A 115,343-nucleotide genomic window follows, 5' to 3' on the forward strand; every position below is an offset into this window, starting at 1 on the left:
CAACTCCGATCATGCGACCAAGTTGTGTATCCGGTATTAGCATTCGTTTCCGAATGTTATCCCAGTCTTACGGGCAGGTTACCTACGTGTTACTCACCCGTCCGCCGCTAACTATCAGGAGTGCAAGCACTCCATCAAGTCCGCTCGACTTGCATGTATTAGGCACGCCGCCAGCGTTCGTCCTGAGCCAGGATCAAACTCTCCATTTAGGATGTCTTTTCTTTCGATCGAGATCGAAGGGAAAAGAGCATTTGGTTTGACTTGCTCATTACTTTTTTGTATCGCTTTACATTAACTAAGTTAATGTGGCAGTTTCACTCGTTGTTCAGTTTTCAAAGAACAATTTCTCTTGCTTGCGTTTCGTTCGTGTCTGCCGTATGTCTCAGCGGCGACTCATATAATATATCACGGGTGCCTAGAAGATTGCAAGTGTTTTTTCAAAAAAATATTCCCTTTTTCATTTTTATTTAAAAATAACATTCAAACTACCGTTCAAAATACCTCACTATAATGAAGTAATTATTTTAAACCCCTTATAATTTACTGATTCCATGGATTAAAAACTTTCGTGAAAGGGACTGCTGCCATCTTTCTTTCCTATAAGACATCCCTTTTCTGAATATTGCAGTCTATGGCTTTATTGATTCCAATGCGGACAAAATCGTTTCTTAATTGTCAGTTAAAGGCTCATAAGCAAACACTATAGCATAGAAACAAGCCTCGTTCAGCGTTCAACTGCTGGGACAAGGCTTGTTTTGCGTTAGGCAGGCGGATGATGGGGATGCCCGAAGGGAATCTTTTTCACCAAAAATGTTTCCGCTTCCAAACTACCATACAAGTATGGTAGTATAGCAAGGTGAAACGGCTGTCGCCGTCCTTTGGCGGGGCAGTGCGTTTCATTCCGAGAAATATAGAGAAAGGATGGCATAATTATATACTTTCCTATATTTTGAAAACATAACTTTCAACCTAAAAAAAGAGCTTGCCTACTGAGGAGGTGAACGATGGATTTTACGATAAAGCCCACTGCCGTATCGACGCGGGATGCGATTTATTTGACGCTGAAGGAGCAGATTTTGAGCTTGGAGCTGCCGCCCGGTACGAGCATTTCGGAGAAGGAAATTTCCGTAAAGCTTGGCGTCAGCCGCACCCCCGTTCGGGAAAGCTTTGTTCGGTTGGCGCAGGAAGGGCTGCTCGAAATTTTTCCGCAGCGCGGTACCGATGTGTCGCTCATTGATTTGGAGCTGGTCGAGGAAGCCCGTTTTATGCGCGAGCAGTTGGAGACTGCGGTTATCCGCCTCGCCTGCATCAGCTTCCCTGCGCAGCGGCTGACGGCGATGCGTCACAATCTCGCCTTGCAACGGGCTTGCGTAGAAAGCCAAGACTACAAAACGATGTTTGAGCTGGACGAAGCTTTTCACCGCACGCTGTTTGAAGGCTGCCGCAAGAGCAACACTTGGGCCGTCATCCAGCAAATCAACGTCCATCTCAACCGCAGCCGCATGCTGCGTCTCGCTGCCGATCACCATTGGGAGCATTTGTACGAGCAGCATCTGCAAATGGCGCAGGCGATTGAAAGCAGCGATACCCAGCTTGCCGAACGGCTGATGAAGGAGCATTTGAACCTGACGATTGCCGATCAGGCGCTATTGAAAGAGAAGTTCCCTACCTACTTCAAATAATCGGAGGCGAAAGGCACTATGAAAATGGTATTTCGTTGGTTTGGCGAAGGCAATGACACCGTCAGCCTTGACCAAATCAGACAAATTCCCGGCACGGAAGGCATCGTCTGGGCGCTGCATGACGTTCCTGCTGGCGATGAATGGCCGATGGACAAAATTATGAAGATCAAAGAAGCAGCGGACAAAGCCGGCCTGCACATCAAGGTCGTGGAAAGCGTCAATGTTCATGAGGACATTAAGCTCGGCCTGCCAAGCCGTGATTTGTACATCGACAACTACAAGAAGACGATTGCCAAGCTTGCGCAGGTCGGCGTCAAAGTCATTTGCTACAACTTCATGCCGATTTTCGATTGGCTGCGTACCGATCTTCATAAGGAGATGGAGGACGGCTCGACGGCGCTTTTTTATGAAAAAGCGATGATTGATAATGTTGATCCCTTCGATCTCGTTAAGCGCATCAACGAAAATTCGAAGCTGACGATGCCGGGCTGGGAGCCGGAGCGGCTGCAATATTTGACCCAGCTGTTTGAGGCCTATCAAGGGGTTACTCAAGAGCATCTATGGGCAAACGCGAAATATTTCCTCGACGAAATTATTCCGTTTGCTGCTGAGCATGACATTAGAATGGCCATTCACCCGGATGATCCGCCTTGGCCGATTTTTGGCCTGCCGCGCATTATTACAGGGCAAGATAATATTCGCCGTTATCTCCAATTACATGACAGCCCTTATAATGGTCTCACTTTATGCAGCGGCTCGCTGGGCGCCAACCCGGAAAATGATATCGTGTCGATGATTCATGAGTTTGCCGATCGTATTCCGTTCACGCATATTCGCAATGTGCGCGTCTACGAGAATGGCGATTTCATTGAATCGTCTCACCGCACACAAGATGGCACGGTCGATATCGCCGGTGTTGTTAAGGCCTACCATGAGGAACAATACGAGGGCTACTGCCGTCCGGATCACGGCCGCCACATTTGGGGCGAGGAGTGCCGTCCAGGCTACGGCTTGTATGACCGCGCACTCGGCATTATGTACCTTTGGGGCTTATGGGATGCGTATCAGAAAGCGGCTGCTGCGGAAGGAGCTGCTGCAAAGTGACCGAAACGGTAAATTTACCGAAGCATGCCTCCATCGAGGGCAAAGTCGTCGTCATTACAGGCGGCGCAGGCGTATTATGCCGTGCAATGGCGCTGGAGCTTGGACGGCAAGGAGCGAAAATCGCCGTGCTTAACCGCACACTAGAGAAAGGCGAGCAGGTTGCATCGGACATTAATGCGGCGGGCGGCCAAGCAATTGCTGTCGCCTGCGATGTCACCAATCAACAAAGCGTTGCAGCCGCTGCCGAAACAGTGCTTGCCCAGCTTGGTCCTTGCGACCTGCTTATCAATGGTGCGGGAGGCAACCATCCGAGCGCCAATACGACGAATGAGACGTTCCAGCCGGAGGATTTGGATAATCCTGACGTCACCTCGTTCTTCGACTTGAATGTGGACGGCTTCCGCAATGTGCTGGATTTGAACTTCGTCGGCAGCCTTATTCCGACGCAGGCTTTTTCCAAGCATATGCTTGGCAGGGCTGGTGCAGCCGTCATTAATATTTCGTCGATGAGCGCACCGTCGCCAATGACGAAGGTTCCGGCTTACAGCGCAGCCAAAGCGGCGATCAACAATTTCACGCAGTGGCTTGCTGTCCATTTGGCTGATGCCGGCATTCGCGTAAATGCAATTGCTCCGGGCTTCTTCCTGACCCAGCAAAACGAGCGGCTGCTGCTGAATGAAGACGGCTCCCATACGGCGCGGGCAGGCAAAATCATTTCCCACACGCCAATGCGCCGCTTCGGCTCGCCGCAGGATTTGCTTGGTACGCTGCTCTGGCTCGCGGATGAGCAAATGTCCGGCTTTGTCACTGGCATTGTCGTGCCGGTTGATGGCGGCTTTATGGCCTATTCCGGCGTCTAGCTTATTTCTTGGAGTCTGCGTACCGAGAGTCAACTTCGTGTATGGGCTTTTGGCGGACTCGGCAGCCGCTATTTCAGCCGAATCATGGGTTATGGCAGAGGAACCGGACTCAGGAGACGCTAATGTGCTTTCCAACGTTATTTTGATGAGAAAATCAAGGCAATAACGGATCTCCTGTCCGCGTACGACCTCAAATCAATTCAAAAGCCAAAATAGCGGAACCTCAGTCCTTCAGAAAAAGAGACAGCGTTCCCAGGCTGTATGGTCCCTGCCCTGCAGCACTCGCACGCTGAGATTCCTTAAGCTTTTGCCTTGAGCCGTTAGATGAGATCGGCTTCGGATAAGCACTACGTACGTATGTATGAGTATACGGATTCTGGTTTGCATACACACCCTAACAAGCAGCGCCCCTCCTAAATGAAGAAGGGGCGCTGCTTGTTATTAATAGGCTTTCAAAAAATAACTATGACATCACTAGATCACCTGCGGCAGCGCAGCCAGCTGCTCTTTAAGCTCAGCGACATCCCCAGCGCTAAGATCAAGCTGCGGCGCTCGCATAAAGCCGGCATCTATGCCGCGAAGCTTGAGCGCTTCCTTGAAAAAGGACATATTCGCGCCGCTTCTCAGCACCTCGCAATATTGAATCGCGATGCGCTGCCATTCGCGGGCCTTATCCAAATCTTTCGCCTGGTAGGCGTTGTATACCGCCACAAACGGCTCCGGATATACGCACGATACCCCGGAAATCACACCGTCACAGCCCATAGCGAGCGCCGGAAGGAACAAACGGTCAGCTCCCTGCATTACGGAGAAATCGCCGCCTTTTATGGACAAGTACTCATTCGTGCGCAGAAAATCCGGATAGCTGTATTTAACGCCAACTACGTTGCCGCAGCGCTCTGCTACTCTCTGCGCAACATCCGTTTTGAGATCATTGGCTGCGCATTGCGGGATATTGTACAAATAGACGGGGAAATCAGCGGGCAGACTGGACGCTACCGTCACATAATATTGCTCCAGCTCCGCGTCGTTCGCGCCAAGGAAAAACGGCGTGACTACACCAACACCGTCAGCCCCAATTTGATGGGCATGCTGCGCCAGCAAAATCGTATCATTCTGCGTTGCCGCACCTGCATGAATAAATACGGTAACTCTTCCAGCCGCTGTTTTCACGACCGTCTCCGCAACCGCTTGGCGCTCGTCAACCGACAGCCGCACCATCTCTCCTGTCGTCCCCAGCGGGAACAGGCAGTGTATGCCTTTGGAAATCAAAAATTCGGTCAGCGCTTCTACCTTCGCCAAATCAACCTGTCCTTCTTTAGTGAAAGGCGTCACCATCGCTGTCGTTACACCGTACAAACGTTTCATCGTGCCAATCCCTCTTTCTATTTATGGTTTAGTTAAGGCTGTAAGTTAACGAAGCAAATGAACAGGGTCCTTGCCTGCAAAAATATCCAGCAGCGCCTGCGCCGTGTCTAGGCCAACCCGGTAATACGTCTCTGTCGTTTCCGCTGCGGTATGGGGCGTTGCAATCAGCTTGTCCAGCTCAAAAAGCACATTGTCCGCCGCTACCGGCTCCTGCTCGTACACATCGATTGCCGCTCCGGCGATGCTGCCCTTTTTCAAAGCGCTGTACAATGCCCGCTCATCGACGAGCGCGCCCCGAGCCGTATTGACGAAATAGGCTGCTGGCTTCATCCGGCCAAATTGCTCATCGCTCATCATATGATACGTTTCCTTCAGACTGGGCAGATGCATGCTGACGACGTCGCTCTGGGCGAGCACTTCATCGGAGGAGACAAGCTTGACCCCGAGCGCCTTCGCCTTCTCTTCATTCGGATATTTGTCGTAGGCGATGATCTCTACATCAAAGCCTTGCAGCTTCTTCGCTACCATCTGGGCAATGTTGCCGAAGCCAAGCAGCCCGACTGTGCGATCCGCCAGCTCCATGCCGACGGTGCGGTCCCAATAGCCGCGTCGTGCCGAACGCTCAAGCGTCGGGATATTGCGCAGCATCGACAATATCAGGCCAATCGTCAGCTCCGCTACCGCATTGGCGTTGCCGCCCGGTACATTCGCCACCTTGACGCCGTATTCCTTCGCCTTCGCCAGATCAATATTGTCGACGCCAACGCCGAAGCGGGCAATGCCCTTCAGCTTTGGCGCCAGCTTAAAAATCGCCTCATCCCATGTATCTACGCCGGCTACGACCCCGTCGATATCCGCGACAAGCGGAGCAAGCTCTTCAAACGTATGGGGACGGCCAAGCTGGTTCTCGATAATTTCGCAGCCTGCCTCCTCCAGCATTCGCTTCGCATCGGCGCATAGCAGCGAATAGTTCGTCGCCGTCACTAGAACTTTATGCTTTGTGCTCATTATTTGACTCCTCCAACGGTCATCCCGCTAACCATATATTTTGATGTAAACAAATACATAATAATGACTGGAATAGAAGCGATAATCGAGCCGCCCATCAGCGGCCCCCAAGCGAATACGTCGCCAACGATCATATCCGACAGGCCCAGCGTAATCGTCTTGTCGCTCGTTTTCGTCACGATGACGAGAGCATATAAATATTCGCTCCAGCACAGCGTGAAGGCAAAGATGAAGGTTGCAGCAAGCCCAGGAGCAGCGAGGGGAAAAATAACGCTCCACATCGTGCGCGCCCGGCTGCAGCCGTCGATCATTGCCGCTTCCTCAATCTCTCCCGGAATCGATTTAAAATAGGAGACGAGCATCCAAGTCGCATATGGAATCGTAATGGTCGGGTATATAAGCATGAGACCATACACCGAATTGCTAAGGCCAATCGCATTCACCAGCATATAAAGCGGAATGAACAGCACCGCGCGCGGCATCAAGTAGGCGTACAAGATTCCTCTGGATATAAAGCCGCGGCCCTTGAACTGCAACTTGGAAATCGCATAGGCAGCCAGCATGCTGAACAAAATCGACAGAAAAGAAACGATCAGCGATACGTAAAGGCTATTTTTAATATTTGATAAAAAGCCCTTCTCCGTCAGCAGCTTCTCATAAGCAGACCAGCTGAAAACTTGCGGCCAAAAGGACGGCGTCATATTGTAGATTTCCCCCTGCGACTTGAAGGACGTGTTCAGCATCCAATACAGCGGGAACAAAGCAAAGATCAATAAAAAGGCTAAAGCTCCATAGACGAGAACCTGTTTGCCGACTGATTTATTTTCCATCGTTTATCACCTAATCTCTGGATGAAAGCGAGCGCTTCGTCACGTAGTTGATCAGCAGAATCAACGGCGGCATCGTCATAATGGCGATGGCGATCGCTTTTCCAAGGCTCATATTCAAAAATCCGATCGTATAGCTCAGCGTTGACAGCACCTGTGTCGCATTGGCAGGCCCTCCGCGCGTCAGCAGCCAAATAATTTCGAAATCGTTCAAGGTCCAAATCGTAGTCATCACTGCAGCGAGTACCGTAACTTCCTTCACGGAAGGCAGCGTCATATGCCAGAAACGCTTGACCGCACCGGCCCCGTCCAGCATAGCCGCTTCATACATTTCCTTCGACACGGTCTGAAGGCCAGCAAGAATGGCAATGCCCATGAAGGGGATGCCCCGCCATACGTTAACCAGAATGACCGAGAACATCGCAAGGTCCGGCCTTGCCAGCCAGCCAAGCGGTTGATCGATCAGATGGACTTTCAATAGCAGAAAGTTCAGCACTCCGCCAACATCGGAGTAAATCCACTGCCAGGTAAACACCGATACGATAGTCGGGATCGTCCAAGGTAAAAATAAGAGGACACGGAACGTATTGCGGAATATGATCTTTTCATTAAGCACAAGCGCCATAATCATGCCAAATACCGTTTTGAACAACACGGCTACGCCGGTAAAAACAACAGTATTCCACGTCGCTTTCCAGAATGCCGAATCCTGCAGCAGCTCTAAATAATTGCCGAGCCCGATAAAAACCGCATCCGCTCCTACGACTTTATTCGTAAAGCTTAGATAAAGCGCCCAGCCAAATGGCAGCACCATAACCGCAAGCAGATAAATCAATACCGGGCTCATGAGGAAATAAGCCAGTTTATTGTTTTGGTTTGTATTCAAGCCTCATCCCGCCTTACTTAAAGGCATTGGAGGGCCAGACGCTCTGGCCATCCTTCGCCGAATTAATAACAGCTTACTTTACAAAAGCTTATTTGCTGTAAACCTCTTGAATTTTAGCCTGCATATCTGTGATTGCCGCTTCCGGCGTGTAGCTCGTTTCAAGCAGCAGCTTCTGGAACGTATCGTTGAGAATGCGAAGATTGAACACTTCCCCCGCCTTCGCATTGTACTCGCCAGGATAGCCGAGGAAATTAAAGCCAGCAACGGATTCAACAAATGCTTTGTTTTTCTCGTCTTGCCACACCGCTTCCTTCGCCAGCTCGTCATATACGGGAGCCGTCAGTGGAGCACCCTTCTCAATCCATGACTTATACCAGTCTTTATCCAGCATGTAGGAGATGAATTTTTTAGCCAAATCCTTGTTTTTCGAATCTTTGAAAATGCCGAGATTGTTGCTGATGCCTGGAATAAAGGTGCCTTTAGGACCGGCCGGGTAAGGCGCTATGCCTGTTTTTTCATATAAGTCCGGGTTGTCCTTCTTAATCGTCGCGAGCACGCTGCCCGTGTTAAAAATCATCGCCGCTTGTCCGCTCAAGTAAGCTTTATTGTTGCCTGCGTCATCCCAGCCGATTGCGCTTGGCGGCGTGCTTTTATCCGTTAAGAAAATATCGCGGATAAACGAAGCGGCCTGTACCGTTTCCGGCGAATCCGCAATGACCATTTTGCCGTCCTGCGTATCGACAGAGCCGCCATAGGACCAAATAATGCCGCGAGTCAGAAACTCGGCATCGGAGTTGCCTTTGCCATAGCCCATGCCGATTCCATACAGGCCTTTGCTCGTGTCTGTCAGCTTTTTGCCCATTTCCCTAAGCTCGTCCCATGTTTTCGGAGGCTCTGTATAGCCTGCATTGGCAAGCAAATCCTTGCGATAGTAGAGCACCTGCGTCTCGGTCCAGAAGGGCACACCGTATTGCTTGCCGTTGAACGTAATCGCTTTTTTCGTATTTTCATTAATGGCGCTTTTGCCTTGCAGGCTGGCCACCACATCGCTTACATCCTCCAAAACGTCTTTTCCGTAAAATTGCCCAATTTCCTGATAACCGAAAAAGGATACATCCGGTACCGATTTGGATTCAATCGCCGCCGTCCACTTCGGATAAAAATCCTCGTAGGCAATCAGCTCCACATTTACGTTCACATTGTTTTCTTCTCCAAATTGCTTCGCACGCTCTGTAATTAACGTGTTTTGATCATCAAACAGCTGCTTCTTCATCCAAAAGGTAAGCGTTGGCTTCTCGCCGCTGCCCGCCTGCGCGTTCGCCCCGCCGTTGTTCGCCGTTCCCTCATTGCCTGCATTCCCGCAGCCTGCCACGACAACTGTCAACAAAGAAACTGCTACTGCTTTTTTCACTCCGTTTTTCATAGAAATGCTGACCTCCCGTTTCGCTTTTTTTCACGTACAGCATCATCTGAGTTGAAGCGCTTTCATGCTTCTGTCCCTATCTTAATTCGAATAGTTAAAAGATAATATGACAACAATTTAATCGAATGATACAAAATTAACACAATTCCACTACCGCCTTTTTCCGGTGAAAAATAGTACAAAAAAACAGCACCGCTCCATCGCTCGGATTGCGGCGCCGCTGTTATGGCCCTTGTCTATTTCAGTTCCTTGCCGCCCTCCAGCTTTTGCCGGTACTCCTGGGGGGTCAGGGAATAATATTTTTTGAACACCTTATTGAAATAATTCGGGTTCTGATAGCCTAGCTGGAGCGCGACTTCATAGCTTTTCAGGGCTGGATTGGCCAGCATGGATGCCGCCAGCTCCATCTTGAGCCGCAGCACATAGTCACTCACATTTTCGCCCGTCGCCAGCTTAAAAATCCGCGACACATGAACCGGATGCATAAACAGATAATCAGCGATCGCTTGCAGCGTCACATCGGTGACGAGATTTTTCTCAATGTAGCTGCGGATTTTGCCTACCGTTATTTCACGTTCATTTCTCGTATCGTTCTCCATGCTTTGCCGCAGCAGCCGGAATGCTTCGTCTAGCCAGCTTTTCAACGCCGTAATGGAGCGGCTTGGCAGCAGCCCGCTCATATCCGATAAGCCGGGGCCGATCATCTCCGCCAATTCACGCCCGTTTTTGTGCGCGAAGGAGCTGAACGAGGCATAGATGGAGAAAAACACTTCCATCAGATGCTCCGGCGAATCCGGCCAGCCTTGATTCAGCTCGCTCCAGATGCCGCCAAGCTTCTGCTCGGCCATTTCCCAGCTGCCCGACTCCATCAAATGAATGAGCATCGGCGGCTCGTATAGCCGCTGAAGCGAATGAACCGGCAGCTGGCGGGCGATATCGCTGGCGACATGGATAAACAGCCCGCTTTGGCTGCCAATCTGCCGTCGCAGCGCCAGCAAAACATCCTCATACCGCTGCCTGACATCATGCGGGAACAACCCCCACTGGCTGACGAGCACGGATACCTCTCCACTCAAATAATGATTAACGCTGAGCTGAAGCTGCGAGGCTTTGAGCTGGAGCTCCTCATCCAGAGCTTTGCCCTCATCTGATGAACCGTACGGCGGCTCTTCACCCTCCCCTTGCTTTTCCGCCATAGGTGGTCCGCCAGCGCTTTCTGGCATTTCCGTAACAATGCCCACCAAGTAGCCGTGAATGGTTTTACATGTCCAGAGACGAAAACGCTCCTCAAACAGCTCCTCCGCCATATTGCTCACAGCATATTCCATCAGGGACAGGCTATAGAAATCCATCTCCGACAGCTTGCCCTCAAGCCGTACGAGCATCAGCGCAAAGCGTTGTCCCATGGCAACCGGAATTTTGAGCGATTCCAGCTTTTCGGGCAGCCGCTCCGCTGAATATTTGCGTCCCTCAAGCAATTCATTCAAGAGCTCGCCCTGAAGCTTCGGCAAATTCTCTTGAAAGGCTCTTGCAACGCGCTGATGGAAGCTCTTCTCGTCCAGCTCCTTCTTTAAAGCCTGAACCGCCCCGCTCACCTTTTCTAAAATGTGGTCGTCACTAATCGGCTTTAATAAATAGTCATACGTTTCATGGGCAATAGCCTGCTGCGCATAAGCAAACTCGGCATGCCCAGATAATAAAATGCATTTAATCCGCTTCCAGCTCCTGCGCACCTGCTGGAGCAGCTCCAATCCGCTGATGCCCGGCATCCGAATATCCGTAATCAAAATATCGATCGTATTCGTATTTAAAATTTCCAGCGCCTCTATGCCGGAATAAGCTTTGAACACAGCGCCGATCCCGATTTGCTCCCATGGAAGCGTATCGGCAAGGCTGTCCACCACGCTCGCCTCATCGTCCACAAGCAGTAGTCTAAATGCCAGCTGCTCCTCCATCACGCTTCCTCCTTGTCCTCCCAAATGATTTCCGTACGAAAGCCATCCAGCGGTGAAGGCGAAGCGGAAAACTGCAAGCCCGAATGCCCGCCATATAGCTGTGTTAGCCGTTGATGCGTATTCCATAGGCCGCACCCGGTGTGCTCATCCAACGGGACAGCGAGCGACATTCGCAGCTTGACCATCTCCTCCTTCGTCATGCCGCTGCCATTATCATCGACGATGAGCCGGTTCAAGCCGTTCTGGCGCAGCCCTTTAATATGGACAATGCCAAATTGCAGCTGGCTTTCAATTCCGTGGACGACTGAATTTTCCACAATAGGCTGAATGAGCAGCCGTGGAATGGGCAAATCCATCATCTCCTCAGGAATATCTATTTCATAGTGCAGACGCTGGATACGAAGCTGCTGAATAATCAAATAGTTTTCCACCAGCTTAAGCTCCTCGCGCACCGTCGTCATGCTGTTTTCCATCCGCGTCGTGTAGCGATAGTATTCGCCTAAATTCAGCGACATCGCCACGACTGCCTCCTTATCGCCGAGATTCGCCATATTTTTAATATAAAATAGACAGTTGTATAAAAAATGCGGATTGATCTGCGATTGGAGCTGCTTCAGCGTCGCTTCCTTGGAGCGCAGCGTCTCCATGTACACCTTGTCGATCAGCTCCTGAATCTGCTCCGCCATCTCATTAAAGCTGCTGAACAGAAACTCAAACTCATTGTTAGGACGCTGCTTCAGGCGGGTGGAAAACTGCCCGTCCTTGATGCGCTGCACTCCCCGCACCAGCAGCACAATCGGGCGCTGGACATTGCGGTACAGCAGCAGGGTAGACAGAACGCCGAGCGCCATTAGCAGTGCTATCGAGATATAAAACAGATTGCGGCTCGTATTAATCGGTGCGAATACGCTAGCAAGCGGCACAACATCGACCAAATACCAGCCGAGGCTTGATGATTGGATATAATTTACAATATATTGTTGGCGGTTAATTTCTAGATTGAGACTGCCGCTGCCCGCGAGCTGCAAGCTTTCCAGCTGCTCCATCGCCTGCGTAACGAGCCGGTAGTTGCCGTTAAAGCCCATGATCGGCGCTTCGCCGGGATGATAAAGAAAAGGCTCGCGCGCCTCATCCTGCTGGAGCGAATTGAGCATATTTTTTAAATTGGCATCGGTGAACCGTACCTCCACATACAAATTCGGCATGTCCGACTGCTGCATGCGGCTGAACAGCATTTCCTTAATGCCGAACGTTGTCGCATATTCATGAACCCATTTGCCCATGTCTCTGGCTTCAAGCTTCTGCTCGTCATAATGGGCGGAATAATCCGTCGAAATCAGCTCCTTGGTGTCGCGCAAATATAAAATAATTTGGTTCGTCCAAGCACTCGTCGTCGTTTGCATATTCAGCATATCCACAAGTCGCAAGTGGCGCTGGAGCTGGAGCTGGACAAGCTCATCATTTTTTCCCCGGCCCTCCACATACTCCCGTATGCTGTAGTCGCGGCTTGCCGAGGTGGAATGCTTCACTAGCTGATCTACCATCATGTCGAGCTGGCTCATAAAAAAACCGAGACGGTTAAGATTCTGCTCCTTGATCGTCGTCTGCACCACATCTACGCTCACTTGGTTCGAATAGCCGTAAAGCAAAATAATCGGGATGAGCAGCGCAATAATTAAAGCTATCATTTTCCGAAATGTCGTCATCTTCATCGCTTTTCCTCCGCCTTACGTTATAAGTTCAGTCTCCTTGGCTGCTGCGGGTCACGGGAATCAACGCCATTCTACCATCATTTTCGGGCAAAAGAAAACGCTTACCTAATCTTGCATAAGCAGAAAGGAAGGTTCACTAGAAGAAAAACGCAAATGAAACAGGCATCTTCCGCACAAGCCGCTTGTGCAAAAAATGCCCGTTTTCCTTATTCATAATAAATGATTGCTGCTTATTATTTTAGCGCCGCTTGAATTTGGTCGAGCACCAAATTAATCGCTACCGGGCCATAATAGGCAATCCACAAATTCGTATCCTCTTTGTAAACATGGCCGTTTTGGACGGCTTTCAGGCTTTTCCAAATAGCTGAGCTTTCAAATTCCTTCGTCAGCTCCACATTGCTGCTGTCCTCCATCAGAAAGAGATGGTCAGCCTCCAGCTCAGGAAGCTTCTCGAGCGACAGCGACGCGCTGCTGTTCTCTGCATCTACAGCCATTGCAGGCGGAGTTAGCCCCAACTGGTCGTACAAAAGCGCGGCTGTACGGTGGGCCGTTGTATGCAGCCTGACAATATTGTCACGCGGTCTTAGCACCGCGAACGTCTGCCCTTTGTATTTTTCGGACAGCTCGGCTTTCAGCCCGGAAATTTTGCTATTGTATTGATCCAGCACCTGCTGCGCTTCCTGCTCCTTGTCCATAATGAGGCCAAACGTTTTCAGCGTCGTCTGCCAATCCTCATTGCGTTCAAAAATAAGCGTCGGCGCGATTTTGGTCAATTGGTCGTAAATTTTATCCTGAAACTCCGTACCAATAATAATGTCCGGCTCAAGAGCGATAATCGCTTCCACATTAGGCTCATCCTTCGTGCCGAGTGTAACGACATCTACCAGCTTGCCCGCCATGTAATCCGGGAATTGCGATTTTTCCGACTCTGTCACTACACTGCCGGAAGGCTGCTCTCCAATGGCAATGAGCTGATCCATGAACTGGGTATCAAGCACAGCAATACGCTGCGGCGTTTGTTCCAGCTTCAGCTCGCCCTTCATATGCGTAATCGTGCGCGGCGCGCTTTCCTTCGAGCCCGTGTCCGTTACGTTCGGCGACGCGGTTATGCTATTTGATGGAGCTGCTGCTCCGCCCCCTGCACTTGTGTTTGTGCCCGCCGCGCCTGAGCATGCGGCTAACAGCAAAGTCAGACTTAACAGCAGGCTAACCGTCCATCCTGCTTTAATGCTTCTGTTTGTGTACATCATTCCAGCACCCCTAAATTGGTATTGATAATGATTTTCATCACTACCTTTACCACTATACGGACGCCGCCTTCTTGCAGCAATTACATATCGCGACAACCCGGATGGATTATGACGACTGCCTTCCATTTGCTCTCCAGCCCTTTTAAAGCTGCTCGGGGAGGAGCCTACATGCTTTTTAAAAATGCGGCTGAAATAGTAGCTGTCCGGATAACCAACTGCAGCTGCGATATCCTTCAATGAAGCATCTGTGCCTAAAAGCAGCTCGCGCGCTTTTTGCATCCTCACTTGAATCAAATAATCGATGGGCCCCGCCTGATAGCGGGCTTTGAACAGGCGCTGCAGCTGCCTTGGGCTGCAATGGAGCAGCTCGGACAACAGCGCAAGCGTTACCGCCTCGCCATAATGCTCATCCAAATAACGGCTGGCCTGCGCCGCGATATCCGGTACTGCCGTTGCAATCTCTTGATGATGCAGCTGCCCTAGCAGCTCGCAAATAAGCTGGTAAAATAGCGATTTCGTCCGCAGCTTCTCCAAAGCGCCTGCCTGCTTCCATTCCTGCTCCATCCGGACGATTTTCAAATACATTGCGGCATGATGCAGCGGCGCAAAGCCATACTGCATGTGGAACGGCTTGCTGCGCTCCAGCAGCTGCACGAGCTCCTGACGCGCTGGCGGCGACAATGACGCTTTATAAAAAATAAAATAATATTCAAGTGGACCAGAAGCTGGCTCCATATCAAGAAACGCCCCTTTGCCTGCATGGCAAAGATAACAGGACTCGGCGCGATGCTCCACTCCATCAAGCATGATCCGCCCCTGCCCCCGCGCGGTAAAAAGAAAAGCGCTCGCAGGCAGCTGATACGAGCGCAGCTCCTCACCTAGCTCCAGCACCGCATGCCGGATATCAAGCACCTTGAGGGAGGCTTGGTTCCACAATTGAATGTGTTCATTCAAATTCATCGCTCTTGTTCAACTCCTATGGATCTACTGGGCCAGACCGTAAAGCACCTCTCCCCATTATAGTGATAATAATTCTCACTGTCGATTGGAAGATGTGAGGAATACAGCACAAAAAGCCGTCGAATCAATGATTGATTTGACGGCTAATATGGATTCAACTGTTTTTAATAGTTAAAGAACAGCCTTATAAACTGTTATAGCTGTTCTGTTCTGTTCTCTTGTCTTTTCTTGTCTTTTCTTTAACTGTAAGCGGAAGTATGTTTGAGTTGATTGGACTTTTGGTAGTTCAGACGAATGTGACTCAGCCTATGGCTGGATTACATTCGTAGAACGGACAACGGCCAGGCAACCAATCATACTGTAGCAAATCATACTGTAGCAGCATTCCACTCTTGCTTGAGACCCATAGGCTCCTCTTGGAACAGCCTTGCATCCATCAGCTTGAGCTCCGGTGAAATGAGCGGCTCAAACGCCAGCAGATCAAGAATATCCCGCTGCAAATCGATTCCCGGGGCAATTTCGCAAAGCATTAAGCCGCGTGCCGTAAGCTGGAACACCGCCCGCTCCGTAATAAAAATAACTTCCTTGCCGTTTTGCGCCGCCTCGACACCATTGAAGGAAATGTCCGCGAGCGCGGGCACGATTTTGCGGAAGCGTCCTTCTTTTGCAATGTCGACCTTGCCGTCATTTACTTGAACAGAGAGGCCGCCAGCGGTAAAGGTGCCGCTGAACACGACTTTTTTGGAGTTTTGGGCAATATCGATAAAGCCGCCCACGCCCATAATTTTCCCATTGAACTTATGAACGTTCACGTTGCCCGCTTGGTCCATTTCAGCAAAGCTCAGGAAGCTGACATCCAGACCGCCGCCATCATAAAAATCGAACTGGTATGGCTGGTCAAGCACCGCCCTAGGGCTGATCGTCGCGCCAAAAATAATACCCTTCGCTGGCGTGCCGCCAATCGGACCCAGCTCCACCGTAAACGTCAGCGCTTCGCCAACGCCCTCCTCGGCTGCCACATAGCCAACACCATCGGAAATGCCGACACCCAGATTGGCTACGGCTCCAGGGAATGCCTCCATGAATGCCCGCCTTGCGATAATTTTGCGTTCGGTTAGCTGCAAAGGCTCAATGCCGCCCTGTACGGCAAGCAAATCGCCGCTCATATAGCGGTTGCTTTCCGTCTGGTACGTCTGCATTTGCTCTGGAACGACAACGACGGCGTCGACTAGGAAGCCGGGAATTTTAATCGTTTTCGGATGCTGCGAACGAGCTTGAACCATTCGCTGCACTTGTACGATGACGATGCCCCCGCTATTTTTCGTAGCTTGTGCAATGCTCAGCACATCCAGAAAAGTCGGTTCATCCTCCATCGTAATATAACCGTCTGTATCAGCAGTCGTACCACGAATAATCGCGACATCCGGCTTAATGGACGGATAGAACAGCCATTCCTTGCCGTCGATTTCCATCAGGCGAACAAGCTCCTTCGTCGTACGCTCATTCAGCTTTCCGCCTTGCTGGCGCGGATCGACAAAGGAGCCAAGCCCTACATGGCTCAAAATACCAGGATGCCCCGCTGCCGTGGAGCGGAACAGCTGCGTAATGACACCTTGCGGGAAGCAATATGCTTCAATTTGGTTCGTCTCGGCAAGCTCCGACATTCGCGGCGACTGCCCCCAATGCCCGCCAATCGCTTTGGCGCACAGGCCGGCAATGGCGATCGGGCTCATCCCTCTATCTGCCCGGTCACCGAGACCGGTTGTGTGAAGATAAGTCAGCCCGCTTGGCTGCTGCTCTTTATGATAGCGGTCTGCGAGCGCTTCAATAACAGCGGTTGCCTCGACAATTCCGCCGCCGGCGCCGCTAAAGGCGACCGTGGCTCCGTCAGGAATGAGGCGCACCGCCTCTTCAGCGGTTAAAACGGGAACCGGGCCGGTTCTTTTTTTCAAAGTTGCATTAGACATGATGGATAATTCTCCTTCTTCGGCTGCTTTCGTCTGTGCTGCTGGATAAGTCGAGCAAATCAGCGGTTAGAGTATTACACTTTCTGAACGGCGTCGCCTGCGAAAACAGGAGGACGCTTCTCGAAGAAGGCTTGCATGCCTTCCTTGAAATCTTCGCTTTCCGCAACCTTTTGCGAAATATCGAGCTGCGTCAAATCAAGCCATGACTGCTCCGGCATATAAATGCGGGTAAGCGCCTCCTTTACAGCGCGGACGGCCGAGCCGGATTTTGCGGCAATTTCCTCTGCCCAGCGGTAGGCCAGCTCATAGGCGGTTCCTTCGCTTGCAATCTCGTTGACTACGCCCAAGCTAAGCGCTTCCTGCGCACTCATTGGCTTGGCGAACAGCATAAACTGCATCGCTCTTCCTGCTCCGATGAGACGGGTGATCCGATAGGCGCTGCCGCTTCCTGGGAATGAGCCAATGTTTACCTCCGGCAAGGACAGCACAACATGAGGTGCAGCTACCCGCATATCACAGCTAAGCGCCCAGTCGAAACCTCCGCCATAGGCAGAGCCGTCCAGCGCGGCAATCGTCGGAATCGAAAGGACGGATAGGCGGGTGCGCAGCCGGATCTCGCTTTCCATTTTGTCGCTGACATACGTATCTTTGTCCAAATGCTGCTGTATTTCATTCATGTCTGAGCCCGCCGAGAAAACTTTGCCATTATGGGTAAGCACAACCACGCGCAGCTCCCCATCCGACTCAATATCGGCTAAAATCTTCTCAAGCCGTGCAAGCCCGTTATTCGTCCCCAAGTTCAGCGGAGGATTGTTGAAGCGGATAATTCCGATACGGCCTTCCTTGTGAAATTCAATTCCCGGATTTGCTGACATGACAAAAACCACCTTAATATGAGATTATAAAATATATTTTGCTGTCCTATTGAACAGCTGCCGTTCGTCATTAGATCGATCTAATCTTTCCATTGATTATAAAAAACGGCATCCCCCCTGTCAACAGCTGGATGGGGAATCTATAGTCATTCCATAAGCTGCGATTATGTACTATAATTTTCACTAATGAAAGAGGTGTGACTGATTGTGGGCGATAAAAAAGAAAAACGCGTAACGCTTCAGGATGTCGCGAAGGATGCAGGCGTATCACGCGCCACGGCATCGCTCGTCGTCAGAGGCAGTACGTCCATTACTGAGCAGACGAAACAGAAGGTTCTTGCATCGATGAATAAGCTCGGTTATGTCTATGATCGCGTCGCAGCAAGCTTTCGCTCCAGACGCTCTTCTACTGTGGGCATCATTATTACGGATATCGGCAATCCCTTCTTCTCTGAGCTGCTCACCAATTTGCAGGATCGACTCGATGAACTCGGCTATACAACGCTGCTTGGCATGACTTTTGAATCGGAAAGCAAGCAGGAGCGAATACTGGAGACGATGCTGGAGCATCATGTTTGCGGCATTATTATGGCTCCCGTAGCGGGTACAAACCCTGCTGTATTTGCCCGACTGAAGCAATTAAACGTCCCCTGCGTCCTTATCGGCCGTGAAATTTCCGGAGCACGCGTTGATTATATCGGCACTGACTTCCAATGGGGCACGAAGATGGCTGTCCGGCATTTGGCTGACCAAGGGCATAAGCATATTGCTTTGCTTGGCGGTACGCCTCATACCTCTGCTTATAATGAGCGGCTCGCTGGCTACCTGGAAGGACTTGAGGAATCACGCATCCCCACCGATCAGCGTCATATTATTCCTGGCCCGCCTACGCGCGAGAGTGGCGCTATCATTATTAACCAGCTGATCCGGCAGGACAAGCTGCCTACAGCGGCGCTGTGCCATAACGATATCGTCGCGCTTGGCGTCATCGTCGGCCTTAGGGAAAATCGGCTTGTTGCTGGCAAAGATATGGCTCTCGTAGGTTTTGATGATATTAAAGAAGCCGCTACTGCAAATCCCGGCCTGACTACCGTTGCCGTTGGCTCCGGCCAGTGGGGAATCGAGGCAGCGAACCTGCTGCACCAACGAATCAGCAGCGAGACGCAAGCACCGCAGGAGACGGCTAGAATTATTTTGCCGCCAAAGCTTGTTATCCGCGAATCCTCGACACATTTTATGGGCGTGCATTAATCGATGCACCCCCGTCATTTAGATGGCGAAATGGTCATTGACATTCAATTTTTAACTTGCTATAATTCCAACAAAACTAATAGGAAATAGACGTTACGCGTTTATTTACTAATAGAATCAAGCGCGAACGGTTTCGCTGGCTACAGCAGCACCCGGACACGTTTGGCTTATAATTAGATCGATCTACTAAGAGGAGGCTTTTGTCAACATGTTTGGAAAAAAAAGTGTGGTCTTATTAATGCTTGCCATGACGTTAGTACTGGGAGCATGCGGGTCGAAAACGACTAATGATTCTGAAAGCGCTAGCTCCGGCAACAAAGCAGAAAGCAAAGAATTAAATCTGGCTACGTTCGGCGTCAGCATTGGGTTCTCCAAGAAAGACGGAGACAAGCTGGAAGGTTATGATATTGCCGTAGCAGAAGCTGTTGCCAAATATTTGGGCTACACGAAAGTAAACTGGACGACTGCTGATATGGCAGGCATGTTCGGCATGCTGGACGCTGGCAAAATCGACACGATCGCCAACCAAGTAGAAGCTAACGAAAAGCGTAAAGAAAAATATATCTTCTCCAACACTTATATTTATTCCGGAGCACAGCTAATCGTCCGTGCGGATGATGATTCCATCAAAACGCTGGCCGATTTGAAAGGCAAGAAGATCGGTGTTGACGTTGGTACAAGTAAAGAAGCTTACTTGCGCGCCAATGATCCTAACAATGAGCTGAACATTACAACCTATGAAGATCCAAGCGTCATTCTCAACGATGTTGCGCTGAAACGGATCGATGCTTATATTATGGACCGCGCCGGTGCACAGCTGCTGATCGACAACTCAGGCCTTGCTTTGAAAAAAGCGGGAGACCCCGTTTACACTTACGAGGAAGCATTCCCGTTCCCTAACACCGAAGAAGGCAAGAAGCTGCGTGATTCCTTCAACGAAGCGCTTGAGGCTCTTGCAAAAGACGGCACACTGACGAAGCTGTCCAATGAACATTTGAAACAAGACATCAGCAAGGCTAGCTAATCGATGAATTTCGATACAGCGTTTATATTCGAAGCGATACCCAAGCTGCTGAAGTATTTGCCGATGACGCTGATGCTGGCGGTCGGCTCGATGCTTCTCGCTTGTCTTATGGGTATTGTGCTGGCGCTCATCATTAACAATAAAATTTTTATTTTGTCACCGGTGGCGAAGGTTTACATTTCCTTCTTCCGCTCGGTGCCTACATTGGTTACGCTGTTTATCTTTTATGTGGGAATCCCGCAAATTTTTCCGGAATTTACCTTTATTGATGCGATTACCGCAACGATCATTGCCCTCAGCTTTAAAAATGCCGCCTATTTGGCGGAAGAATTCCGTGGGGCGCTGAATGCGGTCGACAGCGGGCAAATGGAAGCCTGCCTGTCTGTCGGGATGACCAAATGGCAAGGCTTCCGCCGAGTCATTTTGCCGCAAGCGATGCGGGTTGCCGTTCCGAGTCTAGGCAACTATTTGATTATGCTGGTCAAGGAGTCCTCGCTCGCCTTTACAGTTGGTGTGACCGACATTTTTGCGCAAACGAAAATTTTGGCCAGCAACTCCTTCCGTTTTTTGGAGAGCTATATCGCCGTTGCCCTCATTTATTGGGCCGTAACGATTGTGCTGACCATGCTGCAGGGAAAATTGGAAAAGGCAATGAGCAAGCCTTATCGATAGGAGTTCTGTTATGCTAAAAGTGAGCGGGTTAAGCAAGCATTTCGGCGATAACGAGGTGCTGAAGCAAATCAATCTGGAAGTGAAGCGCCGCGAGGTTGTTGCGATTATTGGACCATCTGGTTCGGGCAAGTCCACGCTGCTTCGCTGCCTCAACCTGCTGGAAACGCCGGATGCCGGCCATATTGAAATCGATGGCTTTGAGGTCGATGCGAGAAGGCTGAAGAAATCGGATGCCTACGCCTTGAGACAAAAATCAGCGATGGTTTTCCAGCATTATAATTTATTCAAAAATAAAACGGCGCTGCAAAACGTCATTGAAGCGCTCATTGTCACCAAAAAGATGAACAAGCCCGATGCCGAAGCACTCGGCCACAAGCTGCTGGATCAAGTAGGGCTGGCAAGCAAGGCGAACAGCTATCCTGCCATGTTGTCCGGCGGACAGCAGCAGCGCGTAGCGATTGCTCGTGCACTGGCCGTTAATCCTGCGGTGATTTTACTCGATGAGCCGACCTCGGCGCTTGACCCTGAGCTTGTAGGGGAAGTGCTGCAGGTCATCCGCTCGATCGTTGATACGGACACAACGATGCTGATTGTGACCCATGAAATGTCCTTCGCCCGAGAAATTGCTGACCGCGTCATCTTTATGGCGGATGGCTCAATTATCGAGGAAGGCGATCCGCAAAGCCTGTTTGGACAACCACAGCAGGAACGGACGAAGAAATTTTTAGGAACGGTCTTTTCCAAAAACTGACGACAGGGGAAGAGGCAAACGATGACTCGCACACATAATTTTAGCGTACAGCTCGATCGACGTCATACCGATTCACAAATGCATACCCTATTTCCAGAAGATGTACTGCCTATGCACCTGGCCGAAACAGATTTCACCACGGCACAGCCCATTATTGATGCGCTCGCTGCACGGGTAGACCATGGCATGTTTGGCTACGTGGCCGAAAGCGAAAGACTGGCGCTTGCTGTCCAGCATTGGATGGCAAGCCGCTTTCAATTTCCTATAGAACCAGCATGGGTCGAGTATTCCCCATCTGTTGGTTCTTCCCTCGTATTTGCCGTCCAAGCTTTCACACAGCCTGGCGACCGGGTGTTGATTCAGACGCCTGTCTATCATGCTTTCCACAGCTTGATCGATAATAGCGGACGCATTAAAGCGGAAAATCCGCTCAAGCTGCACAATGGACGCTACGAGATCGATTTTGAGGATTTGGAGCGCCAGCTCAGCAACCCGCGTACGAAGCTGATGCTGCTTTGCAATCCGCATAATCCGGTCGGACGCTGCTGGACCAAGCTTGAGCTGACCAGAATCGCCGAGCTTTGCCTGCGCTACCATGTATTCGTTGTCGCAGACGAGGTACATGCTGATCTGGCTTACGAGGCGTTTACCCACATTCCGCTGCCAGCCATTTCGGAAGAAATCGCTCAGCAATGCATGGTCACCGTCAATCCGAGCAAAACGTTCAACCTCGCAGGCATGCGCGCATCTGCCGCTATCATTCCTAATGAGCGCTGGCGTGAAGCTTTCCGCATTGCCCTTATCAACAACAAAGCGATTGACCGTCCCGTGTTCGGCATAGTGGCATTGGAGGCTGCCTATTGGCATGGCGGCTACTATGTAGATCAGCTCGTTGCGTACCTGGAGGAAAATGTACGGTTTGTAGGGGACTATTTGCGTGAGCACATTCCGCAAATCAAGCTCATTCAGCCGGAAGCCACCTATTTATTATGGCTTGATGCTCGTGAGCTGGGCCTTCCTCCGGAGCAGCTTGCCCCTTATTTTATGCGGGAGGCAAAAATTGCGTTCAGGGATGGCTCCTCCTGCGGCAATGGCGAAGGCTTTCTTCGCATGAGCGTCGGCTTCCCGAAAGCGGTGCTGGAACGAGCGCTTAACCAAATGAAGCAAGCCGTTTCCAAGCTCGGGTAACCTCCCGCTTAAGCGTTAATAGGCTGTTCTGTTCGCGAAGCTACAGCTGCGATGTTTGGCTTTGACAATAGCAGACAGCCGCGCAACATAAGCAAAAAGCCGTCCTGCATGGCAGCCACTAGGCTATGCAGGACGGCTTTTTTTATATTTAATTCCGTCTTTATATCTTTTCTACGCTAATCAGGCGTGCTATCGTGCTATCGTGCGGGCGCAGCTTACAACTTAAAGCTGCCTACTTTGTTTTGCAGCTCGGAAGCAATTTCAGATAAGCCGACTGCCGATGAAGAAATGCCCTCCATCGCATCAAGCTGCTGATTGCCAGCTTGCGTCACTTGGCGGAATGATTGTGACGACTCGTTTGCAATGCCCGAAACCTCATGAATCGACGCCGCTACTTCCTCGGCACTTGCCGACATTTCCTCCGTCACCGCCGATACATCATGAATTTGCTGGACAATCAGCCTCGTGGATTGTTCAATGCTTGCCAGCGCCTGTCCCGCTTCCTCCGTTATGCGCAGTCCTCCCCGCATATCCTCGGAAACTTTATATTTCATCATATCGTAAGTAGCTGCAACCAGCTTCGTCATCTGGCCAATCGTCTCCAATATTTGATCGGCTGTCGTCTTCGTCTGGTCTGCCAGCTTCTGCACTTCCTGTGCAACGACAGCAAAGCCTTTGCCGTGATCGCCCGCCCGTGAGGCTTCAATGGCCGCATTAAGCGACAAAAGATTCGTCTGCTTGGCAATGCCTGCTATCGCTGTACTCATTTGCGTCACCTGCGCGCTAAGATCATGCAGCTGCTCAATCTGCTCGGAGGATTGGTCGATGGATTCGCCGATTTTTCTCATTTGAACCGTTACTTCCTGTACTTTATCGCTGCCTTCTGCGACATTCTGCTCCGTCTCTTTCGACGATTGCACAATTTCGGACGATGCCTCAGCAATTCTCGTAATGCCGATCGCCATTTCCTCCATCGTTCTGCGCGTTTCGTCCGTCATACGCGCTTGATTGTCCGCACCTTGTGCTGCTCCGCCAATGAGTTCCGATACAAGCTCCACCGTCTTCGTATTTTCCGTTGTGCTTGCGCTAAGCTCCTGGCTGGCAGCGGCCAGCTGATTCGACGAATCTGCCACTTCCATTACAATACCGCGCAGCGAATCGACCATCGCGTTGAAATTTCCAGCTAGCTCCCCGATTTCATCCCGGCGCTTCGTCTCGACTTTTTCCTGCAAATAGCCTTCGCTTACCCGTCTAGCTGCACGGTTCAATTGCTCAATAGGCCTTGTAATTGCCCGGATAATAAAGAACAAAATGATGAATGCGGCAACCAGCGAAATGACCATGACGAGGAACGAATTAAGCAAAATAGGCAGTGCAGCCTCAGTAAACTCCTCAGTTGGCAGAGCGCCGACCAATTTTAATCCGGTATCCTTATTCGTGATGTAAAAAGCTTTGCGTTCCACATTGTTAATCGGATCGTTGTAAAAGAGCTCCCCGCTATCTTGCTCCAGAATAGTCTGGATACCTTCGTTACTAATCGGTGTTCCCACTTCAATCGTAGGATGTGCCAAAATAACGCCCTGCTGATCCATCAAATAAACAAAACCCTCTGAACCGATTTTAACATTTTGAATTAATTGCCCGATTGCTTCTACGCTCAAAGCAACCGTAACGCCGCCCTGACCATCGGCAAATGTTTGAGATACGGTAATCGTATACTTATTCGTCGTTGCTGATAGGCCCGGCGGGGAAACGATAGCCTCTCCCGGAGCCGCCATAATTGCCTTGTACCAAGAGCGCTCCCGCGGATCATAATCCTCCTGCCCCGGATTCGGCGATTTCATCCAGCTGCCGTTCGCATTGCCAAGCGTTACAATTTCCACCTCTGGATGGTTTGCCGTAAAATTGTCGATAAGCGCCTGAGTCGTCTCAGCCTTTTCATCTACGGCTGCCGATGAGAGCAAATAAGCTAGCTGCTTCACATTGGCTTTCTCAAGCCCAACGATTTGATCGATCGCCATATTGAGCGAGGATACGGTAGAAGCTGCTGTTTGTCCCATTTTATCTTGAAGCTGAATTTTAGCATTGGTATAAGAAAAGAATGTAGAAACGAGCAGTGAAAAGATCAGCATCAGGGAAATGTAGAGAAGAAGCCTTCCTCTGAGCCTCCTCATATAAAACTTTTGCTTCCATTGCGATTTTTTCTTCATCTCTCTCTTCTCCTTCATGATGTAATGTCCCCAGCTTGTATTTATTGTATATGTAATATAGTCGACAGACCTCATTTGAAAATTGATAGATTTTTCATTGCAAATGTAACAAATTTTCAACAAAAAATGAATGTTTCAGTCTGAGCGCTGCTTCATGATATAACAGGATGCTAAATCATTCCATTCTAGAGGCGTTATTTCCTTTCTATTCCTTAACACGCAATAAAAATAAAGAAAGAGGAGCAGTATTTGCCCCTCTAACCATTCCATATTCATCATTTATGTTTGGTTCGTTTGCCAAAATAGCAGTGCCACGCACTTGCTGTTATCGCTCATTCCGCACATTAAGGTATATGCTTCTCATAGCGATGCTTCTCGCCTGTTGGATCGGTAATGACAATCGTCATATCCCATATATCGCCGACCGCAGGCACCGGGGCCTTCGACAAATATGTATATTTGTCAAAGCCTTCATAGCCGTAAGGATCAGGCCCTCCCTTATTAAACGAAAAAGGAATGTCCTGCACCTCTCCCTGCCCACTATCACCTTTCGCCTGTACTTCTATTTGTGTTGGAGCGCCCATGCCAGTCGGCAGCCACACATCAAGCTGATAAGCCTGCTCTTCAGGCTTAATTCGCATGGACATATGGGCTTTATCGCCCATCACATGCCAGTAGACAGGTTCAGCGTAGACAGGCTGCTCTGGCGGCGCGGTGGAAGACAGCATGCCAGCCACGATAAAAGCGGCAAGCGCCAGCAGCGCTTCTATACGCACCGCCTGAACAAATGGATGAGCGGAGCTGTTGTCTGCTGCACCTTTTCCCAACCCTGCTGCCAAACGCGGCATTAGGGCAAACCGGTGGTAAGCCCCAATGCCGATAACGGCAACCAGCAGCAGCGTTTTTAGCAGAACCAAGCGGCCGTAACTGCTGCTTGCAAGCTCCGTCCAAACGTTAAGCCGCTGCAAGGACAAGATGATGCCTGTAGCTGCCAGCAAAATAATAATCGGCAGCGCGGCCCGCGAAAATCGCTTGATCATCTCGTGCAGCGTCTGCTGCTGTTCCTCGACACTTGGAAAACTAGCCTTCAAGGTGGCGCTAATAATAGCCATCAGACCACCAAACCAAATCGCCGCCGTCCAAATATGCACAATATGCGACAAAACCGCTGCCGAAAACAACGGGGAGGCATTGGCATGGCCCGTTAATGGGTAAAGCACCGTCAGCAGCAAGGCCATGAGCCATTTCAGCGGCGCTACCCAGCGTTCATCGCGCTGCGGCGCATAAGCCAGCAGCAGCATAAGCGCCGCCAACGCCGGCCGCAGCCATGCTGCGCGTCCCACCATCGTCGCGGACAAAATCTTTTGATACAACGTGCTGCCGCTGCCCATATCGAATGCGCTTAGCTGCTCCGCCAACAGCCATACGTGGACAAATCCTGTGGCGCCAAGCGCTATTCCCGCACCTATAAATAAGAGGCGCTCGCTTCGCTTGCTAAGCAGCTTTGGAATCGCTGAGCCATCAGCGCGTGACCAAAGCACATATCTGGCATATAAAAAAGCGACCATGCAAGCTGCTGCAATGACCTCAATAACTCGCAGAAGTGTATAAATAACCGTCCGCCAATCAGTCTGATGCTCGGCATTGTGGTCTCCCGAATGGCCGATCATATTGCCGTCCGCATCCATTTCCATGTCGGAATCGGCTCCATGAACGTCTGATCCATGTTCGCCAGACATGGAATGCCCATGCGATGCATCCGCTGCTTGCGCCGTCTCGCCAGAGGTTGAATCCCCTTCCGTCGCAGCAGGCGAATCGGTTGCAGTGATAGACGGATCAAGACCCGTTGCAGCTTGCTGCTCGCCGTTAGCCGATTCAGCAACATCACCGTTTGCCGATTTCCCGTCGCTATTTTCAGAAGAGCCTTCCGCCTCATCACTTCCTGCGGATGCTTCGCCGCTCCCGTCCCCAGCCGAGCTGTTTTGTTCCCCCAGCCCCGTTGCCGAGCTATTGCCGCCAGCTGCGCTGCCAGTGCCTGTTTGGCTGGAGACGGCCGAACCTTCAGCTGCTCCGGCCCCTGAATTCGCTTCGCTTCCAGTTGCTCCGCCGTTTCCTACGCCAGCACTTGATGATGGACTCGTCGAACTGCTTCCGCCGCCATTCGTCTTGCCTCCTGACGCTCCGGTTCCGGCAGAAGAGCCTCCGCCTTTTACCGTTCCATCCGCGGCGTTGCTGCCTCCTGAGGAACTGCCGCTCCCCGCTGTTCCGCCAGATGCCGTGCCTCCCGCACTGCTGCCGTTAGCGGCACCGCCCCCCTGCGAGCTGCCGCCTTTACCTCCCGTGGTGCTGTTGCCACTGCTGGAGCTTCCGCTGCCCGGCTGTCCGGCTGCTCCCGATGAAGCGTCGTTGCCCTTGCCAGAGCTCCCACTTCCGGCACCACTCGGCGAGGCTGATGCGCTTGGCTTCGCCGTTGCAGCCGGTGACGGCGAAGCAGCCGGTGACGGCGAAGCATTGCTGGCGCCGCCGTCGAGCGAGATCGTATCGCTCGGCTTCGTCGAAGCGAGCGGCACGCCGACCGCAAAGCGGAAGGAACCGTCCGTGACATGTGTGTCCACGGACAGCACCTGCCATTTCACCTTATAAATACCGGGCGACAGCTTCGGAATCGTATACACGAGCCATCTATCCTTCTCCGCAGACAGCTTGCCTTTAATCGCATTGCCTGCCTCATCCTCCAGTACAATCCGGCTTAAATCCGGATCAAACTCTTCCGTATACTGGATGCGAATCGATGAAGGAGATTCGCTGAGCTCGGCATCCTGGAGCGGAGTCGAACGCTCCATATTCGCATGCGCGTCCGCAAGGGCCGGGCTGCAAAGCATAAACAGCAGCAGCGCCGCCAGCGCTAGCAGGTTTATTTTTAACTTATGAGGAATCATTCGCCTCTCCTTCCTTCTCATGCAAACAGAGCCGCCTAATGATGGCGACCCCGCTATGCGTGAGCAGTGCTGCGCTTTTCGGGCAGCTGCTTTCATTTGATGTTTCATGGCGGGCAGAGCACTGGGGCTTGCTGCCGCTTAAAGCCAAGCCTTCTATTTTTTCGTGTAAATCAGCACAGCTGCACGGGTGTCGCCAACTGCTGGCAAAAACTCGACAACCGCTCCCGCTTTCTCTGCTGTTTGACGCAAGGAAGCGGGATTTTTGCTGCTGTAGCTTGGATCAATATACTGCTTCAGGAAATCAGCGCTGGCGTTCGTTGAGCCTTTTACTACGGTCAGGCTGTCGCTGGATACGAGCTTGCCATCGACGTAGACATAAGGAATGGGACTGACTTTGCCTGCGGGCAGCTTGACGCCTGCATTTTGCACCGTGTAGGTCATCGTTGCCGTATAATTGACCTTCGTATATTCGCCCTCTTTGCTCTCATCCGTAGACGTCGAAGCACGCAGCAAATAATAGTCGGCTGCTCCCGTTTTATAAGTCACATAGCCATTGTCATCCGTTGTCAGCGTCTGTCCTTCGGAGTTGCTGCGGCGAATGAGCGACACTTCGGCATCCGCTACCGGCTTGCCTTTCAGCAGCATTTGCACCTTTACTTCCTGCCCTGGCAGAGCAGCTGCCGGATTAAATTGCGGTACGAATTCCGCACGGTCAAGGCTCACCGGATTTGCAAAACCTTTCAGCGCGCTAACCCGCGCAATAAGAGGAAGATCGCTGATCGCGACGAACGATTTCGCGCTGCGCATCGAGCGGCTGAGCGAGGTCGTGCTTACGCTGTCCGATTCGCCCGTCACGATATAAGCTCCGGGAGATGCCGCCGAGAAGGAAGCGACAAAACCATTGTTTACGGCTGGCTCCGTCTCTGTAGCTGCTTCACCTGTGTAAAACCGCGTAGACGTAATGTCCGTCTTCACGCCTGCCGGAGAAGTCACATAAACCTTTGAGCTGTCTACGCCCCATTGGCCGGTAATGCGATAGCTCTTGTGATCGTTCGAGTGGTTGCCGAAAAGCAAATCCACGTACGCAACCTCACCCTGCGCAATAATCGGCGCATTCGTCTGCGTCCAGCCGTCATGGGCGAACGCGGTCGCCGATACGCTGAACGTTAGTACTGCGGCAAGCGCTGCTGCTGCCAGTTTCTTTTTCCAAATGATCATTAAAATAGCCCCCTGAGCATCGATATTGGATAACTAAATCCTATTATATCGGCCTGCCCTCAGGGAAAGAATGACTACAAAGGGCTATTCTGCATCAGCTTTGCGACCAAGCTGTGAACCTTTGATGACGGATCGCTGGCACTGGTCAAGCATTAGCCCCTCATTAGAAGACTATACCCTTATTAGAAGACTATAAGCTCATCGCATGAGCTGAGCTCTAGTCCCGCAAATACCCTTGCTCGAACGCATATTTCGCCAGCTGCACACGGTTGTCCAGATGGAGCTTTTGCAAAATGTTTTTCAGATGATTTTTCACGGTATGCTCCGAAATCATCAGCATGCCGGCAATGTCCCGATTGGCCGCCCCCTGCGCCACACAGCGCAAAATTTCCTGTTCACGCGCCGTGAGCGGACTTTCCTCGGCCTGCTGTCTGCCCGCACCTGCAAGGGCGAACTCCTGCAAAATCCGCTGCGCCAATTCCCGTGACAAAGGTGCTTCGTCCAGTGCAATGGCCTTCAAATATTCGCGCCAGGCGCCGGGATTTAAATTTTTGAGCAAATAGCCCTGCGCGCCCTTCTTAAGCGCCTCGAACAGATGCGTAATATCATCCGATACGGTTATAATCACGATTTTCACATAAGGGTAGCGGGCTTTAATTTCTTTCGTCGCTTCGAGCCCGTCCATCTCCTTCATATTAATATCCATCAATATCAAGTCCGGCATCAGCTGCTCGGTGAGCGCAAGCGCCTCAAGCCCGCTGCATCCCTCGCCGACGACCTCAAACAAAGGCTCCGCCTGCAAAATCGCCCGTATGCCCTCGCGCGCATGATGATGGTCATCCACAATCAATATTCGAACCGGCTGGGTCATGCCCTTCCCTCTTTTCTCATTCTATCTAGCTTTGCAACACTGCCGCACTTTTCTACTTATATATTGTACACCTTTATTGTCGCTGAAAATAACCCGCTTGAACATGGCTCGAACGGGCTATGCCATACCTTGTGAAAAAGTTCACAATTCCGACCTTGTTTTCAGGCATCGAATGTTTTATGATAATACCAACAACACATTGTGAATCATTTCACATTAGACATTATGGTTGTGAAAACATTCACATATACTCGAGGAGGCCCTACTATGAAGGTTACCGTTATTGGATGTACACATGCAGGAACTGCCGCAATTAATCAGATTATCAAGCTCCACCCTGAGGCGGAAATTACCGTTTTCGAGAAAAATGACAATATTTCCTTCCTGTCGTGCGGCATCGCCCTTCATGTCGGAGGCGTCGTCAAAGATCCGACCAAGCTCTTCTATGCTTCGCCTGAGCAGCTTGCCGTAATGGGCGTTCAAACGCATATGCAGCATGAGGTGCTGAACGTCGATACCGATGCAAAAACCGTCACCGTCCGCAATCTGCTGACGAATGAAACGTTTGAAAACAGCTTTGACAAGCTCGTCGTGACAACGGGCTCGTGGCCGATTATTCCAAAGCTCGAAGGCATGGAGCTTGAAAATATACTGTTATGCAAAAACTACAATCACGCCCAAACGATTATTGAAAAAGCGAAATATGCGGGCCGCATTGCCGTCATTGGTGCGGGCTATATCGGCATCGAGCTGGTGGAAGCGTTCGAGCAGCTTGGCAAGCAGGTTACTCTGATTGATAATATGGATCGCATTTTGTACAAATATTTGGATCAGGAATACACCGATGTGATCGAAACGGATCTCGCCGCCCATGGCATCGAGCTTGCGCTTGACCAGACCGTTACGGGCTTCAAGGGTACAAACGGAGAAGTGAAACAGATTTTGACGACCAAAGGCGAATACGAAGCTGATCTTGTCATTATGTGCATTGGCTTCCGTCCTAATACGGAGCTGCTGAAGGGCCAAGTCGATATGCTGCCGAATGGCGCCATTATCGTCGACGAATATATGCGCACCAGCAAGCCTGATGTGTTCGCAGCCGGAGACAGCTGTGCGGTTATGTACAACCCGACTGGCCAGCATGCCTACATTCCGCTCGCTACGAATGCGGTCCGGATGGGAACGCTTATCGGCAAAAACCTGCTGCAGCCGCGCGTGAAATATTTAGGCACGCAAGGAACGTCGGCCATTAAGCTTTTTGACTACAACATTGCATCGACGGGCTTGACTGAAACAGCTGCACTTGCTGCTGAAATGAATGTGAAAACTGTCACAATCATTGAAAACTACCGTCCGGAATTTATGCCAACGTTTGAGGAGGTCACGCTAAAATTCGTTTATGAAGCGGACAGCGAGCGTGTCGTCGGCGCACAAATTTTATCGAAAGCCGATCTGACGCAAATGATGAATACGATGTCGGTATGCATCCAAAACCGCATGACGATTGATGAGGTTGGCTTCGTCGACTTCTTCTTCCAGCCGCATTACAACAAGCCGTGGAGCTCACTTAACCAGGCAGCGCTTCAAGCAGCAGCGCTTGCCCCTGCTGAGCAGGTGGAGAAGCAAGCCCAGCCAGCACGTAAGGCTGACCCAGCCGCTGCGGAAGCACCGACGGCACCTGTCAGCCCAGTGAAATAACAATTCGTACCGATATCTCCACTCAATCTTCCATTTTCCTGTATGCTTTAGCAAGGGATGCCCCGAGCCTAACGGTCGGAGACATCCCTTTTCTCCTTCACAATTACGTTAATTGAACAAGCTGTACCTTGCTCCTAAACGGGAAAAAACTTAACCATAAAATTTTCACGTTGACTTGAAGGTACATCGCAAATATAAAAAGTATTTGAATCATAATAATCTATTCTAGAACCATTTTTGACGTCATTATATTTCGTAACATCGTTTCCATTATTAATATCAATAGCCATGCTGAATTTAATATCATTATTAATTTTACCATTTACGCTCACTTCAACCTCCATATATTTACATGAGCCAAACCATTTCGTCGAAAAATTACCGCTTGTGCGACTTCTTTCATCATTTAAAACTGTATTACTGGATACAACAACAGCGATTGGTCTGTTCATGATTCACACCCCTAAATTTAATGGACTATTTTCATAAAAATTCATTTTGAATTATTTAGTTGACATAAGGTTTAAATGTAATCATAAAATTCTTATTCGCTGGACATCTAACCTCACAAATGTATAACGAGTTACTTCCTATATATCCCACTTGATAGTTATTCTTCACATCACGAGCTCTAACAGGATCACTGCCACTTTTATCTTCGGCAATATTGAAAGTTATCGTATCATCAATTTGACCATCGACCGTTACTTCAACCAACATGACATGGGCACCTCCAAACCATTCCGTAGAGAAGTTTCCACTTGAACGACTACCTTGCCCTGCTAAAGCATGTGGTTCTGACACAATAATCCCAATAGGCCTTTCCATAAACGATCCCTCCTAGTTATAAGCTTCAACCATTTAATGAAATTAATGCCATAAATACCATATAGGTACCAATTGGCATATATACCCAGAGTATGCTATAGGTATCCAAAAATAGAACAGTAAGTCCTAGTTGGGACATCATTTCATCAAGAACTCCAGCGAACGGCTGCTCCTGATGCAGTAGAGACACAGGCTGCTCCGGCTGTCAAAACGATCTAACAACCTGAGATGCTTACGATTAAAATACAGCAAGGGCTATTCCTGGAACTAAACGTTCCGGGGATAGCCCTTGTTTTATGCTTTAAGCAGCATACGGATAACGGAAGGATAACGGTTGGTGATTGTTGTTATCCCTTTTTCCAAACCAGTTTATTATGAATCTTGAAGGGAATGAGAACTAGAAAAATACCCGCTAATACGAATGCAGCTCCATAAATAACAAGCGATTGTGTGTTTAATGGGACATCAATACCTAATTCATTAATAACCATATTTTCACTTCTTGTCTGCAAAAGCATCAATTTTATGCCACGATATCCAATATATAATCCGGCGAGACATGCAATCATTTTGATATAAAGCCAGGACCTTCGCAGTTGCGCTGATTTAATTTCATCGATGTACAGCCAATAACCAATTACATTGAATAAAGTAAAGATGACAAGCCATTTCCATTTCTTTTGAGTATGATTGACATACAAATTTGTAGTTGCCCAGACGATAAAGAGCAGCCAATATAAAATAAGCAGTCCACAACCTACTAAATAAAATTTATCTGAAAATTTCCATAGCATCACATCAACAGCAATATCTGCATGGCTATTCTTGCCTTGAGCCTGCAATGAATATTTATAGTTGTTCGTAAACCAAATGCCGTTCGGTGAAGAATTTGCAAATTCCCCATAAGAATCGATAGGTGTACTCGCCGGATAAATATATTCATAAGGATACTCTAGACTTGCTTTGCCAGCAGGAACCCGTTTAAACCCGATTGCCGAAATGCTCGCATTATTTGTCAAAATATCGGCTAGAAGCTCCTCCGACATTTCCTTATCACTATTAGCGAATATTTTTACCTCATCAAAAACCTGATTTACTTTATTTTGTGAAATATTGTCGTTCCACATGCTATATAGAAGTAAAATAGCGGAGCCTAAAACACCAAGTATAACAATGAGCGCTAAAAATCTACTTGCTCTCGTTCGGCGAATCACATCATTTTCGGTTAATTCCTTCTTTAGTTTATCTACATCGCCGAATTTTTCAAAGGCCGTTCGAATACTCTCTTCCAAAGAAAGACCCTGGCTTTGCAATTCACCTATGGACTCAAGTAAGTGGACACGCATTTCTTCCTTAAGCTCTCTCACATGAGCGGTATCCCGTACATTTTGGTATAGCTCATCAATAAATACATCAACTTGCTTCATTATTCGACCCCTTCCAAAAAAGTGGAAAGCACTTGATTAATTTCAATCCACTCCTGTTTTTTCTGCCTCAATCGCTCTACGCCTTCAGAAAGAATTTTATAATACTTCCTTCTGCTTCCCCCCGACTCGCTATCATTCCAATACGATTCAATAAGCCCGTTTTTCTCCATTCTTTTCAAAGACAAATACATCGTTCCTTCTTTTAATTCAAATTGTGATTTATGATGAGCCATTTTAGCCATCTCGTATCCGTACATATCTTTTTCAAACAGCAACGAAAGAATAATAATATCGATATACCCCTTCAAAATCTCTTTCTCAATTGGCAAAAGGTGTCACCTCCTAAACTGCATTATATATTTATATACATTGTTATGCAAGGTAGTTGCTCCGAATAGGCACACCTTCCGTTTATCCTATGAGCAGCAAGAGAAAAAGCACCCCTTCACTCTCATAGAGAGAGGACAAGGGGTGCTTCGATTAAGGTTGGTAATACGCTCTAAAGTAAGCGCCTGAGTCAGTCGTGAGGTGGACTGGATCACGGTATTTTTTTAGATAGGTACCAAAGGTCCAAAAGCGTCTGACGCTGTCTTTAGTAAAATAAGTGGAAGTAGCCATCGGAACGGTAGTCAGCCCGTTTTTGTCCATCGTTTCGGGAGCGAGACGGCTGAATTTAAAAAATCCGTTCCCATTCCCATTGCCAATGGCGTTGTAGAAGCCCATAAGATCCATTTTCTCCGCATGGGTCTGGATCGTCATTTCCGTGAAGGCCATGTAAACACTATTATCAAGCTTGCGCCAAGTTGCAATGGAATCGGCAAAATAGTTCGCATAAACACCCTTCGCTTCCCCTTTGCCCGTCACGGGAACATCGACGAAAATCATTCGGTGAAGCTTGGCCGTAGCGACCTTCTTGGCCTTGATAGGGCTGTCGACCACATCGGCAAAGGAGGTAAACGGCATTCTGCTCCCCTCAACCTTCAAAGTAGCATCCTCGTGTGACAATATCAAATTCAAATCCTTCTGGCTAAGCTTGCTCGGATCCTCTACCCCAAGATGCGGCATATATCCTGTGTCATATGCATCTGCTATCGCATCCTTCAGGCTCATCCCCAGCTCCTCCAGCCTAACGAACTTGTAGCGCTTGCTATAGCCATTTACAAAATGGTGATAATCCAATCCTATGCCCGGAATGCGCAGATAGGGCTCCAAGGTGCTGACATCAATGTGCTGCTCCAGGTCAATCCCCGCGCTTGCAACAGCTTCAGGCTTGTAGGTTCCGTCATTGTTAAAATAGGTTACTCTTTCGTATTTGAATTTCGTAATGCTACTCAGATTGCTGCCGGTTAGTCCCACTTCCCGCAGCTCATTTAAAGCCTGATAACCTTCCGCTTTGGTGCCCTCCACTCGCTTATAGCGGAGCAGACTGGCCGCCAGCTCAGCCTTCGAAACGGGATAAGCGGGCCGAAACGTGCCATCCTGCATCCCTGTAATAATGCCCGTTCCTCGAATAACGGCGATGTACGGAATTTGCTTGTCCGCAATGCCGCCTTTATAAGTCTCAGGAGTAGGCAGCAGCGTATTCACCGTATCCGCCAACGCTTGCTTGAAGCTTTCGTCGGACACCGCAAGTCCGCTAGCCATCCATTTCATGATTTCAAAGCGGGTCACCGCCTTGTCAGGCTGGAAGCCTTTGGGGTAGTCATTTTTCGCAATCATTCCAAGGGCAACGAGCTTGCGCACATCGCTGCGGCTGCTATGCTTGTCCAGATCAGGAAATACCGACGCTACATCCGCCATGTCAGGCTTTGGCAATTGGGTAACCCGGCTCAGCATGCTGGCCGCCTCAGCTCTTGTAAGGGCTTTATCCGTTTTAACGGATGAGCTTGCGGCAAACTCTTGAACAACCGCTCTCGCCGATACCACTTGCTCCCTAGGCAAATAAACCAATGACATAAGCAGAATAACCAACCCTGTTACACTGATACGATAATAAAATTTAATAATGATGATTCAATCCTCTCAACTTTATAATGTTATAAAAATAAATAAAAAGCATAACCCCAAAATGATTTTCGTCTAGTTCTTTATACCCTTCACATTCATTTCATTCATCCAATTCTACCACTATATAGGTGTTTTTTATAGTTTAAAAGTAGGACAACCTGCAAATTAAAAATCAGCTATCAATCTATTATTTGTGTTAGTTTATATTACATAAATATGCCGCAAAATAAAAGCGAGCTAGCGAAAAAGACAAGCATTTATACGTGAAAGTGCTAAAACCAATTGGAATTCTGAAATAACTTTTATAAAACCGTCATTTCACCCCATTCAAAAATAACTGTTGACTTGTAAAGTGCTTTTAATTTACTATTCATGTTATAAAACATAACAAACACTTTCGTTTGACTGATCCGCCTTAGAAAGGAGATGTTCCCAGTGGGGGTAGCAAATGAACTTGATATTTATATAGCCATTAAAGATGCCATTATTCAGCAAAAGCTGCGCCCTAGCATGCAGCTCGTCGAGGAGGTTATTGCCGAATCGTTCGGAGTCAGCCGCACGCCAGTACGCAATGTACTCCGCAAGCTGGCAGGCGAGAAGCTTGTGACGGTGATTCCATACAAGGGAACATTCGTTGCATGCCCTACGGTCGATGAGGCCAAGGAAGTTTTCGAAATGCGCAGAGTCATTGAAGCTTCCAGCGTGAAAAAAGTAAGTGGAAAGCTGACCGCCGATCAGCTCGGACAGTTAAGCAGGCTGCTTGATGAAGAACATCAGGCCCATCACAACGGCGATCCTTTGCTCGCCCTGCGGCTCTCGGGCAACTTCCATCTCAAAATCGCCGAGTTCACAGGCAATAATTATTATTACCGCTATTTGGAGGAGCTTATATCGCTCACCTACGTGATCATCGCCCTATATGGCATGAGTAAGCATATGCATTGCAGCGATCATCGACGATTAGTGCTTTTAATCGAGCAAGGCGACGCGGAGCAGGCGGAACGTTTGATGACCGAGCATTTAAAGGAAATCGAAGATACGCTCCAGTTCGAAGAAAAGGGAACGGCTCCTCAGTCCTTAAGCGAGGTTTTCCGATTGGCAAACGGTCATTACGCCAGTGCGAAAAGCTGAGACGGCAGGCCGATCATTTTTTTTGCACAGGATTGTATCCAATCTTGGATTTCATATTGGATGGGATACCTTCATAAATGGGATACAACAAGGGACATGTTTGGTAGAAAGCGAGGGATAGCGATGAAGTTGATGGTGCGAAATGCAGGAAAGCGTTTTGGTGAACGGACGATATTGAAAAATGTCGATTTAACGGTGGATGCTCACGAGTTCGTATGCATTCTTGGACATAGCGGCTGCGGCAAATCTACGCTGCTTAATATGATCGCCGGCTATTTGCTGCCTGATGAAGGGGAACTGCTCGTGGATGGCGAGCTAATTCGCGGCCCTTCCAAAGCTCGCGGCATGGTTTTTCAAGATCACGCTCTATTCCCTTGGTACACGGTACTTGAAAATATAAGCTTTGGCCCGGAAGTCCAAGGAGCGGGAAAAGCAGAGGCTAAGGAAGTCGGCAGACAGTTTTTAGGTCTCGTTGGCTTGGAGAAATATGCGGATCAATACCCAGCCGAATTGTCAGGCGGGATGAAGCAGCGGGTAGGCATTGCCCGGGCGCTCGCAAGCTCCCCCGATATTTTGCTGATGGATGAGCCTTTCGGGGCATTGGATATTTTGACCCGCGACATGATGCGCAGAGAGCTGCGCCGCATTTGCGAAAAGCTAAAGCCCACTACTTTGTTCGTGACACACAGCATAAGCGAAGCGATTTATTTGGCTGACCGTGTTGTCGTCATGAAAAACGGTGTCATTGCTGATGAATTTAAGGTCGACCTTCCGCATCCCCGCACCTTCGATATGCCCGGCTTCGGCGAGGCTATGCAGCGAATCGAGCACGTATTGATGGAGAATGAATTGGAGGAGGCCGTACAATGAGCGAGACATCAGGTTCTTTCACAGCCGAGGGGGCGCAAGCGGGCAAGCTTGGGGCACATCAGGCCGTACGCAGGTTGAAGGCTAAGCCTAGCTCCAGCTTTATGCGAACATCGAATTTCGTTCCTTATCTGGCCTTTTTCATTCTATGGGAAGTTTTTTCTCAAATAAATATGAAAGCGGCACTGTTCAATCCGCTTTTTCTCCCACCCCCTTCACTCGTTATTAGCGATGCTTGGGCACTTGCGCAAACGGGCCTTCTCTTTGAGAGCTTGCTATCCAGCACTTTGCGTATTGCGGCTGGTTTTGTTATCGGCTGTGTGCTTGCCGTTTTCATCGGCGTATTAATGAGCAAGTTTCGTCAAGTGGAGCGCTGGATGTCTCCTCTGCTGAATTTAGTAGGTCCGATTCCGGCACTCGCCCTGCTCCCTCTGATCATTATCTGGTTTGGAATCGGAGAATTTCCGAAGGTTCTGCTCATTGCCTGGACGACGTTTCTTCCGGTATTAGTGTATACGGTAGACGGGTTCAAAACCGTCCCTTCTACCCTTATCCGTTCGGCGATGAGCCTTGGCGCTTCGGAACGGCAAATTTTCAGAAGAGTGCTGCTTCCCTCCGCCATTCCGAGTTTCATCGTAGGCGCCAGAGTCAGCCTTGGATTGTCCTTCTCCGCCCTGATCGTTTCCGAGATGATGGGTGCCAAATCGGGGCTCGGCTATATTATTGTAGACGCACGGAATTATTTTAAAATTTCCAATATGTTCGTTGCCATTATTTTTATTGGCTTGATTTATAGCATCTTCTCCGTCTTGCTTAAGCTGTTGGAGAACAAGGTTCTTAGCTGGCGCAAAGGAGGGATGAGCGAAGCGGTTGAGAAGTAGCACGCACATCTAGGGGAGCTTGATCCGCTTTATGCGGCTGGCAGAATCGAGAAAGTAGAATTTAGAATTTAGAGACAAAAAACAATGGGTATAGGGAGAGATTACGATGGCTAATCAGAAAAAATGGGTTCAACAATTATTGGTCGTTTCCGCTCTGGCATTGGCGCTGACGGCATGCGGCGCGAAGGAAGAAGCTACGAGTGCAAGCGGAAACGCTAGCTCTGCCCCTACTGCCGCGGCTGCGGAAACAAGCTCGCCTGAGGCTGCTGCCGATGACACTCCCGAGACGACAACCGTTACACTCGTCGGCGTTCGCGACGCCCAAATTTCCTCCCAGCAAATTATTGCCGACAAGCTTGGCTACTTCAAGGAAGCAGGCCTCGATGTAACAAGCCAGCTCATCGAAAGCGGCCCGGATATTGCTCCTTTGGTTGCAGGGGGCAGCGCTCCTGTCAGCATTCAAACGAACTTTATGGATATTATTTTGAAATCCTCCAATATTCCCGTGAAAATTGTAGCGCCGCTAGCTCAAATTGCCGGAACACAGGCTGTCGTCGGCTCTAGCAAGCTTGAATTGAAAAGCGCTAAGGATCTGGAAGGCAAAACAATCGGCATTCCAAGCGGAGCAGATGTCAAGTTCGCCATCGATAATATGGGCAAGGAGCTTGGCGTTGACGTAAGCAAAATCAAATACGTCAACCTCGCGCCGAGTGACGCCGTTGTCGCTTTACAGAACGGGTCAATCGATGCAATGGCAGCGTGGGAGCCATTCATTACGAAGGCGATTCAAGGTGGCGGCAAGTTTCTATTCAGCGGCACAAAAAGCGAGCTTCCTGATAAAACGGGCGCTGTGAACTGGATGAGCGTGCATACGACGGTACAGGTTACCGACGATTATTTGAAGGAAAACCCGAATACGATTAAAGCGATGCTTGGCGCTCTAGAGAAAGCGACAGCTTACATTAATGACAATCGGGAAGAAGCAATTAAAATATTGGCGCCAGAGCTGCACTTAACCGAAGATGAGCTTAGAGAGATTATGAACCGCAACGTATACGCCATGGAAGTAAATGATACTTACATTAACGGGAGCAACGGCCAAGCCGTAGGCGAATATTTGAAAAGTGTAGGCAATATCAAAAGCATCCCTGAATTCGCTTCGTACCATGATCTGAGCTTGCTCAAAGCGCTTGATCCTGCGCTAGTAACCGAGTAAAAAAGTAACTGAGTAGGGATAAAAATAAGAGGAACATAACGGGAAGGCTGAGCCCTTGTGGTTCTGCCTTCTATGTTTATATCCTCCTAATCGGACAGAGGTGAGCTTATGAAGGAACCATTGGATTTAATCATCCGGGACGGCTCGGTTGTCCTAAGCCATGATGTTCGCCAAATGGATATTGGTATCCACAATGGGCGAATTGTACAGCTGGCTGAGCGATTGACAGCCCCTGCCAAGCAAACGGTTCAGGCAACCGGCATGATTGTGATGCCCGGCATGATCGACGCCCATGTCCATTTGAACGAGCCGGGACTTGGAGCTTGGGAAGGCTTTGCCAGCGGCTCCTCGGCTCTTGCAGCCGGCGGCTGCACTACTTTTATCGATATGCCGCTAAATGGCCTCCCTCCCACCGTTACTGTTGCCGCCTTGCAGCAAAAGCTTGCCGCTGCGCAAGGAAAATCCGTTGTGGATTATGCATTATGGGGCGGGCTTGTACCGGGGCATCTAGATGACTTGCGAGCGTTGGATGAGGCCGGAGTTATCGGCTTCAAGGCCTTTATGTCTTCCCCCGGCGATCCATCCGAGGATGCCTTTCGCGAGGTCGATGATGCGACGCTCCTGGCTGGAATGAAGATTATCGCCGAGCTTGGACATGTGTTAGCGCTTCATGCGGAAAGCGAGCCCATTGTCTCTGCTTTGACGAAAGAGAAGCTGGCTGAGGGCGCCATATCTGCGGCAGATTATACGGCATCGCGTCCAGTGCGCGCTGAGCTTGAGGCGGTTGAACGCGCGCTCCTGTTCGCGGAGCAGACGGGATGCGCTTTGCATTTTGTCCATATTAGCAGTGCCGATGCCGTCCAGACGATAGCCAATGCTAAGCAGCGCGGTATGGATGTGACCTTGGAAACGTGTCCTCATTATTTGGTGCTCACAGACCGTGATTTGGAGCTGATTGGTCCAGCAGCCAAATGCGCCCCTCCATTACGGAGCAAATTCGAGCAGGAAAAGCTGTGGGCGATGCTTGCTGCTGGACATATCGATATGATCGCCTCCGACCATTCCCCCTGCCCGAGCGAATTGAAGCAATCCAGCAATTATTTTACTGCGTGGGGAGGCATAGCGGGAGCGCAAAATTCGCTGGAGCTGATGATTGATGAAGGCTATACAAAGAGGGGGATTCCACTCCCGGCGCTGAGTCGGATGCTGTCGTCCGCACCCGCCACAAGGTTTGGCCTCAGCGATACGAAGGGCGAAATACGCCTCGGAGCAGATGCGGACCTAGTCATGGTTCAGCTCGATGCCCCATACACCCTTGAAGCTGAGCATCTCTATCATCGCCATAAGCATAATCCTTATATCGGCAGAAAATTCGGCTGCCGTGTCATGGCTACTTGGAGCAGAGGGAATATGGTGTACGAGGTTAAAAGTGGTATAGCTCAGCCGTTTGCAGGGCAATGGCTGAGCAGCGCTCCTGCTTGTGCGAGGCAGCAGGTGTGAGCTCTTGCGTTTTCTCACTTTTATTAGCTGATAAAATGAAACAGCCCTTCGGTCATCCCACAAGATGATTGAAGGGCTGATTTCTGTTATAACGCTGTTCACTCTGAAATTCATGAGTTCATTCAACGTGCGAGCTATAATTCAATTCCTATCCTACACTCCTCAGCGATTGCCTAAATTCCTGAGGCGTCATGCCTTCATGCTGGCGGAACAAGCGGCTGAAATATTCAGCATCCTCGTAGCCGCACAAATAGCTGATTTCCTGAACGGTAAGCTCAGTATCCAGCAGCAGCTGCGAAGCTCGTCTCAGGCGGATTCTCGTGAAATAAGAATGCGGCGCCATGCCTAGCCGCTCTTCAAACTGCGTGCGAAAATGGCTTTCAGAGAAACAACTTTCCCGGTACAGCTCCTCAAATGCCGCTGCCGAAATCGGCAGCTCTTCGGCAAGCTGCTCCATCCGCTGCACGAACATGATTATATCGCTGTGCTCCTTCTGCACTGTCGCTTGTTCGTTTTCATAGGGCTGCAGCGTTTGGAGCGCCTGCGGGCCGTCCGTTAAATTTTCGACCAGTTGCACGATCAAGTTCAGCATTTCAGCATCGGTACGCAGCCGCTGGTAAGCACCGCCCTGCTCATAGGCGCGCACCGTCCAGCCTGCACAAGCAAATAGCTCGTCCGTTGCAGATTCAAGCACTATCACATGAGGAAGCCAAATGGAATATGGCGCTGATTTTGATGCTGGCTCCTCTGTTACTGGCGCTGGCACCAGCGCTGATGCTGCCAATTCCGACTCCGTTTCGGAAGCCTCATTAGCATCAATGTGATGCAATAGCTCCTCTTTCAGCTGTACCCGCGGCTCCCAGTCAAAATGAATCGCAATATGCAGCTCATCCTCCTGCCCCTGTTCCAGCCCCTGCATCAAGCTGTGGGCGACGCCCGGCGGAATCATAATGACCGAGCCTTCCTTATATGCGGCTTGCTTGCCTTCAGAAGAAACGATACCGCTCCCCTTTAGCACAAAAATAAACTTATGATCGTAAATCGTTCTCGGTGCTGCCGCTTTCGAGCCAACGCTCAGATGGGCGAAGCGGACCGACGGCCTAGCCGTTCGATGCTGCAGCAGCTGTATGAAAGGAAGCAACGCCTCTCCTCCTTGCTTCTAAGTTAGGTTTAAGCTTGAATGTTCACGACGAAGGGGACGATAAACGTCTTCCCGCCGCGCTGAAATTGTCCCCATATTTTATATACACCAGGCTCTGGAAACTCGGTGGCAAAAACAGCATCCGGGCCCTTTGCAGCCTCATCCAGCGGATGCACATGCAAATATTTTGCCAAATCGCCGCTAATAATGACGACATGGCCCACAGCTCCCAAATAAGGCTCTAAATCTGTAACCGGCTCACCCGTCGCTGCATCCTCAAAGGTGTACGTGAGCTTAGCTTCCTCGCCCGCTTTCGTCGTTGACAGCGCGAGCTTCACCTGCTGTCCTTCCACCGTCTTCACAAGCTCTTGGTCTGCCTTCAGCTCGACTTTAGCGGCAGCTTGCCCCGTAACTTCCACCTCTGTACTCATCGTCTGCTGCGCGGCACCTGTTGGTATAAAATCGGCAAACAGCTTGTATGTGCCAGCGGCCGGGAACGTTTCCTTCACTGTAAATTTGCCGCCACTTTCATAATTCGGGTGTATATGTGAAAAATAGTTCAAGTCGCTGCTTACGGCAATCAAATGCATAAGCTTCTCATGATTCAAATCAAACTTCTCGATTGGCGCACCCGCATCATCCGTGACATTAAGCTCAATGGCTTCTTCCGCTCCTGCTGCTGGCTGTCCACTCTGGAAGCTCCACAACACATCGGCATTTGCCTGTTCATGCTCCATACCGTCCATATCCCCATGGCCGCCATGACCGTTATTGCTCCCCGCTTTTTCATCACTGCCATGTCCATTGTGTGCGCCTGACTCCGCAGCTTCTGGTGCAGCTGCCGGGCTGGACTGCTCATGCCCTTCATGACCGCTTGCGCTTGTGCCGCTAGTGTTTGCGCTATTCGAACCGCATCCTGCCAGCATGCCCGCAAGCGCGATCATCGTCATATAGAGCGCCGCTTTACTTTTTGCCATTTTCCTTTTCCCAACTCCTTTTTTAAAAAACACAAAAAGCCGCTCCTTCTCCAAAGCCCAAACCATCTTGCTATGTTCGCTTCGGAAAAAGAGGGCTCTGCTAGTTTAGCTTATGCCCCGTGTTATACGACGTCGAAACCGGTGTTTTCAATCGCTTCTTTAATGGAAGCCAGTGATACTTTCTCTGCATCAAACTCCAACGCTACTTGTCCAGCTGCTAAATCGACTTTACCGCTTGCTCCCGCTTCATTTACAGCTTTCTCCACCGTGCTCACGCAATGTCCACAGGACATGCCTTCTACTTTAAGTATTACATTTTCCATCTTTATAGCCTCCTTGAGTAATGTTTTATTATTTCATTAATTTCTTAACGGTAATCAACAGCTCGTCAATAACTTCATGCTCGCCTGCCTGAATGCGATCGACAATACAGCTTTTCATATGCCCTTCCAGCAGCAGCTTGCCTACCCCGTTTAATGCCGATTGCGCAGCTGCTATCTGAGTGAGCACATCATCGCAATACGTATCCTTCTCAATCATCGCCTTCACGCCGCGGATTTGACCCTCCACCTTGTTCAAACGCCTGATCAAATTCGCTTTCATATCATCGGAATGGTGGCTCAGACGCTCCTTGGACTGGTCATCGCCTGCACCACCTGAATCCATATGCTGATGCAAACAAGCCGATTTCGTTTCTTTGTCCATAATAATACCTCCAGGGGGTATAGCATAAGCTTATTTTTATATTAACATACCCCCATAGGGTATGTAAAGCCATATAAAAGGCTATATGCATAGAATCAAAAACAGCAGCTCCAGACCATAAATGCGTGTCCTGAACTGCTGCTTTTGGGAAAAATAAGATCATATAGGGTCGGGCATGAGTTCGTTTAGTGAATTTCTTTCTTGCTAAAGTTGCCGCCGCTCACATCAGATACATGCTCAATGGCAACGAATGCGCGGGGATCAATGTCATGGACGATGGATTTAAGCTTCGCCACTTCCAGACGGTTGACTACGCAGTAGATCATTTGCGTTTCTTCTCTGGAGTAGCCGCCCCTTGCCTGGATATACGTTGTGCTTCTGCCCAAACGGCTCATAACAGCTTCAGAAATTTCCTCGTATTCGGCAGATATAATGGTAACCGATTTGGATTCGTCGAGACCCTCCACCACAATATCCATCACTTTCGTCGCGATATAATACGTGAACATCGAATACATGGCGGAATCCCATTTGAAGACGAAGCCCGCCAAAATAAAGATGAACACGTTGACGATCATAATAAATTGTCCAACCGGCATGGAAAACTTCTTCGAGGCTAAAATCGCCAAAATTTCCGTGCCATCCAGCGATCCGCCGAAACGGATAACGAGACCGATACCACCGCCAAGAATAATACCGCCGAACAATACAGCAAGCAGCTTATCCTCTGTAAAAGCGTCCACGTGATGCAGCATTTGCGTCGTTACGGACATGACCACGATACCGTATAGAGTAGATATCGCAAACGTTTTACCAATTTGCTTGAAGCCGATGAACAGGAATGGCAGGTTCAAGAGGAAAATAAAAATACCCAGAGGCTTGTCAGTCAGGTGAGAGATCATAATCGAAATACCGGTAATTCCTCCGTCGATGACGCTATTTGGGACGAGGAACAATTCCAGTGCGACGCCCATGAGGACGGCTCCGATTGTAATAAACAGCGTTCTTTTCAAAATTTCAAGCTTTGAAAGTTTCTTATGCGCTTTTGCCATGCTTTGCCTCCGACTATTTTCTTTTAAGACTAGCATAGAAATGGATATTTTTCAAAACAACGGCTGGAAATATTGCAAGATTGTCGTCACTCGCATATAATTAGACCGATCAGTCGGTCTAGTAGGAGGGACAGCAAATGGTCAAGGGACGTTCAGATGGTGAAGAAACCAAACGCCGCATCGCCTCCACGGCAAAGCAGCTGTTTGTCCAGAAAGGCTATGGAGCCGTTTCCATGAACGAGGTATGCGAGAGCAGCAAGGTCAGCAAAGGCAGCCTATATCATCATTTTCCGAGCAAGGAGCAGCTTTTCCTTGCGGTGGCTGAGGAAGATAGTGAGCAATGGCGTTTGGCATGGGATCGTAAACGTGAGAAGCTGACTACTGTTGAGGAGCAGCTTTATGCACTTGCAGAGCATTACGCCCATGACTTTCAAAATCCGCTTATGAAAGCCATGGAGGAATTTTCGCGCAGCCAGGCGTTCACACAGGAGGAAATCTTCAATCGCCTTCTCCAGATCATGAATAACGCATCGCAAGCCTGCCGCGACCTTATTCGCGAGGGGCAAGCCAGCGGCCTATTTGTTGCTAGTGATGAGGAAGAGCTTGTTTTGATTGTCAGCAGCATGATGGAGGGCCTTGGAAAAGTGTATTATACGATTGACCGGGAGCAGGAACCGGATCGTGTCTCTAAGCTGTTTCATCTGGCAGCCAAGCTGCTGTTGAATGGTATACGCGCTAAGTGAAGGATAGCTGGCGCTTTTTTTTAGCTAATAATTAGACCGGTTGGTCGGTCTACAAACGAAGGGAATGGATACCATGTTATATCAGAACCGTACTTTTCGCATTATTCTTTTTTCTGATGTTATGCAGCAGCTAGCGATTTGGATTCGCAATATGGCACTCCTCTTTTTTGTCATGGAGCAGACGAATGGCAATAAGGTAGCCGTATCCCTGCTGTCCATTTTGGAATATGCGCCGATTCTTATCTTTTCCATCGTTGGCGGCGTGCTTGCCGACCGCTGGAATCCGAAGCGCACGATGATTGCCAGCGACCTGCTCAGCGCCGCATCGATTGGCGTCATAATGCTTATGCTGGCGAATGATTGGTGGGAAGCGCTGTATGTATCCGTATTCGTATCCGCCATCGTCAGCCAATTTTCACAACCTTCATCAGCGAAGGTGTTCAAACGCCATATTCCTGAGGATCAGGTTCCCGCCGCAGTTGGCCTTTCGCAAAGTCTATCGTCATTGTTTCTTATTCTCGGTCCGATTGTTGGAACGGCGATTTATCAGTGGGCAGGAATAACGACATCGCTGCTTGTGCTGCCAGTGTTATTTCTATTGTCAGCCACCGCGCTTACACTGCTGCCTAAGGAAAACAAGTCACAGGAACGTTCAAACGTTTCCCTTAAAAATGATTTAACCTCCGGCTACCGCTTCGTTATGGCTGAGAAAAGCTTACTCCGGTTATTTCTAACCTTCGCTTTCATCGGGCTGGCAGCCGGGCTCGTTCAGCCGCTTGAAATATTTATAGTGACTGAAAGGCTTGGCCTTAGCAAGGAAAATGTGCAGTGGTTTGCCACCGCCGACGGCATTGGCCTGCTGCTGGGCTCGCTGCTGGCAGCACTGTTGCCCAAGCTGCTTCAAGCTAAATATTTGCTGCCGCTTGCACTCGCCTTTCTTGGCATTACCTTTATAGTGGAAGGGTCCTCTATCTGGCCGCTGGTGACTGGAGCATTCCGCTTCGCCAATGGCATGCTGCTCGCCGTTCTTAATACGGCAGTTGCCAGCTTTGTCATTGCGAAAATTCCCGACGGAATGGTCGGCAAGGTCAATGGTCTGATGACCCCCTTGTTCATAGGGGCGACCCTGCTTGGCACAGTTGTATCCGGACTGCTCGCGACTTCAATCGGCTTGGTTCCCGTTTACCTCATAGCGGCAGCCGTATGTTTGATATCTGTTCTTCCCTCGCTCAAGGTGCATTTTCAGAGAAGTGACACAGCCGCCTCTCGAGAAGCATAAAAGCTGGTACGAAGCAAAGCCCAATCCACTCTACATAGAGGATTGGGCTTTGCTGCAAAGTTAAGCACATCGTTTTCCTTTTGTAATATAATCTCGACCCGAAAAAAACGGCGCTTCCTCCGAGCATAATCGTGAACTCCCAGCTCGTCAGCCTTCCAGCCATTCGCTGGCTTCAAGCTCCTTCATCGCCCATTCGCAAAAAGCTAATGAAGTCCGCGTATCCATCGTTCGTTTGCTAATTAGCAAATAACGCCCGAGCAGCCGCGCGTTCTGCTTGCGCGCATCCTTCCCGCTTACGCGCTTCTCCTCCAGAGTACGCATCAGTCCATCGTAACGCTCCAGCTCGCTCCGGCAAAAAGCTTCGCGAGTAACGAGCAACGCCTTTGCCTTTTCCGGCTCTGACAGCCACAAGCCATACAGCTTAAAATGCAGCTCGTCCCGCAGCACAGGATTTTCCGCTGGCAGCTCCACCCATCTTCCCAGCTCCGTTAGCCCTTTATCGGTAATGGAATATTCCTTCTTGTCCGGCTTATCCTGCTGCTCAATCCGCTCAAAAGCGATATAGCCGTTTTGCTCCAGCGCAGCAAGCAGCGGGTAAATTTGACTGTGGCCCGCCTGCCACAGCGGCTTTATTTTTTGCGCCAAATCATAGCCTGTTAGTGGACTAGCGCTTAGCAAAGCAAGCAACCCGTAGGATAAAGTGTTTAATCGCATCGTATATCGGCCTCCCAATATGTCATTATTGACATATAAAATGCATAAGTGTAACATAGATAACACAGAATATTATATGTAAAAGTAGACATATAAGCAATGACAGGAGGACATTTGTTTTGGAGGAGCAGACAACTACGATACGATTTTGGCCGATTATGATTGCGATTTTCTTCGGAACGTTCCTTTCTGTGCTCAGCACAACGACGATTAATATTGCGCTTCCACTGCTAATGGATCATTTCCATTCGGAGCTTTCAACAATGCAGTGGATGGTGACGGGCTTTATGCTGGCAACCGGAGTCATTTCACCACTCGTCGGGTATTTGGGAGGACGATTCAGTTATAAACGATTATATTTATACGCGCTGGTCGGCTTTACGCTGTTTTCGTTTTTGTGCGCAACCGCGTGGGATACGACGTCGCTGATCGTATTTCGAATGCTGCAAGGGGCATGCAGCGGGCTTATTATGTCCTGTACGATGACGATAATATTTCAGGTTGTGCCGAAGGAGCGCCGGGCATTTGCGGTTAGCCTATGGTCGCTGTCGGCGATGGTCGCACCTGCGATTGGCCCGACTTTTAGCGGCTGGCTGCTGCAGCAGGCAAGCTGGCATTGGCTGTTTTTGTTCAATGTGCCGATCGGGCTGATTGCGATTATTTTGACCCAAAAGCTGATTCCTTATTATCGGATGAACATTCCGAAATCGCTCGATATTCCGGGCATCATGACCGTTATTCTCGGCAGTCTGGCGCTGCTCGTAGCTTTTAGTGAGGGTAACAGCTGGGGCTGGAGCTCATGGAAAACGCTGCTGCTTATGGCTGCAGGCGTCGCTTTGCTAGGCCTCTTTATTTGGCGGGAGCTGACGGCCAAGGAGCCGCTGCTGAATTTGCGGGTTTTCCGCATTCGCCGCTTTACCATCATGCTGAGCATTTATGGCATGGTGACGGTGGCGCTGTACACGGGAACGTATTTGACTCCGCTGTTTTTGCAGCAGGTGCAGCTTGAAAGTCCGCTTGCAACAGGGCTGATTTTGCTGCCCTCCTCCGTCATATTGGCGCTTCTAAGTCCAATAGCCGGAAAGCTGTACCCGAAGCTTGGAGCGGTGAAAATGATCAGCATCGGCATCGTATTTATTTTCGCAGGGCTGTTTATGCTGAGCTGGCTGCATATGGATACGGCGTACAGCTTCGTACTGTGGGGAATGATCATTCGCAATATTGGGCTTGGCTTTGCTTCCGTTCCGAGCAGTACCGCCTCCATGGAAGAAATTCCGCCTGAGTGGTCCGGTCATGCCGCTTCCATCAGCAACTGGATTCGCAATGTGCTCAGTTCCTTCGCTATTGCAGTGTTTACGGGACTCATTTCCAGCCGTTCCGCCATCCATAGCAGCGAGCTCATCCAGTCTGGCGCTACCGATACGAATACGATCCGCTTGATGTCGTTCACAATGAGCATTAATGATGTGTTTGTGGTCGGTGCCATTACAGTGCTGGCCGGCTTCCCTCTCTTGCTGCTGCTTAAACAGCGGAAAGGGCGGGCGGCGGTTTTGCAGCCAAGCAGGTAATGGATGATGGATTGATGGGATTATGAACACCAAAGCACCAAACACCATTACAACAAAGCCACACTACAACAAAGCACCAATGAAATAGGCAATTGCGCCTGCTTCATTGGTGCTTTTCGATTTGAAGCTTACTTTAAGCTGATGCTTTACAGCTCCAGAAGCTCGCGCTTTTGAGCTTCAGGGTCAGCAATCACTTGAATGCTATGGTTGAAAATGAGCGTCGAACGCTCCGGCTTGCTGTATGCAGGCCAAGTGACATTTTCAACATTAGGCTTGCCCTGTTTGGCGAAAGCAAGCCACGCATCCTGCATGCGCCAAGCTAACTGCCTCATGGACTCATCGGGTGTAACGCCCATGCCCTGCATATGCTCCAGCGTATTGAACACAAAGAAGATTTCAATGGCGTGAATCGCTTTATTCAGCAGCGGGTGCTCCGGCAGCACCCAGTCAAAACGATACATCCATACAGGCGCATGCTCGCTTTGTACGGTGGCGAACTGCAGGGACGAACGCCAGAAAAAGGCTTCGGTCATCATTTGCGCTTGTCCGTCTGACGTTTGCGGATAAGCTGCCGCAGCTGCGGCGGCGTTTTTGATATCCGGCGCCATAAAAGCCAACGCTTTGGACATATCAAGATTATCATCAAAAGGCATATCGGGCCGGATGAAAAAATGCCCCTCATTCAAATTCGTCCCGATTAGCAGAGGAATGTCTTCCGCTGCCCCTTCCTGAATGGCCTCCAGCGGCGTCTGTGGAAGCGTCGCTTCGTCGGGCACCGGTTGAAACAGCAGCGCAAACCGGTCTCCCGCCTGCTCCTTCAGCTTTTCTCCTGCTGCAAAAATTTGCTCCGCCGGCACGCTCCTTAGCTTATCCAGCTCAGATGGATTAATGCCGAGAACTTGAAGCAGGCCTGCCCGGATGGCATCCGCTTGCTGAGGCGCAATGGACTGCGACGCTCCGCTTTGCATAATGGCATGGCTGTACAAGCCTTTCGCCTTCGGCATGGCCAGCAGCGCTGCAATGCTCATACTGCCTGCGGATTCGCCAAAAATGGTGACGGCAGCGGGATCGCCGCCGAACGCCGCGATATTATTTTTCACCCATTCCAGTGCTGCTATTTGATCTAGAAGTCCTGCATTCGATACGAAGGAGCCGCCAAGCGGCGCGAGATGCAGAAACCCGAACGGTCCTAGACGATAATTGATCGTCACGACGATCACATTTCCTCGCTTCACCAGCTCTGATCCATCATAGAGAGGCAAGCTTCCTGCTCCAGTCAAGAAAGAGCCGCCATGAATCCATACCATAACTGGAAGCGGCGCGGCTGCATTTTCAGTTATGGCTGCTTCCGGTGCCCATACGTTTAAATAAAGGCAATCTTCAGATTCAAGGGACGTACCTGCGGCAAACTCCGCTGACGCCCCATTGTGTCTTGGCTGTATATTTTCAGGGCCAAAATGGAAAGCTTCTCTGACGCCTTCCCACTGCTCAGGCGGAACAGGCGCTGCAAATCGCAGCTCATCTACTGGCGGCTTGGCATAGGGAATTCCCTTCCAAACGGAAACTCCGTTTAACTGCTGCCCTTTAACCGCGCCATCCTTCGTATTTACCTCGATCGTTGACATGCTTCACTCTCCCTCATTGCCCATAATGGAACGCAAAAAATGTTGAAAACAAACGAAATGACCGATTTGTTTTTTCGGTCAGTTCCTTATTATTTATGATAGCAAATGGGCGTCCGCTTATCAATTTTATGCCTTTTTCACTTCTAACTTCCCGATCCTAAGGGGCTTCTAATTCCATCCATAATCCATTTAATGATGAGCTGTTTTTGCTAAAGGAAATATACTTGGATTGAGACGAATAAGGATTTATTTTAAAAAATGCAAAAAGCCGCCCCCGCCATTTTACTGACGGATGGACAGCCCTGTTATTATTGCAGATTAATTGATTGCTTCCTCTAAAATCACGCCGCTTTCTGACTTCCCTTCTGGTCCTTGCGTTCCAGCGCCATGCTCCACCCACTCAGCAGCACCGCTCCCAGCACCATCAACGCGCCGATCCAGGTCGTATGAATAAGCCCGATGGAAGCAGCAATGATGCCGCCAAGATAAGCACCGATAGCAATCCCTGCATTAAAGGCAGCAATATTAATCGCCGAGGCCACATCAACTGCACGCGGCACGAACCGTTCGGCCAGCATCACAACGTACACCTGCAAACCCGGCACGTTCATAAAATGCAGCAGTCCCATCGCAATAATCGTCACTAGACCGATAATTTTGAAAGGCGCCGTAAATGTCAGGATAACGAGCACAACGGCCTGCACCATAAACATATAAAACAAAGCAACAATCGGGTTGCGGTTGGCAAGCTTTCCGCCAATCATATTACCGAGCGCAATCGCAATACCGTATACGAGCAAAATAACCGTGACCGTTCCCGATTTAAATCCGGTTATTTGCTGCAATAGCGGGGATAAATAAGTGAATACGACAAATGTGCCACCGTAGCCCAAGGCGGTGATGGCGAACAGCAGCAATAGCCGGCCATTTTTGACCAACTGCAATTGATCTTTAAAGGAAGAACGAGCTCCTTTGCGCAAATCGCTTGGAATGAGCAGCATATTCGCAATAAACGCAAGAACGCCGACAATCACGATAGCGACAAAAGCCGTACGCCAGCCCCACAGCTGGCCGATAAATGTACCGAGCGGCACACCGGTTACCGTCGCAACGGTCAATCCGCTGAACATAATCGAAATCGCGCTGGCACGGCGGTTCGCCGGAACAAGATCAGCCGCAATCGTCGAGCCAATCGACATAAATAGGCCATGCGAAAAAGCCGATACGATGCGCGCGATCAGCAGCACCTCAATGCTAGTCGATGCGGCCGCTAAGCTGTTGCCGATAATGAAGATGAGCATAATCCACATGAGCAGCGTTTTACGCGACAAGCTGGACGTTAGGGATGTAAGGATGGGAGCCCCAATCGTTACACCCAGTGCATAAAGAGAAACAGTTAGCCCCGCTGCCCGAAGCGATACCTGCAAGTCCTCTGAAATCAGCGGCAGCAGCCCGACACTTATAAATTCCGTGGTACCAATGGCAAATGCGCTAACGGCGAGAGCCAGCAGTGCCAATGTGCTTCTTTTTTGATTAATAGTCATGCTATATTGCCTCCTATTCTGTCGTGTATCTATTGGGTACGGTTCACTTCGCGAGTAGCCGCAATGGATCGATAAATGCTATGATAGGTTATATCTATCCAAATGAATAGTACGTACTTTTCAGTACTGTAGGCACTAAAAAGTACCTATAAATACCGATCAGCAAGGAGGAGCAGCATGACGAAGAAGAAATACAATATTTCCGTAGAAGCGACGCTTGAGGTTATCGGAGGGAAATGGAAATGCGTCATTTTGTGCCATCTCACCCACGGCAAGAAGCGGACTAGCGAGCTGAAGCGGCTCATGCCAGGCATTACGCAAAAAATGCTCACTCAGCAGCTCCGCGAGCTGGAGGACGATGGAATCGTGAACCGGATTACGTATAATCAGGTGCCTCCTAAGGTCGAATACGAGCTGACCGAATACGGACTCAGCCTCGACAGCATTTTGAGCGCCCTCTGCAACTGGGGAGAAGAGCATATTATCCGAATTTATGGCGATAAGTATTCGATGCTGGAGGAAAGTGTTTTGAATAAATAAGCACAGTCTGCTGCTTATTAGCGCGACGATGTAGTTGTAGAGATAGTATTGGAGTTTAAGTGTCACGGGGCTTTTCTAAAGCTATTCTAAAAAAAGGCTTATTCCTCCTTGAAGTCCAAGTGGAACGAGCCTTTTCCATATGCTATCTAAAATGCTCTCTCCTTTTTTTAGTTTCTAAATCGGCTAGTCTTACGGGTATAGGCAGTCTGCTTTCTTTATTAATTAACGCTAGCGTGATGGCGGTCGCGGTATCTATATCAATCCAATTGCCGCATGAAATAAAAATAGGCTTCACATCTTTATGCGTTCTTAGCGCTCGTCCATATACGATGTTGTTTATTACAATATTGGTGAACGCCCCTGCTTCATTCGCCGGCATATCAAAATCAACCGAATCGATTTTCAAATAAGTTTTCGCCATACCTATCGTCGGTTTATTCAGATGGAAGGACGCATGTGTGGCGATTCCCATATTTCTAGGGTGCAAATATCCATTGCCATCAAACATAATCATATCCGGATCACTAGTTAGCAGCTTAAACGTATCGATAATTAAAGGCAATTCTCTAAAAGATAAATAGCCCGGTATATAAGGCACCTTAATTTCAGCTTTTAAAGACTGTATCTCCACAACCTCTTTCGTTAGAAAATCTACGACACATATGCAGCACACTGCAATTGTCTTTCCAGCTTCCTCCCAGTACGCTAGATCCACTCCGGCAATGAGCTTAATGTCTTCTATTTTAAAATGATTTTCCAACTTAATTTGTTGAACTAAATCCTGTTGAATGTCATCATAGCTTGCCGTTATTTTATTTTCCATTTTGTTTGGACCTTTCGTTATATGTATTCATTCTTTTACTCTAAATTAAAAGGGGTTGGGATCACTTTTTTCGCTTCTCTTTCATAAATCCCCTGCCAGCCTGATGGAACAAACTCCTCATAAGATCCGGGTTCAGTAAAAAAAGAGTAAAAAGTTCGGCTATCAAAGTCCAGATAAAACGAAATTTCGACTTCAGAATTCATGCCATCCAAGTATATCTCAGAATATAATTGAAAGTAATCAGTCAATTCTGTGTAGCTGACTTCAAAGTCTTTCATCGCTTCTTGAAACTGGTCTATATTTTTTTCGGATAGTATTTCACATCCTACACGCTCATCATAATCAGCATCTGTTTCAGTTACTTCCGGTTCATGAAATTTCTTGCGGAAAGCGTTCTCTAATTTTAGCAAATCCATGATCCATAATTCTTTTTCACTCACATACCAAGTATATTTTTCTTTATGTTTAACTAAAACTACGACTTCATTAGGAGAATTTGGTTCTACTTTCACAGCTATAACACTCCCTACTTAAGCACTTCAGCATTTATATCCGGTTTTTCGAGACAATCGATTCACGCAGATGGTAGTTTAAGAGTTAGTCCCTGATGATGAGGGTCAACTATTTTTGATGCTTTAAAAAATCCTCTTCTAGATATGGATAGTTGAGTAGTTCTAGTTCTTCCTTAGCCAAATAACTGGTTTGATATTCTTTTGAATGAGTATTGATTAATAAACGCCCTTTAACTCTTTTCATTAGTGGATATGAAGAATGATTTTCTACAAGCATATCTAAATCGTTCAACCTCAACAACCTTCCAACTAATTCAAGAAATTTAAGATATCCGATATCAAAGGTACGCGTTATAAATTGAATACTAATAAGAACATTTGTATCTACACCGTGATCTTCGAGATTCATTTCACGAAACCATTCTAGATATTCTTCCTCCTCATCTAGATCAATACTTATAGAAAAATAAGTAGCAGTAATACTTACCTGTCGATCATCAGACCAATCCCTGACTTCTGCTTCATATATATTTAATTCGAGGACTAACACATCACATATCATTTCGTAAAACAATTTTCTCAGGGCCTTTCCAGGTAAACCAGAACTAATAGATAACCTGAAATCCATTTTACTCATACCTCCAATATGCTCACTCTGTATGCCAACGCGATTATCGCTAATCAGCAGCACATAATAATCCGCATTCGTTTGCGAAGCGATCTGATTCGATAATGCTCTGTTCACTCTCGCTGTCCTGCTACATCTTGGTTGCTCTCGATGTTTCAAACACATTCATCTTTCACTTCGGGAACACCAACCAGCTTTTCGTCTCATTGCTACCGTCTAGCGTTGAGTTGATCGCGATCAACTTTTCTCGGCAGATTTGTTCATTTCTAAAACATCCTATAAACTAAGTCTCCCTGTAAATATCCATTTCCCATTGCTTCCAAGCCCCATTTTATACATTTGTTCAACACAGTATGTTAAAGGCATCTTAATGTAAAAAACTTACCCCTACTCAAACTTCAAGTTGGAATAAGCCTTTTCCATCTATTAAGTGTCTTACTATTGACATAGATTTTGCTATTTGATGAATGAAAATTCATACCTAGTATTTCTACTCTTTCTACTTACACAATAATCCTTATATCATCAATATACTTGTTTCTTTTTGAATTTCCTTAGCGGTGCTATTCTCTCAAAACAACCTATCTTTTATTGTACTAAGGCTGAATTTTTTACACATAATATCCTATAGGCTACTTATATCTATTGGTTCTTTATCAATAAATCTTTCGAACCAATTGCTCAAAGGATAATATGCTCTTTTTTCTATTTCTAACTCGTTATACTTAAGGTAAAAGCAACCTCCTCGTTCCAGTACTCTAATCAAAAGCTCATATATGCCTAAATATTGACTTACATCGGGAAATTTATCTGCATACTTTGCTAACTGTAAATAATATTCGATTGTTTTTCGTGTGTATAAACTTTCATTCAAAAACTCCGCCACATCAGAATTACAATAAGTTAAAACCTCAACTTCATCTTCAAAATCACCAAGCAATCTTGCTATGTTTGCCATACTTGGCGGCAAAGGTTTTAGCTGTTTCTCATTAAAAAATTGAGCCAATCTTCTCAAAAATTCATAACCTAAATCTTCATCACCCTCGTTTTGAATTGCCCCCACCATTCCCCAATTTATTCCATTTATTTTCAAAATTGCTCTTTCAAGATACATTCTATCACCTCTTATTAGTAATTATCCTTGTCATCAGTAAAGTGCCTATCAAAATCTTTATAATAGTCATGTTCTGGAAAACTCTTAGGATTGGGATCAGTGACATTTGCTTTATCATGTGCATTTTTTTCAGGATCAGGATGAAATCGTTCAGATTTGGGATCCCAGGTAGAACGATCCATTAAAGGCATCCCCTTATCAATTAATTCTTTTTCCTTCAACTCATGATTCGCTAGTTGTCTAAACCATTTTTTTTCTGAAGCTGTAAACTCTCTAGTTTGAGCTAATTTCCAAGCATGTGCAATATCTGGATCAGCTTTAAAGTATAGTTCTTTATAAGGAGCACCTTCTATTGATAGCTGATGTGTGTCAAGAAATAAATGTTTTTTCATATCACTTATTTCTTTCTCTGTTAAACCAGTATTCTTTGCTACTATAGATATGTCATCTAACCCAATCCTTCTTATCTCAATATATTCCCTTTCCAATAATGCATCAAATCCATCTTTAGGAGGTATAATATATGGTTTCATTTCCGCAGGATCGGTTAAATAATTAATTTTCCCCGTACCCTCAACTGTCCCACCCGTTGCACTCGGAGGCTCCTGTCTTCCCTTACCTGCCCCCTGATAAATCAACGCATCATCATACTCATCTATCGGCTGATTTACACCAGGTCCGCCTTTTGAAGGCTCTTTCGTTTTTGTCTTCGTTTTTGTCTTCGTTTTCGGCAGCTCAGGTGGCTCCTTCGGTTTAGGCGGTTTGACATTATCCAGCTTGAACGCTGTCCATGCATCATCCACCGCTGCTATATTTCGACCATTCGCCATCTTGTTAGCTACCGTATATACACCATGCTTCAGCAGGAGTGCTAAATTCACGACCGCCAAGGTAATTCCTAGGTCATCCAGTATTTTCTGCTCCAGATCCAATAGGGGCGTATCTACATTTCCGTGAGATAAGGCGTACGCCTTCATTCCATTCACCGTAACCATTGCCGCCCCTAAAACACCATCCGCTATCGCTAAGACATACAACGATCCCCCACCCGTTCCAATAGCCAGAACGATGGCCACGGTACCAAAAACGATGTTCATTTGTGCCATCAGTATCTGGGGGTTCAGTTCTAATTCCTGATACGTATAACGAGATAAGTATACCGTTTTTACCGTTTGCTTGCTCAGGTATTCCGGCTTTTGCGGAATCAAGTTTTCCAACGCCCAAGCATCTGCTATTGGGGCAATTAGCTCCATAAAATGCTGGGCACCTGACGTATTCAGCGCCTGATGAATCATCCCCGACAAGCCGCCGCTTTCCTGCGACCCGCTAGCGGAAAGCACGGGGAGCGCGGGCAGCATCGACTGAATTTCAGCCTGCGACTTCCCTTCCTTCTCCCCTTTCTCCCTAATAGCGACTGACTCTTTTTTCCACTGATAAACCGCCGTTCGATCCCGATCCTGCTGATCATATCGCTGCTGCTGCTTCGCCTGTTCAGCCTCTTTATCTTTGCTTGGTTCACTCGTTTTCGGACCATACTGTTTCTGATAAAACTCTTGCTGCTTTTCCGTCGATTGAGTCTTGACCCAGTCCTTCGCTTTAGCGCCTAAGTTCGGATCATTTTTCATTTGCTCCTTGGTGGCAGGATGAACCTTCTGGTACAAATATTCCTCCGATATCGGAGCCCCATTATACTTCTGCTTTTCTTGCTCCATATTCGCAGCCAACTGCTCGGAAAATTGCTCATCCAAATACATCTGCTCAATTTCTTCATCCGTCAGCAGCTCGGTGAACGGCACCTCCACCTTCTGAAAATCCAGCTTGCTGCTCTTGATGCCGACCCGGTTATCGCTGATCAGCACATAATGGTCCGCATTTGTTTGCAAAGCGACCTGACTCGTCGCCCGCATCCGAATCGACTCGAGGATCCCTTTCTCACTCCCGCTGCCCAGCTCCACCTTATTGCCCGCGACCAGCAGCACATCTTCACTGGCGTTCACCGTAATGTTTCCGCCATCCAAATGCAGGCTGACCGTTCCTTTTTCAAAAAGAACCCCATCGTCCCCCAGCTGCATCTTGGCCGCTCCCGGCGATTCAAACACCTTCGTCGTCGGCTTCTGGAACACCGTCCGGCTTTTCATCTCCTCGCTTCCGCCTCGCACCGAGTTGATCGCCATCGCTTTCTTTTCCACACCGTTTGGAAAATAAACCTTTATCCGCGCACCCTCATCGGGCAGCACGTGGAACATATTGTTGCCTTCCCCGGAATACGGGAACCACCAATTCCCCTGCTCGTCATGTGCGTTGTCGATATCCAGATGCACCTTGACCATATTGTTCGCCCGCTTCACAACGCGACCTTCCAGAGACACACCCTGAATCCCTTCATTTTGCCGGGATTTCCGCCTCAGCGTCTGGCGCCGGACCAGCACATATTCATAGGTCAGCAGCCCTGAGGCATAGCTGATGACCGACTCGGCCACGACCCACATCTGCTTCTTGAATACGACATCGTCCCCAACCTGGCAAAATTGCTCGCTGGTTATGCGGTAGCTGACGAAGTCCGCTTCATGAATACGATCCGCATCACTGCCTTCCGCATGGGCTTTCAGCTCTTCATAGGCAGCGCGATTTTTCAGAACCGTATAACGCTTCGCCTTCAGCTCCTTCCCCCAGGACAAGTCCGGTACGCCGAAATACACGCGCGGGGTATCCATCACCACATCCGGCAAAATGACCGTACCCACCCGAGACGCCAACCGCTTCAAAAACTGCCAATCCGTCTCCTCGAACTGGACCATCAAGGAGCCAAGAGTCGCTTGATCGCTCGTCGCCATATTTTGCGCATCTCCGCGGGGATAGTTCTTGACCAATTGCAGAATCGCGTCCGTATACGTCAAATGCTTATTCTGATATGACCGATTTTTCGGCTCCAAATCCATCGCATACGTGCGCGACAGCGCCTCAACCTTCACATGCGGAATGCCATCCTCCATTTCAATATCTACATGCGTAATGCCCCCGGCAAACCAGCTTTCCGCCTTGGGCTCAGCGGGTCTCCGCATGAATAGGCTGTCCTCGAAGCTGCTTCTGCCTATACAGGCTTCAGCTTCCTCTTCCGTCATTTCCGCTGTAAAGGTACATTTCGCATGTGCATTGAACTTCCGCTCGATGCGAAAGCTGCGCACGGCCTTAAGCTTATAAGGCCATACCAGCTGGTAGCCGTCTCCTTCATAGTTCACTTCCATGCTGTCACCTCCCTTCTTCTCCTTATCTCACGGAAAACTCCGGAGGTGCCGGATCCATCCCATTGGTCAGCAAACGAATTTGTCCTCCATACTGGCAAAACAAACAAGATTTGCTCGTTAACGCAGCTGCCCCTTGAATCGATACACTTGGGCTGCCGTTTGTCCATTGCGGCCCTTTCAGCTTCTCCAGCATCGCACTAAGCGATGGCAATCCGCTTGGCAGCCCCATCGGCGGCGCAGATTTAAATGGTGCTCCCGATGGAGCCGGAGCTTCCATCAGCTTGGGCGCACAGGGGTAAACAGGCAGGTTAAAAGTAGGCTCCTCTGGATCTGTATCAATGATATATGAGGGATCCGAAGGTATGCCCGCACCTGCTGATTCCGCCAGCTTCATTGGATGTTGATCACTTCTGCAAAAGCCAAAGGAATAAAAATTCCCATCAATTTCTTGCCCCATACGATCAAAGGGGATTCCCTCAATGGTATTGGGCGTTGACAGGGACACTTTGCAATCCTCCACAGTCAGCATCGGGCTGCCGTTAATATAAATGCCATTCGGCTCCGGCTTATTCAGCACCTCCTCGTGCGAACCGTAGGAGCAATACATATACGCCCCTGCCGTCACATACGTATCCTCGCTTCGCCATGGAGACTCCAGCAAGCCCTTAAGTGTCGCTTTTTTCAAGATGGTTTTCCTATGATCCATTTCAACCGATTCCCCCTACCAACTCAATTCGTCTCACACTCAGCCCATACAAGCTTTTCCGCAGCAGCCCCTCCGCTATATCTACACGCACCACCAGCACACGGCTGCGGTAGTATGGAATCTGGAAAATCGCAGCATCTTGCAGCGCCCTTTGATCGACCCACATTTTGCTCACTCGCCCGTTTTCCGTCACGGTCCGTTCTGGCGCTAAGCAAGGCACCTCCTGCACATCCATCCAGTCATAAAAAAACTGCCCCCGCTGCTCCAAATCCATGACGATGACGCTCTTATAGCCAATATTCGGAACCATTCGGCTGACGACCGCCCGCAGCTCAGCGCCTACGAGCAGCAGCGGGTTTTCAATCATACAACCCGGATTCAGCCGACTTCCCTTCTTGACGTACACCATCTCCTGCTGCTCCGCATAGCGGTACCCTCTCAGCATCCGCTCGGGAAAAGCCAGGTTCGCCCCGTTCGCCGGCAAGCGCCGATCATGCTCCAGCACGAAATATTCCGTGCGCTCCAGCTCATGCGAATGCCATTCCCCTTCTCCTGCCCACTCTCTACGCATGCTCATGCACCGGCTCCTTTACCCAGTAAATCATCTGCCGCTGCTCTTCCGTCAGCTCTACCCGCAGCGCATCCCGCTCCAGCATGCGGCTGCCTGTTAAATCTGCGCCGGTGAAATCCACCTCGAGCAGCTCGGCTCCCGTAAAGTCTGCCGCGATTTTCGCACCCCGAAAACTCGCATACGTCAGGTCTGCCCCTTGGAACTGCACGCCGTTCATCCCGAACACCAGACCATGCTCTTCTGCCACATAGTCCCGATTGCCGAGGACGCCATCGAACCGCGCATAGGTCAGGTCGCAATGGCGAAAATCGGCATCATATAAGAGGCAATCTTGAAAATCCGCCTGATCGCACACACACCGCTCGAATCTTGTGCCCAGCATCCGGCTGTTCGCAAGCGTGCTGCCCGTCAGCGTCACCTCTTCAAATCTCGTATAATTCACATCGATTCCTTCGTACTCCCCACGCATGAGGTTCACGCCCGCGATATGCTCATAGATATAGTCCTGATCCAGCTTGTTTTCCAGCCAGCCCTTGCACGTAATCGACGTCCGCTGCCGCTCCTTCACGCAATAGACCGACTCGCTAACCTCCTGATCCCGGTATTCGCCTACGCGCACCTCAAACGAATCATCCTTCTCCATCTCCTGAAAAGAAGCCAGCTCCCGAATCGCATCCATCGCATACCGCGCCGCATGCACCATATATACATGAAACGGATACAGCTGCTCCTTCATCCAAACCTCAAACGAATGGCGCTCAATCCGGTTCATATACCGTTTGCGCCGCTCCTCGCAGCCTTGATCCCAAGCCTCTGCGAAGCCATAAATCCACCCCGCCTCATAGCGAAAAGAAGTCAGCCCCACCTTGCCATCCGTCTCCCTGTCACTCGCTTCCAGCATATAGACCGGATGCCCTTCGCTCAGACTTGTCCGCAGCAAGGAGATGTGGATATAGGCACATTTCTGCAAAAGCCCTTCCTGCTGCCGAGCCAGCACCGCTTGGCAAAATCGGTCAAACAGCGCGGTGAATTCTGCCGCGATCAACGCTTTATTTTTCACATAATAATGATGCAACGCCCGAATTTGCGCATTGCGCTGCGGGATAACATCCTCTTCTAAAAAATGCTGCCACACTTCCATATCGTGCATCGCTTGTTCTCCTATCTATGGTGTTCATTCCCTACTGATTCATCAGCACTTCAATCCCTTTAATGACGACCTGGCCTTGGTCAATCGTAATTCCTCCGTTGCCATCCTTCGTGGACATTTCGATCTGGTTCGCCACCATCATGATCGATTCGCCAACCATCTCTATCTGCTTGCTCGCTTGCAGCATAATTTTATTTTCACAGTTCAAAATGATCGTGCCTGCGCTTGTCAGCGTAATCGTGGCACCTCCGGTCGCGCCCGTGATGGTGATTTTATCTTCCTCGAACGTGATCTTTTGCCCTGTTGGCGTCAGCAAAAACTTCGTATTCGGATTCGCCATCAAATCGTCCTTCAAATCCTTATCGTAATTAATGACCGGCTGCAGCTGCTCCTGCTGTACGACCGTCGTCGTTACATTTTGGCTTTTCCCGCCTGTTGATCCAGCCGATCCGGACGCCCCGCCACTTCCTGACCCAGACGAAACCGCCGCACTCATCGCTTCCTCCGGCACCTTCTTCCGCACCGAGCTAAGCGCAATCCCTTCGGCCTCCTTCGCATTCGGAAAATAAATCCGCACGCTGTCGCCTTTCTCCGGCATGCAGTACCAGCCCGTCTGGTCGTCCGATGCATACATGGTGGAATAAGGGAATGGGCTGGCAATGGCAAGGCTCCAGTTCTGATCGTAATCAAGCTGCACCTTCACCTCGTCGCGCACAACCTCCATCACTTTCCCCGAAATCGACGCGCCAATCAGCTTGGCATTATGCCGCTTGCGGCGATAAGCCGCGCTCTTCAAGCAAAGCGTATACCGATGGCTGAGCAGCCCCTGCTGCATTTCCGTGCGCACCTCAAATACATGAAGCTTATGCCCTTTGAACGTCACTTTATCGCCCAGCTCAAGCACCCGATTGTTCAGCACGATTTCGTAGCAAATATAGTCCTGCTCGCTAAGGCCGGACTTTTCCATTGACGCTTCTTGTTTATAAGCAACCAAGTCCTTGTACATCCGGTAGTGCGTCGCCTCTATCTTGCCAGCGTCCCGATTGTCTGGAATGCCTATATACACGCGGATGCAATCCTCGGTCGTAACTGGAACAAGCACCGAATGATAGCGGGAAGCGAGACGCTTCAAAAACTGCCAGTCGGTTTCCTGATATTGCAGCGTATAGGCACCGAGCTTTTTATTTTCATCGAACGTATTGAACGTTTGTCCTTTGGGATAATAGCTGCTGATTTGCTGCATGAGATCAGGGAGGAGCATCGCTTGATTTTGGAAAGAGCGGGTTTGCGGCTTGAGATCCATCGCGTGTGTATGCGACACGGCTTCCGCCTCCAGCCAATAAACGTGGTTTTCTACGCGAACGTGGAGCTTCATGATCATGCCATGAAACAGCCGATGCTGCTTCCCGCTTTTTTCGGTATAAAGAAGCTCGATAGGGGTTTGATCATCCGCCATTCGAACATAATAATCCTCCTTTTCCTCCGGAATGATGCCCGTAAACGTCAATTTGGCGTGATCATGAACTTTCTTGACGAGCAGCACATGATGCAATCTCATGTCAAAAGGAAGTATTCGCAATTCTTCATAGCTAACGGAAAATAAGGCCATTATGTCATCTCCTTCAATCTGCCTAAGCTCCAGCTGTACCATAAAGTTATAGTACAGGGAATAATGTTACAGTCTAAATGATATATAACAGGACTAATTTACATACTTATACTATAATAATAAAATATATATCGACTTTTTAAGTTTGTTTATTAATAGAACAACCTTAATTTCAATAAAAAGGCATCAAAAAAATAAGCCCCCTTCATACACGAATGGTGTATAAAGGAAGCTTATTTAGTAGGCGGCAGCGGCTTGTGCATACATACTGGCTGTTGTCCGTTTTGCCGCTATATTACCGCTATATTGCTGTTATTGTGATGCTCATTCACTTTAATTTTGCTACTACTACAGCTACTGCTACTGCTACTTCTGATAGTTCCTATTCTTGCTTCACTGGCGTCACTGCATAATGCAGCTCCTGCTCCAGCTCGGCAGCATAAGCTGCGCTCGTCTCTTCCGACCAGCCGAACAGCGCGGCCATCTCGGCATGCACCGCTTCCTTCCACTGCAGAACGCGAGCGCGGTCAAACAGCAGATTGCCAGTACGGCGAATCCAGAAATCCGCCGGCTTCGTCGTCAGCTCATATTCCAGAGCGTACATCAGCTCAATGCGCAGGCTGAGCGGAAGCCCTTGGCCGCTAGCTGTTGCCTGGTCCTTGTATTGCGGGATAAGGCCAATGACCCGGTCCACATTGGTGCCAAAATGGCGGGCAAGCCGCTCAGCCTCTGCACGAGACAGCCCCGCACGAACGCCCTCCTCCGTTTTCTTGGTAACGAAGGCTGGGAAATGGGAGGAGCCGCCGAAGTCGCCGCCCGACAAGGGCAGATTTTTCGTGCCGCTTGGGCGAATGCCGCTGCGGCCTTCCGCTGTGAGCTGCGTGCTTACCGTGTTCACGACGCTTTCCGCCATTTTGCGATAGCCCGTCAGCTTGCCGCCTGCAATCGAGATCAGTCCAGACCCTGCGACGAATACCTCATCCTTACGCGAAATTTCCGAAGGGTCTTTGCCTTCTTGGTGAATGAGCGGACGGAGGCCAGCCCAGCTCGATTCCACGTCGGAGGCTTTCAGCTTGATCGAAGGGAACATGAAATTCGCCGCCTGCAAAATATAGTCCAGATCCTGCTTCGTCATGCGCGGATGCGCCTTATCTGCCTTATAGTTCGTATCGGTCGTGCCGATATACGTTTTGCCGTCACGCGGAATCGCGAACACCATACGTCCGTCTGGCGTATCGAAATACACCGCTTGGTGCAGCGGGAAGCGCGATTGGTCAAATACCAAATGCACGCCTTTAGTCAAATGAACCGTTTTGCCCTGCTTCGAGCCATCCTGCTCACGCAGCGTATCGACCCATGGGCCTGTCGCATTGACAACCTTAACGGCACGCACCTTGCTCTCGGCTCCAGACAGCAGATCGCGCACATTAGCGCCAACAACTCTGCCATCCTCATAAATGAACGATTCCACCTTCACATAAGGGATCGCCAGAGCGCCCATATCTACAGCCTTCTTCATCACTTCAATCGTCAGACGCGCATCATCGGTGCGGTATTCCACATAATAGCCGCCGCCCTTCATGCCTTCGCGCTTCAGCAGCGGCTCTCTGCTCATCGTCTCGTCTACGCTGAACATTTTCCGGCGCTCGCCGCGTTTAACGCCAGCCAGAAAATCATACACGCGCAGGCCGAGCGAGGTCGAGAATTTGCCGAAGGTGCCGCCTGTGTAAAAAGGCAGCAGCATCCACTCGGGCGTCGTCACATGCGGCCCGTTCTCATATACAATCGCACGCTCTTTGCCAACTTCCGCTACAACGCCGATTTCCAGCTGCTTCAAATAACGCAGACCGCCGTGAACAAGCTTCGTCGAACGGCTCGATGTCCCCGCCGCAAAATCCTGCATATCTACAAGCGCTGTCTTGATACCGCGCGTCTGGGCATCAAGCGCAATGCCTGCTCCCGTAATGCCGCCGCCGATAACGAGCAAATCGAAGGTTTCCTCGCCTAGACTGCGATAAAGCTGTTCCCTATTTAATGCGCTAAAAGCACCTTGTTTTGCCGATCCTGTCTGTTTGCTCATCGTCTATTCCACCTTTTCAGCTAGTCCTTATGCAATATCCTGAAAAAAAAAAAGAAAACGAAAAAACCGCAAACACCTTAAGCTGCGCAATATCTAGCGCAATGCAAAAGGTTTCTGCGGTGTCTCCGTTTCTCCGACCGAATATTAACTTATGCCCACATTATATCATAACGGGGCCTGCTCGTAAACAGGCTGAAGAGGGGTAACCGCAAGGGAAGCCAAACCATTCATGCAGCGATGAGCCTTTTTCACCCTGTTATTATACGTCTGAGCAGCTGCTCCTAATCGTCAAAGCCGTCGGAATCACGACCTTTTTCGGAATTGATCGCTTCGTGGTCATACGTTCCGCGAGCAGCTCTACCGCCGTCTCGCCCATATATTCCATATGCACCTTGACCGTCGTCAGCGGCGGCTGGACAAATTCCGAGATCGGAATATCATTGAAGCCGACGAGCGACACCGCGCCCGGCACCTCAATTCCCGCCTCATGCAGGGCACGCAAAGCGCCAACAGCCATGGAATCATTTTCGATAAAAAAGGCTGTCGGCAGCTCCCCGCTCTCAATCGCACGGGACATCTGCACATAACCATCCTCGGCAAACAAATTTTCACCGGTGAAAATAAATTGGGGATGAAAAATATCTTTGTTTTTCAAATAGTCCCACAGTGTCACTTCGCGTTCATCGCGTACCCGCTTATTATTAACGATATTATGCCCGCCAATGTATCCGATTCGCTGATGGCCCAAATGGACAAGATAATCCAGCACCTCAGTCACCGATTTGCGCAAATCAATAATGACCGAGTCAAAGCGCTGATCGTCCGGCGAAGAGTCAACGAATACGATTTTGTCCATAGAAGCGGGGAACATGTCGAGGTCTTCCTTCTCAAAACGTCCAATCGCAATCATGCCGTCCAATTCGCCGACCCATTCTTTATAATACGAACGCTCCTGCCGGAACAGCTTGACAACTTCCATTTGGCGCTGAAAGCATTCCCGCTCCACGCCGAGCCGCACCGCCATATAATAAGGATCAAGCATCTCTTCCTGATCGGAATACCAGTTCACGATGCCGATTCGTGTCATTTCTTTCGCTGCTGTGCCATTGCGCTCGCGCAGCGTTTTATAATTCAGCTCCTGCGCAATTTCAAAAATCCGCTTGCGTGTATCGTCTCCAACCGACAGCGAAGGGTCATAATTCAACACCCGCGATACCGTTGCGATTGAGACGCTCGCCAGCTGCGCAATATCTTTAATTGTTGCCACTTCATCATACCCTTTCCTGCCCCAAGATCCAGTGAATGTACATCCGCTGCACCATCAGGCTTTACCGCCACCTAACTAACAGGGATTTATTACAATACTAGCATATGGACACAGGTCATGTCCGCGAAAAAACTTGATTTGCACCATCTGCTCCTCGGGCCAATCCTCAGTAAATTAGTCTGCCCCGACCAACCTAATAAGCTCCTCCTTACGGAAATTCAGCTCAGGCGGCTTATTCCTTGACGGAGCTTCCGAGTTCCTTGAATGAAATATTCTCATAACAATCAAAAATAAAGATATTTCCGAAAAATAGGCTATACTAAATAAGGTACAAGTCTATACATTTCATAATGGGAAGGAAGCTGAACAATGGCGAAGCTCACTGCTTATTTTTTCTCGGAGGATGCTAAAGCACAGGCTGATTTTTATATTCAGGCGCTTGGAGGGGAAATCATCTCCATTATGAAATTCGGGGATTTGCCAAATACGCAAGAGGATGCAAAGGACAGAATTCTTCATCTTGAGATGAAGGCCGCTGGTGTTCATTTCATGTTATGCGATGCTGTGTACCAGAAGCTGACCCATGGAAATGCTATTAATCTAAGCTTGGAATTCGAAGGCGAAGCGGAAGCTCATGAAGCTTTCAGTAAGCTGTCAGAGGGCGGAACGGTGAAAAAAGAGCTGAGTCCGGAATTTTGGGGTTCGCTGTTCGGACAGCTGGATGACAAATTCGGCATTCCGTGGATGATTACGACGGCTGCGAAGACGAGTCAAGCTTAACTCCACGTACACATAACTTAAGCATACAAGAACAAGCCCCTCTCGCTTCATGCGAAAGGGGCTTGCTTACATGCTATTTTTTCGAATAAATTATTCCTTCTTATATCCTTCATCCACCAGATCAAGGCGTCCTGTCTCCGGATCAATAACGAAGCCGTGCACAGGAATATGCGCAGGCATCAGCGGATGGTTGCGAATAATGCCGATGCTGTCCATGACGCCTTCCTCTACCTTATCGAATCCCTTCAAGAAACGGTCCATCTTAATGCCGGAGCTCTCCAGCGTCTCGATAACGACTTCGGAAATGCCGTTTTCCTTGAATTTATTGACCATGCCCTGCGTATCCAAATTGTTCATGCCACAGCCGTGATGCCCAATAACGAGCACTTCTTCTACGCCCAGCTCATAGACAGCGACCAAAATACTGCGCATCGCACTACCGAACGGTTGAGTCAAAATCGCGCCGGCGTTTTTAATGATTTTGGCGTCGCCATTGCGCAAATTCAGCGCCTGCGGCAGCAGCTCAACAAGACGAGTATCCATACACGTCAAAATCGCCAGCTTCTTCGCTGGAAACTTGTCGGTCAGAAACTGTTCATAACGTTTTTCCTCAACAAATTTCTCATTATATGACAATAAATCATTTACAATACTCATCCTTCATTTCCCCCTCTGCTATTGCCAGACAGCCCTTTATCCCATGGATAAAAGCCTGTCTATATATAAAAAAAGAAGAGCCGCAGCTCTCCCTTCATTATCATTCCTGCACAGCCGATGCCATCTACGTAAGCTTAGCTCACACAGGATCAGAAAAGCTAAACTTACTTTAGCATAAGTCGTACATGATGAGCAATAGCAACAAGCAGGTTATAGTTCGACTACCGCTTTAATGACCTTCGACTCCGGCTTCAGCCACTCGTCGAATACATCAAGCATGCCTTCAAAGGACGAGCGATGCGTAATTAATCGGTCTACGTTAACGCTGCCGCTGGATACCGCTTCAATGACGATATCGAAATCCTCACGCGTTGCATTGCGGCTTCCCATTAGCGTCAGCTCGCGTTTGTGAAACTCGGGATCATGAAAGGCAATATCCGCCTTCACGAGTCCAACATAGACCAGCTTGCCGCCATGCGCTGTCAGGCCGAAGGCATCCGTCATCGAACGGGCATTGCCCGTTGCGTCAAATACGACGGTTGGAAATTCTCCCTCTGTCAGCTCAGCGATCCGCTCTTTCGGCTGCTGCAAGGCATGAACCGTTTCATCAACACCAGCCCAATCCTTGCAAAAAGCAAGCCGCTCCTCATTAATATCCATCGCAATAACACGCGCTCCCCGGTGCTTGGCAAACGCCATGACGCCAAGCCCGATCGGCCCTGCTCCGATGACGAGCACGGTCTCGCCCGCTTCCAGCTCCGCACGGCGCACAGCATGGGCGCCGATGCTAAGCGGCTCCAGCATCGCCGTCGCGTCCAGCGTCAAGCCATCCGTCTTAATCAGATGGGTAGCGGGAACCGCAATAAGCTCGCGCATGCCGCCATCCCTATGAACGCCCAGCACCTGCATGGCGGTGCAGCAATTTGTTTTGCCGCGTCTGCATGCGATGCAAGTACCGCAGTGCATATATGGAATGACACTGACTTGATCGCCTGGCACAAGCCCGGCTACATTTTCGCCAACCTCTTCTACAATAGCCGCCAGCTCATGTCCGAGAACTCGAGGGTATTGAAAGAAAGGCTGATTGCCTTTGTAGGCATGCATATCTGTCCCGCAAATGCCGATGCGGCGAATGCGAATAATAGCATCCTCCGGGCCAGCTGCGAATGGACCTTCACCGCTGCCGCCGCCAAAAGCAGGCTGCTCCTGCTCCGTCAGCTTGAGGCTGTCTGGCTGCTCGCATACAATGGCTTTCATGATGTCGTGCTCCTTTGCCCGCCGATGCCGATTTTCTCATTATATTCCGGCAAGCCGCTGAGCCAGCTTTCATTGGCAACGGGCGCCAGCAATTCAAGCACTTCCTTAAGCAGCCGCTCGTCCATAGGCTCCTCTATCCATGCCGCGTTGCGGCGGATATTTTCTGGATTCGCTGTACTGACCAGCGTCGTCGGAATTTGCTCATTCGCTACTGCAAACTGCATCGCCAGCTTCGCAATATCGATTCCTTGCGCTGCACAATGCTCGGCAGCACGCAGACAGGCTGCCTTCAGCTCGGCGCTCGCTGGATGCCAATCAGGCGTGCCTCTCGTGCCAAGCAAACCCATCGACAACGGTGACGCGCTGACCAAGCCGACATTGTGCTGCTCAATGAGCGGCAGCAGGCCGAGCAGCGACGTATCATTTAATGAATAATGGCAATAGGATAAAATGACATCGACTTCCGTATGCGGCAGCCATTTCTCGAATAGCTGCAGCGGCAAGCCGGAAATGCCATAATGGCGGATTTTACCCTGCTCCTTAAGCTTTTGCAGCGCTGGAATGCCCTGTGCCGCATGCTCAGGCGAAACGAACTCAATATCGTGAAGGAACATAAAATCAACGTAATCCGTATTGAGCCGCTGCAAGCTTTCTTCAAGAGAGCTAATAATCCGGCTTTCGGAAAAATCGAAGCTGTCCACGCCGTATCGGCCTGCTTTAGTTGAGAGCAGAAACTTGTCTCGGGGCAGCTCCTTAATCGCCTTGCCGAGCACCGTCTCCGCCTTCGTCAGTCCGTAATACGGCGAAACGTCGATATAGTTGATGCCCGCATCCAAAGCGCTGTGAACGGTACGAATCGCTTCTTCCTCATTCGTCTCCCGGAATACTGAACCGAGGGAAGATGCGCCGAAGCTGAGTACCGATACATCCAGTCCGGTTTTGCCTAATTTGCGATATTTCATCCTTTTCCCTCCGATTACAAAATAACGCCGTCTTTGAAAATCGCAATTTCCTTAAAGCCGTTGCGTTCATTATTTGTCTTCGCTTCGCCTGAAGCGAGCGCCAGCAGCTGATCCCACAGCTCATCGGTCAGCTCATTCATCGTCTTGCCTTCGAGCAGCTGTCCTGCGTTGAAATCGATCCAGTTCTTTTTGCGTCCCGCCAGCTCGCTGTTCGTCGCGATCTTCACTGTCGGAACCGGGCCGCCAAACGGCGTTCCCCGACCTGTCGTAAACAGCACGATATGCGCGCCGCCCGCAGACAAAGCCGTTACCGATACGAGGTCATTGCCCGGCGCTTCAAGCAAATTCAAGCCTGTATGCGAAATCCGCTCTCCGTAAGGCACAACGTCCTTGACCAGCGCGTGACCGCCCTTTTGCGTACAGCCAAGCGACTTCTCCTCCAGCGTACTGATGCCGCCAGCCTTGTTGCCCGGCGAAGGGTTTTCATAAATTTCCTGATCATGACGGATAAAATATTGCTTAAAGTCGTTAATCAAATGCACGATTTTCCCAAAAACCTGCTCATTGTCTGCGCGATTCATCAATATCGTTTCCGCACCGAACATTTCCGGCACCTCGGTCAAAATCGCCGTTCCGCCCGCTTCAATCAAGCGATCGGATACCGTTCCGACAAGCGGGTTCGCCGTAATGCCGGACAAGCCGTCCGAGCCGCCGCATTTAAGTCCCAGCTTGAGCTTCGCAACCGGTACCGGCTCCCGCTTGAAGCGTTCTGCGAATTCGACGAGAGCGTCGATTTCCTCAAGCGCAGCCTCCAGCTCGTCTTCAACCTCCTGCGACTTAATAAACTTGACGCGCTCCGGATTGTAGTCGCCAATCGCCTGCTTAAACAGGTCGATCTGGTTATTTTCACAGCCGAGTCCCATAACGAGCACGCCTGCCGCATTCGGATGATTCACAAGCGAAGCAAGCAGCTTCTGTGTATGCTGTAGATCATCGCCAAGCTGCGAGCAGCCAAACGGATGGGCGAAATGATAAACGCCATCGACGCGGCCCGCATACATCGCATCAGCGCGCCGCGCAACGATTTCACAGGTTTTGTTAATGCAGCCGACCGTATTAATAATCCAAATCTCATTGCGAATGCCGACCTCGCCGCCATCCCGCACATAGCCTTGAAACGTCTGGTTCGCACGATTCGCCGAGCTCGCAGCTGGCGCTGCCGATTCCTCGCGGCCCTTTGCCGGATCATACGAATATTCCAAAAATCCTTTCAGCCCTGTTCCAATGTTATGCGTATGCACCCAGCTGCCTGCTGAAATATCCGACTTGGCGATGCCGATGGAATAGCCAAACTTGAGTACATGCGCGTCCTGTGGAATTGGAGTAGAGGCGATTTTATGCCCTTTCGGCACGTCTTCGAGCAGTTCCAGCTCCCTGCCATTTTCAAGTGTCAGCTTATCCCCTTGGGAAAGCGGCGTAAGCGCAATAACGACCTGATCCTTCTCATTAAGCCGAACCCAGTTATTCATGTGCACCACGCTCCAGTTCCTCTAATTGTGAAGCTACCGCTTCCACCAAGCCTGGCACTGCCTGCAAGTCGCGTCCCCATAGCTCGCTTAGCGCCAGCAGCCGCTCTGCTTGCGCTTGTGCCGAGCCCGCCGCTGCTGCTGAGCCTTGACCAGCGTCTTCCAAAGCCCACGCCGCTGCGAGCGCCGCTAATGCTCCGGCATCGTCGCGTACCGTGTAGACGGTGCCGAGCAAATCCGTACCTGTATATGAGCCTGCTCCATCGCTCTCTACTTTATAGTAGCGCAGCAATCCGGCAAAAGCGCGCACCAGCCGTACAGGCACTGGCTGGCCGCGATCTGCATAATCCAGCAGCGATGGCAGCAGCCTGACCTTGAACTTGCTGATGCTGTTCATTGCAATATCGGCGAGCCGGTGGCGAATGAACGGATTGAGAAACCGCTCATACACCGCAGCTGCATAATCTTTAAGCTCGCCCTCGGGCAGCGGCAGCGCAGGAATGATCTCTTGTTCGACTGCATCACGAACGTAGGGGCCAAACTCCACATGCTCCATCACCTCGCGCACCTGCTCCAGCCCATGGACGAGCGCAAGCGGCGTCATCAGCGTGTGGGCGCCATTCAGTATCCGCACCTTCCGCAGCTGAAACGGCTTCAAATCCTCTACAAAATGCACGTTCAGCCCTGCCCGACGCAGCGGCAGCTGCTCATCCAGCTCCGGCTCCGCTTCAATCGCCCAAAAATGGTACGGCTCCGCTGTCGTCAGCATCGGGTCCTCATAGCCCCATTCTGCAAACCATTGCTGAGCCTGCTGCTCATCAGGGTAGCCCGTCACGATCCGGTCTACAAGCGAGTTCAAGAAGCGATTGTCCTGCTCCACCCATTCCTTGAACGCCTGCGGAAAGCCCCAATCCTCGCTATAGCGCAGGACGCAAGCTTTCAGCTCGTCGCCATTGCGTTCCAGCAGCTCGCAAGGCAGGCAGATCAAGCCGCTGCCCGCAGCGCCTTCGAATGTGAGAAAACGGCGATACAGCAAATAAGCAAGCTTGCCCGGGTAAGACTGAATCGGCTGGCCTTCCTGCAGCGGCTCCGGCCTGTAGGCAAGTCCAGCTTCTGTTGTGTTGGAAACGACGAAACGCAAATCCTTGCTTTCCGCAAGCTGCACCAGCGCTTCCCACTCCGAATACGGATCGAATGCTTTCGCAAATACGGTGACGACTTCCTTGCGCTCAACAGCCGCGCCATTTTCCAATCCGCGAATGACCAGCGTATAAAGGCCATCCTGCTTGGCCAAAGCGTCAATTTTCGGCTTGCCTCCTGGACGCGGCTGCGTCACCGCGACTCCACCGCCGAACAGCCCCTGCTTATGGCATTCCTGCAGCATCCAATCGGCAAAGCCGCGCAAAAAGTTGCCTTCGCCGATTTGCAGCACCGTTATTTTCCCTGCTTGAACCGCCTCGTACCGTTCGCGGTCTTCCTGTCCCAGAAGCGTCTTATTTAACTGGCTCATAGTTTATAAAACTCCTTTGCATTTAGTCCGAACAGCTTGCTTCGCTCCGCATCTCCCCAAGAGGCTGGCAGCGCCTGCTCCAGCACATCCACAACTTCATCATAGCCCGCCGCCAGCAGGCACACCGGCCAATCACTGCCGAACATGACCCGGTCCGGGCCAAAAACCTCCAGCACATGGCGAATATAAGCGATAAAATGCTCCGGCCGCCAGCTATCGTGGCTCGCCTCTGTGACCATTCCCGACAGCTTGCAATACAGCTTCGGATAACGCGCCAGCTCCGTCAGCTGGCTGCGCCAAGGATCAAGCTCGCCCGCCGCAATACGCGGCTTCGCCAAATGATCGATAACACCGCGCAAATTCGGCACCTGCTTCATAAGCTGAACGAGCGAATCAAGCTGATGCGAGGTGAGGAGCAGGTCAATAGGCGTATCCCGCTGCTCATACTCCTTCAGCGCCTCAACGAACGTCTGCTGCAAAATCACACCCGCATCCTGCAGCTCTTGAATCATCACGCGGAACCCCACGAACCGCTGATGACGTTCAAATTGTTCGAAATGGCTTAGATGCTCGGGATCGAACAGGTCGAGATAACCGACAACTCCCGCAATCGACTCCGTGCGATCGCTCAGCGCGAGTAAATAATCGGTCTCAGCCAGCGTTGGAGCGGCTTGCACTGCGATCGTATGGCTAATGCCATGCCGATTCAGGCTTGCCTGCAAATGCTCAGGTCCAAAATCGCGGTAAAGCACGGGTACCTCTGGTGTAATCCAGCCGTAATCGCCCCGCTCAATTGCCCAATAATGCTGATGCGCATCAATCCTCATCGTTGCTGCCCCCTATAAAACGATATTTTCACACAAGGTGAAACGGCTTTCGCCGTCCTTTGGCGGCGCAGCGCATTTCAGTCCGAGAAATATAGAGAAAGGATAGCAAAATCATATACTTTCCTATATTTTAAAATGAACATAAAATTGTTAACGTTTTCATAGCAGCAGCTGCTCTAAATCAGAAACCTGCGCCCGCTGCTATCTATCCCTTTGATCTCATTATAAATGCCAATAATGATATTAAAAATAACGTATTCCTGCATATTTGTACTGTATTTTGATTTTTGCTATGCTGGACTATAGAAACATTGCGCGCTTAGCCCATGCTGGCGCAAGGAGGAGTCGTTCGCTTATGAAGCCGTTTCGCAAGCCGTTCGAGGTTGGCAGCTCATTTCCTTTCGATTTCGTCTACCGTGACCGCAAGCATTGGCAGACGGAGCTGCCCGATCATCTGCATGACTGGTATGAGCTTGTCTATATTTATGAGGGCAAAGGCACTTTTTTTATTGACCAAACCTTTTACGATATGAAGCCTGGCGATTTATTCATTATTCCGGGCAATACGATACATCGCTCGTTTCCCGACAAGGAGGAGCCGGTGACGTCGACGGCGATTTTTTTCAGCACCTTATTCGTCCAGACGGCGTCGTTCGGAGATACCTTCTCGTATTTGCGCTGCTTCGACCATGCCAAAAAGCATAAACGCTACAAATTTGAGCCGACAACGCAGGAGCAGCTTAAGCTGGTGCAGCTCATTGATGAGCTTGAGCTGGAGCAGCGCGAGCAGCAGCCCGGCTATCGGCAGGCGATATTGCTGCAGCTGGAGCATATTTTGCTGCTGATGAACCGCCAGATTATTGCGAGCAGCCGCGAATATGCCAAGGCGGATGGCCCGCTGATTGGTCCGTTGTGGATGCGGAACATTCTCCACTATATTGATGAGCATCCCGATGTCCCGCTCGGCTTGTCCGTATTGGCGCAAATGGCGGCGGTCACGCCAGCCCATTTTTCCCGCGTATTTAAGCAGCTCACCGGCATGAATGTCACCGACTATGTGACGGCGAAGCGCATTATTCGCGCCAAGGAGCTGCTGCTGGCAAGCGACGAGAACATTCGGCTCATTGCCGACGCCTGCGGCTTCGAGAGCCTGCCCCATTTTCACCGCATGTTCAAAAAAGTAACCGGGCAAACGCCTGCGGCCTATAAAAAAGCAACGCCAGCAGACCAAGCGTAAACGGCTTTGCCGTCCTCTGGCGGCAAAGCTTCCGTTTCGCGTAGTAGATAGGATGGAAAAATCATATCCTTTCCTATATTTCAAGCGTAAACGGCAGTCGCCTCCTCTGGCGGCAAAGCTTCCGTTTCGCGTAGAAATATAGAGATAGGATGGAAAAATCATATCCTTTCCTATATTTCAAGCGTAAACGGCGATCGCCGTCCTCTGGCGGCAAAGCTTCCGTTTCGCGGAGAAATCTAAGCATAATAAGAATTTGAGGAGGGGAGCCGCAAGTAAGCGGTTTCCCTCTTTTTTGCCAAATTTATAATTGACAGAAGCGAAAGACGAGTGCTATATTACATTTCGTACTATAATACTTAGTAAACAGGTAGGAATTATATAACATTCTTGCTCGTCATAGCTGAAAGGATGTTGAAGATGGAAAACAATTTAGTAGCCGCTTTTCAGAACAACTGGATATCGCTGCTCGTATCGGCAGTCATTCTCGCCGCGCTTTATTATCTCGCAAAGAAACGCGTAGGCTTCGGCACGAGGGTGCTGCTGGCGCTTGGCCTTGGACTTGTCGCCGGCATTATTTTCAATAAATTCGAGCTGCAATTTGAAGGGGTCGGCACCATCGGCTCCATCTATATCAGCTTAATTCGCATGATCGTTATTCCGCTCGTCTTCGTGCTCGTCGTAAACAGCATTATTTCCATCACCAATATCGCTTTCCTGAAAAAGATCGGCATCAAGACCGTGTCTTGGTTTCTCGCCACCACAGGCGTTGCCGCTATTATCGGCCTGCTCGTTGCCGTAGCGCTGAACCCGGCAGGCACTTTTGAAGCGACTTCGCCGGAAGGCTTTGAGGCTAGGGAGGTGCCGAGCTTCTTCCAGGTTATTTTGGACCAGGTGCCTTCCAATCCGATTAATGAAGCGGCAACCGGCAAGGTGCTTCCGGTGCTGATCTTCGCCATCTTCATCGCCCTTGCTATCGTCAAGGTTGGCGCGAAGAAGCCCGATGCCGTCCAGCCTGTCAAAGCGCTGTTCGCCTCGCTCACCGAGGTGCTGCATCAGGTCGTCAAATTCGTGCTTCGCTTCACGCCATACGGCGTTTATGCGCTAATTGCCGTGATGGCCGCCAAATATGGCCTTGAAACCTTAAAACCGCTCGGCATGCTTATTATCGTCACCTACATTGCCCTCATTTTGCATTTCGTGCTCGTATTTGGCGGATTGATCTCCTTCGTTGCCAAGCTGAATCCGCTGCGGTTTTTCAAGAAGGCGTATCCGACCATTGCAGTCGCGTTTACGACACGCAGCAGCTACGCAACTTTGCCAATCAATTTGGAGGTCATTACGAAGCGCCTCGGCGTATCGCCTAAAGTTGCCAGCTTCGTCGCTCCGCTTGGCGCCACGATGAATTTCAACGGCTGCGGCGGCGTATGGCCTGCCGTAGTTGCCGTATTCGTATCGCATATTTACAGCATTCCGCTCGGCGTTACCGAGTATATTCTGATCGTGCTCGTCAGCGTCATTTCGTCGATCGGTGTTGCTGGCGTTCCGGGCCCTGCCTCCATCTCGACAACTGTCGTTCTCACTGCCGTTGGCCTGCCGCTGGAAGGACTGGCACTTGTCGTCGCTGTCGAATCGCTTATTGATATGGGCCGCACAGCTGTCAATGCAACGGGAACGACGGTCACTTCCGTGCTCGTCGCTCAAGCCGAAGGCGAGCTGGATCGCGATGTGTTTAACAGCAACGATAATGATGAGCTTGAACTAAGCCCCGCTTAATATGCCTATGAAAAATAGCCCCGCTAGATCACGAAGCTTGCCTTCATGATTTAGCGGGGCTATTGGCCTTTTTCGGTACTAGACGGAATTAGCTCTGCCGTTATACAAGCATCAGCTTAGCTGTTCTGCGCCAAGCCCGATTTTTTTGAGCAGCTGGATCAGCAGCTCTTTCTCCGAGTCATCAATGAATGACATGCTGCGTGAAATCATTTCCGCATGCTTAGGAAAAATTTCATTAAACAGCTGCGTGCCCGATTCGGTAAGCGCGGCATTGGAAGCTCTGCGATCGGTCGGGCTAGGATGCCGCTTGACGTATCCTTTTTTCTCCAGCTTGTCTACGACATAAGTAATGCTTCCGGTTGGAATGGAGAAGGTTTCGCCAATTTTCGTAATTGGCTGTGGCCCCTTGCTGTATAATAGCTCAAGAATAATGAATTGCTCCGGCTCAATGCCGTGGCTTGCGATGTCTTTTTTGACATTTCCGAATACGGCCATAGAAGCTTTGCTCCATACACGGAACAGCCTCAAGTCCAGCCCGGTGCGCTCATCTGCTTGATACATCTATACCCAACCTCCTTTCCCGTCTAAAATAAACCCGTTACCACGGTTTGTTGTACAGCGGGTAATCTACCTCTGCCGGAACGTCAATGATGCTGAAGCGCAGGCGTTCCTGACCTGGATTGCTTATGCGTATTTCTCCGCCATCCTCTGACTGTACCACTATAAAATCTTTATTTGCAAATGAAATCTCCTGCTCGCTTGCTATCGTGCCTTCGCCTCTGATGACCAATACGCCCGCAATGCGGCTGCGTCCTAGGAAATAGCTGTACGTATGCTGCGCCCCGGCTTCCAATTCTACATCGACCATTGCTGCATCAGCTACGAGCTTAATGGGGGATTGCCCGCCCAAAATCGTTTTCACCGATACCCCATTCTCGGAGGTTCGCTGAAATTGCTCATGCGTATATTTATTATATATCGGCTCCCGTTTCACCGCCTTGCTTAAATGCGGCTCCAGCCAAATTTGGAACAGCTCTGCCGGGCCGTCCGAGCCTTCTGCATGCCACATCCCGGAGCCAGTCTGCATCACTTGAACGCCGCCTTCGCCCACGTCGCTGTGCGTACCGAGAGAATCCCGATGGGAGCTCTTGCCTCCCAGCACATAGGTTAAAATTTCAAAGCCCTTATGCGGATGCTCGCCAATTTGGCCCGCTTCCTCGATATGTCCCCATGCCCAATAAAACAAAGGGCCGAGCCGGTTGAAAATAGAGCCTTCGCCAGAAAAGCCGATTGGCTTCTGCTCTTTTATTTTGCCCCCGTCAAATTCGCCTATGCCCTGCTCATCTGGACTTACAATCCGTATTTTCATTTGAATGCATCTCCTTTGAATGAGGATGAAAATATCATAGCTTTAACGAATCGGTTACGTTCGTTGCCTTATTAGCCCGCCAATGCGCTCCAGTTGAGCAGCAATACGATCAGGCCAAGCACCAGCAATACGAGCGGCATGCCCATTTTCGACCCAGGGTCTTTAACTTTAAGGTGAGTAGCAATGGCACCCGCCATAATAACTACGATAAGCAAGCTGCCCCAAGCAGCCAGACCGCTGTACCAAATACCCGCCACAACAAGAGCCGCCGCCGCAATTTCAGCCACGCCTGTGAACAGCCGAACGCCGGAAGGCAAGCCGTAACGCTTGAACTCATCGACCATTTGCTTCGAGCCCAGCTTCATAAAACCAAACATAAGAAAACCCAGACCCAACAAAACTTGAATCACAATAGATACAATACTCATTTTAATTCCCCCACTAGTCGTTTTATTCTTAAATTATTTAATCTAATATTAGAATATAATCACTCTAACATTAGAGTAATTGACTGTCAAGAGACTTTTAGAAAGAGAATTGGTATTGCATATTAGGGCTTGTATGCAAACTTAAACAAGCAAGAGCCGATTCAGAGCGGATCTGCATTAGATCTGCATTAGATCCGGATTAGATGCAGATTAGATCCAGAGCGGATTTTGCTTGAAGCCAGCGTCAAACGTATTCCCGCTACTACCGCGAATGATATCCATCATGAATGTGAACCTACGTATGAAGGTCAGCCTCATGCTCCTCGGTTCAGCGGTTTGCTCCCTGCATAAAAATAGACTTGGTGGACGCAGCAGCGCCTATAGCGCCTATTTCAACTGAATCACAGATTATGGCATAGGCGGCGGACTCAGGGGCCACCATTTCAACAAATTCACAGATTATGGAATAAGCCACGGACTCAGAAGCCGCTATTTTAACAGAGACACGGATTCAGGCATAGGCGGCGGACTCAGGAGACGCTAATGCGCTGCAAATAGCTATTTTGACAGGATAATGAGAGCAATAACGGATCTCCTGTCCGCGTACGGTCTGAAATCAGATTAAAAGCCAAAATAGCGGAAACTCAGTCCGCCAAAAGAAGGAGGGAACGTTCCAGACTGCGACGTCTCGGCAACAGCGCTCCCAGTAACAATGGACTTAGTAACACTGGTCTTAGTAATACGGTCTTAGTAACAGTGGGCTCAGTATCAGTGGGCTCAGTAACAACGGGCTCAGTGACAGTGATCTCAGTAATAGCGGGTTCAGTAACAACGATCTCAGTAACAGAAGGCTCTGCGACCATGGTCTCTGCAACAATCGAATGCGGCGGTTCCCCAACCTTGAATCAGTCAGACGAGATTTGCCTTGAATACACGCTAGACAAAGAGCAACAAGAGCAGCTGACCAACTTCTTTTTTTTGCATTTCCTTGAACGATTTCCTTCCATAAATTTGATATATTAATGCTAAAGCCAGCTAATTAAATTAGAAATAGGCGAGGTGAAGCATGATGACGATGAAAATGAAGCTGTATCATTATTACGATGAATCTACAGGCCCATTTCGCAATCTATCCGCTCTAGAACCGCAGGAGGCCTAAAAGGTTCTTCAACAAATTCGATCTCAGAAAAGAGGATTTGCAAGTAGTCGCTCCACGGATTATCTAGACATTCGGCGTATGCTTGAAGAGAGGGCAAGAGATTTATTCAATGTTAAGGGAGGCAAGCCTTTGCAAAAATATCCTCACTATATGACTCTTGGAGAGTGCCCTTGGCTGCTGGATTGGTATCCACAAGGCAAAGCTATCCCATTTTCCATATATGACTTTGAACCTGACATTCTTAGCTTTACTTATGGCGATTTATTTCCTGCAATGCGATACAACGACGGGAAGCCCTATCGAGGTCAAGTTTATACACTCAGTGAGATCGCCGATATTATAACAAGCTACGGTCTGCCCCAAGCATGGAATGCCCATGGAGACAAAGGCCCGGAAAGATATATAGAAGTGCAAGTATGGGATGATACCTTAATCAAGCCGTTTTATCCCCAGAATTAAACAGCGGCTGCCGCCAAAAATCTCACCTGGCTGCAACCGCGTTCTATGATTACATTATGCTTAAGTCCACTATCTCCATTATCCTTGTCCGCGGTAGGGCAGCCTTGTGCCCGTTGTGGTACTCTATGCCCTATTATATGCCAGCCAAATTTCCTCTTCTTCGTCCGTCATGCTGCCGATCATTTTGCTCATATCTACCTTTTGCGCAAAAAGATCCTTCAGCACATTAAATTGTGCAAAGCTGCCAGCGAATTGCTGCAGCGAGGCCGATTTCGCCACCGCTTCCAATTGGCCAAGCTGCTCGCAGCCGTTCAACTCAAGTTCCTTCAAGCTGCTACACTCGGCTACAGCCGACATATCTGCAACCGATGTATGCTCCAGCTGCAAGCTTTCCAGCTTGGAAAGCGCGGCTGCGAATGTGAGATCATCAAGCTCCAGCTGCTTCAGCTCTAGCGACTTCAGCTTTTTCAGCTTGCTGAGCAGACCGATTTGCTGCTTGGCCGCTTCATCCGCGAAGCCTTGTATCGAAAGCTCCTGCAGCTGCTCCAATTCACAGATCGCGCGCAGTTGCTCCCCGTTGATGTTTGAGACGGCGAGACGGCGCAAGCTTTTGGACTGGGCAAGGGGTGAAAAATCGACAATCGGCACATTTTCAGCCGCCAGCTTTTTAAGCTTTGGCAGCTTAGCCAGTGGGGCAATATCCACAACACCAGTTCCCGTCAAATACAGCTCCTGCAAATAAGCAAGCTCCGACAGCGCGCTCACATCCATAATCGGATTGCCGCCAATGTACAGCACCTTAAGCTGCGTACAGCCGCTGAGCGGTGCAGCATCGCTAATTTCATTGGCGCTTAGCACCAGCTCCCGCACTTCACTGCAATAAGCGAAGGGTTCCGCGTCAGTCAGCCCCTCCTTAATAAAATAAAGCTGCTTCGCCTTCAAAAAAGCAGCGACCGAGCCGGACTTTTCCCTAATGCGCGCCAGCCAGTCGGCACTAAGCGATTGCTCCAGCTGCTCTGCCAAATTGGCTCCCACTGCTCTAACCTCTTCAAGTCCACCATGGCCAGCTTCTAGAGCTGAACGCCCTAGTGGCAGCGGCAAAGCACGCACGGCGTCATGGAAATGTCCATCCCCTTCCCGACCATAGTTCCAGAATACCCACTCCTCATCCCGATTGATGCTGAACTGCCCTTCCTTGACCGTATCGCGAACAAATTTCAGCAGCTCGCCGAGCGTTAAAGCAATGACATATTTCGTCTCCTCATCCCGGCCAAAATTAATGATCTGGCCCGTTACGCCGCTCGGCGCAGGCGCCATATCTACACCGAGATGATTGCCTCCGCCATCCTCGCTGATCGGCAGCCAGCCGCGATTTATGTATCGTTCCTCTATCCAGCCAAGGGGAACGGAATAATGGCCGCTTTCCTCGCCAAAGTCCGCCTCCAAATCCGCCCACACCTGCCACTCTGACGCAAGCTCCTCCAAGGACAGAAACCTTAGCCCCATGAACAGGCCCGGCCCCTCACTCTGCTCGCCGTTATGCAGCAAATACAAGCTCCGCAGGTCGTCCGGAAAAGAAAGGCCCAGCTGCGACTCCACTTGGGCAATTTCCGCTTCCGTTGCAGGCCCGTTCAACGATGCCGCCAGTTCCGGCAGCTCCTCCTTGAGCAGCTCCTTGATTTCCTCCATATATGTGATGATGCTCATCGCTTCTCCATCCTTCCGCTTGTCCATTTCAGCGATCTACTGCTGTACTTCTTGCCCTATCCCTTCCCACTCACTTGCCCTCTCCCTTGCCCCAGCTCCTACAGCTCCAATTGCGCGATAAACAACTGCTGGGCTTTGGCAGCACCATTCATCATCGGATAAATAATGACCCGGTATGCCTGATCGCTGACGCGGCAAATATCGTTTAATACGAGCGATTCGCTGGCTGGAATAGGCAGCAGCTCGCCTGTCAGCTGATTCGTGTAGCCGCGTTCTCCGCTATGTGTAAAAATCGCGCGCAGCTCCGTATTTTGCACAATTGCCCATCCATTACCCTCTTCAAAAGTAAAGCGGATGATATCCGTCCCGTCCGCAAGGCGCACAGGCTCCCAGACGCTGTAAAACGGGCTTGGCAGCTCATGCAGTGCATGCGTCTCCCGCCGCCCGTCCGGCGCAACAACACCGAGATTCAGAGCATTTCCGAGCGTGAAAATAACCCGCATATCCCGTTCGCTTCCGAGCTCCAGCACCTCAAGCAAATCCGCATCGAACCCGCTCAAGCGGCGTTCTTCCATAACGTTACCTTGGCTGTCTAGCGGACGGTGCAGCAGTTCTTCCTCCTGATGAAGAACAGCAAGCAGATGAAGCCTGCCCTCCGGATCAAGGGAGATTTTATTGTTTTTGGGCATCGGCAGCTTGATAACCTTGCTTGACTGGATGCGGCCATCCGCAAATTCCAGCCGCAGCAGGCGGTCCGGCTTTTTATCGCTGAACCAATCCTCATCGTGGAACCAGGCTGATTTCTCTGCCGAAGCGGCATATTTCCCTGGAAAAGGACGGCTCCCTTTAGGAGCGGCATGGTCGCTGCGTCCGTACAGCGGCAGCGCTATATCAAGCTCCTTGCCATGTGAAGTGCCAAGCGATACCCAAACCGCGCCATCCGGGCTATGGAACAGCTCAGGCAAAACGCCCTCCTGCTCATGCTGCGTATCAATAAGACTGCCGCTCTCATCCAGATGGATATAGACGACATCGTAAAGACCGCTTTGATTGTCATGATAGGCATAAGCCGCAATCACCGTACCGCCCCTCGGAGCAGCAATGGCTCCTTTTGGAGAGATGCCGCCCGGATGATTCAATAGGGTCACTTGACCAACCGTATCCGTTAACGTCTCGACATTCCATGCTTTACTCCAGCTTTTCAATTCTTCCATCTGTCTATCAGCCCCTTATTTCTATCGTACTTTGATTTAGGTAGAACATCACATAGGGAAATATACCCTTTTATCGGCAAACTCTATCTTTCTCGCCAGTCCAATGTGGTAAGCTTTCCTCGCAGCGGGGTAATGGTTCAATACGACTTGGTTTATGACGACTTACTCAATCCCAGAATGGAGGATTTATGCTTATGTCCAATCACCTTAACGAACAGCTGTCACAAGCGTTGGAACAATTGCTGAATGAGCATCAACTGTCTCCCGCTGCCGAAAAATTGCTCCCGCAAGCCCGCAGCACAGTGAAGCTGTCTGCAATAGAGCCTGATTTATATGAAAAGGTCGGCAACTCGCGCGTCGGCGGCTATCCAGACCTTCCGCAAGCGATGAAATGGCCGACGGAATCGTCTGGCAAGCTGATGACGCCGCTCGCCCAGCTGAATATGGCAGATATAGCGCCTGCATGCAGACAGGGCTGGCTGCCTGAAGCTGGCATGCTGTATTTCTTTATCGGCATGGACGAAGGGGCTGCGAACGTCGAGCATCGCATTATTTTTGTCGAATACCCGCAGCAGCTTGCTCTACGCCATCCCGAGACGGCAACGATTCTTGAGGATATTTATGAAACGTCGTTTCATCCTTACAAAGCCGCAGCCTTTTCAGCGGTCGAGCTGCCGAACATGCCTTATGTGGATTATGAGGTCATTGATTTTGAGGAGGGCTCGACCGACCGCTATTTTGAGCTTGCCGCCGAGATGCAGGGGGATCGCAAAACCAATTGGGGAACGATGTTCGGCTATCCGGCCGGGCAGCATCACGATGCTGAGGAGGAAGCGGCACTGTTCATTTTGGCGGATAAGACGACCGAAAATGACAGCGAGAAGGCGATGAAGCATTTGATGGACAGGCTCCGTGGAAGCCGGGAGCGGGCCGAAGCGGAAATCGCGGATATGATTATGCTGCTGGAAATAGACAGCAACGAACTAGTCGGCTACCAGTGGCAGAATGCTGGCGTCATTCATTTCTTCATTCGAAAAGAGGACCTGCTGGCTCGCAATTTCAGCCGCACCTACTGCTCGCTGTATTCCAGCTAACCTTCACATCAATAGGAGTACATGGAATATTTAAAAAGCGCGAAGCTTCGCCTCGCAGATTTTCTGCTGACGGCGAGGCGAAGCTTCGCGCTTTATGTCGGGAATCGAACAAGGTGGATCTCAAGATGATACGGATAACCAGTTAGGCCCCGGCCAGTTAAGCTCGGATCTAGGCTTGCAGCTCGGGAACAGCTTGCTGCGCCGCTCGGCCTTGCAAAGCTTCATAATAAGCCTCTGCCAAAGCCTTAATGCCGCGTTCGATCTGCTCCGTGTTGCAGAAGCTAAAGCACAGCCGCAAATGGCGGGAGCCCTGCCCATCCGCGAAAAAAGCATTGCCCGCTACAAAGCTGACGCCCTTCGCAAGCGCTGCTGGCGCAAACTGCCGCACATCCACCTGCTCGTCAAACGTTACCCAGACGAAAAATCCGCCATCCGGCGCCTGCACCGAAATATGCTTCGCAAACTCCCTCCTGAGAGCTTGAATCATCGTATCGCGCTGCGCTCTATAGCGCTCGGTAAGTTTTGCTACCTGCTCATCAAATCCATAATGCTGCAGCAATTCGCCAACGACCTCTTGGGTAAAAGGATTAAGCTGGCTTCCCAGCGACAGCGTCGCCATATGCGTAATGACCTCCGGTGCGGCAATTGCCCAGCCGAGGCGCAGTCCAGGGCCCAACGTCTTCGAAAATGTGCTGACATAGATGACCTGCTCCGGCGCAAACGAATAGATCGCAGGAAGCGTCTTCCCGCTAATGTTCAGCTCGGCATAAGCATCATCCTCCAAAACGAGGAAATTGTAGGCCACCGCCAGCTCCGCAATTTTCCGCCTGCGCTCCAGCGACAGGCTCACACCCGTCGGATTATGATAGTTCGGCATGCAGTACAGCAGCTTCGGTATCGGCTCATTGCTTTCAGCTGCCTGCTTCAAGGCTGCTTCCAGCAGCTCGACCTGAAGACCCTCCTCATCGACGGGGATCGACTTGATGACGGCACCCGCTGCGCGGAACGCCTGCAAGCCATTAAAGAAGGTCGGCCCTTCTACCCAAGCCTCATCCCCCGGGTTTAGCAAAATTCGCGCGGTCAGGTCAATGCCTTGAATGGCGCCAAAGGTCGGAATAAAATTTTCCGCCCCAGCATGAATGCCGAACTTGCGGGAACGTGCCAGCACCCAATCCCTGACGCGGGCTGGCCCCTTCGCTCCCGAATAATGGAGCGCATCCGCCCGGTCCCATTTAAGAGCTTCCGCCGCTGCTGCATGCAGCTCCTCAACCGGCAGCAAGTCCGTTGCCGGAAAGCCGTAGGACAAATGAACATGCTGCGGGTCTGTCACCTTCGTTCCGCCAATGGATCGTGCGGGCAAGTTGCGGGCAAAACGATACGCTGCTGCTTGATCTCCCATCTGAAAAAGCCTCCTCTAATATCCGATTATTCCGATTATTTTATATGAATTTAACTTATCACTCCATATATGCAGCGGTCAACGGCACGGATAATAGAGATTTTCTATTCCATCATTGAAATTTCAAGGATTGGAGATGATATAGACCCATTGCTGGCCAGAAAAAAAAGCACTCAGGCGTGCTGCTTGCGCAGCAGTACCTGAATGCTTTATAAGAGCTTTGACTTCCTGGCTTACAGGCTCGCCGTCAAGATGCTCTTGACCGCTTCCTTGTCCAGGCTCTTGAAGGAGCCGATTGGGCCGAATACAGTCGCTTCCGCCGCCATCCGGTCAATGTTCTCGCCGCCAATGCCCAGCTCGCCAAGTGTTGCAGGCTCGCCAATGCGCGTAAAGTAGGCGCGTGTCGCTTCAATACCCGCAAGCGCCACTTCCTCATCGGATTTGCCGCTCGGATCGATGTTCCATACCCGTACCGCATATTGCACGAAGCGGTCAATACGCTCTTGATACACATGCTTCATCCAGTTCGGGAAGATGATCGCAAGTCCTGCGCCATGTGCGATATCATAAATCGCACTTACCTCATGCTCGATGCCATGCGACGCCCAGTCCGTCACGACGCCAATCGGCAGCGTGCCGTTGAGCGCAAAGGTGCCGGCAAGCAGCAAATTCGCTCTGGCGTCATAGTCGGAGCCGTTTTCGATTGCTTTTTCACCATTTTCAATGACCGTTTGCAAAATGGATTCTGCAAAGCGCTCCTGCAGCGGCGTATTGGTCGTCAGGGAGAAATATTGCTCGAACACATGCGACATAATGTCGACAATGCCGTTCGCCGTCTGATCCTTCGGCACGGAATATGTCAGCTTCGGATCAAGAATCGAAAATTTCGGATAAACAAGCTTGCTGCCGAGACCGCGTTTTTGCTGCGTTTCCCAGTTGGAAATAACCGCATTGCCGTTCATTTCCGAGCCGGTAGCGGCAAGCGTCAGCACAGTGCCGATAGGCAATGCCTCTTGGATGACTGCTTTGCGGATCGTGAAATCCCACACATCGCCATCATAGAGCGCCCCAGCTGCAATCGCCTTGGAAGCATCCAGCACGCTGCCGCCGCCAACGGCGAGCACGAACTCGATTTTTTCGCTGCGGCAAATGTCGATCCCTTTATTAATTGTCGTTAGACGCGGATTCGGCTCCACGCCAGACAGTTCATGAACGGTTGCGCCAATGCTATTTAATTGGGAAATCACTTCGTCATAAAGCCCCGAACGCTTGATGCTTCCGCCGCCGTATACGAGCAGAACTTTCGTCCCGTATGGCTTGACCAGCTCTCCAAGCTGCTGTACCTTCCCTGCTCCGAATATGAGCTTGGTTGGGTTGTACAATTCAAAATCTTTCATAGTAAGTGAAACCTCCCGTTAAGTAAAATAAGTGAACGGTTGTATTATAACACTTTCACTGAGTTTTCTAAAGTTATAGACGTTTCGTACTTAACTCGCCTGTATTCAGCGCAGGCCGCTTCACATTAGGAGCCATACAAACGCAAGAGCAGGATGCCTGCGAACGCGGTCGAAATCCCGATCGTCTCCAGTTTGGAGAACCGCTCCTTCACAACGAACCGCGTATAAAGCAGCACGATTAGCACATTAAGCGCCGTTACGGCCGACACCAGCCCCGCCTTCCCTACATCAAAGGCCGTCACAATAAACATCATGCCCACTGCATTGGTAATGCCGACTGCCATCCCGACGGAAAACGTGCGGCGGAAGCTCCAGCTGCGTTTGTCTGCTGTGCCTGCCCGGTTGGCTGCCTGAGCTGCCACGCTCACGATTGGCTGAGTGCTTGGACTCGCAGTCCCGTTTCTTGCGCCACTCGTGATACCAGCATTAACCGCACTAACCGTATTAAGAGAATTGAGAGTATTAACAGCGTTAAGAGTAATTGCTGCGGCACCTGCTGCTATCTCCTGCGCTGCTTGGCCTGCTGCCGCAGCAGCAGCACGTACGGAGCGCAGGTCGCGCAGCCACCAAAGCCCAAAGCAGATCGAGCCGCTGCTGAACATGCAGACAAGCGTCGGAAACAACGGCGCATCCATCATCGTCGACCATTTTCCCGACAAATCGTTTCCGGCAAACAGCAGCATCGCCAGTAGCCCCCATTGCGCTCCTTGCAAATTGCCACGGGTAATATCATTGGAATAACGCACCAGCAATATACCCGCAATAATGATAATAAAGGAGCTGAGCTGCGCCATATTGAGCGTCTCGCCCCATACCGCGAAGGCGACAACGACGACAATTGCCGAAGGAAGCGCGGTCAAAATCGCAACAATAGAGGCTTTGCCCACGGCAAAGCCCTTGAACATGCTCGCATTTGCGCCGAAAGAGAGCAGTCCCATCTGCACGCCAATAAGCGATGAAACGGTGAAAGATGTTCCAGTCGCCAGCGTACAAACAAGTGTAATCAGCGCCCCTGAGAAAAATACACCACACAGCAGCGCATTGCGATTAAGCGCCTGCTGGCTCGTCCAATGATACAAAATCCCCCGCAGCCCAAAGCTCGTCGCCGCCAGCAAGGATAATACAAGCCACATGAATTCCATTCCTCCATCTGTGTCTGCCCACATATACTTTCCCTATCATGACAGCTGAAAGTTAGATTGTAAATGTACGAAAATAAGCGGTTTATCTATATTCAACCTTAGGACTTCTGACCTGTACAGTGTGGACAATCCTCCCTGTTCACTTGTGGATAAGTATTGGAGGTGGCGGAAAATACTCCATTTGAACTCTGTTGATAATGTGCATAACTCTGTGGATATGTTGAAAAGCAAAGCTCTATCCGCCATAGGATGGCAGGTCAAAATGTGCATATTTTCACGCTTTTGCTTCCATGTGACATAGACAAACATGGATTGAACATAGCCGTCACATCATGGGCTGGATGCCGCATATAATAGCGTAACGAGGTTACGGTGGAGGAGATGCAAACGGATGGCAAACAAAGCGCGCAAGGTCGCTATTGTAGGAGTCGGTCAGGTCGGTTCAAGCTGCGCGTATGCCTTAATTAACCAGTCGATTTGCGATGAGCTGCTGCTCATTGACCGCACGTTCGACCGGGCCTATGCACAGGCGCTCGATTTGTCGCACAGCATGGACTTTGTCCATGGCCGCACAAAGGTTGCTGCTGGAACGCTGGAGCAGTGCGGGGATGTGGACGTTATCCTTCTCTGCGCTGGGGCGTATCCCGTCGGCAGCGATGATCGGCTTGATGTGCTGCATACGGTGCGCGAGATTTATGAAACGATGATTCCGCGCATTATGAACAGCGGATTCAGCGGAATTTTTGTAGCGGCCGCCAATCCTGTGGATATTGTGACGTATGTCGTGTGGGAGCTGTCCGGCATGCCGCGTTGCCAAGTGATTGGCACCGGAACGTCCATCGACTCCTCGCGGCTCAAGACGCTGCTCTGCGAGCATTTTCCAGTGGATGCCCGCAGCGTGCAGGGCTATGTGCTTGGGGAGCATGGCGAGTCGCAGTTTCCCGCCTGGTCGCATGTGACGGTTGGCGGCAAGCCGCTGCTGCATATTTTGGCCCAGCATCCCGAGCGCTTCGGGCATGTGAAGCTCGGAGCGCTCGCGGAGCAGACCCGCAATGCCGGCTGGGAAATCTATACGCGCAAAGGCTCGACCAGCTTTGGCATCGGCAATGCGCTGGCGCATATTACCCGCTCTATTCTAAACGATGAGCATCGCATTATTGCCGTGTCTGCGATATTAAACGGCGAATATGGCCAGCAGCAAGTATGCGCTGGCGTCCCCGCGATCATCGCCCGCTGCGGGGTTAAGGAAATCGTCGAGCTCAAGCTGACTACGCGGGAGCAGCGGCTGATGGAGCGCTCATGCTCGATTATACGCCAGGCGATTGAGAGCCTGTGCCTCGTAACCGAGAAAGAATAGCTGCAAGCTTGGCCGACTAAAAACGGATTGATTTTTCTGATCGTATCCGATATGATAGCTGTTAATTAACATCAAGGAACGGGAGAGTAACCTACATGGGTGCCATTTCAAGCGAGCCGGGACAGTGGAAGCCGGCAATGGACGATTAGGTGAAGCGCACCCGGGAGATGGCGGCCTGAAACGAGCAATCATGCTAGGGACGTCCGGTTCAGCACCGTTACAACGGCGAGATGCCCCTCTTTGTTTCTGTGCGGAGGCGGCAACAAGAGTGGTACCGCGGGGATAACAGGCCTCGTCTCTTATTTTTAGAGACGGGGCCTTTTTGGCGTGCTGCTCTACTCTGGCCGGAACATTTATTTTAGAGAGGAAGATGATGATGCTGTTAATGGACAAAATCGCGCTGGCATTGGCCAAAGCGCTGGATCTGCCCGAAGCGGATATTCGGCCCTTGCTGGAATATCCGCCCGATGAGGAGCTTGGCGATGTTGCTTTCCCCTGCTTTACTTTGGCCCGCACGATGAAACAAAGCCCCGTTAACATTGCTGCTTTGCTTGAGCCCCTGCTGGCAGATGCGAGCTGGAGCGTTCGGGCTGCCGGCCCCTATTTGAATTTCAAATGGAATCGGGAACTAGCAGCCGCGCAGCTTATTGCAGATTGGCAGAACGGAACCCTCCTGCATGCAGCTATAGGGAATGGAGAGCGTGTCATAATCGACATGTCTTCGCCCAATATTGCGAAGCCGTTCGGTATTGGGCATTTGCGCTCGACGATGATCGGCAATGCGCTGTACCATATTTTGCGCAAGGTTGGCTATGAGACGGTCAGCGTCAATCACTTGGGCGATTGGGGCACGCAGTTCGGCAAGATGATTACCGCCTATCTAAAATGGGGCGACGAGCAGCAGCTTGCAGCCGATCCCATTAAGGGCTATTTGGAGCTGTATGTGCGTTTTCACGAAGAGGCAGAGCAGCACCCCGAGCTGGAGGATGAGGCGCGCAGCTGGTTCGCCAAGCTGGAAGCTGGCGATGCTGAAGCGATTCGCTGCTGGAGCCAGTTTATTGCCGACAGCCTGAAGGAGTTCAATAAGCTGTATGCCCGGCTCGGCGTCTGCTTTGACCATTTTCTTGGCGAAAGCTTCTATAACGATAAAATGGACGCCGTCGTCCAGCAGCTTCAGGAGCAGCAGCTGCTGGAGGAAAGTGAAGGCGCACAGGTCGTCCGGCTGGATGAGCATGAGCTGCCGCCTTGCCTCATTCGCAAATCCGATGGCACATCCATCTATGCGACACGTGATTTGGCGACTGCCATTTATCGCCATGAAGAGATGAAGGGCAGCGAGCTGCTGTATGTTGTCGGCTCGGAACAATCGCTGCATTTCCGCCAGCTGTTTCTCGTGCTTGAGAAAATGGGCTTTGCGTGGGCAGCCGCCTGCAAGCATATCCCGTTCGGGCTTATGAAGCTGGACGGGCAAAAAATGTCCACCCGCCGCGGCAAGGTCGTATTTCTAGAAGAAGTGCTGGATGAAGCGGTACAGCGGGCTTTGCAGAAAATAGAGGAAAAGAATCCAGCACTTGCAGGCAAAGCCGAGGTAGCCGAAGCGGTTGGCATTGGCGCCGTCGTGTTCGGGGATCTCAAAAATACGAGAATGCTCGCGGTCGATTTTGTGCTGGAGGATGTACTGAATTTTGAAGGGGAGACGGGCCCGTACGTGCAATATGCTTACGCCAGAACGCAGCGGATATTGGCAAAAGCGGCCGGCAGCGACGTCGCAGCAGCACCTCAGCCTGCAGATTATGAGTATGTGACGGGCGATTATGCTTGGCTGCTAATGAAGATGCTTTTGCGCTACACAGCAGCCCTTGGAGACGCCGCCAAACGGCATGAGCCATCGATTCTCGCCAGATATTTGATTCAGCTCGCCCAGGCGTTCAATCGTTTTTATCATCATGACAAGGTGCTCGCTGGGGACGCTGGGGAGCGGATCGTTAAGCTTAAGCTGGTGCAGGTGGCTGCCGATGTGCTTAAGGAAGGCTTAGAGCTGCTCGGCTTGAAGACGCCGATGGAAATTTAGACGCAAAGCGCAAAAAACAGGCATCCACCAGCCAGAGGCGGGGATGCCTGTTTTTGTAAGCTTGTTCAAACAAGTATTAGCTATTCGTCGGTTCCGGAATAAGATCCTTCTCGATGATCTGCTGATTGAAATGAGCAATGTTCTTCTCAAAGCAATTACAGTAGTAGTCTTTCCGGCACAATGGACACGGCACGTTCAGCATACGCGTAACGCCTGTTAATCTCCATACTGGCTTCTGGCTGTAGAACAAACGCGCCTTAGAACCTTCACTAAGTGTCATGATGAACTGATATAACCCTGAGGCAAGATCTTTGTCGGCTAAAATAACGTTCTTAATCTGCAGTTTCGAATTCAAGATTTTCACCCTTACTGTTCGTATTCAAGATTGTGTAATAATACCCTTTATAGCGCCTTAAGTCAATATTTCCGCCATTAGGTCCATCGTTTTGCTTTGAAAATCTTCATACGAAAGTAAGGAATTCCCGCTTCGGTGAATCCATTTTTATAACGAGGCATGCATGATTTATGCTCTTACACTTTTTTTCTCAAAGCAAAGATGAATATCAGATAGGCTATGATTAGTGCAAGATTGAACAGCGGAAGGATCATTTTCCAAAGCTCCTTCGGAGCCATTGCAAACATTAGCATTCCACCTATAAATAACAAATAGATGTTTTGCACTCTTCTTTGAGGCTCCCATCCTGCTCTTATGATACTAACAATGACCCATAATGTAATCAGCAAATAAGCGATTAGAGCAATTAAATTAAGCATGACCCTACCACCTCGTTCAGGGTTACAATAACGACGTACGTTTAATCACTTGCCTGCCAACTTCAATATTTACACTAGCGACTAAATTTTATCATACAGGATTTTTTATTTTTATGGATAAAAAAAGTAAAATTCACAATTGAAAGTGCTATAATAGCGTTTCATAACGAACCTGCTAGGCACATATGTAAACCAGATCGGGACTGAGGACTGAGATTCCGCTATTCTGACTTTTGAGCCGAGTTCAGGACGTAAGCGGACAGGAGAGCCGTTATCACTCCCATTATCCCAATAAAATGGCCATTTACATCGCAATAGCGGCTCCTGAGTCCGAAACCTGTGCCATAATCCGTAATTCTGTTAAAATAGCTGCGGCTGTGTCCGCCAAGTTTAACGGAAATACGTGTGACGCTAATTTCGATCTAATTCTGGCTCATTTTCGTTCATATAAAAGCACTAAAATAACTTCATAATTAAGCTGGAGGTTTTTTCATGAAATTTATAACAAAATCTTTAATGGATTTAAGTATACAGGAGACTAGACCAGTGCAAGTTCATTCTAAGCTTCCTTGTTTTTTTCAAAGCCTATGAATTTTGTATCCATTCTCTATTCCATTGCTTCTTTTTCCTTAGTCGGATTTGTTGTTTGGATTTTATTTAAGAAATCAAAAAAGTAATTTAAATTAACCATAAAGAGGATGTCCTTAAGTAGCTAAGTAGCTGCTAGCTATTACGGACATCCTTATTTTTTCATAAATATAATGATGCAGCTTTTATTTCAACGTAATCACAAACGTAATAAAATCGTTCTGCTCCTGGGAATAAGTTGCGGCGACGATTTTTTTGCCAGAAGGGCTCCAGCCGAGATCATCGGATAAATATTGGACATCCAGCTTGATCGGCACCGTATCTCCACTGATGGCATCTGCTACAAATACTCCGTTGTCGCCGTCCGTTCCTTCCGATGTCAGGCTGTAGGCCAGCTTCTTGCCATCCGGCGACCAGCTTGTGCCAAATACTTGCGTCGCGCTGCCCAGCTCAATCGGCTCATTGCCCTTGGCATCCGTAATCATCAGCGTCCGCGTCGTATTCGATGTCCGCTTCACCAAAGCGAGCTGCTTGCGCTCGGGCGAGGGGATCACCCAGACGACGTCCGTCGCCAGCTTCTCCGCCTGCTTGCTGCCATCAGGAAGAAAATACAGCACTTCATTCACCACATAATAAATGCCGCCCTCGCCAGGCACTGCCGTAAATATCCGATGATCGCTGCTCAAAATCGTCTCCAATGTGCCATCAACGCTCGCCTTGATTACTTTTCCCTCGACCGTCAAAAACAGCACATGCGTATCGTCCATCCACATGCCTGTCGTCGTATCGATCACATCGCTGCCCAGCTCGACCGACTCTCGCGTTTCCAAATTCATCATGTAGCCGTGGGCACTTTCTTCGTTATTCAGCTTATAAAATAAATATTTCCCATCCGGAGACGGCTTGGCAAATCCCTGATGCGCCGGCTGCTCATGCAAGGCCTCCTCCTGCTTCGTTGCCAGATCGTGCACATACAAATTGTTGGGAAACATCATTTCCCCTTCCACCGCTATTTTCTGCTCATTTTCATTGCGCTTGACGATGACCAGCTGCTCCTCGGTAATAAAACTAATTCCCCGCGTTCTGTCTATTTGGGCAATTTGGCTGACAGCGACCTTCGTATCGGTCGATTGGCCCGGCTCAACGACGGTAATCGTTTTATCCGGCTTTTGAATTGTTTCGCGTGCAGGTGCCGTTCCGTCTGCGCAGCCCGCCAGCAAAAAAGCCACACAGCAGGCAGCCGCGCCTGTATTTATCCATTTAAAATGGGTTTGTTTCATCTCGTGTTTCCCCTCTCCCTTATTGCTATGCGCTTATTGTAATCCGTGGATGTTTCCGCCTCATCTCCAGCTTGTTGCGGACCTGTAAACCTTTACACCATTAACCGCTATATAGCGGAAAATAGACCTTGAACGTCGTTCCATCCTCGCCCGACCTTACCAGTACAAGCTCACCCTTTTGCGCCTCGGCAAGCTGCTTAACGAGCGAAAGGCCAAGTCCCGTTCCTCCCGATATGCGGGAGCGGTCGCGGTTGACCGTATAGAAAGGCTCAAAAATTTTGTCATGCGCTTCCGCTGGAATGCCAATGCCCGTATCCCGCACGACAACATTGACCCGATTTCCGTCCACATGCAGCGCGACCTCAATCTGTCCGCCAGGACGATTATATTTAATGGCATTATCAATTAGGTTGATGAATATTTGCATCAGGCTCTCCCGATCCGCCCAGATGACAGCAGGCTCCAGCTGCATTTGCAGCAACAAATCAAATTTTGCCGCCTTTCCCTGCATGCGCGTGCACAAATCCAGCAGCAGCTCATCCAGCTGCAGCACCTCGGCCTGCTGCTCAAACGCATACTTTTCCAGCGCCGCCAAATGCAGCACCTTCTCGACCATATCGTACAGCCGCCCGGACTCCTTGCCCATGCTTTGTATCGCCTCATCAATGAGCTTCGGATCATCGCGGTACATATCCAGCAAATCCACATACGCCCGAATCGACGTGAGCGGCGTCTTGAACTCATGGCTAATGTTGCCGATGAACTGCTTCTGCTGCTGCTCCAATTGCTGCAGCTTGAGGATGGCGAGCGTAAGCTTGCGCTGCTCCTCCTTCATTTCCTCAATATGCCGTTCAATGGCGCTGCTCATGAAAAAAATATCCTGGCTTAAGTCGCCCAGCTCATCGCGCCTTCGTACGGGATTTTGCTGCAAATACCGCCCTTCCCGAATATTGCCCGCTGCGCTTCTCAGCCGGGAAATGACCGCTGCCAGCCTATAAAAATACGCATAGCCCATGGCGGCCCCTGCCACCACGGCAATAATGCCCGCGGTTTGAAACAGCTCGCGGATGGTTTGGGCGAACTGATGGTCATTTTTCAACGAGTAATGGAAGCTGACTACGCCAAGCAATCCATCCTCGCCCTGCAAAGGAGCAAAATAAATAAGGGAATCCCCCGCCGTCTGATAGGCGATTTTGCCATTCAGGGCATATTGCAGCGTGTCGGATAAATTTGCTCCTTTCTCCCCGCCAACGGGAATGGAGCTGCCGGCTTCTTTGCCCTGCGTGTCATACAGCGTCGTCTGCATGCCGCTGATCATTGAAATGTAGAGCGCCAGCCGCTGCCCTCTCAACGGCATGAAGGCATCAAGGGCAAGCGGCGGTTCGCTAGTAGCGAAGCTTTGCCGAACGTATTGTGCCGCTACCTCGCTTTGCTTGGCCAGCAGCTTCTCTGTTCGCTCCTGCTGATCGCGCTTGATCCCGCTCAGCACCATCATGCTCAGTACGCTAACGGTAAGCGCCAGCAGCACGATCAGCACAATGCTCATCCGCAGCTTTAAGCTGATTCTCATGACGGCTCACCGGATTGCCCCGGCTCATTCGCTTTTATCGATGACGAGACTGACTCCGCCGAAGTGTCCTGCGTATTCCCAGATCCAGCGCTTATCTTTGATGCCCCAGCTGTTGACGCTCCTGCCTTTGAAGCTTTGTAGCCGATGCCGTATACGGTCTGGAGCAGCGTCTGGCTCGAATCGCCCAGCTTTTTGCGCAGCCGCTGAATATGAATGTCTACCGTGCGCGTTCCGCCCGCGTATTCCATATCCCAGACCAAATCAAGCAGCTCCTCCCGGGTATAAACCCGCTCGGGATGCGACAGCAGCAGCGCTGCCAAATCAAATTCCTTTGGCGTCAGCTCAAGCGCAGCACCGCCAGCCGTAATGAGCCGCTGCTGCAGGTTCAGGCGAATGCTGCCCAGCTCATACACATCCGGCTCCTCCTCGCGCCCCGCCAGCTTCTGGGTGCGCCGCATCAGCGCCTTCACTCTGGCAACAAGCTCGCGCAAATCAAACGGCTTCGTCATATAATCGTCGGCGCCCAGCTCAAGCCCCAGCACCTTGTCGACGATGTCATTTTTGACCGTGAGCAAAATAATGCCGACGCCATGGCGATTCTCCAGCTTCCGGCACACTTCATAGCCGTTCATGCGCGGCATCATTACGTCTAAAATAATGACATGCGGCTGGAAGACGGCTACCTTCTCCAACGCCTCTTCCCCATCGCCAGCGGTCTCGACCAAATAGCCCTCGCGTCTGAATGCATAGGCAACGGCGCTGACGATACTCGCTTCATCATCTACGACCAATATTTTTTTATCTATCATCTGACCTGTCATCCTTCACCGCTCCCACCTGTGCCTATCTAACCCAGATTACCCATTAGATCGCAGCATAATGCAATTTTGCATCGCCAATATATCGAACTTGTTTCCAACTTGTAAACTTGTATGAACAAAGAATGGATAGGTGCGCTGTGGTCGCCGATTGTCCAGCAGAAGCCGCAAAATAAAAATTGAAATAGTTGGGAACACCCGATTGGTTTAGGGTAAGAGAAATTAGATCATCTTAACAGAATACGCATTTGCAGGACATGTTCCCTAAACATCATTATACATTGCAGGAGGTTTTCGACGATGGCGAATGAACAAACGAGGACAGGCAACGGCAGACTGGCGGGCAAAGCTGCTCTAATAACGGGAGCCGGCTCTGGCATCGGCCGCGCAGCGGCACTGCTGTTCGCCAAGGAAGGCGCTAATCTGGCACTGCTCGATGTGAATGAGGACGGGCTGGCCAAGGTCAAGCAGGAGGCCGAAGCTTTCGGCGTCACTTGCGCAACAGCCGTGACCGATATTTCAAGCGAGGAAGCGATCGAAGCGGCGTATAAATTGGCGTTAGACAAGCTGGGCCAGCTTGACATCGTCTATGCCAATGCCGGCATTAACGGCTCCATGGCGCCCATTGAGCTGATGAAGCTGGAGGATTGGAGCAAGACGATCAACATTAACCTGAACGGCACGTTTCTGACCGTGAAGCATGCCATTCCAGCGCTCAAGGAAAAGGGCGGCAGCATTTTGATTACGAGCTCCATTAACGGCAACCGCGTCTTCTCGAATATCGGGTTCAGCGCATACAGCAGCACAAAGGCGGCGCAGGTCGCTTTCACTCAGATGGCGGCGCTGGAGCTGGCGAATTACCGCATTCGCGTCAATGCCATCTGCCCTGGCTCGATTAAGACGAATATTGATAAAAGCACGAAACGCTCGCCTTATTTGGAGGAGGTGCAAATTCCGGTCAACTTTCCGGAAGGCGACCAGCCGCTGGAGAAGGGGCCCGGCTCCCCTGAGCAAGTCGCCCAGCTTGCGCTGTTCCTCGGCTCGGATGATTCATATCACATTACGGGCACAACGGTATACATTGACGGAGCGGAATCCTTGCTTCACGGCTAGCTAAACCAACTGCAGGGCAGGAGAGGAGAAACAACTATTTATGCTAAGAGAAGCCATTCACCACACCCCAAGCCACAAATGGGCCTACGCCTATGATTTGAGCACCTATCACATCCGGCTGCGCACGAAAAAAAATGATGTGGAGGATGTCGTCATGGTCGCCGGAGACAAATACGACTGGAATGGCAACCTCCAAGAGATTGTAATGGAAAAAATAGCGTCCGATCAGCTGTTTGATTACTGGGAGGGCGTTATCATCCCGAAATACAAACGCTTCTCCTATGGCTTCCGTCTGCATGCCGGCACAGAGACGATGTGGAAGATCGAGACCGGATTTTATGCGCAGCAGCCGACGCCTCCAGGCGGCTATTTCGAGGTGCCCTACATTCATGAGGTCGACTTGTTCGATGCGCCAGATTGGGCGAAAAACGCGGTTTTTTATCAAATCATGGTAGACCGCTTCAATAACGGTGACAAGGAAAACGACCATGATTACGTAAGGCCTTGGGGAGAAACGCCCGATATTCATTCGCACTTTGGCGGCGACTTGCAGGGGATTTTAGATAAGCTGGAATACATTAGCGATTTGGGCGTAAATGCGATTTATTTGACACCGCTGTTCACTTCGCCCTCTAATCATAAATACGATACGGTAGATTATCATACGATTGATCCTCAGTTCGGCGATCTTGAGCTGCTCAAGAAGCTGGTCGATGAGTGCCACAAGCGCGGCATTCGCGTCGTGCTGGATGCGGTGTTCAACCATGTGAGCGAGCAATTCCCCCATTTTCAGGATGTGCTGAAAAATGGAGAAAAGTCCAAATACAAGGACTGGTTTCATTTGAACCACTTTCCGGTCGCTGTTCAGGATGGCAAAGCGAACTATGATACGTTCGGCTTTTATGGCAACATGCCCAAGCTCAACACCGCCAATCCTGAAGTTAAAAAATATTTGCTCGACGTCGCCGTCCATTGGATTCGTGAAACGGATATTGACGGCTGGCGGCTCGATGTCGCCGACGAAATCGACCATCATTTCTGGCGGGAATTCCGCGGCGCAGTCAAGGCTGTGAAGCATGAGACCTACATTATCGGCGAGGTGTGGGGGGACGCGCTGCGCTGGCTGCAGGGCGACCAGTTCGATTCGTCGATGAACTATCCCTTTACGAACAGCGTGCTTGATTTTTTCGCAAACAACGGCAGGCATGCATCGGATTTTGCCGAAGAGGTGAACCGCCTGCTCGTGCGTTATCCGCAGCAGACGAACGAGGCGCTGCTTAACCTGCTATCGAGCCATGACATCCCGCGCTCCTTGACCAGAATGGGCGGCGATAAACGGCGGGCCAAGCTGGCAGCGGTGTTTATGATGACGTCGATGGGCGTTCCTTGCGTCTTCTACGGCGATGAGGTTGGTTTGCAAGGCGGCGGCGACCCCGATTGCCGCAAATGCATGGAATGGGACGAGGCGAAGCAGGATCGGGATTTGCATGATTTTTATCGCATCATCATTTCGCTCCGCAAAAAGCATGAGGCGCTGCGCTGCGGCCGCTTCCGCTTCCTGCAAGCGAGCAGCGAGAAAGGCACCTTCGTCTATGAGCGGATGAACAATAAGCAGCATTTCACCATTTGGATGAACAATACGGAGGAAAATGTATTCCTCGCCCACCCGATGCTGGCTGGCGGCTGGCGTGATGCGCTTACCGAGGAAGAAGTGGCAACGTTCGAGGAGCAGCTTCGCATTGAGCTGGAACCGATGGGTTACCGGATTTTGTACCGGAACATTTAAAGTTAAAGCAGCTTGAATAGAACTTGCATAGGACTTGAACAGGCAGCAGAAAAGGGACAGGCATCGGTTTTGTCGATGGCCTGTCCCTTCTTTGTACTGCTTAATCGGATAAATGCGAAGCATAGCGCCCTCCGCGCCCCTCAATGAACAGAAATTGCACCTTGGGCTGGAGCTTGCCAAGGGCGATTACCTCATCTAATGTCAGCGTAGAATGGCGCAGCTTGAAATGAAAATGCGGCTGGCGGTTAAAACGCTCAGAGGCGAACAATGCTTCATAGCTTGTATAAGGAATTGCATCCTCCGGCACGTCATCAATCGTTTCAATCCGCTCAGAAAAGTCCAGCTGCTGTAAATCGTTATAATAGGAACAGGCAGCGAGGCGGGCAATAAAGGATTCCTCTGTAAAACCTACCTGCAGCCTCAACTCGCGGAGCGGATGGCCTTCAATCGCGAAAAAAGCCTCATCTGGCACTGTAGGCGTCTGGAAAGTGAGAACAGCCGGCATTTTGGCAAGCAGCTTCGTCACCATGCCATGCTCCTCTTCATAGTCGCTCCCAATGAAGCGGACGTTATGATCGCCTGAATCTGTGAGCTGTACGAGGAAGGAACGCAGTGCCGAAAACTCCGCCTCCGAATGCACGATGCGCGAGAAATTCCATTCATTCAGACCGTTCGCGCCTTCATCAGGCCCCGTGAAGGTTAGCGATGCAAGATGGGGAGCCACCTCAGGCAAACAAATAAATTCCAAGAACTTTACAAAAGGATAGTTCGTCTCGTAGTCGAAATCATCTGCGGCAATCGAAGGATCTTCATCATAGCCAACACCGTAAAACATCAGCTCGTACTGGTCGCCAACCTGGGCAAAGCTGACTTTAGCATCATTGCCGGGTGACCAAATAGCGTGCTCCGGGCCATAGCTTTGCTTAATATCCATTTGATAGTGGTAAATACGCTGCTGCAGCTCCAATAAGCGCTCAATCATCACCGGTCGCACTCCTTTTTCAAGACCAATTTCATTCTCAATCATTATAGAGCCAGCTCCGTATAAAGCGCTATGTAACGCTCCGCAGATGCTCCCCAGCTGTAATCTCCAGCAAAGGCGGCGGCGGTGAGCTTGCCCCGATGCGACTCATTCCACCATATATGAATGGCATAGCGAATCGTATTCAGCATTTCTTGGCTATTGTAATTGGTGAAGGAGAAGCCGTTGCCTTCTCCCGTCCACTCGTTGTAGCTTTGAACGGTGTCCTTCAGCCCGCCTACTTCTCGCACGATAGGCAAGCTGCCATACCGCAGCGCCAGAAGCTGGCTGATGCCGCACGGCTCGAATAGCGACGGCATGAGGAACATATCGGAGGCAGCATAAATACGGCGGGCTACGCCATCATCAAAGCCGATCCACGATACCATTTTGTCCGGATAACGATGCTGAGCTGCACGGAATGCATGCTCCATCTCGGGCTCACCCGTACCGAGCAGCACAAGCTGGATATTTTCCGTTTGCAGCAGCTCGTCCAGCACTTCCAGCACGAGGGGCAGCCCTTTTTGATCCACTAGCCTGCCGACCATTCCGATTAGGGGAATGGCATCGTTGACCGGCAGTCCAAGCTCCTGCTGGAGTGCGGCTTTATTTTGCTTTTTCACGTTGAGGCTGTCCTTGTATGGGAATGGAATGAACGGATCGGTCTCCGGATTGTAGCTGCGGGCGTCGATGCCGTTGACAATGCCGAGAAGCCGGTCGCCTTTGGCGCGCAGCGTGCCGTCCATGCCATACCCGTATTCAGCAGTTCGGATTTCGTTGGCATAGGTCGGACTGACGGTCGTCACCCGGTCTGCAAGCTGAATGCCCGCCTTCATAAAGCTCACCGAACCATGATATTCAACTCCATCCGGGGTGAACATCTCATTTTGCAATCCCAGCCAATCGCCCAGCGCATGATGCGGATAATTGCCTTGATATTGCAAATTATGAATGGTAAACACCGTCTTCACGCGGGAATATTCCGGGCGATGCCAATAATGATGCTTGAGCAGGGCGGGAATCATGCCCGTATGCCAATCATGGCAATGCAGCACATCGGGGATAAAGCCCATTACCGGCAGCGCATCAAGCACAGCCCGGCAGAAAAACGCATAACGCTCGCCGTCATCCCCGTAGCCATAAGCCGAGCCGCGACGGAAATAATGCTCATTGTCGATAAAATAATAGACGACTCCGTCATGTTCCAGCTCCTTGATGCCGCAATATACTTGCCGCCAGCCTACCGATACATAAATGAAGCCAAGCTCCTTCATCTGCGCTCGATATACGTCCTTCACCGAAGCGTAAAGCGGCATAATAACGCGCACATTGGCGCCCTTCTCATTCAATGCTTCCGGCAGTGAGCCTGCTACATCAGCAAGGCCGCCCGTCTTCATAAATGGCACGCATTCCGCTGCCGCAAACAATACGTTCATGCATTTCATCCCCTGCTCTTTGGTTTCATAAAGCTGCAATGCCGATTTAACGCTTAACGGGAACGCTGAACCTTTACTCGCCGCAAAATAAGGATAGATAACGGCGGCAGCGGCAGCTCTACGCTGTTTTTCTTATCATGCCAGCTGATGCGCTGCGATGCAATGGCGCCACCTTCCCGCAGCAGCTCCGCTTGAAAACCCGATCCGCCATAAGCGGGCTCATCGCTGTTCAGCACGATTTCATAATCGCCTGCGCTCGGTACGCCAATGCGGTAAACCGGATGCGCGTAATCGGTAAAATTGCACAGCATAATGAGCGCTTCCCCCTTCGGGCTGGCTAATCTGCGATATGAGAGGACGCTTTGCAAATCATCCTCGTGCTCTATCCATTCAAAGCCCCTGTAATCATGGTCGAGCTTCCACAGCGCTTTCTCCTGGGCATACAGCTGATTCAGCCTGCGGGTATAAGCCTGCATCCGCCAATGCGGCTCATAATCCAGCAGCAGCCAGTCCAGCTCCGCGTCGTCCTTCCACTCGATGAACTGGGCAAATTCGCCGCCCATGAACAGCAGCTTTTTGCCTGGATGGGTCATCATATAGCCGTAGAACAGCCGCAGTCCGGCAAATTTCTGCTCATAGCTTCCGGGCATTTTGTTCAGCAGCGATTTTTTCCCATGCACGACCTCATCATGGGAAAGCGGCAGCGCATGATTGTCCTGCCAGGCATACCAGATCGGGAAGGTCAGCAGATTATGTTTGGTTTTACGGTTGAAAAAATGCTCCTTGGCATAGCTGAGCGTGTCATTCATCCAGCCCATATTCCACTTATAATTAAAGCCAAGCCCGCCTTCGTCGACCGCTTTCGTAACGCCGGGATAAGCATGCGACTCCTCGGCCATCATAAGGGCATGCGGGTAATATTGAAAAACCGTCTTATTCAGCTGGCGAAAAAAAGCGATGCCTTCCAGATGCTCCTTGCCGCCGAATTCATTCGGACGCCACTGGCCTGGTTTTTTATCAAAATCATGATACAAAATGCTGGTGACCGCATCAACGCGCAAGCCATCAATATGAAACAGATCGAACCAAAACAAGGCATTCGAAATTAAGAAATTGCGAACCTCCGGCTTTCCGTAATCGAAGGCGAGTGTTCCCCAGCCGGGCTTCTCGGCAATGAGCGGGTCGTCATTTTCAAACAGAGCCGAGCCGTCAAAGCGGCGCAAGCCATGCGCATCCTTGGCAAAATGCCCCGGCACCCAGTCTAGAATGACACCGATACCGTTTTGATGACAGCGATCCACCAGCTCCATTAATTGCTGCGGTTCACCGTAGCGGGAAGTTGCGGCATAATAGCCTGTCGGCTGATAGCCCCATGATTTATCGTACGGATGCTCGGTCAGCGGCAGCAGCTCCAGATGGGTATACCCCATATCCGCTACATACGCGACCAATTGATCAGCCAGCTCGCTGTAGGAAAGCAGAGTATCATCCTTATGCCTGCGCCAGCTGCCAAGATGCACCTCGTAAATGTTCATCGGACGGGCGTACGGCGCTTTTTTTCCGCGCATCCACGCCTCATCCTGCCACGAATAACCGTCCAGCGACCAGACGCGCGATGCGGTTTGCGGCCTTACTTCGGCATAAACGGCATAAGGATCAGCTTTGAGCAGCCTCTCACCATTTTGGGCTATGATTTCATATTTATACAAAGCGCCTTTCGGCATATTCGGGAAGAAGCCTGTCCATATGCCGGACTTGTTAAGCCGGGTTAGCGGCTCATTGCCGCCATGCCACCCGTTAAAATCCGTCGCCAGACGAACCTCTCGTGCCTCCGGCGCCCAAACGTTAAAGCGAATGCCTTCGATTCCATGCTCAGTAGATTGGTGAGCGCCCATTTTTCGATAGCTATGCGCCCATGTTCCTTCATGAAACAGAAATATTTCCTCTTCGGACAATGTGGAGATTTCCATCCATTTCACCCGCTTTATGTTCGCAATGAACGTATAGTAACGCACACGAAAGCTAATATTAACCTTAAAAATTGATTTTGACTCAACCGTTTCAAGCGCCCTTCAGTCGTTTAAAAATACCTTACAACAACCCGTCACGGACGGCCTGGAGGGAAAAAGCCTTATGCCTAATAATACCGATTGCATCGCTATGCTGCTAGCTGGAGGACAAGGAAGTCGTTTAGCCCCATTTACAGGCCAAATGGCCAAGCCCGTCGTATCTTTCGGCGATCGCTTCCGCATGATTGATTTTCCATTAAGCAATTGCATTAACTCGGGCATCCGCACCATCGGCGTGCTTACCCAATATTGCTCCGACTCGGTTCACGACCACATTACCGATGGAGAAGCTTGGCTTCGCTCAGCAACGACGAAGCATTCTGGCGAAATTACGATGCTGCCTGCTTCTCGGGTATCAAGCTCAGGCTGCTACACGGGAACGGCTGATGCCCTTCTTCGCAATATTGCTTATGTGGACGAGCATCATCCCGAGCATGTGCTTGTTTTGTCAGGCGACCACATTTACCAGATGGATTATCGCCCGATGCTGGAATTTCACAAGGCTAACAAGGCGATGGCAACAATTGCCGTCAAACAGGTGCCATGGCGTGAAGCCCATCGCTTCGGCATCATGCATACGGACGAGCAGTCCCGCATCATGAAGTTTGAGGAGAAGCCGGCGAACCCGGAAAGCAACTTGGCTTCTATGGGCATTTATTTGTTCCGCTGGCAAGATTTAAGACGTTTCCTGCTGGAGGACGCCGCTAACCCTCATTCAAGCCATGACTTTGGCAAAGACATTATTCCCGCCATTTTGGCTGCCGAGGAAAACTTGAACGCTTATCCATACGAGGGCTACTGGCGTGATGTCGGCACTGTGGAAAGCCTGTGGGAAGCGCATATGGAGCTGCTTGACGGCGAGATGAGCCTATCTACAGAAACTTGGCCTCTGCGATCCAAAGAGGTTCAGCAGGTGCGCAAGCCCTATGTCAGCCCGCAAGCCGTGCTGAGCAACAGCATTGCTCATCCAGGCTGCACAATCGAAGGCCGGATTTCACGCTCGGTGCTCGGTGCAGGAGTCAGCATTGGAAAAGGCAGCGGCATCGCCGAAAGCATCATTATGCCCGGTGCAAAAATTGGGCGCAATGTTATTATTCATAGAGCCATCATTGGCGAAAACGCCGTTATTCATGACGGTGCAATCATCGGGGAGAGAAATCACGGAGACATAGCCGTCGTCGCCCCCGGCGAAGCAATTGTGGCTCATTTTATGAATGGCAGCAGCAAATTGAAGGCGCTTGAACAATTAGAGCAGTTTGAGAAATCAGCGACAGAGCTTGTTGGTACAGGAGAAGAGCGATTCAGCAATAGCGTCTTGCACTATTAAAGTGATGTGTCATAAGTGGATGTCTTGGTATCCCATTACTTTCGACAGGACGCTCGCTTTACCCTGCTTGCCGAATCAGCAAATTATATAGCGGGTTATGCAAGGTGAAACGGCTGTCACCGTCCTCTGGCGGCGCAGCGCGTTTCATTCCGAGAAATTCAAAAAATACCCCTCGGTCCACGAAGCAATGTGGGCCGAGGGGTTTTTGAGGTTGTTAGAAGCTTTGTTCCATTATTCGTCAGACTGATCCGATATCGTCAACTGGCTAAGCTTCTCGTTCCATTGAACCGATAGGCCAAACCCCTGCTCAAGCAGCTGATAAGGAACGGCCGTCGCACCGGAATAAACAATCGGCGCCTCTGGCAGCTTAAACGTCGTATTGCCTGCTTTCGCCTGGGTATCCCCTATACGGAAGGTTACTGAGCGTTCCTTGTATTTAAGCGTATAAATTCTGAAGCCTTCTTTATTAAGAACGGAGCTCAACGTCATGCCTAATTCTTTAGCTACGTCTTTTATCGGCACATATACCGTCTCGCCTTGCGGCAGGGCAGGGTATATGCTGCTTAGCCATTGCCCATTTATAAACGTATCAACAGCCGGCCTTGCTTGCATGGGCGTATAAACCATGCCATCGCTGCGTTCGGATGGTCCGCCCGCTTCATAAAACTTGTTATGGCCCCAGCCCCATGCTTTGCCATCCTCATCAATGGCAACGCCGTGGTCTTCCCCCGCTGCGATATGCTTGATCCGGGTGAGCCCTCGCACTTTGCCCTGCTTGCCAGTAGCGGTATATCCATATGCAAAAACCTCGCCATCGGTCGTCAGCATAAGCAGGCTGCCCGCACTTCCGCTTATCTCCTTCAGCGTCAGTATCGGATACAGCGCTTGTTTTTTGCCTTTTTCAGCAATGCTCCACGCTTTTCCTTTCGTATCTAATGCCATTAGACCGCCGCTATACGCGACGATGGAGGTTATGCCGGACAAGCTGGATATTTTAGCCGGAGCTGTAGGCTTAATCGTCTCCGCGCCATCGCGGGGCGTCGCCACAGGCTGCCAGCTCCATACCGTTCCATCCTTCTTCACGGCGTAAGCCTTAGGGTAACCGTATGCTACCTGCACGACTTGATTTAAGCCCTTCACGGCAGCTGGCTTTCCAAAGCTGAGCTTTCCGGTGTCGTCTTGCTGCTTCGTCCATGTTGAGACCGTGCCATTATTCAATAAAGCTATATCGTAGCCGTAGCCGCCTGCCACCTTCGCTACGCCAGCAGCGCCTGCCACCTGCCGAAGCCCATTCGCATTTTTCCCGCTGCTGCCATTATGGCCCCAGGTCCAGACCGTTCCGTCTGCCTTTACCGCCATATAGTTTTGGTCGCTCTTATTGATATGAATATAGACAATATCGGAAAGTCCGGAATAACGTACAGGAGCTACTGTATTGCGAAAGCCTGGATTTCCCTCCAGCCCAAGCTCTCCCCACAAATTGCGTCCCCAAGCCCAGACCGTGCCGTCGCTGCGCAGCGCAATCGTATAGTTATGGGCGGCTTCTATTTGCGTGAAGCTTTTGGGGACGGCTTGGGCGGCCTCAGCAGCTTGCTCCTGCCCTTGCTCTTGCAACAGGCTTGCTGCTTGCTCTCCGCTGGCAATCGCCGCACTTTGCGGGCCACCCGTCCATACAAGCGCTGCTAGGAGCGTAAACGCCAGCAAGCTGCGCCAAGCCTTCCCGCTCTTATTAGATTTCCTTGTCGTCGTTATGTTGAACATCTTCATCACTACCCCCAATGACCATTTACAAGCTGTCTATATGGACGGCATTCCCAATTGGAAGGTTGCAGCTTGATGGCTATTTGGCTATTTGGCTATTTAGACATTCATTCCTTGGGGATGAAGATGAGGGCGATGAAAAGCTCAGGCGTCCATCTCCAGCACAGAGCTGTTGCTGATCAGCGTTCCGACATGGCTGCCATGGCAAATCGCCTTCATCGAGCCCGGCTGGTCGAAATTAAACACATGAATCGGCAGGTTATAGTCCCGTGCTAAAATAAACGCCGACTGGTCCATCACCTTAAGCTGCTGGTCCAGCACATCATTATAGTGCAGCGATTTGAATTTCCGCGCGCCCTTGTGCAGCTTGGGATCGGCGTCAAGCACGCCGTCTACGCCCTGCTTCGCGACCAGCAGAGCATCGCAGCCCACCTCAATGGCCCGCTGCACCGATGGGTAATCCGTCGTCACATACGGCTGTCCGTTGCCGCCTGCAAAAATGACGATATACCCCTTCTCCAAATGATGCACCGCCCGCAAACGGATGTAAGGCTCGGCAACGCTGCTGACAGGCAGCGCCGTCATGACGCGCACTTCCTTCTTCGTTCTGGCCTTCAGCACGCCTCTGAGCATAAGGCTGTTAATCACGGTCGCAAGCGTACCTATATTGTCCGCCTCTGCCCGTTCAATGCCCCAGCTTTCGCCCATATTGCCGCGAAAAATATTGCCGCCGCCAATAACGAGCGACACCTCAACGCCCATTTTTACAACGGACAGCACTTCTCTTGCGATATGCTCCAGCTTTTCGGGTTCAAAGCCAAACTCGCTTCCACCCGCAACCGCTCCGCCGCTCAGCTTAATCAGCACTCTTTTATACTTGTTATTCATCATCAATCATGCACCTCCAGTTAAATTAACGTTCGCAAGAAGCAGAACATTGGGGACTGAACCATTTAAATAGCGACTCAAGCAAAAATGACTTCGTCGTCCTTCCGGGACGTGCGAAGAGCTTTGTCGGAGAATTCTAAGCGGATATAAGGATGAAACTTATAAAGTCTTATATTTTGAAAAAAAGGCATAAAAAAACACCAAAGCATGATATGCCTTGGTGCTTCAAAGGAATGGAAATAGAAACGCGCTTCGGGCTGGACGGGCAAAACCGGCTGTTCCATTGCCTTGGCTTTCGCTCCATATTCCCATCTCCTTCCTTTATTCCTTCTTGATTTTGTCTTATTCTACGCCAGCGCTAGGCAAGTTGCAATAGTAGCTTAGGCTTAGGGCTTGCGATGCGGATACGAAATGACGCTACTCCTCGTAAATCATTTTGCGCGTCATGCCGCCGTCGACGACGAGATTAATGCCATTAACGAAATCATTGCCCGGATCGGTCAAATAAAAGCAGGCTTTGGCGATATCATCCGGCTTGCCGACTCGCATGGATGGATGCTGGCTGTGATCCTCCGGCCGCAGTGCTTCATAATCGCCGGTTTCGATCCAGCCGGGGCTGATGGCATTGACGCGAATGCGATCCGGGCCAAAAGAAAGAGCCAGCGCATGCGTCAGCGCAACGATGCCGCCCTTGGAAGCCGCATACGCCTCCGTATTGGGCTCAGACATTAAGGCGCGGGTCGAGGCCATATTGACGATGGCTCCGCCTCCGTTGCCGCGCATCAGCTTTGCCGCTTCCCTTGCGCATAAAAAAGTGCCGCGCAAATTCGTATGGAGCAGCGCATCCCATTCTTCAACCGCAAGGTCGTAAGGCGACTTCCACACCGCATAACCCGCGTTGTTAATCAGCACATCTATGCCGCCGTAGGTCTCGCTGATAAAAGCGAACATCGCTTCGATTTCCGCTGGCTGAGCCAAATCGATTGTATAAGCAGCAGCTTTGCCGCCCTCTCCTCGCATGTGGTCGGCTGCGGCCTCAGCGCCCTCGCTGTCCCTGTCTGCCGCAATGACAAGAGCTCCTTGCCTCGCATAGCTTGTCGCAACAACCAAGCCGATGCCGCGCGCGGCGCCGGTTACCAGCACTATTTTTCCACTATAGTCCATTGATCAGCTGCCTCCTCGTTTCCCTTCCTTATGCACAAACAGCCGATCAGATAGGCTCTGACCGGCTGCTCAAGCTTTTTATGCGCGACTTAAGCGTTATAAAATTTCAACAGCTCGCTGACGATCGCTTCTTGCGTTCCTTCTACGCGAGTCTGACGCTGCGTTTTCTCAAACAAGGACGAAATTTGCTCAGGGAATGCCTGCTCAATGCCGCAAAGGCGAATCGCCTCGTCGAACTTGGCCGGATGCGCAGTAGCCAGCGAAATCGTTACATCGCCGCTTTCAGCACATTGATCGGCTGCCGCCACGCCGCAAGCGGAGTGAGGGTCAAGCAAATAATCAGTTTCCGCGTTGTATTTGCTGATCGTATCAAGACATTCCTGTCCGCCAACGCCATGAGCGCCGAATTCAGCTTGCACCCGCTGCAAATCGTCTCCAGAAATAACGAGCTTGCCTTCCTTGCGGAACTGGTTCATCAGCTCTGTAATCAGCTGAGAATTTTCACCCAGCACATAATACAAATAACGCTCGAAGTTGCTTGCCACCTGAATGTCCATCGAAGGGCTGTACGTGCTGCGGAAATCTCCCGGCATATACACGCCTTCCTTGATGAAACGCTCCAAAATGTTGTTTTCGTTCGTTGCCAAAATCAGCTTGTTCACCGGAAGGCCCATGCGCTTCGCAAGGTATCCTGCAAAAATATCGCCAAAGTTGCCAGTCGGCACGCTGAAATTGACTTCCTTCACATCCTGCTGCTTCGCAACCTGGAAGTAAGCATAGAAATAATAAACCGTCTGCGCCAAAATGCGCACAAAGTTAATGGAGTTAATCGCACACAGATGGTTCGCAGACTTAAACTCCAAATCAGCGAACAAATCCTTGATAATGCGCTGGCAGTCGTCAAAATTGCCATCGACCGACAAGTTCAAGACGTTGTCGTCCGGCACTGTCGTCATTTGCAGTTCCTGCACCTTGCTGACTTTGCCATGGGGATGCAAAATGCAAATTTTAATGCCGTCTTTGCCGCGAACGCCTTGAATCGCCGATGCGCCCGTATCGCCGGAGGTCGCGCCAAGAATATGGATCGTCTTGTTCTGCTTGCGGGATACATACGTATATAATTCGCCCATAAATTGCAGCGCAATGTCCTTAAATGCAAAGGTTGGGCCGTGGAACAGCTCCAGCAAATACAGGTTGTCCTTCAAGCGGCGAACAGGCGTTACGCCTGAGTCGCGGAATGTTCCATAGCTGGCATCCACCATCGCCCGCAAATCTTCCGCTGGAATTTCATCATTCGTGAAATAGCCGAAAATTTCCAGCACCAGCTCCTGATAAGACAGGTTCTGCCACGCTTTCAGTTTCTCAGCTGAAAAAACAGGAATTTCACTCGGAACGAGCAAGCCTCCGTCATCTGCAAGTCCCATTAGAAAAGCGTCGATAAATCCGATTTTGCCAACATTTCCTCTTGTGCTAATATACTCCACCGGGTAATCCCTCCGACATTCTTTTGTAACATCATATCATCGTTTCCGGTTAAAATCGAATGGATTATTGAAATATGGCCTGTATTTCATCGCCGAAATGCCCGCGCCGCGCTGCGAGGTTTGCCTGTTATTTCCGCGCGGACGATACAATCAGCTCATACAGCTGCGACAAGGTGTCGCGGCGCTCCTCCTGCTCCATCCGCTTAATGAATGCGGCGCGGTTCTGGTAGACATCCTCAATCGCCGCCAGCAGCGTATCCGGCGCTACCTTCTCCTCATGGAGCACCTCGCAAAAGCCAGAAGACTTGAACGAATCTGCATTGAGCAGCTGATCGCCTCGACTCTGTGCCTTCGTAAGCGGAATGAGCAGCATTGGCTTGCGCAAATGCAAAAACTCAAATATAGCGTTAGAACCCGCGCGCGAAAGCACAATATCGCTCATCGCCAGCACATCGGGAAGCTGCTCATTAATGTATTCGAACTGCTTGTAATCCGCCGTCTCAAGGGCAGGTTCAACTTGTCCTTTGCCGCATAAATGCACGATGCTGAATTTGCGGGTCAGTTCGCTAAGCGCGCTGCGCACCGCCTTATTAATCGCCCGCGACCCAAGGCTGCCGCCCATAATGAGCAGGACGGGCTTCGCTCCTCCTGTTTCTGCCCGCGATGCCCCCTTTTCGTCTACTATTGCTGACGCTGCTGATACTTTCACTGTTTCCGCGGCAGACTCTTCGGCTCTCACGCTTTTTCCCGAAATGTTCACCACCAGCTTGGCAGGGTTAGCCGAATGGGCGGCGCTTTCCTTTGACGCCTGCCCTTGCGGCGTCTTGCTTAGCGTCTGTGAGCTGCCTGCTGCTCCCGAGGCTGCTGCATCAGCTGCTTCGGATGCAGGCAGCAGACCGCAATAGGCTCTGCCTCGCGAGGCAACCCCTCGCCCCAGCTCATCGCGGATGACTGCGCCAACATAATGCGCCTTGCCTGACGGCAAATGCTGCGCCGTCTCGGGAAAGGTCGTGCACACGCCCGTCGAGAAAGGGATTGCAATGCGATTCGCCAGTCCCGGGGTCAGATCCGATTCATGAATAAGCACCGGCACCCGATTGAGCCACGCGCCCAGCACAACCGGAACGGAAACGAAGCCGCCCTTGGAAAAAATCACGTTTGGCTTCTCCCGCTGTATGAGCCGATAAGCTTGAAAAACCCCTTTAACAACCTTGAAGGGGTCCTTCACATTTTGCCAGTCCAAATAGCGCCGAAGCTTGCCTGTCGCTATACCATGATATGTAAGCTGCTCTAGTGGAGCAGTAAGTTGCTTCTCAATGCCATTTTCCGACCCAATATAATGGATCTGCCAGCCGGCTTCCGCGAAACGGGGAATCAGCGCCAAGTTAACGGTCACATGGCCTGCCGTCCCTCCGCCTGTAAACATAATTTTCCTGCCCATTATCCATAACCTCCGGTTCCTTGCTGCCCATTCTCTTCCTTGCTCTTTATATGTATGACGAAAAATCAGGAAATTGTCAACTCATCTATCGTATACATATATGCCCAAAGACCATAAGACGGAAGCTTCGGGCTATCGGAGCAAGCAAAGGAGGTTCTGTCACACTTGGCTAGACTGAATCCGTTGAAGCCGGATCCAGCAGCCAAGGCATCCAACCGAGCGGGACTTTTGCTTCAATCCCGCTTCGCAGCTGGCGCTTTCACGACTGCTGGAGCCGGAAAAGCATCCGCTCCCTCCCCCTGGCCATCCTCCTCTACGTAACGCTTAAGCGCACCGAGCTTATTTTCCCAATAACGCTCATAGAAGGCGATCCATCGCTTTAGCTGCTGCAAAGGCTCCGTATCTAGCCGGTAGCGGGTTTCCCGGCCAACCTTGCGCTCTTTGACCAATCCTGCCTCGGCCAAAATTCGCAAATGCTTCGATACCGCAGTCCGGCTCATCTCATAATGGCTGCTGATGACCGTGACTGGCATCTCCTCATCAACAAGCAGCCGAAGCAGGCTGCGGCGCGTCGGATCGGCAATCGCTTGGAACACCTCAGCCTTCGGCTCCGCCGCCTCGCTGCTATTGTGCCTCGACATACGAAGCCAGCCTTTGCTGAATGCCCGTCCAGCCCTTGTCCATATTGCCGCGCACGATTTCATGCGGCTGTCCGAACTCCGTCACCGTATCCGCATTCCAGCCGCTGTGAATGAGCGTAAACTCCGTGTCTGCTCCTACAGCCTTTAACTCGAAGGAGAGCGTCCAGTCCTTGCCCCATTTGAAGGAGAGACGATTCGGCGGATCGATGACCGTCACCTTGCAGGGAGACTTTCCGAATGCGCCAGCTTCCAGCTGAAACTCATAACCTTCCTCCGGCTGAAAATCATTGGGCATAAACCATGCGGCGATGCCCTCTGACGTCGCTACCGCCTTCCACACTTTGTCTATCGGCGCCTTAAGCACCAGCGTCTGCCGGATATCCGGCAGCGTATTTGCCGCTTCGCTGCTCATTGTCAATCGTCTCCTCTTCTAATCGCTTTATTCTCTAAGTTCTTGCGGACACCAGATCCGTTATATACGCAAAATCATTGCATTTCCCTATTTTATCGGACACCAGCGCGCTTATTTGTGCTTTTAAGCCTCATTTTACGGCTCTGTCGGGCAAATAACGGCGCTCCTGTCCGCCGCCCTTAAATAAGTTCACTTTCTATCACAAATAGCGGATTCTGTGTCCGTGAGGACGGACCGGCATTTGATTGCCGTTTTTCTTTCATTAGCGGCCTCATGTATGCCGCCAGTTACGCAGCTAGTTATGCCCTCAGTTATTGTGCTAGTTACTCCGTCAGTTATGCAATTCGTTTTGCAGCTAGTTACACCGTCAGTTATGGTGCTAGTTACGCCGCCAGTTATGCCGTCAGCAGTTATTTCTTCTTTACTTTGTCCGTATGGCGAAATCGCAGCGCTGACCACACCTCGTCCACAGCGGCATTGCTCACAGGTCTATACGGTGTAAGCTCCATGACTAGCGCCGCCAAGCTGTCGCGGTTAATATCTGCCCCAGCCTTCGCGCTTTGCTTAGGATACGTGATCCAGAATACCGCGTCTTCTTCAAGCTGCGGCAATACGATCGGCAGCTGTTCCCTCACCTGCGCTGCATGATGAACAAAAAGCTGGGCGAAGCCATATGGGCCTGCACCACTCGTATCTTCAGCGATCCCAGGCGCATAGCCCTCCGGGGCATTCCATACCTTCGCAGCCTGTCCCTCTTTATAACGCAGCTTTTTCAGCAGTCCTTCATCCGCCATCCCGCTTCCTCCTTCAAGTCATGCCTGCACATGCGAAACCTTTTGGTTTCCTTTTGGATTATACGAAACCTTTTGGTTTCATGTCAATAGACTAGGCACTGATTAGAGTAACCAAAACCTTCCTGTATGATTTGTGATTAGCGACGCGTAATTATGGTTACATAGATAACATGAGACACTACAACAGCTGACACAAGCTACACATCGGTGAACAGCAAAAACACAAAGAGAAAGGCAGTGATCAATATGGGTTTTTTATGGACGTTAATTATAGGAGGCATTATCGGTTGGCTCGCAGGAATGATCGTTGGGCGTGATGTTCCCGGAGGCATCATTGGAAATATTATTGCAGGTTTTATCGGCGCATGGCTCGGAGGCTTGATCTTCGGCGAGCTTGGTCCGGTCATCGGCGGCTTCTATTTCATTCCAGCGTTAATTGGCG

The 115,343-nt window shown here is 50.3% G+C and carries 97 protein-coding genes, 1 rRNA gene and 1 other annotated feature (1 of these 99 running past the window's edge); of the genes, 29 read left to right on the plus strand and 69 right to left on the minus strand.

Going from position 1 to position 115,343, the window contains the following annotated elements:
- Window positions 1-209, minus strand: a 16S ribosomal RNA gene (locus tag AC6B99_RS04620); the annotation flags it as partial.
- 795 nt (window positions 210-1,004) lie between these two features.
- Between AC6B99_RS04620 and AC6B99_RS04625 the strand changes: the two genes are divergently transcribed.
- From AC6B99_RS04625 to AC6B99_RS04635, 3 genes are read left to right on the plus strand one after another with little or no spacing between them, the layout of a single operon-like run.
- Entirely contained in the window at window positions 1,005-1,682 is a 678-nt protein-coding gene (locus AC6B99_RS04625) for a GntR family transcriptional regulator (RefSeq protein ID WP_056037280.1), read from the plus strand.
- An 18-nt stretch (window positions 1,683-1,700) separates the two neighbouring features.
- Entirely contained in the window at window positions 1,701-2,786 is a 1,086-nt protein-coding gene (gene uxuA / locus AC6B99_RS04630; RefSeq protein ID WP_056037284.1) for a mannonate dehydratase, read from the plus strand.
- Window positions 2,735-3,646: an SDR family oxidoreductase gene (locus AC6B99_RS04635; protein ID WP_496662862.1), complete on the plus strand. Its 912-nt coding sequence runs from the start codon at window positions 2,735-2,737 to the stop codon at window positions 3,644-3,646. The genes uxuA and AC6B99_RS04635 overlap by 52 nt, the downstream gene beginning before the upstream one ends.
- Before the next feature lie 474 nt (window positions 3,647-4,120).
- Here the strand turns inward: AC6B99_RS04635 and AC6B99_RS04640 are convergent, their stop codons facing one another.
- From AC6B99_RS04640 to AC6B99_RS04685, 10 genes are all read right to left on the minus strand, one after another.
- Window positions 4,121-5,014 carry a dihydrodipicolinate synthase family protein gene (locus AC6B99_RS04640; RefSeq protein WP_494881622.1) on the minus strand — a complete coding sequence of 298 codons (894 nt, stop codon included), beginning with the start codon at window positions 5,012-5,014 and terminating at the stop codon, window positions 4,121-4,123.
- 45 nt (window positions 5,015-5,059) lie between these two features.
- Entirely contained in the window at window positions 5,060-6,022 is a 963-nt protein-coding gene (locus tag AC6B99_RS04645; protein ID WP_056037294.1) for a phosphoglycerate dehydrogenase, read from the minus strand.
- Window positions 6,022-6,852, minus strand: coding sequence for an ABC transporter permease subunit (locus AC6B99_RS04650; protein ID WP_494881626.1), 831 nt, complete (start codon window positions 6,850-6,852; stop codon window positions 6,022-6,024). The genes AC6B99_RS04645 and AC6B99_RS04650 overlap by 1 nt, the downstream gene beginning before the upstream one ends.
- A 10-nt stretch (window positions 6,853-6,862) precedes the next feature.
- On the minus strand, window positions 6,863-7,735 hold the full coding sequence (locus AC6B99_RS04655) for an ABC transporter permease subunit (protein WP_494881628.1): 873 nt from the start codon (window positions 7,733-7,735) through the stop codon (window positions 6,863-6,865).
- Between the two features lie 88 nt (window positions 7,736-7,823).
- Complete coding sequence (locus AC6B99_RS04660; protein ID WP_496662863.1) at window positions 7,824-9,158, minus strand: ABC transporter substrate-binding protein; 1,335 nt, start codon at window positions 9,156-9,158, stop codon at window positions 7,824-7,826.
- Between the two features lie 236 nt (window positions 9,159-9,394).
- Window positions 9,395-11,113, minus strand: a complete 1,719-nt coding sequence (locus tag AC6B99_RS04665; protein WP_496662864.1) for a response regulator — start codon at window positions 11,111-11,113, stop codon at window positions 9,395-9,397.
- The gene (locus tag AC6B99_RS04670) at window positions 11,113-12,825 is read right to left on the minus strand and encodes a sensor histidine kinase (RefSeq protein ID WP_496662865.1); all 1,713 of its coding nucleotides are present in this window, start codon (window positions 12,823-12,825) and stop codon (window positions 11,113-11,115) included. The genes AC6B99_RS04665 and AC6B99_RS04670 overlap by 1 nt, the downstream gene beginning before the upstream one ends.
- A 233-nt stretch (window positions 12,826-13,058) precedes the next feature.
- Complete coding sequence (locus AC6B99_RS04675) at window positions 13,059-15,035, minus strand: ABC transporter substrate-binding protein (RefSeq protein ID WP_496662866.1); 1,977 nt, start codon at window positions 15,033-15,035, stop codon at window positions 13,059-13,061.
- A 368-nt stretch (window positions 15,036-15,403) separates the two neighbouring features.
- Window positions 15,404-17,002, minus strand: a complete 1,599-nt coding sequence (locus tag AC6B99_RS04680) for an acyl CoA:acetate/3-ketoacid CoA transferase (RefSeq protein WP_496662867.1) — start codon at window positions 17,000-17,002, stop codon at window positions 15,404-15,406.
- A 74-nt stretch (window positions 17,003-17,076) separates the two neighbouring features.
- The gene (locus AC6B99_RS04685) at window positions 17,077-17,877 is read right to left on the minus strand and encodes an enoyl-CoA hydratase/isomerase family protein (RefSeq protein ID WP_056037315.1); all 801 of its coding nucleotides are present in this window, start codon (window positions 17,875-17,877) and stop codon (window positions 17,077-17,079) included.
- A 207-nt stretch (window positions 17,878-18,084) separates the two neighbouring features.
- On the opposite strand from AC6B99_RS04685, the gene AC6B99_RS04690 reads away from it, so the two are divergent.
- From AC6B99_RS04690 to AC6B99_RS04710, 5 genes are all read left to right on the plus strand, one after another.
- A complete protein-coding gene (locus tag AC6B99_RS04690) occupies window positions 18,085-19,128 on the plus strand; it encodes a LacI family DNA-binding transcriptional regulator (protein ID WP_056037317.1) in 1,044 nt (347 codons plus the stop codon).
- Window positions 19,129-19,336: 208 nt separating this feature from the next.
- A complete protein-coding gene (locus tag AC6B99_RS04695) occupies window positions 19,337-20,152 on the plus strand; it encodes a transporter substrate-binding domain-containing protein (protein ID WP_099518622.1) in 816 nt (271 codons plus the stop codon).
- A gap of 3 nt (window positions 20,153-20,155) precedes the next feature.
- Entirely contained in the window at window positions 20,156-20,824 is a 669-nt protein-coding gene (locus AC6B99_RS04700) for an amino acid ABC transporter permease (protein ID WP_056037323.1), read from the plus strand.
- A 10-nt stretch (window positions 20,825-20,834) separates the two neighbouring features.
- Complete coding sequence (locus AC6B99_RS04705) at window positions 20,835-21,575, plus strand: amino acid ABC transporter ATP-binding protein (protein ID WP_056037326.1); 741 nt, start codon at window positions 20,835-20,837, stop codon at window positions 21,573-21,575.
- 21 nt (window positions 21,576-21,596) lie between these two features.
- Window positions 21,597-22,763, plus strand: a complete 1,167-nt coding sequence (locus AC6B99_RS04710) for a MalY/PatB family protein (protein ID WP_496662868.1) — start codon at window positions 21,597-21,599, stop codon at window positions 22,761-22,763.
- 215 nt (window positions 22,764-22,978) lie between these two features.
- Here AC6B99_RS04710 and AC6B99_RS04715 read toward each other — a convergent pair whose 3' ends face one another.
- From AC6B99_RS04715 to AC6B99_RS04730, 4 genes are all read right to left on the minus strand, one after another.
- A complete protein-coding gene (locus AC6B99_RS04715; RefSeq protein ID WP_496662869.1) occupies window positions 22,979-24,973 on the minus strand; it encodes a methyl-accepting chemotaxis protein in 1,995 nt (664 codons plus the stop codon).
- Between the two features lie 344 nt (window positions 24,974-25,317).
- On the minus strand, window positions 25,318-27,912 hold the full coding sequence (locus tag AC6B99_RS04720; RefSeq protein WP_496662870.1) for a copper resistance CopC/CopD family protein: 2,595 nt from the start codon (window positions 27,910-27,912) through the stop codon (window positions 25,318-25,320).
- Between the two features lie 153 nt (window positions 27,913-28,065).
- Window positions 28,066-29,130 (minus strand): DUF4198 domain-containing protein, encoded by a 1,065-nt coding sequence (locus AC6B99_RS04725; protein WP_494862367.1) that lies wholly within the window; start codon window positions 29,128-29,130, stop codon window positions 28,066-28,068.
- 217 nt (window positions 29,131-29,347) lie between these two features.
- Window positions 29,348-30,001 (minus strand): response regulator, encoded by a 654-nt coding sequence (locus AC6B99_RS04730; RefSeq protein WP_494862369.1) that lies wholly within the window; start codon window positions 29,999-30,001, stop codon window positions 29,348-29,350.
- Window positions 30,002-30,268: 267 nt separating this feature from the next.
- On the opposite strand from AC6B99_RS04730, the gene AC6B99_RS04735 reads away from it, so the two are divergent.
- Entirely contained in the window at window positions 30,269-31,699 is a 1,431-nt protein-coding gene (locus tag AC6B99_RS04735; RefSeq protein ID WP_496662871.1) for an FAD-dependent oxidoreductase, read from the plus strand.
- A 134-nt stretch (window positions 31,700-31,833) separates the two neighbouring features.
- Here the strand turns inward: AC6B99_RS04735 and AC6B99_RS04740 are convergent, their stop codons facing one another.
- The 5 genes from AC6B99_RS04740 to AC6B99_RS04760 all read right to left on the minus strand — a co-directional run bounded on the left by AC6B99_RS04740 (window position 31,834) and on the right by AC6B99_RS04760 (window position 35,910).
- Window positions 31,834-32,151, minus strand: coding sequence for a hypothetical protein (locus AC6B99_RS04740; protein WP_056037344.1), 318 nt, complete (start codon window positions 32,149-32,151; stop codon window positions 31,834-31,836).
- Between the two features lie 55 nt (window positions 32,152-32,206).
- Window positions 32,207-32,527, minus strand: coding sequence for a hypothetical protein (locus AC6B99_RS04745; protein ID WP_056037347.1), 321 nt, complete (start codon window positions 32,525-32,527; stop codon window positions 32,207-32,209).
- A 347-nt stretch (window positions 32,528-32,874) separates the two neighbouring features.
- Entirely contained in the window at window positions 32,875-33,954 is a 1,080-nt protein-coding gene (locus AC6B99_RS04750) for a permease prefix domain 1-containing protein (protein WP_056037350.1), read from the minus strand.
- On the minus strand, window positions 33,954-34,283 hold the full coding sequence (locus AC6B99_RS04755; RefSeq protein ID WP_056037353.1) for a PadR family transcriptional regulator: 330 nt from the start codon (window positions 34,281-34,283) through the stop codon (window positions 33,954-33,956). The genes AC6B99_RS04750 and AC6B99_RS04755 overlap by 1 nt, the downstream gene beginning before the upstream one ends.
- 151 nt (window positions 34,284-34,434) lie before the next feature.
- Window positions 34,435-35,910: an S-layer homology domain-containing protein gene (locus AC6B99_RS04760; RefSeq protein ID WP_496662872.1), complete on the minus strand. Its 1,476-nt coding sequence runs from the start codon at window positions 35,908-35,910 to the stop codon at window positions 34,435-34,437.
- Between the two features lie 486 nt (window positions 35,911-36,396).
- On the opposite strand from AC6B99_RS04760, the gene AC6B99_RS04765 reads away from it, so the two are divergent.
- From AC6B99_RS04765 to AC6B99_RS04785, 5 genes are all read left to right on the plus strand, one after another.
- Entirely contained in the window at window positions 36,397-37,092 is a 696-nt protein-coding gene (locus AC6B99_RS04765; RefSeq protein ID WP_496662873.1) for a GntR family transcriptional regulator, read from the plus strand.
- A gap of 123 nt (window positions 37,093-37,215) precedes the next feature.
- Complete coding sequence (locus AC6B99_RS04770) at window positions 37,216-37,962, plus strand: ABC transporter ATP-binding protein (protein ID WP_056037361.1); 747 nt, start codon at window positions 37,216-37,218, stop codon at window positions 37,960-37,962.
- Window positions 37,959-38,840: an ABC transporter permease gene (locus AC6B99_RS04775; RefSeq protein WP_496662874.1), complete on the plus strand. Its 882-nt coding sequence runs from the start codon at window positions 37,959-37,961 to the stop codon at window positions 38,838-38,840. Before AC6B99_RS04770 ends, AC6B99_RS04775 begins: the two co-directional genes overlap by 4 nt.
- Before the next feature lie 106 nt (window positions 38,841-38,946).
- Window positions 38,947-40,056 carry an ABC transporter substrate-binding protein gene (locus AC6B99_RS04780; protein WP_494881658.1) on the plus strand — a complete coding sequence of 370 codons (1,110 nt, stop codon included), beginning with the start codon at window positions 38,947-38,949 and terminating at the stop codon, window positions 40,054-40,056.
- A gap of 108 nt (window positions 40,057-40,164) precedes the next feature.
- Window positions 40,165-41,556 carry an allantoinase gene (locus tag AC6B99_RS04785; RefSeq protein WP_496662875.1) on the plus strand — a complete coding sequence of 464 codons (1,392 nt, stop codon included), beginning with the start codon at window positions 40,165-40,167 and terminating at the stop codon, window positions 41,554-41,556.
- 148 nt (window positions 41,557-41,704) lie between these two features.
- Here the strand turns inward: AC6B99_RS04785 and AC6B99_RS04790 are convergent, their stop codons facing one another.
- From AC6B99_RS04790 to AC6B99_RS04810, 5 genes are all read right to left on the minus strand, one after another.
- Window positions 41,705-42,697: an AraC family transcriptional regulator gene (locus AC6B99_RS04790; protein ID WP_056037373.1), complete on the minus strand. Its 993-nt coding sequence runs from the start codon at window positions 42,695-42,697 to the stop codon at window positions 41,705-41,707.
- 29 nt (window positions 42,698-42,726) lie between these two features.
- Window positions 42,727-43,674 (minus strand): DUF8832 domain-containing protein, encoded by a 948-nt coding sequence (locus tag AC6B99_RS04795; protein WP_494881667.1) that lies wholly within the window; start codon window positions 43,672-43,674, stop codon window positions 42,727-42,729.
- Window positions 43,675-43,796: 122 nt separating this feature from the next.
- A complete protein-coding gene (locus AC6B99_RS04800; protein WP_496662876.1) occupies window positions 43,797-43,997 on the minus strand; it encodes a cation transporter in 201 nt (66 codons plus the stop codon).
- A 28-nt stretch (window positions 43,998-44,025) separates the two neighbouring features.
- Complete coding sequence (locus AC6B99_RS04805; protein WP_056037437.1) at window positions 44,026-44,340, minus strand: metal-sensitive transcriptional regulator; 315 nt, start codon at window positions 44,338-44,340, stop codon at window positions 44,026-44,028.
- A 224-nt stretch (window positions 44,341-44,564) separates the two neighbouring features.
- Window positions 44,565-45,431, minus strand: coding sequence for a YitT family protein (locus tag AC6B99_RS04810; RefSeq protein WP_056037378.1), 867 nt, complete (start codon window positions 45,429-45,431; stop codon window positions 44,565-44,567).
- A 137-nt stretch (window positions 45,432-45,568) separates the two neighbouring features.
- On the opposite strand from AC6B99_RS04810, the gene AC6B99_RS04815 reads away from it, so the two are divergent.
- A complete protein-coding gene (locus AC6B99_RS04815; RefSeq protein ID WP_056037381.1) occupies window positions 45,569-46,174 on the plus strand; it encodes a TetR/AcrR family transcriptional regulator in 606 nt (201 codons plus the stop codon).
- A gap of 73 nt (window positions 46,175-46,247) precedes the next feature.
- A complete protein-coding gene (locus tag AC6B99_RS04820; RefSeq protein WP_496662877.1) occupies window positions 46,248-47,453 on the plus strand; it encodes an MFS transporter in 1,206 nt (401 codons plus the stop codon).
- Between the two features lie 147 nt (window positions 47,454-47,600).
- On the opposite strand, the gene AC6B99_RS04825 is transcribed toward AC6B99_RS04820, so the two are convergent.
- Window positions 47,601-48,167: a PadR family transcriptional regulator gene (locus AC6B99_RS04825; protein WP_496662878.1), complete on the minus strand. Its 567-nt coding sequence runs from the start codon at window positions 48,165-48,167 to the stop codon at window positions 47,601-47,603.
- Between the two features lie 119 nt (window positions 48,168-48,286).
- On the opposite strand from AC6B99_RS04825, the gene AC6B99_RS04830 reads away from it, so the two are divergent.
- On the plus strand, window positions 48,287-49,735 hold the full coding sequence (locus tag AC6B99_RS04830; RefSeq protein ID WP_496662879.1) for a DHA2 family efflux MFS transporter permease subunit: 1,449 nt from the start codon (window positions 48,287-48,289) through the stop codon (window positions 49,733-49,735).
- 146 nt (window positions 49,736-49,881) lie between these two features.
- On the opposite strand, the gene AC6B99_RS04835 is transcribed toward AC6B99_RS04830, so the two are convergent.
- Together AC6B99_RS04835 and AC6B99_RS04840 are read right to left on the minus strand one after the other, a co-directional pair.
- Window positions 49,882-51,360, minus strand: a complete 1,479-nt coding sequence (locus AC6B99_RS04835; RefSeq protein ID WP_496662880.1) for a carboxylesterase/lipase family protein — start codon at window positions 51,358-51,360, stop codon at window positions 49,882-49,884.
- Between the two features lie 341 nt (window positions 51,361-51,701).
- Window positions 51,702-52,904, minus strand: a complete 1,203-nt coding sequence (locus AC6B99_RS04840; RefSeq protein ID WP_496662881.1) for an MFS transporter — start codon at window positions 52,902-52,904, stop codon at window positions 51,702-51,704.
- Window positions 52,905-53,081: 177 nt separating this feature from the next.
- Between AC6B99_RS04840 and AC6B99_RS04845 the strand changes: the two genes are divergently transcribed.
- Window positions 53,082-53,444, plus strand: a complete 363-nt coding sequence (locus AC6B99_RS04845; RefSeq protein ID WP_056037398.1) for a winged helix-turn-helix transcriptional regulator — start codon at window positions 53,082-53,084, stop codon at window positions 53,442-53,444.
- A gap of 142 nt (window positions 53,445-53,586) precedes the next feature.
- On the opposite strand, the gene AC6B99_RS04850 is transcribed toward AC6B99_RS04845, so the two are convergent.
- The 11 genes from AC6B99_RS04850 to AC6B99_RS04900 all read right to left on the minus strand — a co-directional run bounded on the left by AC6B99_RS04850 (window position 53,587) and on the right by AC6B99_RS04900 (window position 67,149).
- Window positions 53,587-54,267, minus strand: a complete 681-nt coding sequence (locus tag AC6B99_RS04850) for an endonuclease V (protein WP_496662882.1) — start codon at window positions 54,265-54,267, stop codon at window positions 53,587-53,589.
- A 35-nt stretch (window positions 54,268-54,302) separates the two neighbouring features.
- A complete protein-coding gene (locus tag AC6B99_RS04855) occupies window positions 54,303-54,779 on the minus strand; it encodes a hypothetical protein (protein ID WP_496662883.1) in 477 nt (158 codons plus the stop codon).
- Window positions 54,780-54,888: 109 nt separating this feature from the next.
- Window positions 54,889-55,524: a hypothetical protein gene (locus tag AC6B99_RS04860; RefSeq protein ID WP_496662884.1), complete on the minus strand. Its 636-nt coding sequence runs from the start codon at window positions 55,522-55,524 to the stop codon at window positions 54,889-54,891.
- A 508-nt stretch (window positions 55,525-56,032) separates the two neighbouring features.
- Complete coding sequence (locus AC6B99_RS04865) at window positions 56,033-56,521, minus strand: hypothetical protein (RefSeq protein WP_496662885.1); 489 nt, start codon at window positions 56,519-56,521, stop codon at window positions 56,033-56,035.
- Between the two features lie 14 nt (window positions 56,522-56,535).
- On the minus strand, window positions 56,536-59,766 hold the full coding sequence (locus AC6B99_RS04870) for a hypothetical protein (protein ID WP_496662886.1): 3,231 nt from the start codon (window positions 59,764-59,766) through the stop codon (window positions 56,536-56,538).
- Between the two features lie 22 nt (window positions 59,767-59,788).
- Window positions 59,789-60,472, minus strand: coding sequence for a DUF4280 domain-containing protein (locus AC6B99_RS04875; RefSeq protein WP_496662887.1), 684 nt, complete (start codon window positions 60,470-60,472; stop codon window positions 59,789-59,791).
- A 1-nt stretch (window position 60,473) separates the two neighbouring features.
- Window positions 60,474-61,049, minus strand: coding sequence for a hypothetical protein (locus AC6B99_RS04880; RefSeq protein ID WP_496662888.1), 576 nt, complete (start codon window positions 61,047-61,049; stop codon window positions 60,474-60,476).
- Window positions 61,036-62,193 carry a pentapeptide repeat-containing protein gene (locus tag AC6B99_RS04885; RefSeq protein ID WP_496662889.1) on the minus strand — a complete coding sequence of 386 codons (1,158 nt, stop codon included), beginning with the start codon at window positions 62,191-62,193 and terminating at the stop codon, window positions 61,036-61,038. The genes AC6B99_RS04880 and AC6B99_RS04885 overlap by 14 nt, the downstream gene beginning before the upstream one ends.
- Window positions 62,194-62,224: 31 nt before the next feature.
- Window positions 62,225-63,802 (minus strand): contractile injection system protein, VgrG/Pvc8 family, encoded by a 1,578-nt coding sequence (locus AC6B99_RS04890; RefSeq protein WP_494862434.1) that lies wholly within the window; start codon window positions 63,800-63,802, stop codon window positions 62,225-62,227.
- Between the two features lie 382 nt (window positions 63,803-64,184).
- Window positions 64,185-65,882 carry a glycerol-3-phosphate dehydrogenase/oxidase gene (locus AC6B99_RS04895; protein ID WP_496662890.1) on the minus strand — a complete coding sequence of 566 codons (1,698 nt, stop codon included), beginning with the start codon at window positions 65,880-65,882 and terminating at the stop codon, window positions 64,185-64,187.
- A gap of 259 nt (window positions 65,883-66,141) precedes the next feature.
- Window positions 66,142-67,149, minus strand: coding sequence for a LacI family DNA-binding transcriptional regulator (locus AC6B99_RS04900; RefSeq protein WP_496662891.1), 1,008 nt, complete (start codon window positions 67,147-67,149; stop codon window positions 66,142-66,144).
- Between the two features lie 369 nt (window positions 67,150-67,518).
- Here AC6B99_RS04900 and AC6B99_RS04905 point away from each other — a divergent pair, with 369 nt between their 5' ends.
- Window positions 67,519-67,929 carry a VOC family protein gene (locus AC6B99_RS04905; protein ID WP_496662892.1) on the plus strand — a complete coding sequence of 137 codons (411 nt, stop codon included), beginning with the start codon at window positions 67,519-67,521 and terminating at the stop codon, window positions 67,927-67,929.
- A gap of 90 nt (window positions 67,930-68,019) precedes the next feature.
- Here the strand turns inward: AC6B99_RS04905 and AC6B99_RS04910 are convergent, their stop codons facing one another.
- The 6 genes from AC6B99_RS04910 to AC6B99_RS04935 form a co-directional block, all read right to left on the minus strand.
- Window positions 68,020-68,586 carry a beta-class carbonic anhydrase gene (locus AC6B99_RS04910; protein WP_056033885.1) on the minus strand — a complete coding sequence of 189 codons (567 nt, stop codon included), beginning with the start codon at window positions 68,584-68,586 and terminating at the stop codon, window positions 68,020-68,022.
- A gap of 210 nt (window positions 68,587-68,796) precedes the next feature.
- The gene (locus tag AC6B99_RS04915; protein ID WP_496662893.1) at window positions 68,797-69,843 is read right to left on the minus strand and encodes a zinc-binding alcohol dehydrogenase family protein; all 1,047 of its coding nucleotides are present in this window, start codon (window positions 69,841-69,843) and stop codon (window positions 68,797-68,799) included.
- The gene (locus AC6B99_RS04920; RefSeq protein WP_494881730.1) at window positions 69,840-70,805 is read right to left on the minus strand and encodes an aldo/keto reductase; all 966 of its coding nucleotides are present in this window, start codon (window positions 70,803-70,805) and stop codon (window positions 69,840-69,842) included. The genes AC6B99_RS04915 and AC6B99_RS04920 overlap by 4 nt, the downstream gene beginning before the upstream one ends.
- Before the next feature lie 14 nt (window positions 70,806-70,819).
- Window positions 70,820-72,334 (minus strand): UxaA family hydrolase, encoded by a 1,515-nt coding sequence (locus AC6B99_RS04925; protein ID WP_496662894.1) that lies wholly within the window; start codon window positions 72,332-72,334, stop codon window positions 70,820-70,822.
- A complete protein-coding gene (locus AC6B99_RS04930) occupies window positions 72,327-73,841 on the minus strand; it encodes a tagaturonate reductase (protein WP_496662895.1) in 1,515 nt (504 codons plus the stop codon). The genes AC6B99_RS04925 and AC6B99_RS04930 overlap by 8 nt, the downstream gene beginning before the upstream one ends.
- Window positions 73,838-74,668 carry an amidohydrolase family protein gene (locus AC6B99_RS04935; RefSeq protein WP_056033872.1) on the minus strand — a complete coding sequence of 277 codons (831 nt, stop codon included), beginning with the start codon at window positions 74,666-74,668 and terminating at the stop codon, window positions 73,838-73,840. The genes AC6B99_RS04930 and AC6B99_RS04935 overlap by 4 nt, the downstream gene beginning before the upstream one ends.
- 355 nt (window positions 74,669-75,023) lie before the next feature.
- On the opposite strand from AC6B99_RS04935, the gene AC6B99_RS04940 reads away from it, so the two are divergent.
- Together AC6B99_RS04940 and AC6B99_RS04945 are read left to right on the plus strand one after the other, a co-directional pair.
- Complete coding sequence (locus AC6B99_RS04940) at window positions 75,024-75,905, plus strand: helix-turn-helix domain-containing protein (protein ID WP_496662896.1); 882 nt, start codon at window positions 75,024-75,026, stop codon at window positions 75,903-75,905.
- 417 nt (window positions 75,906-76,322) lie between these two features.
- Entirely contained in the window at window positions 76,323-77,678 is a 1,356-nt protein-coding gene (locus AC6B99_RS04945) for a dicarboxylate/amino acid:cation symporter (RefSeq protein ID WP_496662897.1), read from the plus strand.
- A 111-nt stretch (window positions 77,679-77,789) separates the two neighbouring features.
- Here AC6B99_RS04945 and AC6B99_RS04950 read toward each other — a convergent pair whose 3' ends face one another.
- From AC6B99_RS04950 to AC6B99_RS04960, 3 genes are all read right to left on the minus strand, one after another.
- On the minus strand, window positions 77,790-78,239 hold the full coding sequence (locus AC6B99_RS04950; RefSeq protein ID WP_056033864.1) for a MarR family winged helix-turn-helix transcriptional regulator: 450 nt from the start codon (window positions 78,237-78,239) through the stop codon (window positions 77,790-77,792).
- Window positions 78,240-78,276: 37 nt separating this feature from the next.
- Window positions 78,277-79,047 carry a pirin family protein gene (locus AC6B99_RS04955; protein WP_496662898.1) on the minus strand — a complete coding sequence of 257 codons (771 nt, stop codon included), beginning with the start codon at window positions 79,045-79,047 and terminating at the stop codon, window positions 78,277-78,279.
- Window positions 79,048-79,118: 71 nt separating this feature from the next.
- Window positions 79,119-79,475 carry a DoxX family protein gene (locus AC6B99_RS04960; RefSeq protein WP_081418748.1) on the minus strand — a complete coding sequence of 119 codons (357 nt, stop codon included), beginning with the start codon at window positions 79,473-79,475 and terminating at the stop codon, window positions 79,119-79,121.
- Between the two features lie 1,288 nt (window positions 79,476-80,763).
- Between AC6B99_RS04960 and AC6B99_RS04965 the strand changes: the two genes are divergently transcribed.
- Window positions 80,764-81,093, plus strand: a complete 330-nt coding sequence (locus AC6B99_RS04965) for a hypothetical protein (RefSeq protein ID WP_496662899.1) — start codon at window positions 80,764-80,766, stop codon at window positions 81,091-81,093.
- Window positions 81,094-81,216: 123 nt separating this feature from the next.
- On the opposite strand, the gene AC6B99_RS04970 is transcribed toward AC6B99_RS04965, so the two are convergent.
- Together AC6B99_RS04970 and AC6B99_RS04975 are read right to left on the minus strand one after the other, a co-directional pair.
- The gene (locus tag AC6B99_RS04970; protein WP_162241890.1) at window positions 81,217-82,800 is read right to left on the minus strand and encodes an SMI1/KNR4 family protein; all 1,584 of its coding nucleotides are present in this window, start codon (window positions 82,798-82,800) and stop codon (window positions 81,217-81,219) included.
- Between the two features lie 98 nt (window positions 82,801-82,898).
- A complete protein-coding gene (locus AC6B99_RS04975) occupies window positions 82,899-84,014 on the minus strand; it encodes a hypothetical protein (RefSeq protein WP_496662900.1) in 1,116 nt (371 codons plus the stop codon).
- A gap of 194 nt (window positions 84,015-84,208) precedes the next feature.
- Between AC6B99_RS04975 and AC6B99_RS04980 the strand changes: the two genes are divergently transcribed.
- A complete protein-coding gene (locus AC6B99_RS04980; RefSeq protein ID WP_496662901.1) occupies window positions 84,209-85,108 on the plus strand; it encodes a YwqG family protein in 900 nt (299 codons plus the stop codon).
- A gap of 169 nt (window positions 85,109-85,277) precedes the next feature.
- On the opposite strand, the gene AC6B99_RS04985 is transcribed toward AC6B99_RS04980, so the two are convergent.
- The 3 genes from AC6B99_RS04985 to AC6B99_RS04995 all read right to left on the minus strand — a co-directional run bounded on the left by AC6B99_RS04985 (window position 85,278) and on the right by AC6B99_RS04995 (window position 89,097).
- Window positions 85,278-86,507, minus strand: coding sequence for an aminotransferase-like domain-containing protein (locus AC6B99_RS04985; protein ID WP_496662902.1), 1,230 nt, complete (start codon window positions 86,505-86,507; stop codon window positions 85,278-85,280).
- A gap of 233 nt (window positions 86,508-86,740) precedes the next feature.
- Window positions 86,741-87,904 carry an iron-containing alcohol dehydrogenase gene (locus AC6B99_RS04990; protein WP_494862459.1) on the minus strand — a complete coding sequence of 388 codons (1,164 nt, stop codon included), beginning with the start codon at window positions 87,902-87,904 and terminating at the stop codon, window positions 86,741-86,743.
- 125 nt (window positions 87,905-88,029) lie between these two features.
- Window positions 88,030-89,097, minus strand: coding sequence for an EamA family transporter (locus tag AC6B99_RS04995; protein ID WP_056033842.1), 1,068 nt, complete (start codon window positions 89,095-89,097; stop codon window positions 88,030-88,032).
- Window positions 89,098-89,497: 400 nt separating this feature from the next.
- Between AC6B99_RS04995 and AC6B99_RS05000 the strand changes: the two genes are divergently transcribed.
- Both AC6B99_RS05000 and argS read left to right on the plus strand, forming a co-directional pair.
- Window positions 89,498-90,463 (plus strand): L-lactate dehydrogenase, encoded by a 966-nt coding sequence (locus AC6B99_RS05000; protein WP_056033838.1) that lies wholly within the window; start codon window positions 89,498-89,500, stop codon window positions 90,461-90,463.
- Between the two features lie 65 nt (window positions 90,464-90,528).
- Window positions 90,529-90,766 (plus strand) — a binding site (T-box leader).
- Window positions 90,767-90,842: 76 nt separating this feature from the next.
- Window positions 90,843-92,534, plus strand: coding sequence for an arginine--tRNA ligase (gene argS, locus AC6B99_RS05005; protein WP_496663010.1), 1,692 nt, complete (start codon window positions 90,843-90,845; stop codon window positions 92,532-92,534).
- Between the two features lie 76 nt (window positions 92,535-92,610).
- Here the strand turns inward: argS and AC6B99_RS05010 are convergent, their stop codons facing one another.
- The 5 genes from AC6B99_RS05010 to AC6B99_RS05030 form a co-directional block, all read right to left on the minus strand.
- A complete protein-coding gene (locus tag AC6B99_RS05010; protein WP_046233598.1) occupies window positions 92,611-92,889 on the minus strand; it encodes a hypothetical protein in 279 nt (92 codons plus the stop codon).
- A 176-nt stretch (window positions 92,890-93,065) separates the two neighbouring features.
- Window positions 93,066-93,308 carry a hypothetical protein gene (locus AC6B99_RS05015; RefSeq protein WP_496662903.1) on the minus strand — a complete coding sequence of 81 codons (243 nt, stop codon included), beginning with the start codon at window positions 93,306-93,308 and terminating at the stop codon, window positions 93,066-93,068.
- 773 nt (window positions 93,309-94,081) lie between these two features.
- The gene (locus tag AC6B99_RS05020; RefSeq protein WP_496662904.1) at window positions 94,082-95,176 is read right to left on the minus strand and encodes a hypothetical protein; all 1,095 of its coding nucleotides are present in this window, start codon (window positions 95,174-95,176) and stop codon (window positions 94,082-94,084) included.
- Between the two features lie 100 nt (window positions 95,177-95,276).
- Window positions 95,277-96,746 (minus strand): sensor histidine kinase, encoded by a 1,470-nt coding sequence (locus tag AC6B99_RS05025; protein WP_496662905.1) that lies wholly within the window; start codon window positions 96,744-96,746, stop codon window positions 95,277-95,279.
- On the minus strand, window positions 96,743-97,552 hold the full coding sequence (locus tag AC6B99_RS05030) for a response regulator transcription factor (protein WP_496663011.1): 810 nt from the start codon (window positions 97,550-97,552) through the stop codon (window positions 96,743-96,745). Before AC6B99_RS05030 ends, AC6B99_RS05025 begins: the two co-directional genes overlap by 4 nt.
- Window positions 97,553-97,864: 312 nt before the next feature.
- On the opposite strand from AC6B99_RS05030, the gene AC6B99_RS05035 reads away from it, so the two are divergent.
- Both AC6B99_RS05035 and AC6B99_RS05040 read left to right on the plus strand, forming a co-directional pair.
- A complete protein-coding gene (locus AC6B99_RS05035) occupies window positions 97,865-98,677 on the plus strand; it encodes an SDR family oxidoreductase (RefSeq protein WP_056033826.1) in 813 nt (270 codons plus the stop codon).
- A 40-nt stretch (window positions 98,678-98,717) separates the two neighbouring features.
- Window positions 98,718-100,463 (plus strand): alpha-glycosidase, encoded by a 1,746-nt coding sequence (locus AC6B99_RS05040; protein WP_056033823.1) that lies wholly within the window; start codon window positions 98,718-98,720, stop codon window positions 100,461-100,463.
- A 100-nt stretch (window positions 100,464-100,563) separates the two neighbouring features.
- On the opposite strand, the gene AC6B99_RS05045 is transcribed toward AC6B99_RS05040, so the two are convergent.
- Genes AC6B99_RS05045 through glgB form a run of 3 tightly spaced genes read right to left on the minus strand, consistent with a single transcriptional unit; the run spans window position 100,564 to window position 104,890 of the window.
- A complete protein-coding gene (locus AC6B99_RS05045) occupies window positions 100,564-101,490 on the minus strand; it encodes a hypothetical protein (protein WP_496662906.1) in 927 nt (308 codons plus the stop codon).
- Complete coding sequence (gene glgA / locus AC6B99_RS05050; RefSeq protein WP_494862468.1) at window positions 101,490-102,920, minus strand: glycogen synthase GlgA; 1,431 nt, start codon at window positions 102,918-102,920, stop codon at window positions 101,490-101,492. Before glgA ends, AC6B99_RS05045 begins: the two co-directional genes overlap by 1 nt.
- A gap of 53 nt (window positions 102,921-102,973) precedes the next feature.
- Complete coding sequence (gene glgB, locus AC6B99_RS05055; protein ID WP_496662907.1) at window positions 102,974-104,890, minus strand: 1,4-alpha-glucan branching protein GlgB; 1,917 nt, start codon at window positions 104,888-104,890, stop codon at window positions 102,974-102,976.
- A gap of 163 nt (window positions 104,891-105,053) precedes the next feature.
- On the opposite strand from glgB, the gene AC6B99_RS05060 reads away from it, so the two are divergent.
- Window positions 105,054-106,316 carry a glucose-1-phosphate adenylyltransferase gene (locus AC6B99_RS05060; protein WP_056033812.1) on the plus strand — a complete coding sequence of 421 codons (1,263 nt, stop codon included), beginning with the start codon at window positions 105,054-105,056 and terminating at the stop codon, window positions 106,314-106,316.
- 231 nt (window positions 106,317-106,547) lie between these two features.
- Here AC6B99_RS05060 and AC6B99_RS05065 read toward each other — a convergent pair whose 3' ends face one another.
- The 8 genes from AC6B99_RS05065 to AC6B99_RS05100 form a co-directional block, all read right to left on the minus strand.
- Window positions 106,548-108,077 (minus strand): stalk domain-containing protein, encoded by a 1,530-nt coding sequence (locus AC6B99_RS05065; RefSeq protein ID WP_494862472.1) that lies wholly within the window; start codon window positions 108,075-108,077, stop codon window positions 106,548-106,550.
- Window positions 108,078-108,221: 144 nt separating this feature from the next.
- On the minus strand, window positions 108,222-108,965 hold the full coding sequence (pyrH, locus tag AC6B99_RS05070) for a UMP kinase (protein WP_056033930.1): 744 nt from the start codon (window positions 108,963-108,965) through the stop codon (window positions 108,222-108,224).
- A gap of 417 nt (window positions 108,966-109,382) precedes the next feature.
- Complete coding sequence (locus AC6B99_RS05075) at window positions 109,383-110,129, minus strand: SDR family NAD(P)-dependent oxidoreductase (protein ID WP_056033808.1); 747 nt, start codon at window positions 110,127-110,129, stop codon at window positions 109,383-109,385.
- An 89-nt stretch (window positions 110,130-110,218) separates the two neighbouring features.
- Window positions 110,219-111,613, minus strand: a complete 1,395-nt coding sequence (thrC, locus tag AC6B99_RS05080; protein ID WP_494881755.1) for a threonine synthase — start codon at window positions 111,611-111,613, stop codon at window positions 110,219-110,221.
- Between the two features lie 127 nt (window positions 111,614-111,740).
- Window positions 111,741-113,054 (minus strand): glycosyltransferase, encoded by a 1,314-nt coding sequence (locus AC6B99_RS05085; protein ID WP_496662908.1) that lies wholly within the window; start codon window positions 113,052-113,054, stop codon window positions 111,741-111,743.
- 233 nt (window positions 113,055-113,287) lie between these two features.
- Window positions 113,288-113,695 (minus strand): ArsR/SmtB family transcription factor, encoded by a 408-nt coding sequence (locus AC6B99_RS05090; RefSeq protein ID WP_099518552.1) that lies wholly within the window; start codon window positions 113,693-113,695, stop codon window positions 113,288-113,290.
- The gene (locus tag AC6B99_RS05095) at window positions 113,679-114,107 is read right to left on the minus strand and encodes an SRPBCC family protein (protein ID WP_056033799.1); all 429 of its coding nucleotides are present in this window, start codon (window positions 114,105-114,107) and stop codon (window positions 113,679-113,681) included. The genes AC6B99_RS05090 and AC6B99_RS05095 overlap by 17 nt, the downstream gene beginning before the upstream one ends.
- 410 nt (window positions 114,108-114,517) lie before the next feature.
- The gene (locus AC6B99_RS05100; RefSeq protein WP_056033796.1) at window positions 114,518-114,901 is read right to left on the minus strand and encodes a hypothetical protein; all 384 of its coding nucleotides are present in this window, start codon (window positions 114,899-114,901) and stop codon (window positions 114,518-114,520) included.
- 246 nt (window positions 114,902-115,147) lie between these two features.
- Here AC6B99_RS05100 and AC6B99_RS05105 point away from each other — a divergent pair, with 246 nt between their 5' ends.
- Window positions 115,148-115,343, plus strand: the 5' portion of a protein-coding gene (locus tag AC6B99_RS05105) for a GlsB/YeaQ/YmgE family stress response membrane protein (RefSeq protein ID WP_056033793.1). It continues 59 nt past the right edge of the window; only the first 196 of its 255 coding nucleotides appear in the window; it begins with the start codon at window positions 115,148-115,150; the stop codon falls past the right edge of the window.

The organism is Paenibacillus liaoningensis (assembly GCF_059609455.1).

Excerpts from the sequence above, each read along its gene's own strand:
- AC6B99_RS05060 (WP_056033812.1), top strand. The coding sequence starts at position 105,054 with ATGCCTAATAATACCGATTGCATCGCTATGCTGCTAGCTGGAGGACAA.
- AC6B99_RS04650 (WP_494881626.1), bottom strand. The coding sequence starts at position 6,852 with ATGGAAAATAAATCAGTCGGCAAACAGGTTCTCGTCTATGGAGCTTTA.
- AC6B99_RS04685 (WP_056037315.1), bottom strand. The coding sequence starts at position 17,877 with ATGTCAGCAAATCCGGGAATTGAATTTCACAAGGAAGGCCGTATCGGA.
- AC6B99_RS04670 (WP_496662865.1), bottom strand. The coding sequence starts at position 12,825 with ATGAAGATGACGACATTTCGGAAAATGATAGCTTTAATTATTGCGCTG.
- AC6B99_RS05020 (WP_496662904.1), bottom strand. The coding sequence starts at position 95,176 with ATGAAACAAACCCATTTTAAATGGATAAATACAGGCGCGGCTGCCTGC.
- AC6B99_RS04635 (WP_496662862.1), top strand. The coding sequence starts at position 2,735 with ATGGGATGCGTATCAGAAAGCGGCTGCTGCGGAAGGAGCTGCTGCAAA.
- glgB (WP_496662907.1), bottom strand. The coding sequence starts at position 104,890 with ATGGAAATCTCCACATTGTCCGAAGAGGAAATATTTCTGTTTCATGAA.
- AC6B99_RS04825 (WP_496662878.1), bottom strand. The coding sequence starts at position 48,167 with ATGCGATTAAACACTTTATCCTACGGGTTGCTTGCTTTGCTAAGCGCT.
- AC6B99_RS05090 (WP_099518552.1), bottom strand. The coding sequence starts at position 113,695 with ATGTCGAGGCACAATAGCAGCGAGGCGGCGGAGCCGAAGGCTGAGGTG.
- AC6B99_RS04960 (WP_081418748.1), bottom strand. The coding sequence starts at position 79,475 with ATGAGTATTGTATCTATTGTGATTCAAGTTTTGTTGGGTCTGGGTTTT.
- AC6B99_RS04875 (WP_496662887.1), bottom strand. The coding sequence starts at position 60,472 with ATGGATCATAGGAAAACCATCTTGAAAAAAGCGACACTTAAGGGCTTG.
- AC6B99_RS04735 (WP_496662871.1), top strand. The coding sequence starts at position 30,269 with ATGAAGGTTACCGTTATTGGATGTACACATGCAGGAACTGCCGCAATT.
- AC6B99_RS04820 (WP_496662877.1), top strand. The coding sequence starts at position 46,248 with ATGTTATATCAGAACCGTACTTTTCGCATTATTCTTTTTTCTGATGTT.
- AC6B99_RS04950 (WP_056033864.1), bottom strand. The coding sequence starts at position 78,239 with ATGTATCAAGCAGATGAGCGCACCGGGCTGGACTTGAGGCTGTTCCGT.
- AC6B99_RS04985 (WP_496662902.1), bottom strand. The coding sequence starts at position 86,507 with ATGGGAGATCAAGCAGCAGCGTATCGTTTTGCCCGCAACTTGCCCGCA.
- AC6B99_RS04955 (WP_496662898.1), bottom strand. The coding sequence starts at position 79,047 with ATGAAAATACGGATTGTAAGTCCAGATGAGCAGGGCATAGGCGAATTT.
- AC6B99_RS05000 (WP_056033838.1), top strand. The coding sequence starts at position 89,498 with ATGGCAAACAAAGCGCGCAAGGTCGCTATTGTAGGAGTCGGTCAGGTC.
- AC6B99_RS04805 (WP_056037437.1), bottom strand. The coding sequence starts at position 44,340 with ATGGATTCAGGTGGTGCAGGCGATGACCAGTCCAAGGAGCGTCTGAGC.
- AC6B99_RS04935 (WP_056033872.1), bottom strand. The coding sequence starts at position 74,668 with ATGAGGATTGATGCGCATCAGCATTATTGGGCAATTGAGCGGGGCGAT.
- AC6B99_RS05025 (WP_496662905.1), bottom strand. The coding sequence starts at position 96,746 with ATGAGAATCAGCTTAAAGCTGCGGATGAGCATTGTGCTGATCGTGCTG.
- AC6B99_RS04915 (WP_496662893.1), bottom strand. The coding sequence starts at position 69,843 with ATGAAAGCCATTGTATGCGAGCAGCCAGACAGCCTCAAGCTGACGGAG.
- AC6B99_RS04775 (WP_496662874.1), top strand. The coding sequence starts at position 37,959 with ATGAGCGAGACATCAGGTTCTTTCACAGCCGAGGGGGCGCAAGCGGGC.
- AC6B99_RS05035 (WP_056033826.1), top strand. The coding sequence starts at position 97,865 with ATGGCGAATGAACAAACGAGGACAGGCAACGGCAGACTGGCGGGCAAA.
- AC6B99_RS04770 (WP_056037361.1), top strand. The coding sequence starts at position 37,216 with ATGAAGTTGATGGTGCGAAATGCAGGAAAGCGTTTTGGTGAACGGACG.
- AC6B99_RS04730 (WP_494862369.1), bottom strand. The coding sequence starts at position 30,001 with ATGACCCAGCCGGTTCGAATATTGATTGTGGATGACCATCATCATGCG.
- AC6B99_RS04760 (WP_496662872.1), bottom strand. The coding sequence starts at position 35,910 with ATGTCATTGGTTTATTTGCCTAGGGAGCAAGTGGTATCGGCGAGAGCG.
- AC6B99_RS05100 (WP_056033796.1), bottom strand. The coding sequence starts at position 114,901 with ATGGCGGATGAAGGACTGCTGAAAAAGCTGCGTTATAAAGAGGGACAG.
- AC6B99_RS04800 (WP_496662876.1), bottom strand. The coding sequence starts at position 43,997 with ATGGAAAATGTAATACTTAAAGTAGAAGGCATGTCCTGTGGACATTGC.
- AC6B99_RS04970 (WP_162241890.1), bottom strand. The coding sequence starts at position 82,800 with ATGAGCATCATCACATATATGGAGGAAATCAAGGAGCTGCTCAAGGAG.
- AC6B99_RS04910 (WP_056033885.1), bottom strand. The coding sequence starts at position 68,586 with ATGAGTATTGTAAATGATTTATTGTCATATAATGAGAAATTTGTTGAG.
- AC6B99_RS04920 (WP_494881730.1), bottom strand. The coding sequence starts at position 70,805 with ATGAAATATCGCAAATTAGGCAAAACCGGACTGGATGTATCGGTACTC.
- AC6B99_RS04840 (WP_496662881.1), bottom strand. The coding sequence starts at position 52,904 with ATGACTATTAATCAAAAAAGAAGCACATTGGCACTGCTGGCTCTCGCC.
- AC6B99_RS04795 (WP_494881667.1), bottom strand. The coding sequence starts at position 43,674 with ATGGCAAAAAGTAAAGCGGCGCTCTATATGACGATGATCGCGCTTGCG.
- AC6B99_RS04930 (WP_496662895.1), bottom strand. The coding sequence starts at position 73,841 with ATGAGCCAGTTAAATAAGACGCTTCTGGGACAGGAAGACCGCGAACGG.
- AC6B99_RS04740 (WP_056037344.1), bottom strand. The coding sequence starts at position 32,151 with ATGAACAGACCAATCGCTGTTGTTGTATCCAGTAATACAGTTTTAAAT.
- pyrH (WP_056033930.1), bottom strand. The coding sequence starts at position 108,965 with ATGAATAACAAGTATAAAAGAGTGCTGATTAAGCTGAGCGGCGGAGCG.
- AC6B99_RS04850 (WP_496662882.1), bottom strand. The coding sequence starts at position 54,267 with ATGGAAAATAAAATAACGGCAAGCTATGATGACATTCAACAGGATTTA.
- AC6B99_RS04750 (WP_056037350.1), bottom strand. The coding sequence starts at position 33,954 with ATGAAGCAAGTTGATGTATTTATTGATGAGCTATACCAAAATGTACGG.
- AC6B99_RS04870 (WP_496662886.1), bottom strand. The coding sequence starts at position 59,766 with ATGGAAGTGAACTATGAAGGAGACGGCTACCAGCTGGTATGGCCTTAT.
- AC6B99_RS04905 (WP_496662892.1), top strand. The coding sequence starts at position 67,519 with ATGGCGAAGCTCACTGCTTATTTTTTCTCGGAGGATGCTAAAGCACAG.
- AC6B99_RS04895 (WP_496662890.1), bottom strand. The coding sequence starts at position 65,882 with ATGAGCAAACAGACAGGATCGGCAAAACAAGGTGCTTTTAGCGCATTA.
- AC6B99_RS04835 (WP_496662880.1), bottom strand. The coding sequence starts at position 51,360 with ATGTCAACGATCGAGGTAAATACGAAGGATGGCGCGGTTAAAGGGCAG.
- AC6B99_RS05040 (WP_056033823.1), top strand. The coding sequence starts at position 98,718 with ATGCTAAGAGAAGCCATTCACCACACCCCAAGCCACAAATGGGCCTAC.
- AC6B99_RS04780 (WP_494881658.1), top strand. The coding sequence starts at position 38,947 with ATGGCTAATCAGAAAAAATGGGTTCAACAATTATTGGTCGTTTCCGCT.
- AC6B99_RS05085 (WP_496662908.1), bottom strand. The coding sequence starts at position 113,054 with ATGGGCAGGAAAATTATGTTTACAGGCGGAGGGACGGCAGGCCATGTG.
- AC6B99_RS04745 (WP_056037347.1), bottom strand. The coding sequence starts at position 32,527 with ATGGAAAGGCCTATTGGGATTATTGTGTCAGAACCACATGCTTTAGCA.
- AC6B99_RS04980 (WP_496662901.1), top strand. The coding sequence starts at position 84,209 with ATGTCCAATCACCTTAACGAACAGCTGTCACAAGCGTTGGAACAATTG.
- AC6B99_RS04625 (WP_056037280.1), top strand. The coding sequence starts at position 1,005 with ATGGATTTTACGATAAAGCCCACTGCCGTATCGACGCGGGATGCGATT.
- AC6B99_RS04710 (WP_496662868.1), top strand. The coding sequence starts at position 21,597 with ATGACTCGCACACATAATTTTAGCGTACAGCTCGATCGACGTCATACC.
- AC6B99_RS04720 (WP_496662870.1), bottom strand. The coding sequence starts at position 27,912 with ATGATTCCTCATAAGTTAAAAATAAACCTGCTAGCGCTGGCGGCGCTG.
- AC6B99_RS04680 (WP_496662867.1), bottom strand. The coding sequence starts at position 17,002 with ATGTCTAATGCAACTTTGAAAAAAAGAACCGGCCCGGTTCCCGTTTTA.
- AC6B99_RS04865 (WP_496662885.1), bottom strand. The coding sequence starts at position 56,521 with ATGTATCTTGAAAGAGCAATTTTGAAAATAAATGGAATAAATTGGGGA.
- AC6B99_RS04815 (WP_056037381.1), top strand. The coding sequence starts at position 45,569 with ATGGTCAAGGGACGTTCAGATGGTGAAGAAACCAAACGCCGCATCGCC.
- AC6B99_RS04785 (WP_496662875.1), top strand. The coding sequence starts at position 40,165 with ATGAAGGAACCATTGGATTTAATCATCCGGGACGGCTCGGTTGTCCTA.
- AC6B99_RS04890 (WP_494862434.1), bottom strand. The coding sequence starts at position 63,802 with ATGGCCTTATTTTCCGTTAGCTATGAAGAATTGCGAATACTTCCTTTT.
- AC6B99_RS04995 (WP_056033842.1), bottom strand. The coding sequence starts at position 89,097 with ATGTGGCTTGTATTATCCTTGCTGGCGGCGACGAGCTTTGGGCTGCGG.
- AC6B99_RS04705 (WP_056037326.1), top strand. The coding sequence starts at position 20,835 with ATGCTAAAAGTGAGCGGGTTAAGCAAGCATTTCGGCGATAACGAGGTG.
- AC6B99_RS04645 (WP_056037294.1), bottom strand. The coding sequence starts at position 6,022 with ATGAGCACAAAGCATAAAGTTCTAGTGACGGCGACGAACTATTCGCTG.
- AC6B99_RS05075 (WP_056033808.1), bottom strand. The coding sequence starts at position 110,129 with ATGGACTATAGTGGAAAAATAGTGCTGGTAACCGGCGCCGCGCGCGGC.
- AC6B99_RS04940 (WP_496662896.1), top strand. The coding sequence starts at position 75,024 with ATGAAGCCGTTTCGCAAGCCGTTCGAGGTTGGCAGCTCATTTCCTTTC.
- AC6B99_RS04810 (WP_056037378.1), bottom strand. The coding sequence starts at position 45,431 with ATGGCAAAAGCGCATAAGAAACTTTCAAAGCTTGAAATTTTGAAAAGA.
- AC6B99_RS04700 (WP_056037323.1), top strand. The coding sequence starts at position 20,156 with ATGAATTTCGATACAGCGTTTATATTCGAAGCGATACCCAAGCTGCTG.
- AC6B99_RS04695 (WP_099518622.1), top strand. The coding sequence starts at position 19,337 with ATGTTTGGAAAAAAAAGTGTGGTCTTATTAATGCTTGCCATGACGTTA.
- AC6B99_RS04925 (WP_496662894.1), bottom strand. The coding sequence starts at position 72,334 with ATGAATAACTGGGTTCGGCTTAATGAGAAGGATCAGGTCGTTATTGCG.
- AC6B99_RS04725 (WP_494862367.1), bottom strand. The coding sequence starts at position 29,130 with ATGATCATTTGGAAAAAGAAACTGGCAGCAGCAGCGCTTGCCGCAGTA.
- AC6B99_RS05015 (WP_496662903.1), bottom strand. The coding sequence starts at position 93,308 with ATGCTTAATTTAATTGCTCTAATCGCTTATTTGCTGATTACATTATGG.
- AC6B99_RS04885 (WP_496662889.1), bottom strand. The coding sequence starts at position 62,193 with ATGCACGATATGGAAGTGTGGCAGCATTTTTTAGAAGAGGATGTTATC.
- uxuA (WP_056037284.1), top strand. The coding sequence starts at position 1,701 with ATGAAAATGGTATTTCGTTGGTTTGGCGAAGGCAATGACACCGTCAGC.
- AC6B99_RS04715 (WP_496662869.1), bottom strand. The coding sequence starts at position 24,973 with ATGAAGAAAAAATCGCAATGGAAGCAAAAGTTTTATATGAGGAGGCTC.
- AC6B99_RS04845 (WP_056037398.1), top strand. The coding sequence starts at position 53,082 with ATGACGAAGAAGAAATACAATATTTCCGTAGAAGCGACGCTTGAGGTT.
- AC6B99_RS05065 (WP_494862472.1), bottom strand. The coding sequence starts at position 108,077 with ATGTTCAACATAACGACGACAAGGAAATCTAATAAGAGCGGGAAGGCT.
- AC6B99_RS04660 (WP_496662863.1), bottom strand. The coding sequence starts at position 9,158 with ATGAAAAACGGAGTGAAAAAAGCAGTAGCAGTTTCTTTGTTGACAGTT.
- AC6B99_RS04880 (WP_496662888.1), bottom strand. The coding sequence starts at position 61,049 with ATGAGCATGCGTAGAGAGTGGGCAGGAGAAGGGGAATGGCATTCGCAT.
- AC6B99_RS04975 (WP_496662900.1), bottom strand. The coding sequence starts at position 84,014 with ATGGAAGAATTGAAAAGCTGGAGTAAAGCATGGAATGTCGAGACGTTA.
- AC6B99_RS04945 (WP_496662897.1), top strand. The coding sequence starts at position 76,323 with ATGGAAAACAATTTAGTAGCCGCTTTTCAGAACAACTGGATATCGCTG.
- AC6B99_RS05045 (WP_496662906.1), bottom strand. The coding sequence starts at position 101,490 with ATGATTGAGAATGAAATTGGTCTTGAAAAAGGAGTGCGACCGGTGATG.
- AC6B99_RS04675 (WP_496662866.1), bottom strand. The coding sequence starts at position 15,035 with ATGAATTTGAATGAACACATTCAATTGTGGAACCAAGCCTCCCTCAAG.
- AC6B99_RS04665 (WP_496662864.1), bottom strand. The coding sequence starts at position 11,113 with ATGGAGGAGCAGCTGGCATTTAGACTACTGCTTGTGGACGATGAGGCG.
- AC6B99_RS04640 (WP_494881622.1), bottom strand. The coding sequence starts at position 5,014 with ATGAAACGTTTGTACGGTGTAACGACAGCGATGGTGACGCCTTTCACT.
- glgA (WP_494862468.1), bottom strand. The coding sequence starts at position 102,920 with ATGAACGTATTGTTTGCGGCAGCGGAATGCGTGCCATTTATGAAGACG.
- AC6B99_RS05095 (WP_056033799.1), bottom strand. The coding sequence starts at position 114,107 with ATGAGCAGCGAAGCGGCAAATACGCTGCCGGATATCCGGCAGACGCTG.
- AC6B99_RS04990 (WP_494862459.1), bottom strand. The coding sequence starts at position 87,904 with ATGAAAGATTTTGAATTGTACAACCCAACCAAGCTCATATTCGGAGCA.